The 114,293-nt window shown below is 71.8% G+C and carries 98 protein-coding genes and 1 tRNA gene (1 of these 99 running past the window's edge); 57 read left to right on the top strand and 42 right to left on the bottom strand.

Going from position 1 to position 114,293, the window contains the following annotated elements; genetic code table 11:
- The 7 genes from ACZ6EG_RS16460 to ACZ6EG_RS16430 all read right to left on the bottom strand — a co-directional run.
- Positions 1–308 carry the 5' portion of a TcmI family type II polyketide cyclase gene (locus ACZ6EG_RS16460; protein ID WP_356604549.1) on the bottom strand. It extends 28 nt beyond the left edge of the window, so only the first 308 of its 336 coding nucleotides appear in the window; it begins with the start codon at positions 306–308; its stop codon lies off the left edge, out of view.
- Positions 309–354: 46 nt separating this feature from the next.
- Positions 355–834 (bottom strand): SRPBCC family protein, encoded by a 480-nt coding sequence (locus tag ACZ6EG_RS16455; protein WP_391969566.1) that lies wholly within the window; start codon positions 832–834, stop codon positions 355–357.
- A 1-nt stretch (position 835) separates the two neighbouring features.
- Positions 836–1,105 (bottom strand): acyl carrier protein, encoded by a 270-nt coding sequence (locus ACZ6EG_RS16450; RefSeq protein WP_356604553.1) that lies wholly within the window; start codon positions 1,103–1,105, stop codon positions 836–838.
- Between the two features lie 162 nt (positions 1,106–1,267).
- Complete coding sequence (locus ACZ6EG_RS16445) at positions 1,268–2,548, bottom strand: ketosynthase chain-length factor (protein ID WP_469605133.1); 1,281 nt, start codon at positions 2,546–2,548, stop codon at positions 1,268–1,270.
- Positions 2,545–3,816: a beta-ketoacyl-[acyl-carrier-protein] synthase family protein gene (locus tag ACZ6EG_RS16440; RefSeq protein WP_391969564.1), complete on the bottom strand. Its 1,272-nt coding sequence runs from the start codon at positions 3,814–3,816 to the stop codon at positions 2,545–2,547. Before ACZ6EG_RS16440 ends, ACZ6EG_RS16445 begins: the two co-directional genes overlap by 4 nt.
- Positions 3,813–4,280, bottom strand: coding sequence for a cupin domain-containing protein (locus ACZ6EG_RS16435; protein ID WP_391969563.1), 468 nt, complete (start codon positions 4,278–4,280; stop codon positions 3,813–3,815). Before ACZ6EG_RS16435 ends, ACZ6EG_RS16440 begins: the two co-directional genes overlap by 4 nt.
- Positions 4,281–4,408: 128 nt before the next feature.
- Entirely contained in the window at positions 4,409–5,677 is a 1,269-nt protein-coding gene (locus tag ACZ6EG_RS16430; protein WP_469605129.1) for a SchA/CurD-like domain-containing protein, read from the bottom strand.
- Positions 5,678–5,977: 300 nt separating this feature from the next.
- On the opposite strand from ACZ6EG_RS16430, the gene ACZ6EG_RS16425 reads away from it, so the two are divergent.
- From ACZ6EG_RS16425 to ACZ6EG_RS16400, 6 genes are all read left to right on the top strand, one after another.
- The gene (locus ACZ6EG_RS16425; RefSeq protein ID WP_469605126.1) at positions 5,978–7,762 is read left to right on the top strand and encodes an FAD-dependent oxidoreductase; all 1,785 of its coding nucleotides are present in this window, start codon (positions 5,978–5,980) and stop codon (positions 7,760–7,762) included.
- Positions 7,763–7,897: 135 nt separating this feature from the next.
- A complete protein-coding gene (locus ACZ6EG_RS16420; protein ID WP_469605123.1) occupies positions 7,898–8,737 on the top strand; it encodes a patatin-like phospholipase family protein in 840 nt (279 codons plus the stop codon).
- Positions 8,738–9,267: 530 nt separating this feature from the next.
- Entirely contained in the window at positions 9,268–9,843 is a 576-nt protein-coding gene (locus tag ACZ6EG_RS16415; RefSeq protein ID WP_469605120.1) for a hypothetical protein, read from the top strand.
- A gap of 94 nt (positions 9,844–9,937) precedes the next feature.
- The gene (locus ACZ6EG_RS16410; RefSeq protein ID WP_469605117.1) at positions 9,938–13,756 is read left to right on the top strand and encodes an AAA family ATPase; all 3,819 of its coding nucleotides are present in this window, start codon (positions 9,938–9,940) and stop codon (positions 13,754–13,756) included.
- A gap of 97 nt (positions 13,757–13,853) precedes the next feature.
- On the top strand, positions 13,854–16,946 hold the full coding sequence (locus tag ACZ6EG_RS16405; RefSeq protein ID WP_469605115.1) for a GTPase: 3,093 nt from the start codon (positions 13,854–13,856) through the stop codon (positions 16,944–16,946).
- The gene (locus ACZ6EG_RS16400; RefSeq protein ID WP_469605110.1) at positions 16,936–18,681 is read left to right on the top strand and encodes a GTPase; all 1,746 of its coding nucleotides are present in this window, start codon (positions 16,936–16,938) and stop codon (positions 18,679–18,681) included. Before ACZ6EG_RS16405 ends, ACZ6EG_RS16400 begins: the two co-directional genes overlap by 11 nt.
- A 343-nt stretch (positions 18,682–19,024) precedes the next feature.
- On the opposite strand, the gene ACZ6EG_RS16395 is transcribed toward ACZ6EG_RS16400, so the two are convergent.
- A tRNA-Arg gene (locus ACZ6EG_RS16395) sits at positions 19,025–19,096 on the bottom strand.
- Between the two features lie 190 nt (positions 19,097–19,286).
- Here ACZ6EG_RS16395 and ACZ6EG_RS16390 point away from each other — a divergent pair.
- The 26 genes from ACZ6EG_RS16390 (at position 19,287) to ACZ6EG_RS16265 (ending at position 47,374) form a co-directional block, all read left to right on the top strand.
- Complete coding sequence (locus tag ACZ6EG_RS16390) at positions 19,287–19,751, top strand: response regulator (protein ID WP_356604566.1); 465 nt, start codon at positions 19,287–19,289, stop codon at positions 19,749–19,751.
- An 89-nt stretch (positions 19,752–19,840) separates the two neighbouring features.
- A complete protein-coding gene (gene nrtL, locus ACZ6EG_RS16385; protein WP_469605107.1) occupies positions 19,841–20,878 on the top strand; it encodes an ArgS-related anticodon-binding protein NrtL in 1,038 nt (345 codons plus the stop codon).
- Between the two features lie 18 nt (positions 20,879–20,896).
- Positions 20,897–22,288, top strand: a complete 1,392-nt coding sequence (gene lysA, locus ACZ6EG_RS16380) for a diaminopimelate decarboxylase (RefSeq protein WP_391969554.1) — start codon at positions 20,897–20,899, stop codon at positions 22,286–22,288.
- A 164-nt stretch (positions 22,289–22,452) separates the two neighbouring features.
- Positions 22,453–23,745 carry a homoserine dehydrogenase gene (locus ACZ6EG_RS16375; protein ID WP_391969553.1) on the top strand — a complete coding sequence of 431 codons (1,293 nt, stop codon included), beginning with the start codon at positions 22,453–22,455 and terminating at the stop codon, positions 23,743–23,745.
- Between the two features lie 6 nt (positions 23,746–23,751).
- Complete coding sequence (thrC, locus tag ACZ6EG_RS16370; RefSeq protein ID WP_356604572.1) at positions 23,752–24,810, top strand: threonine synthase; 1,059 nt, start codon at positions 23,752–23,754, stop codon at positions 24,808–24,810.
- A 317-nt stretch (positions 24,811–25,127) separates the two neighbouring features.
- Positions 25,128–26,057 (top strand): homoserine kinase, encoded by a 930-nt coding sequence (gene thrB / locus ACZ6EG_RS16365; RefSeq protein ID WP_383646483.1) that lies wholly within the window; start codon positions 25,128–25,130, stop codon positions 26,055–26,057.
- Between the two features lie 412 nt (positions 26,058–26,469).
- Positions 26,470–28,551 (top strand): transcription termination factor Rho, encoded by a 2,082-nt coding sequence (rho, locus tag ACZ6EG_RS16360; RefSeq protein ID WP_391969552.1) that lies wholly within the window; start codon positions 26,470–26,472, stop codon positions 28,549–28,551.
- A gap of 209 nt (positions 28,552–28,760) precedes the next feature.
- Positions 28,761–30,524 carry a trypsin-like serine protease gene (locus ACZ6EG_RS16355; RefSeq protein WP_391969551.1) on the top strand — a complete coding sequence of 588 codons (1,764 nt, stop codon included), beginning with the start codon at positions 28,761–28,763 and terminating at the stop codon, positions 30,522–30,524.
- A gap of 346 nt (positions 30,525–30,870) precedes the next feature.
- Positions 30,871–32,016, top strand: a complete 1,146-nt coding sequence (locus ACZ6EG_RS16350; protein ID WP_391969550.1) for an LCP family protein — start codon at positions 30,871–30,873, stop codon at positions 32,014–32,016.
- A 137-nt stretch (positions 32,017–32,153) separates the two neighbouring features.
- On the top strand, positions 32,154–32,378 hold the full coding sequence (gene rpmE / locus ACZ6EG_RS16345) for a 50S ribosomal protein L31 (RefSeq protein WP_018571447.1): 225 nt from the start codon (positions 32,154–32,156) through the stop codon (positions 32,376–32,378).
- Positions 32,379–32,486: 108 nt separating this feature from the next.
- Positions 32,487–33,563, top strand: a complete 1,077-nt coding sequence (gene prfA / locus ACZ6EG_RS16340) for a peptide chain release factor 1 (protein ID WP_356604582.1) — start codon at positions 32,487–32,489, stop codon at positions 33,561–33,563.
- Positions 33,564–33,614: 51 nt separating this feature from the next.
- Positions 33,615–34,460 (top strand): peptide chain release factor N(5)-glutamine methyltransferase, encoded by an 846-nt coding sequence (gene prmC, locus ACZ6EG_RS16335; protein WP_356604584.1) that lies wholly within the window; start codon positions 33,615–33,617, stop codon positions 34,458–34,460.
- A 50-nt stretch (positions 34,461–34,510) separates the two neighbouring features.
- The gene (locus ACZ6EG_RS16330) at positions 34,511–35,158 is read left to right on the top strand and encodes an L-threonylcarbamoyladenylate synthase (protein ID WP_053137111.1); all 648 of its coding nucleotides are present in this window, start codon (positions 34,511–34,513) and stop codon (positions 35,156–35,158) included.
- Entirely contained in the window at positions 35,155–35,835 is a 681-nt protein-coding gene (locus ACZ6EG_RS16325; protein ID WP_053137114.1) for an arsenate reductase/protein-tyrosine-phosphatase family protein, read from the top strand. The genes ACZ6EG_RS16330 and ACZ6EG_RS16325 overlap by 4 nt, the downstream gene beginning before the upstream one ends.
- Before the next feature lie 122 nt (positions 35,836–35,957).
- Entirely contained in the window at positions 35,958–37,214 is a 1,257-nt protein-coding gene (locus ACZ6EG_RS16320; RefSeq protein ID WP_391969792.1) for a serine hydroxymethyltransferase, read from the top strand.
- 129 nt (positions 37,215–37,343) lie between these two features.
- Positions 37,344–38,648 (top strand): MraY family glycosyltransferase, encoded by a 1,305-nt coding sequence (locus ACZ6EG_RS16315; protein ID WP_391969549.1) that lies wholly within the window; start codon positions 37,344–37,346, stop codon positions 38,646–38,648.
- Between the two features lie 287 nt (positions 38,649–38,935).
- Positions 38,936–39,370 (top strand): hypothetical protein, encoded by a 435-nt coding sequence (locus ACZ6EG_RS16310; protein ID WP_383646510.1) that lies wholly within the window; start codon positions 38,936–38,938, stop codon positions 39,368–39,370.
- A 210-nt stretch (positions 39,371–39,580) separates the two neighbouring features.
- Positions 39,581–40,420, top strand: a complete 840-nt coding sequence (gene atpB / locus ACZ6EG_RS16305; RefSeq protein WP_391969548.1) for a F0F1 ATP synthase subunit A — start codon at positions 39,581–39,583, stop codon at positions 40,418–40,420.
- A 77-nt stretch (positions 40,421–40,497) separates the two neighbouring features.
- Positions 40,498–40,719 carry an ATP synthase F0 subunit C gene (gene atpE / locus ACZ6EG_RS16300; RefSeq protein WP_004925497.1) on the top strand — a complete coding sequence of 74 codons (222 nt, stop codon included), beginning with the start codon at positions 40,498–40,500 and terminating at the stop codon, positions 40,717–40,719.
- Positions 40,720–40,760: 41 nt separating this feature from the next.
- Positions 40,761–41,321 carry a F0F1 ATP synthase subunit B gene (locus tag ACZ6EG_RS16295; protein WP_356604592.1) on the top strand — a complete coding sequence of 187 codons (561 nt, stop codon included), beginning with the start codon at positions 40,761–40,763 and terminating at the stop codon, positions 41,319–41,321.
- 5 nt (positions 41,322–41,326) lie between these two features.
- Positions 41,327–42,142, top strand: coding sequence for a F0F1 ATP synthase subunit delta (locus ACZ6EG_RS16290; protein ID WP_391969547.1), 816 nt, complete (start codon positions 41,327–41,329; stop codon positions 42,140–42,142).
- 161 nt (positions 42,143–42,303) lie between these two features.
- Complete coding sequence (gene atpA / locus ACZ6EG_RS16285; RefSeq protein ID WP_391969546.1) at positions 42,304–43,893, top strand: F0F1 ATP synthase subunit alpha; 1,590 nt, start codon at positions 42,304–42,306, stop codon at positions 43,891–43,893.
- Positions 43,894–43,914: 21 nt separating this feature from the next.
- The gene (locus ACZ6EG_RS16280) at positions 43,915–44,832 is read left to right on the top strand and encodes a F0F1 ATP synthase subunit gamma (protein WP_391969545.1); all 918 of its coding nucleotides are present in this window, start codon (positions 43,915–43,917) and stop codon (positions 44,830–44,832) included.
- Entirely contained in the window at positions 44,832–46,280 is a 1,449-nt protein-coding gene (gene atpD, locus ACZ6EG_RS16275) for a F0F1 ATP synthase subunit beta (RefSeq protein ID WP_391969544.1), read from the top strand. The genes ACZ6EG_RS16280 and atpD overlap by 1 nt, the downstream gene beginning before the upstream one ends.
- A 130-nt stretch (positions 46,281–46,410) precedes the next feature.
- Positions 46,411–46,785: a F0F1 ATP synthase subunit epsilon gene (locus ACZ6EG_RS16270; protein ID WP_271320396.1), complete on the top strand. Its 375-nt coding sequence runs from the start codon at positions 46,411–46,413 to the stop codon at positions 46,783–46,785.
- Positions 46,786–46,927: 142 nt separating this feature from the next.
- Positions 46,928–47,374, top strand: a complete 447-nt coding sequence (locus ACZ6EG_RS16265; protein ID WP_391969543.1) for a DUF2550 domain-containing protein — start codon at positions 46,928–46,930, stop codon at positions 47,372–47,374.
- A 58-nt stretch (positions 47,375–47,432) separates the two neighbouring features.
- Here the strand turns inward: ACZ6EG_RS16265 and ACZ6EG_RS16260 are convergent, their stop codons facing one another.
- The 3 genes from ACZ6EG_RS16260 to ACZ6EG_RS16250 all read right to left on the bottom strand — a co-directional run bounded on the left by ACZ6EG_RS16260 (position 47,433) and on the right by ACZ6EG_RS16250 (position 51,213).
- Positions 47,433–49,256 (bottom strand): glycosyl hydrolase family 18 protein, encoded by a 1,824-nt coding sequence (locus ACZ6EG_RS16260; RefSeq protein WP_391969542.1) that lies wholly within the window; start codon positions 49,254–49,256, stop codon positions 47,433–47,435.
- A 122-nt stretch (positions 49,257–49,378) separates the two neighbouring features.
- A complete protein-coding gene (locus ACZ6EG_RS16255) occupies positions 49,379–50,020 on the bottom strand; it encodes a response regulator (protein ID WP_391969541.1) in 642 nt (213 codons plus the stop codon).
- Positions 50,017–51,213, bottom strand: a complete 1,197-nt coding sequence (locus tag ACZ6EG_RS16250) for a sensor histidine kinase (RefSeq protein WP_469605088.1) — start codon at positions 51,211–51,213, stop codon at positions 50,017–50,019. Before ACZ6EG_RS16250 ends, ACZ6EG_RS16255 begins: the two co-directional genes overlap by 4 nt.
- 152 nt (positions 51,214–51,365) lie before the next feature.
- Between ACZ6EG_RS16250 and ACZ6EG_RS16245 the strand changes: the two genes are divergently transcribed.
- Complete coding sequence (locus ACZ6EG_RS16245) at positions 51,366–51,956, top strand: hypothetical protein (protein ID WP_391969539.1); 591 nt, start codon at positions 51,366–51,368, stop codon at positions 51,954–51,956.
- A 37-nt stretch (positions 51,957–51,993) separates the two neighbouring features.
- On the opposite strand, the gene ACZ6EG_RS16240 is transcribed toward ACZ6EG_RS16245, so the two are convergent.
- From ACZ6EG_RS16240 to ACZ6EG_RS16230, 3 genes are all read right to left on the bottom strand, one after another.
- Entirely contained in the window at positions 51,994–52,566 is a 573-nt protein-coding gene (locus ACZ6EG_RS16240; RefSeq protein ID WP_384694073.1) for a cob(I)yrinic acid a,c-diamide adenosyltransferase, read from the bottom strand.
- Positions 52,567–52,579: 13 nt separating this feature from the next.
- Positions 52,580–53,329 carry an ABC transporter permease gene (locus tag ACZ6EG_RS16235; RefSeq protein WP_469605084.1) on the bottom strand — a complete coding sequence of 250 codons (750 nt, stop codon included), beginning with the start codon at positions 53,327–53,329 and terminating at the stop codon, positions 52,580–52,582.
- A 77-nt stretch (positions 53,330–53,406) separates the two neighbouring features.
- Positions 53,407–54,189 carry an ABC transporter ATP-binding protein gene (locus ACZ6EG_RS16230; protein ID WP_469605082.1) on the bottom strand — a complete coding sequence of 261 codons (783 nt, stop codon included), beginning with the start codon at positions 54,187–54,189 and terminating at the stop codon, positions 53,407–53,409.
- Positions 54,190–54,268: 79 nt separating this feature from the next.
- On the opposite strand from ACZ6EG_RS16230, the gene ACZ6EG_RS16225 reads away from it, so the two are divergent.
- The 4 genes from ACZ6EG_RS16225 to ACZ6EG_RS16210 all read left to right on the top strand — a co-directional run bounded on the left by ACZ6EG_RS16225 (position 54,269) and on the right by ACZ6EG_RS16210 (position 59,359).
- Complete coding sequence (locus tag ACZ6EG_RS16225) at positions 54,269–54,910, top strand: TetR/AcrR family transcriptional regulator (RefSeq protein WP_469605079.1); 642 nt, start codon at positions 54,269–54,271, stop codon at positions 54,908–54,910.
- Between the two features lie 136 nt (positions 54,911–55,046).
- Entirely contained in the window at positions 55,047–55,895 is an 849-nt protein-coding gene (locus ACZ6EG_RS16220) for a 3-hydroxyacyl-CoA dehydrogenase family protein (RefSeq protein ID WP_469605076.1), read from the top strand.
- Between the two features lie 177 nt (positions 55,896–56,072).
- Positions 56,073–56,396, top strand: coding sequence for an STAS domain-containing protein (locus ACZ6EG_RS16215; RefSeq protein WP_003973611.1), 324 nt, complete (start codon positions 56,073–56,075; stop codon positions 56,394–56,396).
- Between the two features lie 278 nt (positions 56,397–56,674).
- The gene (locus ACZ6EG_RS16210) at positions 56,675–59,359 is read left to right on the top strand and encodes an ATP-binding protein (protein WP_469605072.1); all 2,685 of its coding nucleotides are present in this window, start codon (positions 56,675–56,677) and stop codon (positions 59,357–59,359) included.
- Positions 59,360–59,438: 79 nt separating this feature from the next.
- Here ACZ6EG_RS16210 and nucS read toward each other — a convergent pair whose 3' ends face one another.
- A complete protein-coding gene (gene nucS / locus ACZ6EG_RS16205) occupies positions 59,439–60,110 on the bottom strand; it encodes an endonuclease NucS (RefSeq protein WP_053137172.1) in 672 nt (223 codons plus the stop codon).
- A 277-nt stretch (positions 60,111–60,387) separates the two neighbouring features.
- On the opposite strand from nucS, the gene ACZ6EG_RS16200 reads away from it, so the two are divergent.
- Positions 60,388–60,780 carry an SCO5389 family protein gene (locus ACZ6EG_RS16200; protein WP_356604622.1) on the top strand — a complete coding sequence of 131 codons (393 nt, stop codon included), beginning with the start codon at positions 60,388–60,390 and terminating at the stop codon, positions 60,778–60,780.
- Positions 60,781–60,854: 74 nt separating this feature from the next.
- Here the strand turns inward: ACZ6EG_RS16200 and ACZ6EG_RS16195 are convergent, their stop codons facing one another.
- Complete coding sequence (locus tag ACZ6EG_RS16195; protein ID WP_391969533.1) at positions 60,855–61,883, bottom strand: LLM class flavin-dependent oxidoreductase; 1,029 nt, start codon at positions 61,881–61,883, stop codon at positions 60,855–60,857.
- Positions 61,884–62,140: 257 nt separating this feature from the next.
- On the opposite strand from ACZ6EG_RS16195, the gene ACZ6EG_RS16190 reads away from it, so the two are divergent.
- Positions 62,141–62,473, top strand: a complete 333-nt coding sequence (locus ACZ6EG_RS16190; RefSeq protein ID WP_391969532.1) for an ATP/GTP-binding protein — start codon at positions 62,141–62,143, stop codon at positions 62,471–62,473.
- Between the two features lie 4 nt (positions 62,474–62,477).
- Here the strand turns inward: ACZ6EG_RS16190 and ACZ6EG_RS16185 are convergent, their stop codons facing one another.
- The 7 genes from ACZ6EG_RS16185 to mce form a co-directional block, all read right to left on the bottom strand.
- A complete protein-coding gene (locus ACZ6EG_RS16185) occupies positions 62,478–63,350 on the bottom strand; it encodes an ABC transporter permease (protein WP_391969531.1) in 873 nt (290 codons plus the stop codon).
- Complete coding sequence (locus tag ACZ6EG_RS16180) at positions 63,347–64,612, bottom strand: ABC transporter ATP-binding protein (RefSeq protein WP_469605066.1); 1,266 nt, start codon at positions 64,610–64,612, stop codon at positions 63,347–63,349. Before ACZ6EG_RS16180 ends, ACZ6EG_RS16185 begins: the two co-directional genes overlap by 4 nt.
- Positions 64,613–64,773: 161 nt before the next feature.
- Entirely contained in the window at positions 64,774–65,550 is a 777-nt protein-coding gene (locus tag ACZ6EG_RS16175; RefSeq protein ID WP_356604632.1) for an ABC transporter permease, read from the bottom strand.
- Positions 65,547–66,518 (bottom strand): ABC transporter ATP-binding protein, encoded by a 972-nt coding sequence (locus tag ACZ6EG_RS16170; RefSeq protein WP_391969529.1) that lies wholly within the window; start codon positions 66,516–66,518, stop codon positions 65,547–65,549. The genes ACZ6EG_RS16175 and ACZ6EG_RS16170 overlap by 4 nt, the downstream gene beginning before the upstream one ends.
- 122 nt (positions 66,519–66,640) lie before the next feature.
- On the bottom strand, positions 66,641–67,576 hold the full coding sequence (locus ACZ6EG_RS16165; protein ID WP_391969528.1) for a coiled-coil domain-containing protein: 936 nt from the start codon (positions 67,574–67,576) through the stop codon (positions 66,641–66,643).
- Between the two features lie 207 nt (positions 67,577–67,783).
- Positions 67,784–71,764 (bottom strand): polarized growth protein Scy, encoded by a 3,981-nt coding sequence (gene scy / locus ACZ6EG_RS16160; RefSeq protein WP_391969527.1) that lies wholly within the window; start codon positions 71,762–71,764, stop codon positions 67,784–67,786.
- A gap of 232 nt (positions 71,765–71,996) precedes the next feature.
- The gene (gene mce / locus ACZ6EG_RS16155; RefSeq protein ID WP_356604640.1) at positions 71,997–72,437 is read right to left on the bottom strand and encodes a methylmalonyl-CoA epimerase; all 441 of its coding nucleotides are present in this window, start codon (positions 72,435–72,437) and stop codon (positions 71,997–71,999) included.
- Positions 72,438–72,586: 149 nt separating this feature from the next.
- Between mce and ACZ6EG_RS16150 the strand changes: the two genes are divergently transcribed.
- Together ACZ6EG_RS16150 and meaB are read left to right on the top strand one after the other, a co-directional pair.
- The gene (locus tag ACZ6EG_RS16150; RefSeq protein ID WP_391969526.1) at positions 72,587–73,810 is read left to right on the top strand and encodes an acetyl-CoA C-acetyltransferase; all 1,224 of its coding nucleotides are present in this window, start codon (positions 72,587–72,589) and stop codon (positions 73,808–73,810) included.
- A gap of 47 nt (positions 73,811–73,857) precedes the next feature.
- Complete coding sequence (meaB, locus tag ACZ6EG_RS16145; protein WP_391969525.1) at positions 73,858–74,814, top strand: methylmalonyl Co-A mutase-associated GTPase MeaB; 957 nt, start codon at positions 73,858–73,860, stop codon at positions 74,812–74,814.
- Positions 74,815–75,098: 284 nt separating this feature from the next.
- Here meaB and ACZ6EG_RS16140 read toward each other — a convergent pair whose 3' ends face one another.
- Positions 75,099–75,818, bottom strand: a complete 720-nt coding sequence (locus tag ACZ6EG_RS16140; protein WP_469605058.1) for a PepSY domain-containing protein — start codon at positions 75,816–75,818, stop codon at positions 75,099–75,101.
- Between the two features lie 132 nt (positions 75,819–75,950).
- Between ACZ6EG_RS16140 and ACZ6EG_RS16135 the strand changes: the two genes are divergently transcribed.
- A complete protein-coding gene (locus ACZ6EG_RS16135; RefSeq protein WP_356604648.1) occupies positions 75,951–76,619 on the top strand; it encodes a response regulator transcription factor in 669 nt (222 codons plus the stop codon).
- Positions 76,616–78,064: a sensor histidine kinase gene (locus ACZ6EG_RS16130; RefSeq protein ID WP_469605055.1), complete on the top strand. Its 1,449-nt coding sequence runs from the start codon at positions 76,616–76,618 to the stop codon at positions 78,062–78,064. Before ACZ6EG_RS16135 ends, ACZ6EG_RS16130 begins: the two co-directional genes overlap by 4 nt.
- 43 nt (positions 78,065–78,107) lie before the next feature.
- Here ACZ6EG_RS16130 and ACZ6EG_RS16125 read toward each other — a convergent pair whose 3' ends face one another.
- From ACZ6EG_RS16125 to ACZ6EG_RS16110, 4 genes are all read right to left on the bottom strand, one after another.
- Complete coding sequence (locus ACZ6EG_RS16125; protein WP_356604652.1) at positions 78,108–78,584, bottom strand: MarR family winged helix-turn-helix transcriptional regulator; 477 nt, start codon at positions 78,582–78,584, stop codon at positions 78,108–78,110.
- A gap of 101 nt (positions 78,585–78,685) precedes the next feature.
- A complete protein-coding gene (locus ACZ6EG_RS16120) occupies positions 78,686–79,462 on the bottom strand; it encodes an AIM24 family protein (RefSeq protein ID WP_391969522.1) in 777 nt (258 codons plus the stop codon).
- Positions 79,459–80,109, bottom strand: coding sequence for an AIM24 family protein (locus ACZ6EG_RS16115; protein WP_383646596.1), 651 nt, complete (start codon positions 80,107–80,109; stop codon positions 79,459–79,461). The genes ACZ6EG_RS16120 and ACZ6EG_RS16115 overlap by 4 nt, the downstream gene beginning before the upstream one ends.
- A 2-nt stretch (positions 80,110–80,111) precedes the next feature.
- Positions 80,112–80,744: an AIM24 family protein gene (locus ACZ6EG_RS16110; RefSeq protein WP_053137225.1), complete on the bottom strand. Its 633-nt coding sequence runs from the start codon at positions 80,742–80,744 to the stop codon at positions 80,112–80,114.
- 197 nt (positions 80,745–80,941) lie between these two features.
- Between ACZ6EG_RS16110 and ACZ6EG_RS16105 the strand changes: the two genes are divergently transcribed.
- The 5 genes from ACZ6EG_RS16105 (at position 80,942) to ACZ6EG_RS16085 (ending at position 84,354) form a co-directional block, all read left to right on the top strand.
- Positions 80,942–81,286 (top strand): DUF3817 domain-containing protein, encoded by a 345-nt coding sequence (locus tag ACZ6EG_RS16105; RefSeq protein WP_356604660.1) that lies wholly within the window; start codon positions 80,942–80,944, stop codon positions 81,284–81,286.
- Positions 81,283–81,576, top strand: a complete 294-nt coding sequence (locus ACZ6EG_RS16100) for an MTH1187 family thiamine-binding protein (protein WP_053137231.1) — start codon at positions 81,283–81,285, stop codon at positions 81,574–81,576. The genes ACZ6EG_RS16105 and ACZ6EG_RS16100 overlap by 4 nt, the downstream gene beginning before the upstream one ends.
- Before the next feature lie 77 nt (positions 81,577–81,653).
- Positions 81,654–82,163 carry a MarR family winged helix-turn-helix transcriptional regulator gene (locus ACZ6EG_RS16095; protein ID WP_356604664.1) on the top strand — a complete coding sequence of 170 codons (510 nt, stop codon included), beginning with the start codon at positions 81,654–81,656 and terminating at the stop codon, positions 82,161–82,163.
- Between the two features lie 56 nt (positions 82,164–82,219).
- Positions 82,220–82,561, top strand: a complete 342-nt coding sequence (locus ACZ6EG_RS16090) for a DUF3817 domain-containing protein (protein WP_383646603.1) — start codon at positions 82,220–82,222, stop codon at positions 82,559–82,561.
- A gap of 92 nt (positions 82,562–82,653) precedes the next feature.
- Complete coding sequence (locus ACZ6EG_RS16085; protein WP_469605046.1) at positions 82,654–84,354, top strand: acyl-CoA mutase large subunit family protein; 1,701 nt, start codon at positions 82,654–82,656, stop codon at positions 84,352–84,354.
- A gap of 71 nt (positions 84,355–84,425) precedes the next feature.
- Here the strand turns inward: ACZ6EG_RS16085 and ACZ6EG_RS16080 are convergent, their stop codons facing one another.
- On the bottom strand, positions 84,426–85,064 hold the full coding sequence (locus tag ACZ6EG_RS16080; protein ID WP_356604670.1) for a TetR/AcrR family transcriptional regulator: 639 nt from the start codon (positions 85,062–85,064) through the stop codon (positions 84,426–84,428).
- Between the two features lie 235 nt (positions 85,065–85,299).
- Here ACZ6EG_RS16080 and ACZ6EG_RS16075 point away from each other — a divergent pair, with 235 nt between their 5' ends.
- The 4 genes from ACZ6EG_RS16075 (at position 85,300) to ACZ6EG_RS16060 (ending at position 89,708) form a co-directional block, all read left to right on the top strand.
- Positions 85,300–86,274: a tetratricopeptide repeat protein gene (locus ACZ6EG_RS16075; RefSeq protein WP_391969520.1), complete on the top strand. Its 975-nt coding sequence runs from the start codon at positions 85,300–85,302 to the stop codon at positions 86,272–86,274.
- Between the two features lie 653 nt (positions 86,275–86,927).
- On the top strand, positions 86,928–87,560 hold the full coding sequence (locus ACZ6EG_RS16070) for a DUF6230 family protein (RefSeq protein ID WP_391969519.1): 633 nt from the start codon (positions 86,928–86,930) through the stop codon (positions 87,558–87,560).
- A gap of 119 nt (positions 87,561–87,679) precedes the next feature.
- Positions 87,680–88,303 carry a DUF6114 domain-containing protein gene (locus tag ACZ6EG_RS16065; RefSeq protein WP_469605041.1) on the top strand — a complete coding sequence of 208 codons (624 nt, stop codon included), beginning with the start codon at positions 87,680–87,682 and terminating at the stop codon, positions 88,301–88,303.
- Entirely contained in the window at positions 88,293–89,708 is a 1,416-nt protein-coding gene (locus ACZ6EG_RS16060; protein WP_469605039.1) for a hypothetical protein, read from the top strand. Before ACZ6EG_RS16065 ends, ACZ6EG_RS16060 begins: the two co-directional genes overlap by 11 nt.
- A gap of 111 nt (positions 89,709–89,819) precedes the next feature.
- Here ACZ6EG_RS16060 and pyk read toward each other — a convergent pair whose 3' ends face one another.
- The 3 genes from pyk to pta form a co-directional block, all read right to left on the bottom strand.
- Positions 89,820–91,250, bottom strand: a complete 1,431-nt coding sequence (pyk, locus tag ACZ6EG_RS16055; RefSeq protein WP_356604680.1) for a pyruvate kinase — start codon at positions 91,248–91,250, stop codon at positions 89,820–89,822.
- A gap of 73 nt (positions 91,251–91,323) precedes the next feature.
- Positions 91,324–92,538 carry an acetate kinase gene (locus ACZ6EG_RS16050; RefSeq protein WP_391969516.1) on the bottom strand — a complete coding sequence of 405 codons (1,215 nt, stop codon included), beginning with the start codon at positions 92,536–92,538 and terminating at the stop codon, positions 91,324–91,326.
- A complete protein-coding gene (gene pta / locus ACZ6EG_RS16045) occupies positions 92,535–94,628 on the bottom strand; it encodes a phosphate acetyltransferase (protein ID WP_391969515.1) in 2,094 nt (697 codons plus the stop codon). The genes ACZ6EG_RS16050 and pta overlap by 4 nt, the downstream gene beginning before the upstream one ends.
- Before the next feature lie 253 nt (positions 94,629–94,881).
- On the opposite strand from pta, the gene ACZ6EG_RS16040 reads away from it, so the two are divergent.
- Entirely contained in the window at positions 94,882–95,907 is a 1,026-nt protein-coding gene (locus ACZ6EG_RS16040) for an ATP-dependent 6-phosphofructokinase (protein ID WP_356604686.1), read from the top strand.
- Between the two features lie 25 nt (positions 95,908–95,932).
- Here ACZ6EG_RS16040 and ACZ6EG_RS16035 read toward each other — a convergent pair whose 3' ends face one another.
- From ACZ6EG_RS16035 to ACZ6EG_RS16010, 6 genes are all read right to left on the bottom strand, one after another.
- The gene (locus tag ACZ6EG_RS16035; RefSeq protein ID WP_391969514.1) at positions 95,933–96,646 is read right to left on the bottom strand and encodes a helix-turn-helix domain-containing protein; all 714 of its coding nucleotides are present in this window, start codon (positions 96,644–96,646) and stop codon (positions 95,933–95,935) included.
- A 146-nt stretch (positions 96,647–96,792) separates the two neighbouring features.
- A complete protein-coding gene (locus ACZ6EG_RS16030; protein WP_391969513.1) occupies positions 96,793–97,632 on the bottom strand; it encodes a carbohydrate ABC transporter permease in 840 nt (279 codons plus the stop codon).
- 1 nt (position 97,633) lies between these two features.
- Complete coding sequence (locus ACZ6EG_RS16025) at positions 97,634–98,578, bottom strand: carbohydrate ABC transporter permease (RefSeq protein WP_391969512.1); 945 nt, start codon at positions 98,576–98,578, stop codon at positions 97,634–97,636.
- The gene (locus ACZ6EG_RS16020; protein WP_469605030.1) at positions 98,575–99,951 is read right to left on the bottom strand and encodes an extracellular solute-binding protein; all 1,377 of its coding nucleotides are present in this window, start codon (positions 99,949–99,951) and stop codon (positions 98,575–98,577) included. Before ACZ6EG_RS16020 ends, ACZ6EG_RS16025 begins: the two co-directional genes overlap by 4 nt.
- 102 nt (positions 99,952–100,053) lie before the next feature.
- Positions 100,054–100,755: a response regulator gene (locus ACZ6EG_RS16015; RefSeq protein ID WP_391969510.1), complete on the bottom strand. Its 702-nt coding sequence runs from the start codon at positions 100,753–100,755 to the stop codon at positions 100,054–100,056.
- Positions 100,752–102,410, bottom strand: coding sequence for a sensor histidine kinase (locus ACZ6EG_RS16010; RefSeq protein ID WP_469605026.1), 1,659 nt, complete (start codon positions 102,408–102,410; stop codon positions 100,752–100,754). Before ACZ6EG_RS16010 ends, ACZ6EG_RS16015 begins: the two co-directional genes overlap by 4 nt.
- Positions 102,411–102,564: 154 nt before the next feature.
- Between ACZ6EG_RS16010 and ACZ6EG_RS16005 the strand changes: the two genes are divergently transcribed.
- The 4 genes from ACZ6EG_RS16005 (at position 102,565) to ACZ6EG_RS15990 (ending at position 107,286) form a co-directional block, all read left to right on the top strand.
- The gene (locus ACZ6EG_RS16005) at positions 102,565–103,959 is read left to right on the top strand and encodes a cation:dicarboxylate symporter family transporter (protein ID WP_391969508.1); all 1,395 of its coding nucleotides are present in this window, start codon (positions 102,565–102,567) and stop codon (positions 103,957–103,959) included.
- A gap of 211 nt (positions 103,960–104,170) precedes the next feature.
- The gene (locus tag ACZ6EG_RS16000) at positions 104,171–104,569 is read left to right on the top strand and encodes a MerR family transcriptional regulator (protein WP_356604702.1); all 399 of its coding nucleotides are present in this window, start codon (positions 104,171–104,173) and stop codon (positions 104,567–104,569) included.
- A gap of 11 nt (positions 104,570–104,580) precedes the next feature.
- On the top strand, positions 104,581–104,895 hold the full coding sequence (locus tag ACZ6EG_RS15995; protein ID WP_391969791.1) for a thioredoxin family protein: 315 nt from the start codon (positions 104,581–104,583) through the stop codon (positions 104,893–104,895).
- Between the two features lie 138 nt (positions 104,896–105,033).
- The gene (locus ACZ6EG_RS15990) at positions 105,034–107,286 is read left to right on the top strand and encodes a HelD family protein (protein ID WP_391969507.1); all 2,253 of its coding nucleotides are present in this window, start codon (positions 105,034–105,036) and stop codon (positions 107,284–107,286) included.
- Between the two features lie 73 nt (positions 107,287–107,359).
- On the opposite strand, the gene glgB is transcribed toward ACZ6EG_RS15990, so the two are convergent.
- From glgB to ACZ6EG_RS15970, 4 genes are all read right to left on the bottom strand, one after another.
- The gene (gene glgB / locus ACZ6EG_RS15985) at positions 107,360–109,921 is read right to left on the bottom strand and encodes a 1,4-alpha-glucan branching enzyme (protein ID WP_469605021.1); all 2,562 of its coding nucleotides are present in this window, start codon (positions 109,919–109,921) and stop codon (positions 107,360–107,362) included.
- Between the two features lie 58 nt (positions 109,922–109,979).
- Positions 109,980–111,380: a maltokinase N-terminal cap-like domain-containing protein gene (locus ACZ6EG_RS15980; RefSeq protein WP_469605018.1), complete on the bottom strand. Its 1,401-nt coding sequence runs from the start codon at positions 111,378–111,380 to the stop codon at positions 109,980–109,982.
- A gap of 98 nt (positions 111,381–111,478) precedes the next feature.
- On the bottom strand, positions 111,479–113,179 hold the full coding sequence (treS, locus tag ACZ6EG_RS15975) for a maltose alpha-D-glucosyltransferase (protein WP_391969504.1): 1,701 nt from the start codon (positions 113,177–113,179) through the stop codon (positions 111,479–111,481).
- On the bottom strand, positions 113,176–114,293 hold a 1,118-nt coding region (locus ACZ6EG_RS15970; protein ID WP_469605015.1), incomplete at its 5' end, for an alpha-amylase family glycosyl hydrolase. The genes ACZ6EG_RS15970 and treS, both read right to left, overlap by 4 nt.

Below are 114,293 nucleotides of genomic sequence, written 5' to 3'. Positions count from 1 at the left end.
TAGAAGCAGCGCGCCATCGCGTCCTTCGGACCGCGCCAGGTCGCCGGGTCGTACGCCGAGACGTACGGCTCCAGCCGCTCGCTGACCTGGCGGAACTCCGGGTGCCCGGTCAGTCTGCCGATGGTCGGGGCCGGGTCCTCGTCGCTCTCGATGAGGTGCAGGTACACACCGTCACCGAACTCGAAGAGGCTGCGCCGGTTGACCCCCACCAGGTGGGGCAGCTCGCCGCTGTCGGACTCGGCGAACACCTTCGCGATGTCCGGTGCCGCGCCGGGTGCCATCCGGGCGACGATCAGGGTGTGGTGCATGGGCAGGGGCCCTCCGTCGGTGTGGTCGTTCTACGCGGCCGGGGTGTCAGTCGGCGAGCACCGAGGCGGTCCGCCGCTCGCCCGCCGCCTGCTCGATCCGGTCCCGGATCAGGGCCATCTGCGTGCGGGAGTTGCGGTTGATGTTGTCCGTCATCCAGGCGTCGTCCACGGGCGCGTCCGGCTTCATGGCGAAGTCCTGGACCCAGCGCATCCGGGTGCCCTCGGCGGTCTCCGTGTACTCCCAGACGATGTCCATGTACTGGAAGGGACCGGTCTCGACCCGGTGGGCGCGGACGGTACGGGTCGTGGGGTCGGCGACGCGCTCGGAGACCCAGCTCCACACCTTTCCGTCGGCGTCGGGGTGCATGGTGAGCCGGAAGGTGACGCGGTCGCCGTCGCGCTCCAGCACGTCCACGGAGGCGTACTCGCTGAACAGCCGGGGCCAGTTGTCGATGTCGTTGGTCATGGTCCAGACCAGCTCCATCGGCGCGGCGATGGTGATGTCGTTCTCGGTGTGGCCTGCCATGTCACACTCCCGTCTTCAGGGCGCCGTTGATCAGCGCGAGGAAATCCGCGGGCGTCTTGCAGCGCTCGGCCTGCTCCGGCAGACCCAGCCCGTACCGCTTCTCCAGGTCGGCCACGATGCCCAGCAGGCCGAGGGAGTCCAGACCGAAGGTGTCGAAACCGGCGTCGGCCTGCTGCTGGAGGGTGACGGGGTCGACGTGCACGCCGGCGGTGCGCTTCATCAGCGCCGACAGCTCTTCGACGGTCACCTGGTAGTCCACTTGGTCGGTCATGCGAGGTGCTCCTTCATTCGGTCGGCGCTCGCCCGAAGGCGGCGCCCGCTCGGGGTTCGCGTTGGTCTTGCCGGTCCTCGCCGGTCATGGGCCACGGCCACGGTCACCGTTCACAGGGCGTCCGGCACCGGCCGCCAGGCCCCACGACCGTCCGGCCGCCGGTCACCGGTCCGTGGACGGCACGTCGCCCTGCCGCAGGACGAGCGCCGCGTTCGATCCCATGAGTCCGCGGCTGAGGATCAGGGCCGTGCGAGGCTCGGCGGGGCGGGCCCGGCCGGCCACCACGTCCAGGTCGTGACAGACGTCGAGGACGTGCGGGGTGGGCGGGATCAGCCCGTGTTCCATGGCGAGCACCGCGGTCGCCACGTCCAGCACCGGTGCCGCGCAGTACGCCCGCCCGGTCCCGGTCTTGGGCGCCGTGACCGGCACGCGCCGCGCGTGCGGACCCAGCGCGTCGGCCAGGGCCTGGGCCTCGGCCCGGTCGGCCTCCGGGACGCCGAGGGCGTCCGCGAACACCACGTCGACCTCCTCGGGCCGGCAGCCGGCCTCGGCCAGCGCCCCCTCGATCGCCCGCGTCAGCCCTTCCCGGGACTCGGCCCAACGGGAGGCACCGGTGAAGGTGGCCGCGTGTCCGGCCACCGTCGCCCGTACCTCCGCGCCGCGCTCGTGGGCCGCCGCCGCCCCCTCCACCACGAGCACGGCACCGCCCTCCGCCGGCGCGAACCCGCAGGCCGCGCTCGTGAACGGACGGTAGGCGCGGTCCGGTTCGGTGGCCCGGCTCAGCTCGGGGTAGCCCAGCTGGCACACGATCGAGTACGGCGCCAACGGCGCCTCCGTCGCGCCGCAGATCACCGTGTCGGTGCCGCCCCGCACGGCCAGGGCCGCGTGGGCCAGGGCGTCCAGGCCGCCCGCCTCGTCGGCGGCCACCACACCGCAGGGTCCCTTGAAGTCGTTGCGGATGGAGACCTGTCCGGTGCTGGCCGCGTAGAACCAGGCGATCGACTGGTACGGGCCGACGTACCGTGACCCCTGGCCCCACAGGTTCTGCAGCTCCCGCTGCCCGAACTCGCCGCCGCCCGAACCCGCGGCGGTGACCACCCCGACCGAGTACGGCGACTCGATGTCGGCCCGCCCGAACCGGGCGTCGTCCAGCGCCAGTTGGGCGGCCGAGAGGGCGAAGTGGGTGAAGCGGTCGGTCTGGACGAGGTAGCGCTCCTCGACCGTCTCGGCCGCGTCGAAGCCCCGTACCTCGCCCGCGACCCGCAGCGGCAGGTGGTCGCAGCCCTCCCGGGTGACGGGCCCCAGGCTGCTGGCGCCGTCCGCGGTCGCCTTCCAGAAGGCCTCGACCCCGACACCGTGCGGGGACACCACGCCCAGCCCGGTGACGACGGCACGCCTGCTGTCCGCGTCGTCGTGGCGCCTGGTCCCTCGTGGTCCGCTCATCGCAGCCCTCCTTCGCAGCCGCTGAGCACGACCGCGGACTGGAAGCCACCGAAGCCGCTGCCCACCGACAGCACGTGCCGCAGCGTTCGCTCCCGTGCCTCGCGCGGCACGTAGTCCAGGTCGCACTCGGGGTCGGGGGTCGTGTAGTTGGCCGTGGGCGGCACCACCTGGTGGTGCATCGCCAGCACGCACGCGGCCAGTTCGATCGAGCCGATCGCGCCGAGCGAGTGACCGACCATGGACTTGATCGAGCTCATCGGCGTCGCGTAGGCGTGCTCTCCCAGCGAGCGCTTGACGGCGGCGGTCTCGTGCCGGTCGTTCTGCTGGGTACCGGAGCCGTGCGCGTTGACGTAGTCGATGGCGGAGCCGTCCAGCTCGGCCATGTCCAGCGCCGTGTCGATGGCCCGCGCCATCTCCAGGCCCTCCTTGGTGAGCCCGGTCATGTGGTAGGCGTTGCCGAAGGTCGCGTAGCCCGAGACCTCGCAGTACACGTGCGCCCCGCGGGCCCGGGCGTGCTCCAGGTCCTCCAGGACGAGCACGGCCGCGCCCTCGCCCATGACGAAGCCGTTGCGGTCGGCGTCGAAGGGCCGGGAGGCGTGCGCGGGGTCGTCGTTGTTCGGCGAGGTCGCCTTGATGGCGTCGAAGCAGGCCATGGTGATCGGCGATATCGGCGAGTCCGCCGCGCCCGCCAGGCACACGTCGACCCGTCCCTCGGCGACGGCGTGGTACGCGTACCCCACGGCGTCCAGGCCGGACGTGCAGCCCGTGGAGACGGTCTGCACCGGCCCGTGCACGCCGAACTCCTCGGCCACGGCCGACGACAGCGTCGCCGGGGTGAAGGCCCGCTCCAGGGCCGGCCCGGCCTGTCGCTCGTCCACGTCCCAGCGGGAGCCGCGCTCGCTGACCAGGACGTAGTCGTGCTCCAGCCGGGTCGTGCCGCCGACCGCCGTGCCCAGCGTGGCGCCGGCCCGCCAGGGGTCCTCACGCGCCATGTCGAGGTGCGCGTCCCGCACCGCCTCGGCGGCGGCGACGAGCGCGAACTGCACGTACCGGTCGCTCCGCTGGACGGTGGCGATGTCCAGCCCGTGCTCGGACGGTTCGAAGTCGCACTCGGCGGCGATCTGCGACCGCAGACCGGCCGGGTCGAAGAGGGAGATGCGGCGCGTCGCCGTACGGCCTTCGGAGAGCGTGCCCCAGAACTGGGGCACGCCGATCCCGCCCGGGGCGACGACGCCTATGCCCGTGACGGCGACCCGACGCCGGTTCATGACACCGCCTCGGCGGCGGTGGCGGGACGCTCGTTCCCGGCACACCCCGCGTGGCCCTCGTGCCGGAGCGGGTTGCCCGCCGCGTCCTCGGTGTCCACGTGGCCGAGCTCCGGCCGCGGGGCCAGCGGCCCCAGGTGGAAGACGAGGCGCGCCTCGGTGGCCCCCACGTTGCGGAAGCGGTGCCGCACGTCCTGCGGGATCAGCACCCCCTGCCCGGTGGCCAGGGTGTGCGCCACACCGTCCAGGTCCACCTCCAGCGCACCCTCCGTGACGTACACGAACTCCTCTGAGTACGGGTGGTAGTGCTCGGCGATGCGGTCGCCCGGCTGCACGATGGCCACGCCCATGAAGCCGCTGGTGGCCCCGGCGGTGGTGGGCGTGAGAAGGGCGCGGAGGTCTCCGCCGCGGCGGCGGTTGGGGGCGATGTCGCCGAGGGAGACGATGCGTACCTGCTGGTCTGTCATGTCGTTCACTCCGGGGAGACGGGAAGCGATGGGAAGGTCGGGAGTGCGGCGCGGACCGTCGGGCGCGCCGTCGGGCCCGGTCCGCCCGCGTGGTGGGAAAGCGCGGGGCGCGTGGGTCGCGGACGGCCTCAGGGGGACGAGCGCCGGTCGGTCAGGGGCGTCATACGGGCCCGTGCCAGCAGCAGGGACAGCGTGCGGTCCTCCGTCAGGAGGCCGTCGACACCGGCGGCGGCGGTGTCCAGCAGCCGCTCGGCGACGGCGACCCCGGCGGGCCCGGCCGCGGTCGAGCCGCCGGAGGAGGCGTCGGCGCACCCGTGCAGGCCCAGGACGAACGCCGGGGCCTCCTCCGGGTCGCCGTCCACGTCGACGAGGCGTACGACGAGGTCGTCGCGGTGGAAGACGGTGGCGGCGCGGACCGGGTTGTCCGGTGCGTGCGCGGCGGACGCGTCCTGGCGGGCCAGCAGCCGGGCCAGCTCCGGACCGGCACCGGGGCGGACGGGGTAGAGCAGCGCGATCCGCCGCGTGTGCGCGCCGGTGACGTCGGCTCCGTCGGTGTCGCCCGCGCCGTCGGCGGACGTCACATGGTGGACGGCCGGCATGGCTGCCCGGGTGAAGAACCGCCGGGCGGACTGCGGGTCGCGCAGGTCCCGGTCCTGCTCCAGGTGGGGGTCGAGGGCCTGCTCCACGGCCCGCACCCCGGGCTGCCGGGCCACGTGACGCAGTGCGGCCTGCAGGTCGCCCCGCACCTCCACGGCCCGCACCACCCGGTTCCCGTGCAGGAACAGCGAGGTGCGCAGCAGCCGGGTGGAGTCGTCCACCCGGGCCTCGGGCGACTCGTACGTGGACAGCAGCCGGGCGACCTCGTCCTCGCTGCCCGGCCGCACGGTGAAGGTCAGGGCGTGCCGGACGACGTTGCTCCCGATCCGGGGAGCGGACCGCAGGGCCGCACCGGCCGCCGCGGACGGCGCCTGGTCGCCGACGGTCTCCCGCAGGACGCTGTAGCGCAGGGAGCGGGTGTCGCGCACGCAGTCCTGCAAGGGCTCGACCGTGTCCAGGTGCTCCTCGCTGTTCACCCAGGCGAGGAAGGGGGCCGCGCTCTCCCACTCGCTGGTGAGGAGCCACTGGGTCGGGTTCTCCAGGGACTGGCACAGCTGGTCGCTGACATGTCCCGGGACGGCGGCGACCCGGTCGCGGATGTGCTCGTAGGCGTTCAGGAACTCCTGCTGCATTCCGTCGTGGACGTCCAGCATCAGGACGACCCGCACACGGGCTCCGTCGAACGCGGATATCGACACGCCACCCACGTCCGCGGTCGCGGCGGGCGACGCCGCGGTGGCGTCCATGGACAGGGCATCCGCCGACACGGCATCCGTCGCTACGACGGGAGAGACCGTCATCCGGCCCACCTCTCCTCCGGGAACTTCGTCGTGGACTGGGGGCGCGATCGTCGCGGCGCGCGCCGTGGTCGGCGGGGCGCGGCGGTCGCAGTAAGCACGATCGTGAGCCGTGCCCGCGGGGACCGCGAACCAGGCGGGACAAGCGGGTGAAGCCTGAGCCGCCGCGGGCCTCGCCGAGCCCCGCGGGGCATGCATGTAGGCCCCGGCTCACACCTGCCGCGGGGCGAGTCACGCGACGACGGTCCGACATCCCGAGGACGAGATGCCGAGGACGACGTCCGTCACAACGGAGGACGAACCATGAAGCAAAGAGCCGACCGGCCCGGCGCCACCACCCCCGAGGACGGGGTCCACCGCGTCCCGGTCCTCATCGTCGGCGGATCACTGGTGGGCCTGTCGACCTCGGTGTTCCTGGGCCGCCTCGGTGTCCCGCACACCCTGGTGGAGCGCCACGCGGGCACCTCGATCCACCCCCGGGGCCGCGGCAACAACGTCCGCACGATGGAACTCTTCCGGGTGTCGGGCACCGAACCCGACATCCGCCGGGCCGCCGCCACCCTGGCCGACAACCACGGCATCCTGCAGACCCCCACCCTGGTCGGCGACGCCGGCGAGTGGCTGTTCCGGAAGATCGACGCGGGAGGCGGACTGGCCCGCTTCAGCCCCAGCTCCTGGTGCCTGTGCTCCCAGAACGACCTGGAACCCGAACTCCTCACCCACGCCACGAACCTCGGCGGCGACCTGCGCTTCGGCACCGAGCTGCTGTCCTTCGACGCGGACGCCGACGGGGTCACCGCCGTCGTCAAGAGCCGGGAGACCGGCGAGCACACCACCATCCGCGCCGACTACCTGGTGGCCGCCGACGGCCCGCGCAGTCCCATCCGCGAGCAGCTCGGCATCGGCCAGAGCGGCCCCGGCGACCTCTTCCACAACGTCAGCATCACCTTCCGCTCCCGCCGCCTCGCCGACGTCGTGGGCGACCGCCGCTTCATCGTCTGCTACCTGACGAGCGAGGACGCCGACGGCGCCCTGCTGCCCGTGGACAACCGGGAGAAGTGGGTCTTCCACGCCCCCTGGCACCCCGAGCAGGGCGAAACGGTCGAGGACTTCACCGACGAGCGCTGCGCCGCCCACATCCGCCGCGCCGTCGGCGACCCGGACCTCGACGTCGAGATCACCGGCAAGGCCCCCTGGCACGCCGCCCAGCGCGTCGCCCGCAGCTACCGCTCGGGCCGCGTCCTCCTCGCCGGCGACTCCGCCCACGAGATGTCCCCCACCGGCGCCTTCGGCTCCAACACCGGTATCCAGGACGCCCACAACCTCGCCTGGAAGCTCGCCGCGGTCCTGGAGGGATGGGCGGGCGAGGGCCTCCTGGACACCTACGACGCGGAGCGCCGCCCGGTCGCGGAGGCCACCAGCGCCCGCGCCGCGGCCCGCTCGGTGGAACACAGTCACCCGGGCTTCGCACCGCCGCCGATGGCGGGGGTCGGGGCGCCGGTCGGAGCTCCGACGGGTACGGGTGGCCCTGCCGGCCGCCCTGCCGCCGGCCCCGGCGCGGGAGGTGCGGCCGGCTCCGTGGGCGGCGGTGGCGGCCCGCAGCGCGGCATCCTCAACGTCGCCCTCGGCTACCGCTACCCCCAGGGTGCCGTGGTCGGTGCCGACCCGGCGACCCCGGTGGTGCCGGAGGGCCTCGACCTCACCGGCGCCCCCGGCAGCCGCGCCCCGCACCTCTGGCTCCGCCGCCGTGACGACGACGCCCGCGTCTCCACCCTGGACCTCTACGAGGACTCCCTGGTCCTGCTCAGCGACGCGGCCCAGCCCACCGGCTGGCACGAGGCGGCGACTCACCTGGCGTCCGACCTGCGGGTACCGCTGAAGTCGTACCGCGTGGGCGGCACCCGGGAGGCCGACCTGAGCCCGGACGACGACGAGGACTCCGACTGGGCGAGGGCCCACGGGGTCACCCGCGGCGGCGCGGTCCTGGTCCGCCCCGACGGCTTCGTGGCATGGCGCTCCCCGGGCCCGGCCCCCGACCCGGAGTCGATGCTCCGCCAGGTCGTGAGGACGGTGCTGTCCCTGGCGTGACCTGCCCCGCGACCGCCTCGCCCTCAAACGTGGACCACTCCCCGCTTACCTGCTAGCGTCTCGCCGGCGGGTGAGCCGGGGAGTGGTCCCCGTTATCGGATCCTCGGGTCCCGGGAGCGAGTCGGAGGGGCGGACATGGCAGACACGGCGCTGGTGCTGGGCGGAGGCGGCCTGACGGCGTACGCATGGCAGGTCGGCGTACTGGCGGGGCTGGCCGAGGCCGGGCTGGACCTCGGTGACGCCGACGTCCTGGCCGGCACGTCGGCCGGCTCCCTGCTCGCCCTCGACCTGGCCAAGGGATCGGCCCCGGCCGACCTCTACAGGGAGCAGGTGGAGCGCGAACGGCCCATGATGGACGTGGACTTCACACTGCTCATGACGGCCAAGTACCTGTGGGCCGCCCTCGGCTCGCGCGACCCCCGCACGGTGGTCGGGCGCCTGGGCCGACTCGCGCTCTCGGTGCGCGACGTACCGGAGTCCGCGGTCCTCGCGGCCATCGCCCCGCACCTGCCCGTCGACGACTGGCCGGAGCGCACCGTACGGCTCTTCGCGGTCGACGCCCTCACCGGCGCACCGACCGCCTTCACCGCCGACTCCGGCGTCGACCTGCTGCACGCCATGTCGGCCACCTGCGCGCTGCCGCCCCTGTTCCCGCCGATCACGATCGGCGAGGGCCGCTGGATGGACGGCGGCGTCCGCTCCACCACCAACGCCGACCTGGTCGACGACTGCGCCCGGGTCGTCGTCCTCGCCCCCGTCCCCAAGGCCGCCGGAGCGACCCCGAGCGCGGCGAGCCAGGTCGCGTCCCTCACCGCGAACGGCACCCGAGCCACCCTCCTCACCCCCGACCGAACGTCCCGCCGCGCCTTCGGCCGCAACCCCCTGGACGCCTCCCGCATCCCGGGCGCGGCCCGCGAAGGCCGACGCCAGGGCAGGGACCAGGCCGATCGCATCCGCGCGGTCTGGCAGGGCTGACGAAAACCCCCTCAGGCGAAGCGAGGGCAAGCACGTCAACTGGCGCACGCCGCACAACCACCGGTGACCAGCAGATCCGCGACCCGGAACTGCCACGCCGACGATCACCACGACCGGCTTTCCGAGGGATCCGAGCGGCCACCCGCCGGCCACCATCCGGCCGCCGATCGCGCTCATCACGACCGTCAGCGCGAGGGAACTCGACGCGCCTCTGGTGTGGTCGCTGCTTTCTCCATCGAGCCTGCGCACACGGCGCCGAGGGCCGGAGGCTTCCCGTATGTCTCCGCTCCTGAGGGAGTCGGCTGATGCTGTGTCACGCTTCGTCGACGGGATCATCACTTCCCCGGCCAACTCCGCGCATCAGGTGCTATATCCGATGGAGGACGAACAGATGTGGTCACCGGCCGCTCTGTCTCGATGGCGGAGGCCCAGGGCGCTGCGACATCACAGACTCCGAGTGTCACGGCCATGGGATGTTCTCCGGTCCCCCGATGTCCCCAGGTCCTCGGTTCCGCACGGGAGAAGGCACTTTGACCGCACTCGGTTCCACTCTCACCCTGAAACACGCCCGCGACTACGTCCCCAAGCAGGGCGCCACGACCTCCGGCGCCCAGGACGCGGGGTTCGCCGCCGAATGGCATCTGGAGGCCGCCGGCCGTCCACGGCTCACGATCCACGACACGCGGTGGGACGGCGGCGAACGGGACGTGGTCCTGCAACAGGGCGCGCTGTCACCGGAGATGCCGGCCGGACCGGCCAACCTGCACGGCCGGCACAGGGCCGGTATCACCGAGGTGTCCGGGGAGCGCCGACGGATCAGGGCCTTCCTCTCCCTGCCCCAGCCGGCCGGGCGGCCGAAGCAGAAACGCGCCCTGACCACGGCGCAACTGGCGCAGGGCTGCGGGGCGCTGCTCCTTTGCCGGCTGGTGGCCCACTCCGGAGTGTCGCTCAGCCCGTCCTTCGATCCGGCGGACCCGCAGGACACCGAGCGGTTCCAGCACGCGATCGTGTTCCAGGACGAGGACCGGGAGACACCCGTCATCGCCTACGTGCTCACCCGCCTCATGCCGACGCTCAGGCAAACCGGCTGGACGGGCGACACGTGACGGCGCACCGGACCCGCGGCGGCCATCCGGCACGGCCGCCCGCGGAGAGCTCCGCCATCCGAAACCGTACGATCCCGGCCGACAGGACACCAGTATGAGCAGCGTGAAGCATCTGTCGATGAGGATCCCGTGGCGGGACCGCCCCTGGGACCAGTTCCTCTGCGACGACCCGAAGGGCAACTCCTCCTGCACCCTGCTCGCGGCGATCGGCAAGGGCCGCGACGACGAGTTCGAGGCGGAACACGCGGGCGCCCCCGTCGGCAGCCTGGACCACGACCGGCTGCCCTGCCTGAGCGAGCGGGCCACCTTCATGTCGCCCGTCGGATACACCGTCGTCAAGGAGCACCCCTACAGCCACAACCAGGCGCTGCGCGGCAGTCTGCTCCCCACGTCCCTCAGCGTTCCCGGGCACGCGTTCGAGGCCATCCCCTTCCGCTGGCTGAACCGCGCTTCCCTGAACGACGAGATCGGTCACGCCAGGGTGCCGGCCTTCGACCAGCTCGCCGAGGACCACACCGACCAGGTCCTGAACTCCCACGCCGCCTGGGTGATGGACGGTGGCAACCAACAGGCGGTCATCAAGGCCTTCTTCGAACCGGTCGCACCACGCGACAGCCTGGTGTTCGTCTACCTCAAGCACTCCCCCCTCCAGGAGCAGCGCACCGACCGCCTCCTGGTGGGCGCCGCACACGTGACGGGCCTGACCCGGCCGCCGCTGTGGAACCAGGCCGGGAAGCCGCCGTTCGACTCCTCCATGTGGGAGACCATCGTCCAGCACTCCCTGCGCCCCGACATGACCGAGGGCGTTCTGCTGCCCTACCAGCAGCTCGTGCCGCTCCTGGACGGGGGCACCGACATCGACGGGGCACTGGCCTGGGCGCCCGAGGGCCGTGACGTCGAGTTCTCGTACGTCACGGAACACCTCTCCGACGACGCCGCCATCGAGTCCCTCGCCTCGCTGCGGTCGGCGGCCGAGGGCATGCGCGCACTCGGTCTCGAGGTCCCCGAGTCCGCCACGACCTGGCTCACGGAGCAGACCGAACGGCTCTGGCAGCTGCGCGGTCCGGTCCCCGGCCTGCCCGGCGTCCTCGCCCTCATCGGGGTTCATCAGCCCCACGTAGCCGCACGAGCGGTGCTCACGGAGGCGGGCGAGGTCACCGACCCGTGGGACCTGCTGCGCGGCGTCTTCGCCGATCCCGCGCGCGCCCCGCAGACACTGCGGTCTCATGTCGGCCCCATCCAGGCGCGGGTCTGGAACAGGATCCCGGCCGAGCGTCAGGCAGTGCTGCGCCTGCTGTCCGGGTTCGACATCGGGCCGGACCAGGTGCGCATGCTGCTCGACGGCGACACCGAGGTGGAGATGACCGCCGAGGAACTTCTGCAGAACCCGTACTACGCCGCGACCTGCACGTACGGCCAACCCCTCCACGTCCCGTTCACCACCGTCGACCGCGCGGTGTTCCCCCCGCCGCACGTCACGTGGCGACCGCCCGTCCCGGACGAGGTGGGCCTCGACGACCCCCTGGACCGCCGACGGGTCGAAGCCCTCCTCACCGAGGTGCTGGAGCGGCAGTGCGACCAGGGGGACACCCTGCTCCCCGTCGGTGAGGCCCTGGAGCACATCCGGCTCATGGCACCCACCGGGCTGCCGGCCCTGACCCGCGACCTCCTCACGGGACTCGACCTGGACCACGACGGAGTCGTCGACTGCCCGGAATGGTCGCCGCTGACCGCCGTCCGCCTCGCCGACGGCACGCCCGCCTACAAGCTGGACCGGCTCGAGGAGACGGCGAACGTCGTCCGGGACTGGGTGGCGGCGCAGCAGGCACGCCCCGCTCTGGGCGGGATCGCTGACGCCCGCGCCGTACTCGACGCCGTACTCGACCGCGACCGGGACCGTGACCGGGGCGGTTCCGGGGACGCCCCGCATGCCGCCGAGCTGGAGGAGCGGGCCCGCACGGAGAAGGCCGCGGGGCTCAGCGCCCTGCACGACGCACGCCTGTCCGTCCTGGTCGGCCCGGCCGGCACCGGCAAGACGACACTGCTGCGGGCCCTCGTCGACCACCCCGGCGTGGCCACAGGGGACGTCCTGCTCCTCGCCCCCACGGGCAAGGCGAAGGTGCAGCTGGAGACCAAGGTCGGGCGACCGGCGAAGACCCTCGCCTCCCACCTGAGCGCCTCCGGCCGCTACGACGCCGAGAGCGGCCGGTACCTGGTACGGGGTGCCGGCCGGCCCCGGCGCGGCTACGGCCTCGTCGTGATCGACGAGGCGTCCATGCTGACGGAGGACATGCTCGCCGCGACGCTGGACTCCTTCACCGGCGTCACACGGCTGATTTTGGTGGGCGACCCCCGCCAACTGCCCCCGATCGGAGCCGGACGGCCGTTCGTCGACCTGGTCGACAAACTGCGCCCCCACGACTTCCCGACCGCGGTGCGGGTCGCCGCCGGATACGTCGAGTTGCAGGTGCCCCGGCGACAGCTGCCGGACGGCAGCCACGGCACCCGCCACGACCTCGAACTCGCCGCCTGGTTCGGCGGGGGCACCCGGGGCGCCGGCGACGAGGTCATCTGGGACGAACTGGCGACCAACCCCGATCTTCCCACGCTCCAGTACGTACCCTGGGGCGGGCGCACCGCCGTGCAGGCCCTCACGGACGCCCTCGGCCAGGTCCTCGGTCTCGCTGATGCGGAGGATCCCGTGCGGGCGTTCGCCCTCACCTACGGCGGCTGCGTCAACGGCGACTACCTCAACTGGCAGCGTGGCGCCGGTATCCGCGCGGAGGCGTGGCAGATCCTCTCGCCCACCCGGTCCCGTGCCTTCGGAACGGTCGAGCTGAACCGCCACATCAAACGCGTGTACCGGGCCGGCGACACCGAGTGGGCGAAACGGTACCGGCGTGCGAACATCCCGTTCCCGATCGGCCCCGAGGAGATCGTGCGCGGCGACAAGGTCATGCAGACGACCAACAAACGCATGAAGGCGTGGCCGCGCGAGAACGCGATGGACTACGTCGCCAACGGGGAGATCGGCGTCGCCCTCGCCTGGCCCACGCCCCCCGCCAAACGGAAGAAGCACACCCTCAAGCTCGGTGTGGAGTTCTCCTCCCAGCCCGGCCACGAATACAGCTACCAGCCGTCGGACAGGGACGACGCCCCACTGGAGCTGGCCTGGGCCGTCACCGTGCACAAGTCGCAGGGCTCCGAGTTCGGCACGACGTTCCTGGTCCTGCCCGCCAGGGCCAACCTGCCCCGGGAGCTTCTGTACACGGCCCTGACCCGGCAGAAGGACAGAGTCGTCATCCTCCACGAGGGCACCCTGGCGGACCTGCGCGCCTTCGCCCACCCGAGCAACTCCGAGACCGCCCGCCGGCTGACCGACCTCTTCGAGGCACCGCAGCCGTTCGCCCTCGAAGTACGGGGCCAGACCCGCCGGTTCGACCGCAAACTGATGCACGTGTCCGCCGGTGGGACGCCGATGGCCTCGAAGAACGAGGTCATCATCGCGGGTCTCCTCGATCGCCTGGCACCGGGGCGGTGGCTCTACGAGGAGCCGCTCACGGGCGCCGACGGCCGCGTCGTCCGCCCCGACTTCACCGTCGCCGCCGAGGACGGCCGCACGGTCTTCTGGGAACACGCCGGAATGCTCGACCTCCCCGACTACGCGCGCAAGTGGGAGCGCAAGAAGGAGTGGTACGCGAGGAACGGCATCGAGCCGTGGGACAAGGGCGGTGGCCCCAACGGCACCCTGATGTGGACCGACGGCCTCGACGGCGCGGACGCCCGGGCCTGGCTCACGCTCGCCTCCCAGGTCCTGGACGCGGAGCCTGCGGACTCCGGGTCCGCGACCGAGACCGGGCCCGGGTCGGCGAGAAGGGCCAAGAAGACCGCCGCCCGGCGGAGGAGGCCGTGAACACGCCGCCGGCACCCGTCCGGCGGTGTGCCCCTGCGGCCCACACGAAGGACGAGGCGCGGGCGAGCACGGGGAAGCACGGAAGGGGAACGGCGGCATGCTGAACGACGGCATGCTGAACGGCGGCATGCTGAACGGCGGCGCGGCGAACGGCAGGACAGTGCACGACGGAACGGGTCTCAGAGCCGGGACGCTGGCCCTCCTGCTCGAACCGCTGGGAGTGGACGCCGTAGCGGGCCCGGCCGCACTCCAGCGCTTCGCCGAGGACGTGGCCGCGCTTGCCCGGGCGCGGGGTTGCCCGGCCCTGCCCCCGACCGGGAGCACGCTCCCACCGGTGTCCGACGCGGTGGCGGCCTGCGCCGAGGCACATGAACTGATCCGCCTGACGACGGCCCGAGGAGGGACCCCGGCCCCGCACGGCGACGCACACCTCGGCGAGCTGAGACGGCTCGACGGACTGCGGGGCCGTCTGCCGGCCCTGGAGGGCGTGCCGGTGGAGGCGCTCCGGGCGGACGCCGCGGCGCAGGCGGTCGCGGAACGGGAGCTGCCCGGAGCACTGGAGCCGTGCCGTCGCGCGGAGCGGGAGTGGCCAGAGGGGGTCTGGCCCTCGATCCGTGACGTCGACGTCGAGTCCGCGACGGCCGAGCTGAGCCTGCCCCGGGGCAGCCGACGGGCGGCCAGGGCACGCGAGCTGGTGCTGGGGCACGGTGCCGCCACACTCCGGGAGCTGCGCAACCGGGAACTGGTGCCACTCCTGGAGAAGGTGCGCGACCTGGTCGTGGCGGAGGAGGCGTACGAGACGCTCCTGTCGGGACGGCCGCGGTGGTGGCGCTGGCTCGCACCTGACACGCGCACCGGATTCGACGCGGAGCGGTGTGATGCCCTGCGCTGGGCCATCGAGGCCCGGGACACCGGCGCGGTCTCCGCGAGCGCGCTGGACATGCTCGCAGACGCCGACGTGCGGGCCGTGCTCGGACGCGGATCCGCCGCGGCGTCGGCGAGCCGGGCCGCCGATCCGTCCGCCCCCGCCTCGGGTTCGGCCGCGCCCGGCTCGGGTGGGGCGGCACCCGCCTCGGCTTCGACCGTGCGGATCACGGAAGGGCTCCTCGCATCCGCCTCCCGGACCGGCATCGACGAGCTGCGCGCCTTCGAGTCCTGGTACACGAAGAACCTCGCGTCCTTCGACCGCGTAGCCGCGGCCATGGACCTGTGGCGGACCGAACCTGCTCTCCGCGAGGCCCTCGCGCCCCTGGTCGCCCGGCTCGCGTCGTCGCCCGGCGCGGTGGACCCGAGCCGGCCGGCCTACCGCGACCTCCAGGCCGCCCTGCGGGTCGGGGCGGGGGCCGAGGCCGGGGGTGCGTCGTCGCCGACGCCGTACTCCCCGCACGCCGTCGACAACAGAAGACTCGTGGAGGTGATGCGGCGCCTGGGAGCACTCGAACGCGCACTGCGCGACGCCGTACGGTTCATGCCCGCCGCCGGAGGCAGGCTGACGGTCGCCGTCGCCGGACGGACCAAGTCCGGCAAGACCACGCTCCGCAAGGCCCTGATCCGCGACGCGGACCGGGACGGCATCGGGCGAGGAGCACATCGCACCACGCGGGAGACCGCCGCGTTCAGGGTCGGCTCCGTCACGTACCTCGACACGCCCGGTGTCGCGGCGAAGGACGACGACCACGACGCCACGCGGGCCCGGGCCGCCTGCGACCACGCCGACGCGGTCATATGGAACTACGCCGACACCCTGCGCGACGAGGAGTCCGCCGAACTCCTACGGCTGCTCCGCTCCGGGAAACCGCTGCTCATCGTCGTCAACGTGAAGAGCCGGGTCGTTGAACCGCACCGCCTGAGACGCTTCGCCGACGACCCGGCCAGGGAGTTCGAGCAGGTCGCGGGACACACTGCCCGGATCGAGCAGGTCTGCCGTGCCGCCGGTGCCGCCCCGCCCGCGGTTCTTCCCGTCCACTCCGGCGCCGCGCACGAAGCGCTGTCCACGCCGGACCGTGAGCTGGGAGACCGGGCCCTGCGGGCCAGCCGGCTGCCCGAGCTGGAGCAGTCCCTCACCCGGCTGCTGGCCGAGCGGGCGCTTCCACTGCGCGCCGTCCGGCTGGCCGACGGGGTCCGGGCACCGGTCGCCGCCGCTCACGACCGGCTCGCTCGTGAACTCCGGGGGATCGGTCTCGCGCTCGACGCGCTCGAACGCGCGACGGACGACGACCGGACCGCGGTGCTCACAGCCCTCCGGACGGCAGGCCGCGACACACGCGACCGGCTCGAAGCCGCGCGCCACCGAGCCAGCAAGCGGTTGCCGGACGTGGTCGGGGGTCTGGGCGGCGCGGACGCCGCGCGCACGTGGAGCGACTTCCTCACCGGCCTGGAAGTGGACGAACTCCTCTCCGGTCTCTCCGACGCGTGCGAGCGGGAGGCGCTGAACCGGGGTGTCCTCCTGCGCACGGCGGCCGACGCCCCGGAGCACACGGGTACCGTGCGACCGCGGGTACGGCCGCGCCCCGACCTCAGGACGCAGACCGCGACTCTCGGCACGGGGGCTGCCAAGGGGGCGGCGACGGCTCTCCTGAAGTCCGTGGTCGCCAAGGGAGTCCCCAAGTCCGCCCTCCCCCCTCCCGCGACGGTTGTGGTCCACGCGGCGGGGGCCCTGGCCGGAGCGGCGAAGGCGGTGAGCGGCGAGATCCTCCGGATACGGCGGGCGCAGGACCGGTGGGCGGACGCGAGCGCGACCGAGGCCGCGGCCCGCCTCGACGTGCTGTTCGACGAGCTGACGGCGTGGTCGGATCGGTTCACCGAGGCGGTGACGGACCAGACCGAGGCCCGGTTCGAAGCGTGGTCCGCGGACATCGTCACCGCGCGGGAAAGGTGCGAACGGCTCGCCCGACTGCGGCCGGTCCTGCGGTCCGCCCTCGACGGGATCGACCTCGTCCTGGCACGTCGGCTCCTCGACCTCGCGGGCGGTGACCCGGCGGCCGTCCGCCGGGCATGCCGGACACCCGGGGCCGAACTCCGGCTCTGGACCGACCCCTCCCGCACCGACGACGTACGGGCGCGCCTGCGCGACCGCTGCGTGGACGTACTCACCGAGCGGATCGAGATCCGCCCGGACCCCACGGACGAGAAGGGCGAGGTGCCACATGGCGACCGGGACGAGAGGAACGAGGGACCCCATGACGACTGACACGGCACTGGTCGACGCCTCGGCGAGCGAGGACCGCCCGAGCGCGCGGGTGCTCGCGCTGAGTGCCCGAGCCGAGGACGTACTGAGCGCCCACCCGCGCACCCGTCCGCTGGCCGCGGATCTGCCCCGTGCGGACACGAGCCCGCTGCGCATCGCCCTGCTGGGCCCGTACAGCGCGGGGAAGTCCACGCTCGTCGCGGCGCTCCTGGGGCTTCCCGCGGCCGACGTCGGCGCACTCGTCGACGCGGCTCCCAAGACGCACGAGGCGACGCCGTACGAGTGGGACGGAGCGACCCTCGTCGACCTGCCCGGGACCCTGTCGGGCGACGACGAACACTCCGAGGCGGCCCGGCGCGGCGTACGCGGCGCGGACGCTCTCATGATCGTGACGACGAGCGAACTGCCCGGCGAGGCGGAGACCGGGGCGATCCTGCAGGTGCTCGGCCCCGACGGGTTCGCCGACCGAAGTGTCGTCGTCGTCAACAAGATGAACGCGGAGAACAGCGACCGCGACGTCGTCCTCGACGAGATCCGGGCACGGCTCGGGCCCTTCGCCGACCGCGTCCCGGTCGTCCCGACCGACGCACGCGACTACATCGACGCCGTCAACGACCCGTCCCTGCCGGCGGCCGACCGTGCGGCACTCGTCACCGAAAGCGGCATCGACGCCCTCGCGGCCGAACTGAGGCGCGTCGTCGCGCCCGGCGTCGGCGGTGTCCGCCCCCGGGCCCAGGCGTTCGAACTCCTCCGTGTGCTGTCGGACGCCGAGCGGCAGTGGGAACTGGACGGTGAGGACCTCGGTGCCGCCCGCACCGCGCTGGAGGCCGGGGAAGCGGTCACCGCCGCCAGGGAACTCGTGCTGAGCGCCCTGGACAGGGAGAGCGGCGTCGTCGCCGACAGGATCACGGCGGCCGGAGGTAGGGCCGCCGCCGGGATCTCGGACAAGGACGGCACCATCCCCGACCGCGTCGCCGATGCCGTGCAAGGCGATCTGGAGGAGACGATGGGAGGCTTCGACGCGAGGTTCTCCTCGTCGGTACGGACGGCGTTCGACACCCTGGTCGCCGAGTACGGAACCCGTGTGCCGGAGCCGGATCCCTGGGCGAACGACCTCGAAGCCCTCGGGACGACGCCCGGCGAGGCGCCGAAGGAAGCGTCCCCGCTGGCGCAGGCGGTCAAGGAGGCGGCCAAGAAGGGCGCGAAGGCGAGCGCCGCGAAAGCGGGGGAGTGGCTCGGGAAGGTCAAGGACGGCGGCCATGGGCCGGGGAGCGCGGCCGCCGCCGTCGTGGACACGCTCAGCAAGCACGGGGTGGGACGGAAGATCCTCGACGCCGGTGGCAAAGTCACGGACGGGGCGGCAAAGTTCAAGCCGTGGGGCAAGACCAAGGCGGCCGGAAAGGTGGCGGGCGCGGCGGGCAAGGTGCAGTGGGCGCTGGCGGTCATGGGACCGCTGACGGACCTGGCGGGCGTCGCGCGGGAGCAAGGCGAGTGGATGGCGGTCAACAAGCGGCGGCAGCAGGTCAGGGACCATTTCGCCGAGCAGGCACGCGCACAGCGGGAGGCCCTCTCGGACTCCGGCACGCGGTACGTGAGCGCGTGGATCGCCCTGGTGGAGCAGTCGCTCGGTGACCTCACGGAGCGGGGAGCGAGGATCAACGCCGAGCGTGAGGCGGCGCTGAGGGCCATCGCGGACCTCCGCGACGAGGCCACGCGGCTTGCCGGGCCGACCCTGTGACCGACGGGGGACCGACGGGCCGAAGGGGCACGTCACCGGCGCATCGCCGCCCCGACCCCGCTCGCCCGGCGGCCGGCTGACACGAGGCGCTCCGACGCGACCCGCTGCGGCTGACCATGAGGCCATGTCCGCCCGGACCGGTCGGCCTACTGCCGTCTCGTCAGCCTGTCGGCATGACGGAGCGCGCCGTTCACCGTGGGGCGTTCCGACGCTCCTCCGGCGCAGGTCCACCGCGATCAGCGCGCAGCAACGACAAGGAGCGGGACCCAGTGAGACTGGATCCCGCTCTTCATGCTCGGCACCTGCGCTGGTCAACCGCATGATCTGGCTGGTTGAAGCGAAGTGCCCCCGGCAGGATTCGAACCTGCGCACACGGCTCCGGAGGCCGTTGCTCTATCCCCTGAGCTACGGGGGCGTGTTCGTCGCGGTGGGTGTTGCTCGCGGCGACGGGTAGAACACTACCAGCTCCGCCGGGGTGTTCATGAACGGGTTTTCGCGGGTCGCGCCGCCTCCCGGGGCGTCAGGCGCGGGGGTGTCGTCCCCCGCGCGGGGTGGAAGTGGGGAAAACCCGGACGCGGTGGCCGGTCCGGACCTACTCTCGAGTTGTGCCTAGGGCGTCCGGCCGGATTCTTGTCGTCGACGACAACAAGGTCATCCGGCAGCTGATCAGGGTCAATCTCGAGCTTGAGGGGTTCGAGGTCGTGACCGCGGCCGATGGTGCCGAGTGTCTTGATGTCGTCCATCAGGTGCGGCCCGACGCCGTCACGCTGGACGTGGTCATGCCTCGCCTGGACGGGGTGAGAACCGCCGCTCGTCTGCGTGCGGATCCGCGTACGCGGGACCTTCCGATCGCCATCGTCAGCGCCAGCAGCCAGTACGAGGTCGACGCCGGTTTCGAGGCCGGGGTCGACGCCTTCCTGTCCAAGCCCTTCGAACCCGCCGAGCTGGTCTCGCTCGTACGGCAGTTGGTGGAACGGCGGACGGCCCGGGGGAGTGCGGCCGCGTTGCGGTCGGTGCTCGGCGTGGCCGGGGAGAGCGAAGCGCCTGCTCGGGCCAAGCCGGCCGGGTGACCCCGCGCGCCCCTGCCGAGCGTCCACATCCCGGGACCGGGCCCAAACCGGCTCGCTTACCCACCCCCCTCCTCGCCTACGCTTGACCCGTGACCCCCGTAGAGCTCTCCCGTACCGTGCTGCACGCGGTGCGTCGCGCCGTCGACGCGGGTGAGCTGCACGTGAGCGTCCCGGCACGGGCCGTGGTCACCCCGCCGGGGCCCGGCGGATGCGGCGACTACGCCACCAACATCGCCCTGCAGCTGGCCCGGCCCGCCGGGCAGCCGCCGCTCCGGGTCGCCGAGGTGCTGCGGCCCTACCTCGTCGACGTCGACGGCATCACCGACGTCGTCCTCAGTGGGCCCGGTTTCCTCAACATCAGCCTGCACGGCGCCGCCCCCGCCGGTCTCGTCGAGGAGATCCTGCGGCGCGGGGCCCGGTACGGACACGCCGACGGGCCCGACGGAAGCGTCGTGCAGCTGCACTGCCCCGGCGACCTGCGTGCCGCCGTCGTCGCCGACGCCGCGGGGCGCGTCCTGCGGTCGCAGGGTGCGCTCGTGCGGGTCACCGCGGAGGCCGTCGAGCCCGAGTGGACCGCCGTCCTCGGGGTGCGTGTCGACGCGGTCGGCCCGGCACCCGCCGACCTGCCGGTGAACGTGCGGCCCGTCCCCGCCCCGGCGGACCCGCTGCCCCTCGGCCGGGACGCCGCCCGCTGGGCCCTGCTGCACCCCGCCGCCCACGACCGGCCCCGGATCGGCGACGAGCACCTCGCCCAGCGCGAGGACAACCCCCTCTTCCGCGTGCGGTACGCCCACGCCCGCTCCCAGGCCGCCGCCCGAAACGCCGCCGACCTCGGCTTCGCCGCCGAACCGGGGCCGCTAGCGGGCGTCCGCGAACTCACCGCCGTCCTCGCCGACCACCCCCGCGTCCTCGCCGCCGCGGCCGCGCATCGCGCCCCCGACCGGCTCGCCCGGCACCTCGTCACCGTCGCCGACGCCGCGCTGCCCTTCCTGCCCACCGTGCTGCCCCGCGGTGCGGAGAAACCCTCGGCCGCCCACCGCGCCCGGCTGGCCCTCGCCCAAGCCGTCGGGGCGGTGCTGGCCGGCGGCCTGTCCCTCCTCGGCATCGACGCACCCGACCACCTCTGAGAGAGCACAGAAGACGCCATGAGCCGTTCCGCACACCCCGCCGGGCCCCGTCACGCCGATGTCCTCCCCGAGGGCCACTACTCCGCCCCGCCCGCCGACCTGAACGTCCTCGACCCGAAGGTCTGGGCGCAGACCGTCGAGCGGGACGCCGACGGTGTCGTCACCGTCGGCGGGACGACCGTCACGCAGCTCGCCGAGGAGTACGGCACCCCCGCCTACGTCCTCGACGAGGCCGACTTCCGGGCCCGGGCGCGGGCCTGGCGCACCGCCTTCGGGGCCGACGCCGACGTGTTCTACGCCGGCAAGGCGTTCCTGTCGCGTGCCGTCGTGCGGTGGCTCGACGAGGAGGGGCTCAACCTCGACGTGTGCTCGGGCGGCGAACTCGCCACCGCGCTCTCCGCCGGGATGCCCGCCGAGCGCATCGCCTTCCACGGCAACAACAAGTCTCCGGAGGAGATCGAGCGGGCCGTCCGCGCCGACGTCGGGCGGATCGTGCTCGACTCCTTCCAGGAGATCGTGCGCGTCGCCCACATCGCCCAGTCGCTGGGCAAGCGGCAGCGCGTGCAGATCCGGGTCACCGTCGGGGTCGAGGCGCACACGCACGAGTTCATCGCCACCGCCCACGAGGACCAGAAGTTCGGCATCCCGCTGGCCGGCGGGCAGGCGGCGGAGGCCGTGCGGCGGGCCCTGCAGCTCGACGGGCTGGAGGTCATCGGGATCCACTCGCACATCGGGTCGCAGATCTTCGACATGTCGGGCTTCGAGGTCGCCGCCCACCGGGTCGTGGGGCTGCTCAAGGACATCCGCGACGAGCACGGGATCGAGCTGCCCGAGATCGACCTCGGCGGCGGGCTCGGGATCGCGTACACGAGCGACGACGACCCCCGCGAGCCGCACGAGATCGCCAAGGCGCTGACCGAGATCGTCACCCGCGAGTGCGAGAGCGCGCGGCTGCGTACGCCCCGCATCTCCGTCGAGCCGGGGCGTGCCATCGTCGGGCCCACCGCCTTCACGCTGTACGAGGTCGGCACCGTCAAGCCGCTCGACGGGCTGCGGACCTACGTCTCCGTCGACGGCGGCATGTCGGACAACATCCGCACCGCGCTGTACGACGCCGAGTACAGCGTCGCCCTGGTCTCCCGCACCTCCGACGCCCAGCCCATGCTCGTCCGCGTCGTCGGGAAGCACTGCGAGAGCGGGGACATCGTGGTGAAGGACGCCTTCCTGCCGGGCGACCTGGCCCCCGGGGACCTCATCGCCGTACCCGCGACCGGCGCGTACTGCCGGTCCATGGCCAGCAACTACAACCACGTGCTGCGCCCGCCCGTCGTCGCCGTGCGGGACGGTGAGGCGCGGGTCATCGTGCGCCGGGAGACCGAGGAGGACCTGCTGCGTCTCGACGTCGGCTGAGTCCCGGCAGGTCACGCGCGGGGGCGAGGCGGGGGCGGAAGATCTTTCGTCGTCCGCCCCTGCGAAAATGAAATAAACGTCTCACGATCCGGACGAAAGGCAGAAAATCCCGTCCGGTGCGTGAGACTGGTTCCACCGTAGACGGTATGAGGAAACGAGGTCGGATGATGCGTACGCGTCCGCTGAAGGTGGCGCTGCTGGGCTGTGGAGTGGTCGGCTCAGAGGTGGCGCGCATCATGACGACGCACGCCGACGACCTCGCCGCCCGGATCGGGGCCCCCGTGGAGCTCGCGGGCGTGGCCGTGCGCCGGCCCGACCGGGTGCGGGAGGGCATCGACCCCGCCCTCGTCACCACCGACGCCACGGCCCTGGTCAAGCGCGGGGACATCGACGTGGTCGTCGAGGTCATCGGCGGCATCGAGCCGGCCCGGACGCTCATCACCACCGCCTTCGAGCACGGCGCCTCCGTCGTCTCCGCCAACAAGGCGCTCCTCGCCCAGGACGGGGCCGCCCTGCACGCCGCGGCGGGCGCGCACGGCAAGGACCTCTACTACGAGGCCGCCGTCGCCGGTGCCATCCCGCTGATCCGGCCGCTGCGCGAGTCCCTCGCCGGCGACAAGGTCAACCGGGTGCTCGGCATCGTCAACGGGACGACCAACTTCATCCTCGACGCCATGGACACCACCGGCGCCGGGTACCAGGAGGCGCTCGACGAGGCCACGGCCCTCGGGTACGCCGAGGCCGACCCGACCGCCGACGTGGAGGGCTTCGACGCCGCCGCGAAGGCCGCCATCCTCGCCGGCATCGCCTTCCACACGCGGGTGCGCCTCGACGACGTCTACCGCGAGGGCATGACCGAGGTCACCGCCGGCGACTTCGCCTCCGCCAAGGAGATGGGCTGCACCATCAAGCTGCTCGCCATCTGCGAGCGGGCGGCCGACGGCGGCTCCGTCACGGCGCGCGTGCATCCCGCGATGATCCCGCTCAGCCATCCGCTGGCCAACGTGCGCGGCGCCTACAACGCGGTCTTCGTGGAGTCCGACGCCGCCGGTCAGCTCATGTTCTACGGACCCGGTGCCGGCGGTTCGCCGACGGCCTCCGCCGTGCTCGGCGACCTCGTCGCCGTCTGCCGCAACCGGATCGGCGGCGCGACCGGCCCCGGCGAGTCCGCGTACGCCGCGCTGCCCGTCTCGCCGATGGGCGACGTCGTCACGCGCTACCACATCAGCCTCGACGTGGCCGACAAACCGGGCGTGCTCGCCCAGGTCGCGACCGTGTTCGCGGAGCACGGTGTCTCCATCGACACCGTGCGGCAGTCCGGCAAGGACGGCGAGGCATCCCTCGTCGTCGTCACCCACCGCGCGTCCGACGCCGCCCTCGGCGGTACGGTCGAGGCGCTGCGCAAGCTCGACACCGTGCGGGGTGTCGCCAGCATCATGCGGGTTGAAGGAGAGTAACCAGCAATGACCCACCAGTGGCGCGGAATCATCGAGGAGTACCGGGACAGGCTGCCCGTCTCCGACAGCACGCCCGTCGTGACGCTCCGCGAGGGCGGCACGCCGCTCGTGCCCGCGCAGGTGCTCTCCGAGCGCACGGGCTGCGAGGTCCACCTCAAGGTCGAGGGGGCGAACCCGACCGGGTCCTTCAAGGACCGCGGTATGACCATGGCCATCAGCAAGGCCAAGGAGGAGGGCGCGCAGGCCGTCATCTGCGCGTCCACCGGCAACACCTCCGCCTCCGCCGCCGCGTACGGCGTGCGGGCCGGGATGGTCTCGGCGGTCCTCGTGCCGCAGGGCAAGATCGCCCTCGGCAAGATGGGCCAGGCCCTCGTGCACGGCGCGAAGATCCTCCAGGTCGACGGCAACTTCGACGACTGCCTCACGCTGGCCCGCGCGTTGAGCGACAACTACCCGGTGGCACTGGTCAATTCGGTCAACCCGGTCCGTATCGAGGGGCAGAAGACGGCCGCCTTCGAGATCGTCGACATGCTCGGCGACGCCCCCGACATCCACGTCCTGCCGGTCGGCAACGCGGGCAACATCACCGCGTACTGGAAGGGCTACAAGGAGTACGCCGCCGACAGGGTCAGCACGAAGGCGCCGCGCATGTGGGGCTTCCAGGCCTCCGGCAGCGCCCCGATCGTGCGCGGCGAGGTCGTCAAGGACCCGTCGACCATCGCGACCGCGATCCGGATCGGCAACCCCGCCTCGTGGGACTTCGCCCTCGCCGCGCGGGACGAGTCCGGCGGCGCCATCGACGAGGTGACGGACCGTGAGATCCTGCGCGCCTACCGGCTGTTGGCCTCCCAGGAGGGTGTCTTCGTCGAGCCCGCGTCCGCCGCGTCGGTGGCCGGCCTGCTGAAGGCGGCCGAGCAGGGCAAGGTCGACCCGGGGCAGCGGATCGTGTGCACCGTGACCGGCAACGGGCTCAAGGACCCGGACTGGGCCGTCGCCGGCGCTCCGCAGCCGGTCACCGTGCCGGTGGACGCGGCGACGGCGGCCGAGCGGCTCGGCCTGATCTAGGGCCGGGCCCGTCCCGCCGGCGTAAGAGGGCGTAAGCGACGCCCGAGCGGGAAAGCCATGCACAGGGGGTGCACGGGGGGCTTACGACACGCATCGTGCGCCTCCTGTGCGCCCTATGTCGCCGGAGAACCTTCCTTCGATAGGCTGTACCGAACCCGCCCGCCGCATATGCCGCGGCGCCGCGCTGTCTCCGCGGTCGCAAGGCGGCCGGCCGCGGTCGGCAGGGATCGGCCGTTCGACAGGCAGCGGCGACCCGGGTTCCGTACGTCATCGAATGTCATTCGACAGTCACGCAGCTCAAGGAGAGTCATCGAGCGATGGCCGGTCCAGCGTTCCGCGCCGCCGCCGTCAGGGTGCGCGTCCCCGCCACCAGCGCCAACCTCGGCCCGGGCTTCGACGCCCTGGGCCTCGCGCTGGGCTTGTACGACGACGTGGTCGTCCGGGTCGCCGACTCCGGGCTGCACATCGACATCGCGGGTGAGGGCAGCGAGACCCTCCCGCGCGACGAGAAACACCTGCTCGTACGGTCCCTGCGCACCGCCTTCGACCTCCTGGGCGGGCAGCCGCGGGGCCTGGAGATCGTCTGCGCCAACCGCATCCCGCACGGCCGCGGCCTCGGCTCCTCCTCCGCCGCCATCTGTGCCGGCATCGTCGCCGCCCGCGCGGTGACCATAGGCGGCGAGGCCCGGCTCGACGACGCCGCGCTGCTCGACCTCGCCACCGAGATCGAGGGCCACCCCGACAACGTGGCGGCCTGTCTGCTGGGCGGTTTCACCCTGTCCTGGATGGAGTCCGGCGCCGCCCGGGCGATCAGGATGGACCCCGCCGATTCCATCGTTCCGGTGGTTTTCGTGCCCGGGAAGCCGGTACTGACGGAGACCGCGCGCGGACTGCTCCCGCGCTCCGTCCCGCACGTCGACGCCGCCGCCAACGCCGGCCGTGCCGCCCTGCTCGTCGAGGCCCTGACCAGGCGCCCCGAGCTGCTGCTGCCGGCCACCGAGGACCGCCTGCACCAGGAGTACCGCGCCCCGGCCATGCCGGAGAGCGCGGCACTGGTGGAGAGGCTGCGCGGCGACGGCGTACCCGCGGTGATCTCGGGCGCCGGCCCCACGGTGATGGCACTGGCCGACGCCGACACGGCCGACAAGGTCGAGGCGCTGGCCGGCACGGAATGGGCGGCCAACCGGCTCAGCCTGGACCAGCAGGGCGCGTGCGTCCTGCCGCTGGCGACCTCCGGCGACACATAAAAAGCGTGCGGTTGCCGGATTTCGAGAGGGGGAATGTTTGTTGGATCCGGTAGTGTTAATCTCAAGTCTGCACCCGACCCCACCATGGCGAGGTGCCTCGTGTCCCCGTCCGGGACAGACATTCTTCCGGGAGCCCCCCAAGCCGCATTGTGTGGTGGACGCCGTACGTGATCAGTACGGCCGACACGGACACTGAGCGGCCCGTCGGGCACGTTTCGGAACCGGTGCGACCACGCCGCGTGACACAGACACTGGGTGCCACGGCCGGGGGGCGCGCCATCACCAGATATCTCTTCCGCCGTTCAGGCGGACCACCGCCCCGGCACGGTTCACACAGCAAGAACCGAAGCCGGACAGCACAACCGGTCGCCGAGCCAGACAGGCCGACGTCCGCTCCAGGGAAGGACCCTTCGTGAGCGACACCACCGATCTGATGGGCGCACGTGTCGAGGAGACCGCTGCCGCGCCCGCCACGGACGCCTCCGCGCCTGCCACCGGTGCCGGCTCCCGGCGGCGCCGTGGTACCGGCCTCGAGGGCATGGTGCTGGCCGAGCTGCAGCAGGTCGCATCCGGCCTCGGCATCAGGGGCACCGCGCGGATGCGCAAGAGCCAGCTGATCGAGGTCATCAAGGAGGCGCAGGCCGCCGGGGGAGCCCCCGCCAAGGCCGCGCCCGCCGCCGCGGACGCCGCCGGCGAGACCAAGCCGAAGCGCCGCAGCACCTCCCGGTCGCGTACGGGCGACGAGGCCCCCGCCGACAAGGCGGAGAAGGCCGGCAAGGCCGAGAAGAAGGCCGACAGTACGGCCGCCGACAAGGCCGCCCAGCAGCAGATCGACATCCCCGGCCAGCCGTCGCCCAAGGTCTCGGCCTCGGCCGAGCAGGCCGGCGCCCCCGCCGACGACGCCCCCTCCGAGCGCCGTCGTCGCCGGGCCACCGCCGACGCGGGCAGCCCGTCCGCGGCCACCGACGCCGTGGCCGTCGAGACCCGGAGCGAGCCCAAGGGCGAGTCGTCGGCCCAGCAGCAGGGCCAGGGCGACGCCCGCTCCGACAGCGAGGGCGAGGGCCGCCGTCGCGACCGCCGGGACCGCGGGGACCGCGAGCGTGGCGGCGACCGCGACCGCGGCGACCGTGGACGCGACCGCGACCGCCGGGGCAAGGGCGACGACCAGCAGAACCAGGGCGGTCAGCGCCAGCAGCAGGGCGGCGGCCGTCAGGACCGCCAGCAGCAACAGCGGGCCGACGAGGACGGGGACGACTTCGAGGGCGGCCGCCGTGGCCGTCGCGGCCGCTACCGCGACCGCCGTGGCCGCCGCGGGCGCGACGAGATCCAGCAGGAGCCGCAGATCAACGAGGACGACGTCCTCATCCCGGTCGCCGGCATCCTCGACATCCTCGACAACTACGCGTTCATCCGGACCTCCGGCTACCTGCCCGGCCCCAACGACGTGTACGTGTCCCTCGCCCAGGTCCGCAAGAACGGCCTGCGCAAGGGTGACCACATCACCGGTGCCGTGCGCCAGCCCAAGGAGGGCGAGCGCCGCGAGAAGTTCAACGCGCTGGTGCGCCTGGACTCCGTCAACGGCATGGCGCCCGAACACGGCCGCGGGCGGCCGGAGTTCAACAAGCTGACCCCGCTGTACCCGCAGGACCGCCTGCGCCTGGAGACGGACCCCGGGGTCCTCACCACCCGCATCATCGACCTCGTCGCGCCCATCGGTAAGGGCCAGCGCGGTCTGATCGTGGCCCCGCCGAAGACCGGCAAGACCATGATCATGCAGGCGATCGCCAACGCGATCACGCACAACAACCCCGAGTGCCACCTGATGGTCGTCCTGGTCGACGAGCGTCCGGAAGAGGTCACCGACATGCAGCGGTCGGTGAAGGGCGAGGTCATCTCCTCGACCTTCGACCGCCCGGCCGAGGACCACACCACGGTCGCCGAGCTGGCCATCGAGCGCGCCAAGCGCCTGGTGGAGCTGGGTCACGACGTCGTCGTGCTGCTCGACTCGATCACCCGTCTGGGCCGCGCGTACAACCTCGCCGCCCCGGCCTCCGGCCGCATCCTGTCCGGTGGTGTCGACTCGACCGCCCTGTACCCGCCGAAGCGCTTCTTCGGTGCGGCCCGCAACATCGAGGACGGCGGCTCGCTGACCATCCTCGCCACCGCCCTGGTGGACACCGGGTCCCGCATGGACGAGGTCATCTTCGAGGAGTTCAAGGGCACCGGCAACGCCGAGCTCAAGCTCGACCGGAAGCTCGCCGACAAGCGCATCTTCCCGGCGGTGGACGTCGACGCGTCCGGCACCCGCAAGGAGGAGATCCTGCTCGGCAGCGACGAGCTCGCCATCACCTGGAAGCTGCGCCGCGTGCTGCACGCGCTCGACCAGCAGCAGGCGATCGAGCTGCTCCTCGACAAGATGAAGCAGACCAAGTCGAACGCCGAGTTCCTGATGCAGATCCAGAAGACGACGCCCACCCCGGGCAACGGCGACTAGGTTCACCGCCGGACGTCTCAAGGCGCGGTCGGAAGTCCCGCTCCGTCACACAGGTGACGGGGCGGGACTTCCGGCTTGTAAGATCAGCGCACTGCAGTGGGGGGGAACGTATTTTCGGATACGCCCACGGGGCGATCTGTGCTGCCTTCACGGGCCCGCGCCCCCGGGCCCTTCTCTCCTGCGAGCATTCACCGCGACAGGAGACCTGAGTGACCTCAACCTCTCGAAGAGCCCGCCTGGCTCTTCCCGCGGCCACCGCCGCACTCGCCCTGTCGGGCGCGGTTCTCGCGGCCGCCCCCGCCCAGGCGTCCGGTACGACGCCCCTCCCGCCCCAGCCGGCCGTCACCGAGCGGGTCGCCGCCTCCCAGGCGGAGCTGCTGGAGCGCGTGCAGGGCTCCGGGGCGACGCTCCCGGACGCCGCCGCCCCCGGACAGCCGAAGCCCGCCCAGGGCACCGAGTCCCCGTCCGGCACCGTCGACCCGAAGATCATCGGCGGTACGAACGCGACCCTCGCCGAGGCCCCGTGGATGGTGCAGCTGCACTACTACGACGCGACCACGGACGAGGGCTACTTCTGCGGCGGCACCCTGATCGCCCCGGCGAAGGTCCTGACCGCCGCGCACTGCGTGTACGGCCTGGACTGGGCCCAGAACGGGGCGGTCGTCGCCGGCACGGCCCAGCTGCCCGACGACGAGGGCGACCTGCACGGCGGCCGGGTCGCCGGCGTGTACCGCCAGTGGGTCAACCCCACCTACCGCCCGAGCACGACGTCCGGCGGCGACCTCGCGGTGCTGACGCTGAACGAGGCACTGCCGTACAAGACGCTCCGCACGACGTCGAGCGGCGACACCGCCTCCTACGCCAACGGCACCCCGGCGACGGTCTACGGCTGGGGGCGCACCAGCTCCACCAGTGAGGCCATCTCGCCGACGCTGAGGAAGGCGACCGTGCCCATGCGGTCGGACGCGGCCTGCACCTCGTACTGGGGCTCCGACTTCGTGGCCGGTCAGATGGCCTGCGCCGGGAACCCGGCCTCCGGCCAGGACGCCGGCACGGTCTCCCCGTGCAACGGGGACTCCGGCGGCCCGCTGGTGGTCAACGGCCGGATCGCCGGCGTCGTGTCCTGGGGCGTCAAGGACTGCGTCGCCTCGGGCGCCTACGGCGTGTACGCCAAGACCCGCACCTACGTCGGCGACATCAACGCCCGCGTCGACGACAGCGACCTCGACTTCGACGGTCTCGCGGACCTCATCGTGCGCACGCCCGGCGGAGAGGCCTACGAGTACTCCTCGTTCGGCGACCGGGCGCCCTACCTGGGCGACCGCGTCGGGCTGGGCGACTGGGGCGGGGTGAACCTGATGCGCCAGGCGGACCTGAACCGCGACTCGTACCAGGACTACCTGTACCGCGCCACGGACGGTGTGCTGTACAACTTCGCGTTCAACGGTTTTGACCGCTACGAGGAGATCCGCGTCGGCGGCGGCTGGAACGCGATGAAGGACCTGCGGGTGCCGGGCGACCTGTCCGGCGACGCGCTGCCCGACCTGGTCGCCAAGGACAAGGACGGCGTCCTGTGGCTCTACCCCGGCAAGGGCGACGGCACGTTCGGCACCCGCGCGCGGATCGGCGGCGGCTGGGGCACGTACACGATCACCGGCACGGGTGACTACAACCGCGACGGCAGGGCCGACCTGCTGGCGCGGGACGGCTCGGGCGTCCTGTGGCTGTACCCGGGCACCGGCAAGGCCTCCCCGGCGCTCGGCACCCGCGTCCGGGTCGGCGGCGGCTGGTCCGCGTACAACGCCCTCACCACCGCCGGCGACAGCACCGGCGACGGCAGGCCCGACCTGCTGGCCAGGGACACCTCCGGCGTGCTGTGGCTGTACAAGGGCACCGGTGGCACGGGCGCCGCGACGTTCAAGGCCCGCGTCAAGGTCGGCGGCGGCTGGGGAGCGTTCAACCTCTTCGGCTGATCCCGCCCGGACCGCCCGCCCGCCCACCAGGGGCCGCCTCCATCCTTCCGGAGGCGGCCCTTCGTGTTGCGATCTTCACCACACGGCGGGTTCCCGCGCCCGGCCCCGGGTACCCGGACGCGCTCCGGCGGCTTCCCAGGTCAGCGGAGCGGACCGCCGCCCGCCGAGTACGCTGCGTGACCGCTTCCCCACCCGGCCGCCACAGACCGTTGTGCAACCCTGTCCCGAGTTCCGCCGTCTCCACAACGGAGGGACGATGGTGAGGTACCGGCCAGAACCCGCCGGAACCGACCGCCCCGACCCTGAGCGCAGGGGGTAACCGACCGGACGAACACCCGAGGAGCACATGTCCGCCGAGAGCACGCCCGAGCATCCGATACCCGGTCCCGGGGACCCCCACGGTCCCGGACCCCGCCGCCGGGGCAAGGGCCGCCGCCGCAGGCCGCGCGCCGGACGGCGCAAGGCACTGCTCGTCGCGGCCTGGAGCGCCGCGGGCATCGTGGTCCTGGGCGGCACCGGCGCGGGCGTCCTGTACTTCAAGCTCAACGGCAACCTGACGAGCGTCGACATCGACCAGGTCCTCGGCGCCGACCGCCCCGAGAAGACCGACGACGGCTCCGAGAACATCCTGGTCCTCGGCTCGGACACCCGCTCCGGCGGCAACGGCGAACTCGGCGGCGGCACCGACGACGGCACCGCCCGCTCCGACACGGCGATGATCGTGCACGTCCACAAGGGCCACAAGAAGGCCAGCGTGGTCTCCGTACCGCGCGACACCCTCATCGACCGCCCCGCCTGCACCGGCACCGACGGCACCGAGCACCCCGCCGCCCACGAGGTGATGTTCAACTCCGCCTACGCCACCGGCGGCGCCCCCTGCGCCGTGAAGACCGTCGAGTCGGTCAGCGGCCTGCGCATGGACCACTACCTCGAGGTCGACTTCAGCGGCTTCCAGAAGCTCATCGACGACCTCGGCGGCGTCGACGTCACCACCACCGAGGCCATCCGGGACCCCGACAGCCACCTCGACCTGGCCGCCGGCACCCACACCCTCGACGGCGAGCAGGCCCTCGGCCTGGTCCGCACCCGGCACGGCGTCGGCGACGGCTCCGACCTCGGCCGCATCCAGCTCCAGCAGGCCTTCGTCAAGGCCCTGGTCGCCCAGGTCAAGGACGTCGGTCTGCTCGGCAACCCCAAGAAGCTGTACGACGTCGCCGACACCGCCACCAAGACCGTCACCACCGACTCCGACCTGGGCTCGGTGAACTCCCTGATGTCCTTCGCGAGCGGCCTGAAGGGCATCGACGCCTCGCACATGAACATGGTCACGATGCCGGTCCGGTACGACCCCGCGGACGCCAACCGCGTCCTGGTCGCCGAGGACCAGGCCCGCCAGGTGTGGGACGCCCTGAAGAACGACCGGCCGATCCCGCGGAGCGCCACCGAGGGGACGGCCACCGGCGGGGCCAAGGACGTCGTGACCGCCTCCTGAACCCCGGGGGAATAGACGGCCCCCGCCCCCGGTTTTGGGGGATGGCCCCAGTCCTGGCAGACTGGTACGTCGGCTCCGGTTCACGCTCCCGCATCCCGCGGCGGCGACCCGGCGCCCTCCCGAACCTAGGAGACACCTTGAAGCGCGACATCCACCCCGAGTACGTCGAGACGCAGGTCAGCTGCACCTGTGGCGCGTCGTTCACCACCCGCAGCACCATCGACTCCGGCACCATCCGCGCCGAGGTCTGCTCCGAGTGCCACCCGTTCTACACGGGCAAGCAGAAGATCCTCGACACCGGTGGCCGTGTGGCCCGCTTCGAGGCCCGCTTCGGCAAGGCTGCCGCCGGCTCCAAGAAGTAGCGAGCCCCCAATCGCCGGTCCACGGCCGCGCCCCCAGCCGGGGGAGCGCCGGGACCGGCGTTTTTGGTCGCCCGCCTTCCCCTTCCCAAGCAGTAGCAGGAGCCCCAGATGTTCGAGGCCGTCGAGGAACTCGTCGTTGAGCACGCCGACCTGGAGAAGAAGCTCGCCGACCCGTCGGTCCACGCCGACCAGGCCAACGCGCGCAAGCTGAACAAGCGGTACGCCGAGCTGACCCCGATCGTCGCCACGTTCCGCTCCTGGAAGCAGACCGGCGACGACATGGAGACCGCGCGCGAGTTCGCCGCCGACGACCCCGACTTCGCCGCCGAGGTCAAGGAGCTGGACAAGCAGCGCGAGCAGCTCACCGAGAAGCTCCGCCTCCTGCTCGTCCCGCGCGACCCCAGCGACGACAAGGACGTCATCCTGGAGATCAAGGCGGGCGCGGGCGGCGACGAGTCGGCCCTCTTCGCCGGCGACCTGCTGCGCATGTACCTGCGGTACGCCGAGCGGGTCGGCTGGAAGACCGAGATCATCGACGCCACCGAGTCCGAGCTGGGCGGCTACAAGGACGTCCAGGTCGCCGTGAAGACCAAGGGCGGCCAGGGCGCCACCGAGCCCGGCCAGGGCGTCTGGGCCCGTCTGAAGTACGAGGGCGGCGTGCACCGCGTGCAGCGCGTGCCGGCCACCGAGTCCCAGGGCCGTATCCACACCTCCGCGGCCGGCGTGCTGGTCACGCCCGAGGCCGAGGAGATCGACGTCGAGATCAACCCCAACGACCTGCGCATCGACGTCTACCGGTCCTCCGGCCCCGGCGGCCAGTCCGTCAACACCACCGACTCCGCCGTGCGCATCACGCACATCCCGACCGGAGTCGTCGCCTCCTGCCAGAACGAGAAGAGCCAGCTGCAGAACAAGGAGCAGGCGATGCGTATCCTGCGCTCCAGGCTGCTCGCGGCGGCGCAGGAGGAGGCGGAGAAGGAGGCCGCGGACGCCCGGCGCAGCCAGGTCCGCACCGTCGACCGCTCCGAGAAGATCCGCACCTACAACTACCCGGAGAACCGCATCTCCGACCACCGCGTCGGGTTCAAGGCGTACAACCTGGACCAGGTCCTGGACGGCGACCTCGACTCGGTGATCCAGGCCTGCGTCGACGCGGACTCGGCGGCCAAGCTCGCCGCCGCCTAGGCACCCTCGCACCACCCGCACCGGACCCCAGCTCAGCCCCGGAGGACCAGCGTGAACCTGCTGCTCATGGAGGTGGCCCAGGCCACCCAGCGGCTGGCCGACGCCGGCGTGCCCTCGCCGCGCACCGACGCGGAGGAGCTCGCCGCGTACCTGCACGGCGTCAAGCGGGGCGAGCTGCACACCGTGCCGGACGCGGACTTCGACGCCCGGTACTGGGAGGTCGTCGCCCGCCGCGAGGCGCGCGAGCCGCTCCAGCACATCACCGGCCGCGCCTACTTCCGCTACCTGGAGCTCCAGGTCGGCCCCGGTGTCTTCGTGCCCCGCCCCGAGACCGAGTCGGTCGTCGGGTGGGCCATAGACGCCGTGCGCGCCATGGACGTCGTCGAGCCCTGCATCGTCGACCTGTGCACCGGCTCGGGCGCCATCGCGCTCGCCCTCGCCCAGGAGGTGCCGCGCTCGCGCGTGCACGCCGTGGAGCTGTCCGAGGACGCCCTCAAGTGGACGCGCAAGAACATGGAGGGGTCCAGGGTCGAGCTGCGCCAGGGCGACGCCCTGACGGCCTTCCCGGACCTCGACGGCCAGGTCGACCTGGTCGTCTCCAACCCGCCGTACATCCCGCTCACCGAATGGGAGTACGTCGCCCCCGAGGCCCGCGACCACGATCCGCAGATGGCGCTGTTCTCCGGCGAGGACGGCCTCGACCTGATCCGCGGCCTGGAGCGGACCGCCCACCGCCTGCTGCGCCCCGGCGGGGTCGTCGTCGTCGAGCACGCCGACACCCAGGGCGGCCAGGTGCCGTGGATCTTCACCGAGGAGCGGGGCTGGGCCGACGCGGCCGACCACCCCGACCTCAACAAACGCCCCCGCTTCGCGACCGCCCGCAAGGCGCTCCCGTGAGCACCGCCCCGACTTCGACCCCGCAGTACGTGTACGAGGAGGCCCGCTAAATGGCACGGCGATACGACACCAACGACGCGACCGACCGTGTGACCGGTCTGCGCGAGGCCGCCTCCGCCGTGCGCCGGGGCGAGCTCGTGGTGCTGCCGACCGACACCGTGTACGGCATCGGTGCCGACGCCTTCACCGGGGAGGCCGTCGCCGACCTGCTGGACGCCAAGGGCCGGGGCCGCAACATGCCCACGCCCGTCCTCATCGGCTCGCCGAACACCCTGCACGGCCTGGTCACCGACTTCTCCGAGCTGGCCTGGGAGCTGGTCGACGCCTTCTGGCCCGGCGCGCTCACCCTGGTCGCCAAGCACCAGCCGTCCCTCCAGTGGGACCTCGGCGACACCCGCGGCACGGTCGCCGTCCGCATGCCGCTGCACCCCGTCGCCATCGAGCTGCTCACCGAGGTCGGCCCGATGGCCGTCTCCTCCGCCAACCTCACCGGCCACCCGGCGCCCGAGGACTGCGACGCCGCCCAGCAGATGCTCGGCGACTCCGTCTCCGTCTACCTCGACGGCGGCCCCACCCCCGGCAACGTCCCGTCGTCCATCGTCGACGTCACCCGCGAGGTGCCCGTGCTGCTGCGCGCGGGCGCCTTGTCGGCCGAGGAACTGCGCAAGGTGGTACCCGACCTCGAGGTGGCGAATTGACGGCCCCTGGGACGGGGCGTGGCATAGGCAGCGCAGAACGCGCCGCGGAGATCACGACGACGTTCGTCGGGCTTCCGCGCGACAGCTTCCGCATCCTCCACGTCAGCACCGGAAACGTCTGCCGCTCACCCATCACCGAGCGGCTGACCCGGCATTTCGTGACGGAGCGGCTCGGCGTGCTCGGCGGCGGCCTGATCGTGGAGAGCGCCGGCACCTGGGGCCACGAGGGCGCCCCCATGGAGGCGAACGCGGAGACCGTGCTCGCGGACTTCGGCGCGGACGCGGCCGGCTTCACCGGGCGCGAGCTGCTCGACGAGCACGTGATCCGCGCGGACCTGGTGCTGACCGCGACGCGGGACCACCGCGCCCAGGTCATCTCCATGGGGCACTCGGCGGGGCTGCGCACCTTCACCCTCAAGGAGTTCACCCGCCTGGTGAACGCCATCGACCCGGCCACGCTGCCCTCCCTGGACGAGGGCGTGGTCACGCGCGCGCGGGCCCTGGTACGGGCCGCGGCGGCGCTGCGCGGCTGGCTGCTGGCACCGACGGCGGAGGCCGACGAGGTCTACGACCCGTACGGGGCGCCGCTGCCCTTCTTCCGGTCGATCGGCGACGAGATACACCAGGCCCTCGATCCCGTGGTGACGGCGCTGACGGGGGTCGCGGCGCGGACGTGACGGGCGCCGCCGAGGCGGCCGCCCCGGCGGGCACCGCCTGGATGCGCGGCACCTCGGGCGGCTTCGGCGCCCCGGGCCTACATTGGTCGTACGTCACCGTCGACGCACGCCCGGAGCGCACCATGTCGGTCACCCACGACGTCCTCGAGGCCGATGACAGCGGGCTCGGTGTCCTGCTGCGCCAGGATCACGAGCTGGCCGAGATCCTGCTCGCCGAAGGGCGCCGCCAGTCGACGACCCTCCAGCTGATCGCCGCGGAGAACTTCACGTCCCCCGCCGTGCTGGCCGCCCTCGGCTCACCGCTGGCCAACAAGTACGCCGAGGGCTACCCCGGCGCCCGGCACCACGGCGGCTGCGAGATCGCCGACGCCGCCGAGCGGCTCGCCGTGGAGCGCGCCCGGGCCCTCTTCGGCGCCGAGCACGCCAACGTGCAGTCCCACTCCGGCTCCTCCGCCGTGCTGGCCGCCTACGCCGCGCTGCTGCGCCCCGGCGACACGGTCCTCGCCCTCGGCCTGCCGTACGGCGGGCACCTCACGCACGGTTCGCCCGGCAACTTCTCCGGCCGCTGGTTCGACTTCGTCGGCTACGGCGTGGACGCGGAGACCGGGCTGATCGACCACGACCAGGTGCGCGCCCTGGCCCGCACGCACCGCCCCAAGGCGATCGTGTGCGGCTCCATCGCCTACCCCCGCCACCTCGACTACGCCGCCTTCCGCGAGGTCGCCGACGAGGTGGGCGCCTACCTCATCGCGGACGCCGCCCACCCCATCGGACTGGTCGCGGGGGGAGCGGCGCCCAGTCCGGTGCCGTACGCCGACATCGTGTGCGCCACCACGCACAAGGTGCTGCGCGGTCCGCGCGGCGGCATGATCCTCTGCGGGAGCGACCTGGCCGAGCGGGTCGACCGGGCCGTGTTCCCGTTCACCCAGGGCGGCGCGCAGATGCACACCATCGCGGCCAAGGCCGTCGCGTTCGGCGAGGCGGCAACCCCGGCCTTCGCCGCGTACGCCCATCAGGTGATCGCCAACGCCCGCTCCCTCGCGGCCCACCTGGCGGCCGAGGGCCTGGTCGTCACCACCGGCGGCACCGACACCCACCTGCTGACCGTCGACCCGGCGCCGCTCGGGGTCGACGGCAGGACCGCGCGGGGACGGCTCGCGGCCGCCGGCATGGTCCTGGACTGCTGCGCGCTGCCGCACGGCGACGCCCGCGGGCTGCGCCTGGGCACGGCGGCCCTGACCACGCAGGGCATGGGGGAGCGGGAGATGCGGGCGGTCGCCACGCTGCTCGCCGAGGTGCTGCGGGGCGGCACGGACGCGGTCACGGCGCGGGACGACGTACGGCAGCTGGTCGCGGAATTCCCTCCGTACCCGGAGTGAGGCAGGGTAGGGGACGCGTGTGCACAGCCACACGTGCAACCATCGTCGCTACCCGGAAGTCCTCAACCGTATGCGCTCATCGCTAGGGTGTGGGGCTGGGAATGGCCAGCGAGACCTGTGGGGAAGCCCGTGCGTGAATACCTGCTGACGCTCTGCGTCACGGCCGCGGTGACGTATCTGCTGACAGGGCCGGTACGGAAGTTCGCGATCGTGGCGGGGGCGATGCCGGAGATCCGGGCACGTGACGTGCACCGGGAGCCCACTCCGCGCCTCGGCGGGATCGCGATGTTCTTCGGGTTGTGCGCGGGCCTGCTGGTCGCCGACCACCTCACCAACCTCAGCGAGGTCTTCGAGAACTCCAACGAGCCGCGCGCCCTGCTCTCCGGCGCGGCGCTGATCTGGCTGATCGGCGTCCTGGACGACAAGTTCGAGATCGACGCCCTGATCAAGCTGGGCGGGCAGATGATCGCCGCCGGCGTGATGGTGGTGCAGGGTCTGACGATTCTGTGGATCCCCGTCCCCGGCGTCGGCAACGTGGCACTGACCCAGTGGCAGGGCACCCTGCTGACGGTGGCGCTGGTCGTCATCACCATCAACGCGGTCAACTTCGTGGACGGCCTGGACGGCCTGGCGGCGGGCACGGTGTGCATCGCGGCGGCGGCGTTCTTCATGTACGCCTACCGGATCTGGTACTCGTACGGCATCGAGGCGGCCGCCCCCGCGACGCTGTTCGCGGCCATCCTCATGGGCATGTGCCTGGGCTTCCTGCCGCACAACATGCACCCCGCCCGGATCTTCATGGGCGACTCCGGCTCGATGCTGATCGGCCTCGTGCTGGCGGCGGGCGCGATCTCGGTGACGGGACAGGTCGACCCGGACGCCATGCGGCTGTTCTCCGGCTCCGAGCGCAACACCGTGCACCAGATGGTGCCGGTCTACATCCCGCTGCTGATGCCGCTGACCATCATCGCCATCCCGGCCGCCGACCTGATCCTGGCGATCGTGCGGCGCACCTGGCGGGGGCAGTCGCCGTTCGCCGCGGACCGGGGGCACCTGCACCACCGGCTGCTGGAGATCGGGCACTCGCACAGCCGCGCGGTGCTGATCATGTACTTCTTCTCGGCGCTCATCGCCTTCGGCGCCCTGGCCTTCTCGGTGAACGCGGCTTCCATGTGGATCGTGCTGGGTGTCGTCTTCCTGAGCGCGATCGGCCTGGTCCTGCTCCTGCTGCCGCGCTTCACGCCGCGCGCCCCGCGCTGGGCCGAGCACTTCGTGCCGCCCCGCTACCGGCGCCGCAGGGCCGTCGCCGCCGAGACCGCGCCCGCCGTGGTCGCGGACGAGGGCGGAGGCGAGGACGAACGCGTGCCGATCGCCGCCGGAGTCTCGGGCGTCAACGGGGCGACCGCCGTCGGCCCCCGTTCGCGCGCAAGGTAAGAATCTGACGAGAGCATTGCCAACGCGTGGGGGAACGAAGTGCCCCATTACCAGACAAGTGGGCGCAGTGACCGCACAGACGCGCACTGTCACTCTCATGTGTGACAGCAAGCACACCCACAGGTAAAGACCTCATCAAATAGTTTGTGATACGGTTCACGAGAACCCCCGGGTAGAGCCTAAGGACCGTAGTGCGACGGTCTCTTGGCCGTCAGGACCTCGTTCGGCCCGGGACTACGCTCGTCCATGACGACACCCTGCCCCCTGTGAAAAGCGGAGTTGCCGCCATGCCGTCCAATGACGTCCGGACCTTGCTTCAGGCTGCCGTGCCCACGGCTGCCGTCGGCGCAGTAGCCGCCGTCGTCAGCGCCGTGGTCGCCGGCGGCAAGGGAGCGGTCGGAGCCGTCGTCGCGACCGTGGTGGCGATGCTGTTCATGGGGATCGGTCTCTACGTCCTGCAGCGCACCGCCAAATCGCTTCCGCACCTTTTCCAGGCGATGGGCCTGATGCTCTACGCGGCACAGATCCTGCTGCTGTTCGTCTTCCTGGCCGCGTTCAAGAACACGACGCTGTTCCACCCCCGGTCCTTCGCGATCACCCTGGTCGTCGTCACGCTCGCGTGGATCGCCGCGCAGACGCGGGCGCACATGAAGGCCAAGATTCTCTACGTCGAGCCCGAGTCTTCGAGCGAAAAGCCCGAAAAGACGGGCCGCTCGTCGTGAGGGGTAGGGCCGGGATAAAGAGGCATGTGAAGTCCTGCTATCGTCCGGTGCCAACTGCGGCATCGCGGGCGCGGGCATCCACGCTGACGCCTGCTCATTCGCGAGGCGAGATGCCCCACAGCCGCCCCCACACCCGTAACACCAGTCCCGTGCCGAACAGCGGTCACGCGCCGCGCCGACACAACGAGGTTGCCGTACCCATGCGCCACGATGAAGGAGCCCGCGGTGAGTGCTGACCCGACGCAGGTGCTCGCCTTCGAGACCGACTGCCACCTGTTCGACGGGTGTGGCTTCCCGGCTCCCGGCCTGCACTCGTTCCTCTTCGAGCCGCTCTGGGGCAACGCAGACGGCAACGGCCTTTACTTCAACAAGCCGATGCTGCTCGCCCTGCTCGGCTCCATCATCATCGTGGGCTTCTTCTGGGCCGCCTTCAACAAGCCGAAGGTCGTCCCGGGCAAGCTCCAGATGGTCGCCGAAGCCGGCTACGACTTCATCCGCCGCGGCGTCGTCTACGAGACCATCGGCAAGAAGGAAGGCGAGAAGTACGTCCCGCTGGTCGTCTCGCTCTTCTTCTTCATCTGGATGATGAACCTCTGGTCGATCATCCCGGTCGCCCAGTTCCCGGTGACGTCGATCATCGCCTACCCCGCCGGTATGGCTCTGATCGTCTACATCCTGTGGGTCTCGCTCACCTTCAAGCGTCACGGCTTCGTCGGCTTCTTCAAGAACGTGACGGGCTACGACAAGTCGCTCGGCCCGGTGCTCCCGCTGGCCATGACGATCGAGTTCTTCTCGAACCTGATCGTCCGCCCGTTCACGCACGCCGTCCGACTCTTCGCGAACATGTTCGCGGGGCACACGCTGCTTCTGCTGTTCACGATCGCCACCTGGTACATGCTCAACGGCATCGGCATCGCCTACGCCGGTGTCTCGTTCGTGATGGTCATCGTCATGACGGCCTTCGAACTCTTCATCCAGGCGGTTCAGGCCTACGTGTTCGTCCTGCTGACCTGCACCTTCATCCAGGGCGCGCTCGCCGAGCACCACTGAGCATCCCCGCCCCTCGAACACCCCCAGTCGTCCGGTGGCCAACCCCCACCGGTCCGTAAAGAGAAGGAAGAACAAGCATGTCCAACCTTGCTGCTGTCACCGGTGACCTCGGTTCCGTCGGTTACGGTCTCGCGGCCATCGGCCCGGGCGTCGGCGTTGGCATCATCTTCGGTAACGGCACCCAGGCCCTCGCCCGTCAGCCCGAGGCTGCCGGCCTCATCCGCGCCAACCAGATCCTGGGCTTCGCCTTCTGTGAGGCGCTCGCCCTGATCGGTCTCGTCATGCCGTTCGTCTACTAAGACGAACCTGACGACCGTCCCTTTCGACGAAAGGCACTGATGTGACATCCGCCCTGGTTTTCCTGGCGGCTGAGGGGGAGAAGGAAAATCCCCTCATTCCGCCGTGGCCGGAAGTTGTCATCGGCCTCATCGCTTTCGTCATCGTCTTCGGCTTCCTCGCCAAGAAGCTGCTCCCGAACATCAACAAGGTTCTGGAAGAGCGTCGCGAGGCCATCGAAGGCGGTATCGAGAAGGCCGAGGCCGCGCAGACCGAGGCCCAGAGCGTCCTTGAGCAGTACAAGGCCCAGCTCGCCGAGGCCCGGCACGAGGCCGCGCGCCTGCGCCAGGAGGCGCAGGAGCAGGGCGCCACGCTCATCGCGGAGATGCGCGCGGAAGGCCAGCGGCAGCGTGAGGAAATCATCGCCGCCGGTCACGCCCAGATCCAGGCCGACCGCAAGGCCGCCGCGTCCGCGCTGCGCCAGGACGTCGGACAGCTGGCCACTCAGCTGGCCGGCAAGCTCGTCGGCGAGTCCCTCGAGGACCACGCCCGGCAGAGCCGTGTCATCGACCGCTTCCTGGACGAGCTGGACGACAAGGCGACGACGGCCGAGGCAACCCGATGAGTGGGATGCACGGAGCGAGCCGCGAGGCTCTTGCCGCCGCACGTGAGCGTCTCGACGCGCTGACGGACTCCACGTCCGTGGACGCCGGCTCGCTCGCCGACGAGCTGGCCGCCGTCACCGCGCTGCTCCACCGCGAGGTGTCGCTGCGTCGGGTCCTCACCGACCCGGCGCAGGGCGGCGAGGCCAAGGCCGAGCTGGCCCAGCGACTCCTCGGCAACCAGGTCAGCGGCCCCGCCGTCGACCTGGTGTCGGGAATGGTGCGTTCCCGCTGGTCGCAGTCCCGCGACCTGGTGGACGCGCTGGAGGAGCTGGCGAACACCGCCGACCTCACCGCGGCCCAGAAGCGGGGCCGGCTCGACAGCGTCGAGGACGAGCTGTTCCGGTTCGGCCGGATCGTCTCCTCGAACACCGAGCTGCGCGCCGCGCTGACCAATCGCTCGGCCACCACCTCGGCCAAGGGCGAGCTGCTGCGCAGCCTGCTCGGCGGCCGGGCGGAGGCGACGACCGAGCGTCTGGTGACGCGCCTTGTCACCGTGCCGCGGGGACGTAGCCTGGAGACGGGACTCGAGTCCCTGTCCAAGCTCGCCGCGGACCGGCGGGACCGGATGGTCGCCGTCGTCACCTCGGCGGTGCCGCTGAGCGACACGCAGAAGCAGCGCCTCGGCGCGGCCCTCGCGAGGATCTACGGCCGCCCGATGCACCTCAACCTGGACGTGGACCCCGAGGTACTCGGCGGGATCCGGGTGCAGGTCGGTGACGAGGTCATCAACGGCTCCATCGCGGACCGTCTGGAGGACGCCGGCCGCCGCATGGCGAGCTGACGACCCCGCGCGACAACAGCACGACAAGCAGTAGCAGTACGTACTTACGACGGCCCTGGTTGGGCCGTGCAGAGGATTCACCTCTCATTGGGGGGAGTCCCGACTCGTGGAATACCCCCCAAGTGAAACTTCGGGCCCAACAAGGAGAGCAGGGAACTCAGATGGCGGAGCTCACGATCCGGCCGGAGGAGATCCGGGACGCACTGGAGAACTTCGTCCAGTCGTACAAGCCGGACGCGGCCTCGCGCGAGGAGGTCGGTACGGTCACCCTTGCCGGCGACGGCATCGCGAAGGTCGAGGGCCTGCCCTCGGCCATGGCCAACGAACTGCTGAAGTTCGAGGACGGCACCCTCGGCCTCGCCCTCAACCTGGAGGAGCGCGAGATCGGTTGCGTCATCCTCGGTGAGTTCAGCGGTGTCGAGGAGGGCCAGCCGGTCACCCGCACCGGCGAGGTCCTGTCGGTCGCCGTGGGCGAGGGCTACCTCGGCCGCGTGGTCGACCCCCTCGGCAACCCGATCGACGGCCTCGGCGAGATCGAGACCGAGGGCCGCCGCGCCCTCGAACTGCAGGCCCCCACGGTCATGCAGCGCAAGTCGGTGCACGAGCCGATGGAGACGGGTTACAAGGCCGTCGACGCCATGACCCCGATCGGCCGTGGTCAGCGACAGCTGATCATCGGCGACCGCCAGACCGGCAAGACCGCCCTGGCCGTCGACACGATCATCAACCAGCGTGACAACTGGCGCACCGGCGACCCGAAGAAGCAGGTCCGCTGCATCTACGTCGCCATCGGCCAGAAGGGCTCCACCATCGCGTCGGTCCGCCGCGCGCTGGAGGAGAACGGCGCGCTGGAGTACACGACCATCGTGGCCGCCCCCGCGTCCGACCCGGCCGGCTTCAAGTACCTGGCGCCGTACACCGGCTCGGCCATCGGCCAGCAGTGGATGTACGAGGGCAAGCACGTCCTGATCATCTTCGACGACCTGTCGAAGCAGGCCGACGCCTACCGCGCCGTGTCGCTGCTGCTGCGCCGCCCGCCGGGCCGCGAGGCCTACCCGGGCGACGTCTTCTACCTGCACTCCCGTCTGCTGGAGCGCTGCGCCAAGCTCTCCGACGCCGAGGGCGCCGGTTCGATGACGGGTCTGCCGATCGTCGAGACCAAGGCCAACGACGTGTCGGCGTTCATCCCGACCAACGTCATCTCCATCACCGACGGCCAGTGCTTCCTGGAGTCCGACCTGTTCAACGCCGGTCAGCGTCCGGCCCTGAACGTCGGTATCTCGGTCTCCCGCGTCGGTGGCTCCGCCCAGCACAAGGCCATGAAGCAGGTCTCCGGCCGACTGCGCGTGGACCTCGCCCAGTTCCGTGAGCTGGAGGCGTTCGCCGCCTTCGGTTCCGACCTGGACGCCGCGTCGAAGTCGCAGCTGGAGCGCGGTCAGCGCATGGTCGAGCTGCTGAAGCAGGACCAGTACCAGCCGATGTCCACCGAGGACCAGGTCGTCTCCGTCTGGGCCGGCACCACCGGCAAGATGGACGAGGTGCCGGTCGCCGACATCCGCCGCTTCGAGAAGGAGCTCCTGGAGTACCTGCACCGCAAGGAGCAGGGCCTCATGACCTCCATCCGCGAGGGCGGCAAGATGTCCGACGACACCCTGCAGGCCATCGCCGACGCGATCACGGCGTTCAAGAAGCAGTTCGAGACATCGGACGGCAAGCTGCTCGGCGAGGACGCCCCGTCCGCCGCCAAGTGACGTAAGGAAGGGACCTGACTCATGGGAGCCCAGCTCCGGGTCTACAAGCGTCGCATCCGATCCGTCACCGCGACCAAGAAGATCACCAAGGCGATGGAGATGATCGCCGCCTCGCGCGTCGTCAAGGCGCAGCGCAAGGTGGCGGCCTCCACGCCGTACGCGCAGGAACTGACCCGCGCGGTCACGGCGGTCGGTACCGGGTCGAACACGAAGCACCCGCTGACCACGGAGGCGGACAACCCGACCCGTGCCGCGGTTCTGCTCCTCACGAGCGACCGCGGCCTGGCCGGCGCCTTCAACTCCAACGCCATCAAGGCGGCGGAGCAGCTGACCGAGCGCCTCGAGCGCGAGGGCAGGCAGGTCGAGACGTTCATCGTCGGCCGGCGCGGTCTCGCCCACTACAACTTCCGTGAGCGCAAGGTCGCGGAGTCGTTCACGGGCTTCACCGACGAGCCCTCGTACGCGGACGCCAAGAAGGTCGCGGCGCCGCTGATCGAGGCCATCGAGAAGGACACGGCGGAGGGCGGCGTGGACGAGCTCCACATCGTCTACACCGAGTTCGTCTCGATGATGACGCAGACGGCGATCGACGCCCGGCTGCTTCCGCTGCGCCTCGAAGAGGTCGCGCAGGAGTCGACGGCGAAGGACGAGATCCTTCCGCTGTTCGACTTCGAGCCGTCGGCGGAGGACGTCCTCGACGCCCTGCTGCCGCGCTACGTCGAGAGCCGCATCTACAACGCGCTGCTGCAGTCGGCCGCTTCCAAGCACGCCGCCACGCGGCGCGCGATGAAGTCGGCCACCGACAACGCGGGTGAGCTGATCAACACGCTCTCCCGTCTTGCCAACGCGGCCCGCCAGGCCGAAATCACCCAGGAAATCAGCGAGATCGTCGGTGGCGCGAGCGCACTGGCCGACGCGACCGCGGGGAGTGACAAGTAATGACCACCACTGTTGAGCCGACCGCTGCGTCGGGCGTGGCCACCGGCCGCGTCGCGCGGGTCATCGGCCCGGTCGTCGACGTGGAGTTCCCCGTCGACGCGATGCCGGAGATCTACAACGCCCTGCACGTCGAGGTCGCCGACCCGGCGAAGGCGGGCGAGCTGAAGACGCTGACCCTGGAGGTCGCCCAGCACCTGGGTGACGGCCTGGTCCGCACCATCTCCATGCAGCCCACCGACGGCCTGGTCCGCCAGGCCCCGGTGACCGACACGGGCTCGGCCATCTCGGTGCCCGTCGGCGACTTCACCAAGGGCAAGGTGTTCAACACCCTCGGTGAGGTGCTGAACGTCGACGAGACCTACACCGGTGAGCGCTGGCCGATCCACCGCAAGGCCCCGAACTTCGACGAGCTCGAGTCGAAGACGGAGATGTTCGAGACCGGCGTCAAGGTCATCGACCTGCTGACCCCGTACGTCAAGGGCGGCAAGATCGGTCTGTTCGGCGGCGCCGGTGTGGGCAAGACGGTGCTCATCCAGGAGATGATCTACCGCGTCGCCAACAACCACGACGGTGTCTCCGTGTTCGCCGGTGTGGGTGAGCGCACCCGTGAGGGCAACGACCTCATCGACGAGATGAGCGAGTCCGGCGTCATCGACAAGACCGCGCTGGTCTTCGGTCAGATGGACGAGCCGCCGGGCACCCGTCTGCGCGTCGCGCTGGCCGGCCTGACCATGGCCGAGTACTTCCGTGACGTCCAGAAGCAGGACGTGCTGTTCTTCATCGACAACATCTTCCGCTTCACCCAGGCGGGCTCCGAGGTGTCGACCCTGCTCGGCCGCATGCCCTCCGCGGTGGGCTACCAGCCGAACCTGGCCGACGAGATGGGTCTCCTCCAGGAGCGCATCACCTCGACCCGTGGTCACTCGATCACCTCGATGCAGGCGATCTACGTCCCCGCGGACGACCTGACCGACCCGGCCCCGGCCACCACCTTCGCCCACCTCGACGCGACGACGGTGCTCTCCCGTCCGATCTCGGAGAAGGGCATCTACCCGGCCGTGGACCCGCTGGACTCGACGTCCCGCATCCTCGACCCGCGGTACATCGCGGCGGACCACTACCAGGCCGCGATGCGCGTGAAGAGCATCCTGCAGAAGTACAAGGACCTGCAGGACATCATCGCGATCCTCGGTATCGACGAGCTCGGCGAGGAGGACAAGCTCGTCGTCCACCGTGCCCGTCGCGTGGAGCGCTTCCTGTCCCAGAACACCCACGTCGCCAAGCAGTTCACCGGCGTGGACGGTTCGGACGTACCGCTGGACGAGTCGATCGCCGCGTTCAACTCGATCTGCGACGGTGAGTACGACCACTTCCCGGAGCAGGCGTTCTTCATGTGCGGTGGTATCGAGGACCTGAAGAAGAACGCGAAGGAGCTGGGCGTCTCCTGAGCCTCGTGCTCGACGTGGGCCTCACGGCCCACACCGGAGGGGGCGGGCACGTCCCGTCCCCTCCGTCACGCCCTTTAGACTTGTAACCAACACCCGGCTCTCCCGCCGGGTGGTGACCCGAGGAGCCACCTTGGCTGCTGAGCTGCACGTCGCGCTGGTCGCGGCCGACCGAGAGGTCTGGTCCGGCGAGGCCACCCTGGTCGTCGCGCGCACCACGTCCGGCGACATCGGCGTCATGCCCGGTCACCAGCCGCTGCTCGGTGTGCTGGAGTCGGGCCCGGTGACCATCCGTACGAGTGACGGTGGGACGGTCGTCGCCGCGGTGCACGGCGGTTTCATCTCGTTCGCGGACGACAAGCTGTCGCTGCTGGCCGAGATCGCCGAGCTGTCGGACGAGATCGACGTTCAGCGCGCGGAGCGGGAGCTCGAGCGTGCGAAGGCGGAGGGCGACGCCCACGCCGAGCGTCGCGCGGACGTCCGACTGCGCGCGGCGGCGGGACGCTGATCCACAGCACTGTGCGATAGCGTCGTGCTATGACGTCACTCAGCCGCGGCTGGGACCGGAGTGATCCGGACCCGGCCGCGGCTGAGGCAGATCCGGGTGTTTTTTCCGTTCCGTTACCTAGGAGACGAGGAGGTCGGTGTCGATGGTCCTCGCTCTGACTGTGTGCGGAATTGTCGTCGCCCTGGTGGTGATCGGACTCTTCGTCTTCGGTCTGCGCCGGCGGCTGATCCAGCGCTCCGGCGGTACCTTCGACTGCTCCCTGCGCTGGGACGCCCCCGAGGAGGGCGACGCCGGCGGCAAGGGCTGGTCCTACGGCGTGGCCCGCTACAACGGCGACCGGATCGAGTGGTACCGCGTCTTCTCGTACTCCCCGCGCCCGCGCCGCGTCCTGGAGCGCTCGGCGATCGAGGTGGCCGGCCGCCGGGTACCGGACGGCGAGGAGGAGCTGGCGCTGCTGTCGGACGCGGTCGTGCTCGCCTGCGTCCACCGGGAGACGCGGCTCGAACTGGCGATGAGCGAGGACGCGCTGACCGGATTCCTCGCGTGGCTGGAGGCGGCCCCGCCCGGTCAGCGGGTGAACGTGGCGTAGCGACGTGCACCCTCCCCCGGACGTCCGGAGGAGGGTGCACGTCGCTCAGTCGTACGGGTCAGTTCAGACCGCTGTTGATGGCGCTCACCAGCTCGCCGTTCGCGGTGTCACCGCTGAACTCCCAGAAGAAGGCGCCGCCCAGGCCCTGGTTCTTGGCCCAGGTCATCTTGCCCGCGATGGTCGACGGGGTGTCGTACGACCACCACTGGTTGCCGCAGTGGGCGTACGCCGTGCCGGCGACCGTGCCGGTGACGGGGCAGGCGTTCTTCAGGACCTTGTAGTCCTCGATGCCGGCCTCGTAGGTGCCGGGTGCCGCGCCGGTCGCCGTGCCGCCGGGGGCGGACTGGGTGACGCCGGTCCAGCCGCGGCCGTAGAAGCCGATGCCGAGCAGGAGCTTGGCGGCCGGCACGCCCTTGGCCTTGAGCTTGGCGATCGCGTCCGCGGAGTTGAAGCCCGCGGTCGGTATGCCGGAGTACGAGGTCAGCGGGGAGTGCGGGGCCGTCGGGCCGGTGGTGGCCCAGGCGCCGAAGTAGTCGTACGTCATCACGTTGTACCAGTCGAGGTACTGGGAGGCGCCGCCGTAGTCGGCCGCGTCGATCTTGCCGCCGGCGGAGCCGTCCGCCGTGATGGCGGCGGTGACCAGGTAGTCGGAGCCGAACTCGTTGCGCAGCGCCTGGGAGAGGTTCCTGAAGGCCGCGGGACCGGAGGTGTCGCAGGTCAGGCCGCAGGCGTTCGGGTACTCCCAGTCGATGTCGATGCCGTCGAAGACGTCGGCCCAGCGCGGGTCCTCCACCACGGCCTTGCAGGACTTGGCGAACGCCGCCGCGTTCTGCGCGGCCTGGCCGAAGCCGCCGGAGTAGGTCCAGCCGCCGAAGGAGTACAGCACCTTGATGTGCGGGTACTTGGCCTTCAGCTGGCGCAGCTGGTTGAAGTTGCCGCGCAGCGGCTGGTCCCAGGTGTCGGCGGTGCCGCTGACGGACTGGTCGGCGGTGTAGGCCTTCTCGTACGCGGCGAAGGTGTCGTCGACGGTGCACTGACCGTTCTTGACGTTGCCGAACGCGTAGTTGATGTGGGTGATCTTGGAGGCGGAGCCGGAGGTCACCAGGTTCTTGACGTGGTAGTTGCGCCCGTAGACGCCCCACTCGGTGAAGTAGCCGAGGTTGACCTTGCCGCCCGGGCCGGGCTCGCCTCCGCCGCCGCCGGTGGTGCGGACCTTGACGGCGCCGCTGGCCGGGCCGGTCTGGTCGGCGGTGTCGCGGGCCTGGACCGTGTACGAGTAGTCGGTGCCCTTGGTCAGGCCGGTGTTGGTGTAGGTGGTGCCGGTGACGGTGGCGACCTTGGCGCCGTCACGCAGGACGTCGTAGTTCTTGACGCCCTTGTCGTCGGTCGCCGCCGACCAGGACAGCTTCACCGAGGTGTCGGTGACGTCCGAGGCGGTGGGCGTGCCGGGGGCGGAGGGGGCGGCGTCGCCGGGGGTGGACCCGCCGTCGCAGCTGCCGCCGTTGAGCTTGCAGTTGGAGGGGGAGCCGGGGCCGCTGCCGTTGAAGCCGAAGGAGACCGAGGCGCCGGGGGCGAGCGTCCCGTTCCAGCCGACGTTCTTGGCGGTCCAGTGGTCACCGGAGTTGGTGACCGTGGCGTCCCAGGCGGAGGTGACCTTGGTACCGGAGGGGAAGTCCCACTCGACGGTCCAGGAGTTGAGGGTGGTGGTGCCGGTGTTCTTCACCGTCCAGTTGCCGCCGAAGCCCGTGCCCCAGTCCGAGGTCTTGGCGAAGGTGGCCGTCGCGCTCGTCGCGGCCTGGGCCGGACTCGCGAGGCCCACCAGACCGGCCAGCGGGAGCGACAGGGTCGCGAGCAGTGCCGCGGCTCTGTGTCTGAAGCGCATGCTGCGCCTCCTTATGTGGGGTTGTCGGCGCGGGCCGACTGAGCCATCGGCCCGCAGTGCCGCGAGAATAGAAAGGTCTGGACCTTAGGTCAATAGGTCTGGACCAGTGTCCCGATGGCCCGTTAGATCCCCAACTCCTGCGCGAGCATCGCCGCTTGCACCCGGCTGCGCAGCCCCAGCTTGCCCAGCAGGCGGCTGACGTGCGTCTTCACCGTGGCCTCGGCCATGTTCAGACGGGCCGCGATCTCGGCGTTGGGCAGCCCCTCGCCGAGACACGACAGCACTTCCCGCTCGCGCCGGGTCAGCTCCTCCAGGACCGCCGGGTCGGCGCTCGACTCCCGCACCGGCTTGGCGGCGAACTCGGCGATCAGACGCCGGGTGACGGCCGGGGCGACGATCCCCTCTCCGCTCGCCACCGTGCGCACGGCCGTGAGCAGGTCCTTCGCCTCGGTGTTCTTGAGCAGGAAGCCGGCGGCTCCCGCCCGCAGCGCCCCGAAGACGTACTCGTCCAGGTCGAAGGTGGTCAGCACCAGGACGTCGGCCAGCCCCTCACCGACCACCGTCCGGGTCGCCGACACCCCGTCCAGCCGGGGCATCTGCACGTCCATCAGCACCAGGTCCGGCCGCAGTTCCCGGGCCAGCGCCACCGCCCGCTCGCCGTCCGCGGCCTCCCCGACCACCTCGACGTCCGGGGCGCTGCCCAGGATCAGCACCAGTCCGGCCCGGACGGCGGACTGGTCCTCGGCGACGAGGACGCGGATCATGTCGGGTCTCCTTCGGTCAGCGGCAGGGCGGCGCGCACGTCCCAGATCTTGCCGCCCGCCGCGTCGGGGTCCGCGACCGGCCCGGCCTCGAAGGTGCCGTGCAGCAGCGCGGCCCGCTCCCGCATGCCGACCAGGCCGGCACCCGACCCGGGGGCGCGCGGGGTGTCGCCGTCGCCGTACGGGCTGCTCACCTGGACGTGCAGGACGCCGTCGTGCCGGGTGAGCCCGACCCGTACCGTCCCCCGTGCGGCGTGCTTGAGGGCGTTGGTGAGGGACTCCTGCACGATCCGGTACGCCGCCAGCTCGACCGGCGCGGGCAGCCCCTCGCCGGGCGCCGCCTCCAGGACGACGTCGAGCCCGTTGGCGCGGGCGCCCTCGGCCAGGGCGGCGAGGCCGTCCAGGGTGGGGGCCGCGGCCGGTTCGGTGTCCCCGCCGGTGTCCCGCAGGATGCCGATCAGCCGCCGCATCTCGGCCAGCCCCTCGACGCTGTTCTCGCGGATGACGCCGAGCGCCTGCCGGGTGGTCGCCGGGTCGTCCAGGGAGAGCGCGGCGGTGGAGTGGATGGCGATCGCGGAGAGGTGGTTGGCGACCATGTCGTGCAGCTCGCGCGCCATCCGGGAGCGCTCCGCGGTCACCGCCTGCACCCGGTCCATCTCGGCCAGCAGAGCCGTCTGCTCGGCCCGCAGCCGGGCGGCGTCGGCGGCCTCGCGGTGGCTGCGCACGATCAGCCCGGTGGATGCGGGCGCGAACGACACGATGCCGACGGCCACCCCGATCAGCAGCGCCTCGGGCACCCGCCACACGGCGAACGGCACCAGCGTCGCGGCCACGGTGAGCAACCCGGTGATCCACGGGATGCGGCGGGCCCAGGCGGGCGGGCCGTACAGGACGGCGGCGTACATCACGTCGGTGTACATGATCACCGTGACCAGGCTGCCCTGGGTGACGGTGTCCGCGGTCAGCGCGGCGGTGCCGATCAGCAGGCCGGTGCGGGGCGCGGTGCGACGCAGCAGCTCGCAGCCCGCCATGACCGCGAGGGGGACCAGCAGCGGCCAGCCGCCGTCGAACAGCACGATCGGCTCGTCGGCCGGGCGGACACCCAGGCCGATGCCCCACAGCAGCAGCCCGCCCAGCAGGCCCGCCGACGCGGCGTACACGTCGAAGCGGAGCGGGCGGGGGAGTCGTACGGCCATGCCACCATCCAACACGGCCCGGGCCCCGCCCGCCTGATCCCGCGGGAGGGTCCCTTACTGCATCTTTCGATGTAGCCGGGACTCCTCACCGGCGACGACGAACCGGGCCGCCGCGCACGGGAGCCTGGAAGAGCGATCGAGAGGAGCGAACCGTGATCGTCACTTTGATCATCGTCTGCGAGATCGGCTTCTGGGTCCTGCTGGCGGCCGGACTGGCCACCCGCTACCTGATGCGGATGCCGCGCACCGGCATGGCACTGCTGCTGTGCGAACCGCTGCTGGAGGTCGTGCTGCTGGTCGTCACCGCGCTGGACCTCAGGAACGGCGCCGACCCGAGCTGGAAGCACGGCCTGGCCGCCCTGTACATCGGGTACACCGTCGGCCACGGCCACCGCACCGTGAAGTGGCTCGACGGCCACGCCGCCCACCGCCTCGGCGGCGCCCCGAAACCGGCCGGACCGCCGCGCTACGGCATGGCCCGCGCCCGGCACGAGGGCACGGTGTGGCTCGGCACGCTGCTCGCCGCCGCGGTGGCGACCGGGCTGCTCCAGCTCGCCATGTGGTACGTCGACGACCCGAGCCGCACCGGCTCCCTGGAGAGCTGGCAGTACACCGCATGGCGCGCCGCCGGCATCCACGGCCTGATCGCGCTGACGTACGCGATCTGGCCGAAGAAGGCACCGGCCGAGAAGCGTCCCGAAGGGGCGCCGGGCACTGCGCGATCAGCCACGACGAGGCGGTAGACGACCGGCGGCCGTCACTCCGCTCACCGCGGAGCGCTCAGCGCTCGCCGCCCGGCACCCACAGCACGTCCCCGACCTCCTTGTTGGCCACCCGGGCCAGGATGAAGAGCAGGTCGGAGAGCCGGTTGAGGTAGGTCGCGGCGAGCGGGTTCATCGTCTCGCCGTGCACCTCCAGCGCCGCCCAGGTGGAGCGCTCGGCCCGGCGGACCACCGTGCACGCCTGGTGCAGCAGGGCCGCGCCGGGCGTCCCGCCGGGCAGGATGAAGGAGCGGAGCTTCTCCACCTCGGCCAGGAAGCGGTCGCAGTCCGCCTCCAGCTTGTCGACGTAGAACTGCTCGACCCGCAGCGGCGGGTACTCGGGGTCCTCCACCACCGGCGTCGACAGGTCCGCGCCCACGTCGAAGAGGTCGTTCTGCACGCGGACGAGGACCTTGACGACCTCCTCGTGCAGGCCGCCCAGGGCGATCGCCGTGCCGATCACCGCGTTCGCCTCGTTGGCGTCGGCGTACGCGGAGATCCTGAGGTCGGTCTTGGGGGTCCGGCTCATGTCACCGAGGGCGGTGGTGCCCTGGTCGCCGGTCCGGGTGTAGATGCGCGTCAGGTTGACCATGAGGCCAGCGTAGTTACGCCCCGGCGGTACGGAAGACGCGTGTGCCCACCGTCACGGCCAACGCGGCGAGGGCGACGGCGACCAGCGCGCCGTGGAGCATGTGCGCCGTCGCGTAGCTGCCGACGTAGGCGTCCCGCATCGCGTCGACCAGGTAGCGGAACGGCATCAGGTGCGAGAGCACGTCCAGCCAGGCCGGGCCCAGGGTCATCGGGAGCATCAGGCCGGACAGCAGCATCGACGGCATGGTCAGCGCGTTGACGGTGGGACCGAACTCCCCCGGCGTACGGACCCTCATCGCCAGCGCGTACGACAGCGACGCCAGCGAGACGGTGAGCAGGGCGACGAACACGAACCCCACGAGCACGCCGGGCAGGGGCGCGCGCAGGCCCATCACCAGTGCGGCCAGCACCAGCAGGACCGCCTGGAAGGCGAAGACCGTGGCGTCCCGCAGCACCCTGCCCAGCAGCAGCGCCAGACGGCTGACCGGCGTGACCCGCATGCGCTCGACCACACCCTGGCCGTTCTCGACGATGATCGAGAAGCCCGCGAAGGAGGCGCCGAACAAGGCGAGTTGGAGGAGCAGCCCGGGGACCAGCACCTGCCACGAACTGCCCTGCCCGCCGAGCGGCAGGTCGGTCAGCAGAGGGCCGAAGAAGAGCAGGTACAGCAGCGGCATCAGCACGCCGAAGAGCAGCGCTAGCCGGGAGCGCAGGGACTGGCGCAGGTAGCGGCCGTAGATGAGAGCGGTGTCGTGGAGCAGCATCGGGTCCTCGGGTCCTCGGGGCGTGCGGGGCGTGCGGGGCGTGCGGGGCGTGCGGGGCGCGTGCCGGGCGGGCCGGGCTATACGGCGGCGGGGGCGGCGTCGGCGGGGGTGGCGCTGCGGCCGGTGACGGCGAGGAAGGTGTCCTGGAGCGAGGCGTCGAGCGAGCCGCCGTACTCGAGCTTCAGTGCGCCGGGGGTGCCCTCGGCCGCCACCACGCCCCGGTCGACGACCACCAGGCGGTCGGAGAGGGCGTCGGCCTCGTCGAGGTAGTGCGTGGTGAGGAAGACGGTGGTGCCCTGCTCGTCGCGCAGCCGGCGGACCAGGTCCCAGAGGTCGGCGCGGCTGCCCGGGTCGAGGCCGGTCGTCGGCTCGTCCAGGAAGAGCACCGCCGGACGGTGCGTGAGCGCCATCGCGATGTCCAGCCGGCGCCGCTGGCCGCCGGAGAGCGTGCCGCACCTGCGGTCGAGGAACTCGGTGAGGTCCAGGTCGCGGGCGAGTTCCCCGGCGCGCTCGACGGCCCGCGCCTTGGACAGGCGGTAGAGGCGGCCCTGGGTGACCAGCTCCTCCCGCACGGTGACCTGCGCGTCCACCCCGCCCGACTGCGCCACGTAGCCGCAGACCCGGCGTACCGCCGCCGGGTCGGCCACCAGGTCGTGGCCGGCGACGGTGGCCGCGCCGCCGGTGGGGGCGAGCAGCGTGGTGAGCATCCGGAGGGTGGTGGTCTTGCCGGCGCCGTTGGGGCCCAGGAAGCCGAGGATCTCGCCCGCGCGGACGGACAGGTCGATGCCCCGCACCGCCTCGACCGGACCGTGCTTCGTCGCGAAGGTGCGGGCGAGGCCGGCCGTGCTGATGATTGCCATGGCCCCAGAAAAACAGAGTCACTGAAATTTTGCAACGACCCCAACTTTTCAGCGGACCCAGCGAAGCTAGGATGCGGAGATGGCCGAGGGACTCAGGGAACGGAAGAAGCGGCAGACCCGGCAGTACATCTCCGATGTCGCCACGGGCCTGTTCCTGGAACGCGGATTCGAGGCCGTGACCGTGGCGGAGGTCGCGGACGCGGCGAACGTCTCCGTCAACACCGTCTACAACTACTTCCCGGCCAAGGAGGACCTCTTCCTCGACCGCTCCAAGGGCGTCGTCGACCGGCTCTCCCGCTGGGTCCGCGGGCGGCGCGACGGGGAGTCGGCGGCGCGGGCCGTGCTGCGCGAACTGCGCGAGGAGGTCGAGTCGGTCTCGCCGCGCCTCGGCCTGATGGACGGCTACGCGGCGTTCATGAGGGTCATCCAGGACTCGCCCGCCCTGCGCTCCCGCATGTGGGCGATCGGCCAGGAGGTGCTCCTCGACCTGGAGCGGACCCTGCGCGAGGAGACCGGCGGCACGGACGGCGACGTGACGCCCGCCCTGATGGCCGGCCAGATCAACTGGCTGCACGGCACGGTCGTCGCGACCATCGGACAGCGCATGCTCGCCGGCGGCAGGCCGTCGCAGGTCTCCCGCGAGGTGCTCCTGCTGCTGGACGAGATGGAGGAGCTGTTGAGCGAGAAGGTGCTCAACTACGCCGTACGGGGCGCGGCCTGACACCCGGATGACACACCCCGGTGTGATGTCCGTCATCTGAGACGTGACGCGCGTTACTAACCGGTCACACAGCCCCTCACGGCCGCTAATCTCCGGCCGAGAGAAGAGAAACAGCGCGTATCAGGGGAGTCGCACAGTGGCACGGAAGCTCGCCGTCATCGGAGCCGGTCTCATGGGGTCCGGCATCGCCCAGGTCTCCGCCCAGGCGGGCTGGGAGGTCGTCCTGCGCGACGTCACCGACGAGGCGCTCCGGCGCGGCACCGACGGCATCAGGACCTCGTACGACAGGTTCGTCGCCAAGGGGAGGCTCTCCGCCGACGACGCCGAGGCCGCCCTCGCCCGCATCACCGCGACCACCGACCTGGACGCCGTCGCCGACGCGGACGTCGTCGTCGAGGCCGTCTTCGAGAAGCTCGAGGTCAAGCACGAGATCTTCCGCGCGCTCGACAAGCTGGTGAAGGACGGGGCGATCCTCGCGTCCAACACCTCCGCCATCCCGATCACCAAGATCGCGGCCGTGACGGAGCGCCCCGAGCGCGTCGTCGGCACCCACTTCTTCTCACCGGTCCCGATGATGCAGCTGTGCGAGCTGGTGCGCGGCTACAAGACCAGCGACGAAACGCTCGCCACCGCACGGGAGTTCGCCGAGTCCACCGGCAAGACCTGCATCGTCGTCAACCGCGACGTCGCCGGCTTCGTGACCACCCGCCTCATCTCCGCCCTCGTCGTCGAGGCCGCGAAGCTGTACGAGTCGGGCGTCGCCACCGTCGAGGACATCGACCTCGCCTGCAAGCTGGGCTTCGGCCACGCCATGGGACCGCTGGCCACCGCCGACCTGACGGGCGTCGACATCCTGCTGCACGCCACCGGCAACATCTACACCGAGTCCCAGGACGAGAAGTTCGCCCCGCCGGAGCTGATGCGCCGGATGGTGGACGCCGGTGACATCGGCCGCAAGAGCGGGCAGGGCTTCTACAAGCACTGAGTCGCATCAGCCCCGGGAGACGTCACACGCCGGGGTGAATTCGGTATCGGTTCGCTTACAGGCGGCAACCTCCGATCGTTTCGGCCAGTCAGAGGTTGCAACACCTGATACCGCGAGAGATCACACCGAGCATCGAAGAAACGCAGAGACGACGAAGACGCATCCCGGGGAGCGCATATGCACATCAGGGGCGACCACGTCGAGCTGGTCGTCGGGGGCCGCCTCGACGTCCGCAGCGCGGCGGACGCCCGTACGGTCCTGCACTCGGCCGTCGACGACGGAGTCGGCGACCTCGTGCTGGACCTGTCCGAACTGGACTCCTGGGACGCCACCGGACTCGGCGTGATCATGGGAGCCCACCGACGGGCCGGCCGCTGCGGCCGGCGACTGGTGCTGCGCGGTGTGCCACCGCAGATGCAGCGCCTGCTGGTGGCCACCCGGCTGCACCGGATCCTGGCCATCGAGGGCGGCATCGGCGTGGAGACCCTGCCCAGGGTGTGACGTCGGCGTCCGGCGGGGTGCGGGGGTGGGCGAAGACCCGGACACCGCTCGGTGAATCGCCCGACACACGCAATCCTCACGAGACTGTGACGTCTCGGGCGGGGCGGCACCCCGCCCTGTCGGAGATACTGAGCGAAGGTTTAGGGTCTGGCTGCCCGCCGACCTCGCGAACCCACTGGCGGGCCCGGACCAGAAGCGACAGCGCGGTGTGCGGCAAGGCCGGGAGGGGTGGTCCCGACCGGGGCCCGGCACACGACGCTTTTGGGGGGCTTGGACCTATGGACCCGAACAACCGGGGACCTGAGGAGTACGGCCAAGACGGCGACCACCAGGCGCCGCGCCCGCGCCCGCCCAGGGACCCCCTCACCACCGACTTCGGACACCCCGCGCCCGCGCTCGCCCGCACGGTGCAGCTCGTCTCCGGCGACTTCCTGCTCACCGTCAATCCGGTCGACGGCAGCGAGATCGAGGTCCGCCCGCCCGGTGGCGTCTCCCGCTCCGGTGAGTTCGACGGTGGGGCGGAGCGACCCGCCCGGCCCGAGAAGCTCACCGCGGCCGAACGCGCCGAGGTGGGCCGTGCCACCCGGCCGCCCGTACCGCCGGGGCCGACCCGCACCGTACTGGGCCTGCTGGCCCGCGACGACGAACGCGAGCGCCTGGTCCGGCTCCTCGCCCGCGGCCGTTCCGTCCGCCTCACCGGTCCCGCCGGCTCCGGCCGCACCAGCCTCCTGGACCTCGTCGCCGAGGACTGCGCGGGCCTCGCACCCGACGGCGTCGTCCGGCTCAACGGGTTCCACCGCACCGCCGACGACCTGCTCCACGACCTCTTCCGCGCCGTCCACCGCGCGCCCCTGCACCGCCCGGACCGGGAGGAACTGCTCCGGCACCTCGGCGAGGTCGGCGCGGTCGTCGTCCTGGACGACATCGAGTTCGGCGGCACCGCCCTCGACGAGCTGCTGGACGCCACCCCGGAGTGCGCCTTCCTCATCGGCGCGACCCCGGACGTGCCCGCCCCCTCGGCCGACTCGGCCGTGGAAGAGGTCTTCCTCACCGGCCTGGACCGCTCCGACGGCGTGGAGCTGCTGGAGCGCGCCGCCGGCCGGACCCTCACCGAGGACGAGGCCAACTGGGCCGGCGACCTCTGGTTCGAGTCCGAGGGCCTGCCGCTGCGCTTCGTCCAGGCCGGTGCCCTGCTGCGCCGTCGCGACCGGCAGCGGGCCGGCGCCGACGCCGTCGACGAGTTCGGCGTCTTCACCGACGCCCGCCCGGCCGACGACGTGCCCTACGACGCCGCCGAGAGCGACGAGGTGCCCCTGCCGTCCCTCGGCGAGGCCGCGGCGCCCGCACCGCTGCTCGCCTCCCGGCTGAGCGCCTCCGCCCGCGCCACCCTGGAGTTCGCCGTCGCGCTCGGCGGCGAGGTGCCGCACCAGGCGCACCTGCCCGCACTGGTCGGCGACACCCACGCGGACGCCGCCCTCGGCGAGCTGGCCGACTGCGGACTGGTCTCGCCGGTCGGCGCCCGCTACCGGCTCGCCGCCGGGGTGCTCGCCCAGCTGGAGAGCGCCGGGTACGCCGACGACGCACCGGAGCGGGCCCTGTCCGCCGCCCAGCACTACGCCTGGTGGGCCGGACACCCCTCGGTCACCCCGGAGCGGGTCTGCGCCGAGGCGGACGCGGTCCTCGCCGCCCTCGCCGTGCTGGTGCCGACCACCACCCCGCCCGCGGACGACGAGGAGAGCCCCGCCGTCCAGCTGGCCCGCACCTCGGCGCCCGCGTTCGCCGCCGGGCTGCACTGGAGCGCCTGGGAGCGGGCGCTGCGCTCCGGCACCGAGGCCTCCCGGCTCGCCGGCGACGTCGCCGAACAGGCCTACTTCCACCACGAGCTCGGCGTCCTCGCCCTGTGCGGGGGCCAGCTGGACCGGGCCCGCGCCGAACTGGAGGCGTCCATCGGGCTGCGCGGCGCGCTGTCCGACAAGCGCGGCGCCGTCGCGGGCCGCAGGGCCCTGGCCCTGGTAGCCGACCGGGCCGGGGACACCCCGGGGACGGGCGGCGGCGCGGGCGTGCTCGGTGCCGCGGGGACCGCTGCCGCACTCGGCGCCGCGGACCCGGGGCTCGGCCCGACCGCGGGGGAGGAGGTGCCCGACGCCCGGCACGAGGAGTCGGCGTCGCCGCCCGCGGGCGTACCCGCGCCCTTCCCGCCGCTCCAGCCGCCTCCCCAGTTCCCGACCCTGGTCACCAGCCGCGAAGCCGCCAAGGGGCCGTCCCGCAAGGCGGGCGGCGGCATCAAGGGCCTTGCGCGGCGCAACCTCGCGGCCGCCGGAGCGGGCGCGCTGCTCGTCGCCGTGCTCGGCACGGTGGTGACCCTCGGCGCCACCTCCGAGAACGACGCCGGCGACCCCTCCGACCAGGTCGGCGTCAACCCGTCGGCGAGCCAGGGCATCGACGACGGAAGCCTGGGCGCGGACCGGCCGGCGGACGACGGGGCGAACCCGGGCGACACCGGCCGGCCGACGGACCCGGGCCCGGACGGCACCCCCGGCACCTCGGACGACCCGACGCCGAGCGAGTCGGCGCGCCCGTCGGACGGCGCGAGCGGTTCGAGCGGCCCCGGCGATCCGCAGCACAGCGAGAGCCCGGACGACTCCGGCTCCCCGGACGAGTCGAGCAGGCCGCCGACCTCACCGTCGACCCGGCCGACGTCGCCGAAGCCCACGGACACCGAGCCGGACCCGGAGCCCTCCACGTCCAGCAGCGATCCCGGCCCCAGCCCGAGCCCCAGCGACAGTCAGACGACCTCGCCGTCGGCCCCGGAGACGTCCAACAGCGCCAGCGGCCCCGGTACGCCGCCCGCCACGGCCAGTTCCCCCGTCGACAGCCCCGCGACCGCCTCGCAGAGCAGCACCGCGACCGGCGGCACGGGCATGCCGGGCGGCTCGGGCCCGGCGACGGAGCAGATCATCTGAGACGTCGGCGAACAGACGGGGGGCCGGGTCCCGTCCCACGAACCCGGCCCCCCGTCTGTTCGCCGTGGGCGACGCCCGCTCAGAACAGCCGCAGCTTGTCGTCCTCGATGCCCCGCATGGCGTTGTAGTCCAGCACCTGGCAGCCGATCCCGCGGTCCGTGGCGAGAACCCGGGCCTGCGGCTTGATCTCCTGCGCGGCGAAGACACCACGCACCGGGGCGAGATGCGGATCGCGGTTCAACAGCTCCAGGTAGCGCGTGAGTTGCTCGACGCCGTCGATCTCACCGCGGCGCTTGATCTCGACCGCGACGGTCCGGCCCTCGGCGTCCCGGCACAGGATGTCGACCGGGCCGATGGCGGTCATGTACTCGCGGCGGATGAGCGTGTAGCCCTCGCCCAGCGTCTCGATGCGGTCGGCGAGCAGCTCCTGGAGGTGCGCTTCCACGCCGTCCTTGATCAGGCCGGGGTCGACGCCCAACTCGTGCGAGGAGTCGTGGAGGATCTCCTCCATCGTGATGATGAGCTTCTCGCCCGCCTTGTTGACGACGGTCCAGACGCCCTCCTCCTCGCCCGTGCCCTCCTTCAGCGTGCAGGGCGGCGACATCCAGTTCAGGGGCTTGTAGGCCCGGTCGTCGGCGTGGATCGAGACGCTGCCGTCCGCCTTGACCAGGATCAGGCGGGGCGCCGAGGGGAGATGGGCGGTGAGCCGCCCGGCGTAGTCGACGGAGCAACGGGCAATGACGAGACGCATGGTCGGCAACGCTACTCGACGTGCCGGGCCCGACGCGATTCGCCCGTGCCGGGGTGGCCGCGCCGCTGTCCCACTTCTCCCATTGACCCCCTCTTGCGCACTGGCCGATAGTGCGCCCAACGGATGGGGTGCATCTAGGCATTCTCCTGGTGTCGTCAGGATCGGTTGCTTACGGTATTGAACGGGAGGTCGCGATGTGTGTACGCAGCGTGTTCAATATCGCGCTCCCTTAACTGTCCGGCAACCCCTGCCCGTCGGGGGTGCGAGAGGAGAACCCATGTCGCTCGACGTCTCACCGGCCCTACTCGAACAGGCCGAGCGAGGCGAGGTCGACGAAGCAGCATTCGTCGACTGCGTCCGGACTTCCCTGCCCTACGCATGGGAGATGGTCAGCAGTCTGGTGGCACAGCTGAAGGTCGACGGCGGAGCGTTCGCCGACAACCAGACGCCCCCGCCGGACGAACAGGCGCGTGGTCAGCTGCTGCGCGCGCTCGCGAGTGACGCCATACGCGGTGCATTGCAGCGGCACTTCGGGGTGCGGCTGGCCTTCCAGAACTGCCACCGGGTGGCGGTGTTCCCGTTGGACTCCTCCGTCGAGGAGACGCTGACCCGCTTCACCTCGGTACGCAGCCAGGTGTTGAACCAGTCGCCCGAGTTCCGCGACTGCTGAGGCGACGGCCGTCCGCTTGCCGCTCCGTACGAGGGAGGTGCGTTTCGTACCGGGGTGGCAAGCCCGCCGCGCCCTCAGCGGAGCTGGGGGAGCACCTCGGCCCCGAGTCGGCGTACGTTCTCCTCGGTCGCCGCGAGGTCGCCGGAGCCCTCGACGAGCAGGGCGAAGCGGGTGATGCCGGTCCGCTCGCCGGTCGCCGCGAGCCGGTCGGCGCACAGCCGGGGCGGGCCCACCGGGTGCAGTCCGCAGAGCAGTTCGGTGTACGCGTGCGGGTCGCGCATCCGCCGCTCGCGGCCGTCCACCGTGATGTGGGCGTCCAGACCCTGCCTGAGCCAGCCCGGCATGGCCTTGAGCAGGGTCTCCGCCGCGTCGGTGCGCCGGTCCGCGATCTGGCAGACGCCGGCCGAGACATGGGCCGCGCCGTGGATCTCCGACGACGGCCGGCCGGCCGCGCGGGCGTGCCGCCGCCACAGGGCGACCATCTCGGCCTTCTCCTCGTCCCCGACGTGCATGCCGAGCAGCATCGGCAGTCCCCGCTCGGCGGCCATGCGCACGCTCGCCGGTGACGTGCAGGCGACGACCACCTCGGGGCCGGGGGTCTCCGACAGCGCCTCCGAGGGGCGGGGGACGACGGGCACCTCACGGAACCGGAAGCGTTCCCCCGAGGCGCCGACGGCCGGTTCGCGCAGCCAGCGCAGCAGCAGGTCGAGTGAGTCCGGGAAGCCCTGCTCGTACGCCTCCAGACCGGCGCCGAACACCTCCAGGTCCACCCACGGGCCGCCCCGGCCCACGCCCAGCGAGAACCGGCCGCCGCTCGTGATGTGCAGCAGCGCGGCCTGCTCGCCGAGCGCGACGGGGTGGACGGTGGGCAGCACGCTGACCGCGGTGCCGACCCGCAGGCGGCGGGTGCGGCCCAGCAGCAGCGCGGCCAGCGTGACGGCGGACGGGCACGTGCCGTACGGCACGAAGTGGTGCTCGGCCAGCCAGACCGCGTCGAGCCCTGCCTCCTCGGCGACCTCGGCCGAACGGACGGCGCGGTGCAGCGCCTCCCCGTGGCCCTGGCCCGGGAACTGGGCGCCCAACACGAAACTTCCTACGCGCATCGCTCTTCCTGCTTCCTCGGCTCCGACCCGGAGCTCCCCCACAGGGCATAACCGCCTGACACGTGCCGAGGACACGGCCGGGCAAAGGGATTTGCGGATTGTCTGCAGAATCGGCCGTCGCGGAGGGGGTGGTGGGACGGCCCTCGGAGAAGTCTGCGCGGGGGAGTTGTGGTGGTTGGTGCCGTACGCGTACCCCGGCTCGCGCCGCGTAGGCTGGAAGCGGTCCGTACTTCCTGTATAGCTCCGTGAGGTGTCCTGTGTCCCCGCGTCGCAACCGAGCCAAGGGAGCCGGTTCGTCCGGCCGGAGCGCCGAGGACGACGGCTCGGGCCGTTACGGCGGCTGGCACTCGGCCGAGAGCTGGCAGGGCGAGGACTGGAGCGTACGGCACGTGGCGGGCGCGAGCGCGCAGGGGAAGTCGTATCGGTGCCCCGGCTGCGACCAGCTGATTCCGGACGGGGTCCCGCACGTGGTGGCCTGGCCGGCGCACTCGGGCGTCGACGACCGGCGGCACTGGCACAAGTCCTGCTGGAACGCGAAGGACCGCCGCACCACGCGGGTGCAGCGGTCCCGGAACGCGCCGAGGTTCTGAGCCCTTACACGTCCCGCTTCTCCAGCAGCGCGAAGGCGCCGGCGAACGCGACCGCCGTCACGCCGAGCATGATCCACAGCGGGTCCCAGCCGGAGGGGCCGGAGTCGGTGAGGGCGTTGGCGTAGAAGATGCTGAGCTGGTTCGGGATCGAGTACTCGAACAGCGCCTGCTGCACGCTCTCCAGGGACGACGAGAACATGAAGAGCGCGACCACCAGCGGGGCGAGCACGGCCCCGATCATGATCGTGATGGCGCCCGCCGAGTGCCGGATGACCGAGCCCATGGCGAGCGAGAGCAGTCCGAGCAGCGCGATGTAGAGCGCCACGCCCACGGTGGCCTTCAGCCACTCCCCGCCGTCGGGCGCGCGGACGCCGCTGTCCTCCAGCAGCGCCACCTGCACGAGGGCCACGAGCGTGGCGGAGACCAGCGTCACGACGAAGGCCACCAGGAAGAAGACGATGGCCTTCGCGGCGAGCACCCGGCCGCGGGTGGGGCAGGCGACCATCGTGGTGCGGACCATGCCGGTCCCGTACTCGGACGCGGTGGTCAGCACGCCGAGCGTGATGATGCACATGCTGCCCAGGAGCAGGCCGAAGAAGCCGAGGCTCAGCGCGTTGTCACCGGTCTGGTCCGGCGAGGAACCGGCGACCACGAAGCCGGTCAGCAGACCGATGCCGACGACCAGGAAGACGAACACACCCAACGTCCACAGCGTCGAGCGCACCGACCGCATCTTCGTCCACTCGCAGGCGACCGCGTGCGCCAGGTGCGTACGCACCACCGGGATCGGCGAGGCGTAGGCGGGGTACGGCGAGCCGGGCGCCGCCGCCTGCCAGTCGGGTGCGGCCTGCGGCATCGGGGGCTGGGGCGTGCTCATCGGACGTCCTCGGGCTTGGTCGGGTCGGTGACGGGCGCGGGGGCGGGTGCGGCGGCGGTCGAGGAGGCGGGGGAGGGCGCCTGCGGGGTCGGCTGTGCCTGCGGCGCCTGCGGGGCCGCGTACGGGTTGGCGGCCCGGTCGGCCGGCGCCGTGGTGCCGGGGGCGGCCGGGGCCCCGTACGGTCCCGCCGGGGCCTGGCCCGGCGCACCCTGCGGCGGCGGGAAGGGCTGCGCCCCCTGCTGGGGCGGCGGCGGGGCGTACCAGCCGGGCTGGCCCTGTCCGGGGACCGGCATCGGCGGCTGCGCCCCGGGCGGCAGCGGCTGCTGGAGCCCGGCCCGCTGGTCGGCGGTCGACCGGTAGTCGACGGCGCCCTGCGTCATCCGCATGTACGCCTCCTCCAGCGAGGCCTGGTGCGGCGACAGCTCCCACAGCCGTACGTCGCTGTCGTGCGCGATGTCGCTGATCCGCGGGAGGGGCAGCCCGGTCACGCGCAGCCCGCCGTCCTGCTCGGGCATCACGTGCCCGCCCGCCTCGGTCAGCGCGGAGGTCAGCTTCTCGCGCAGCTGCGGGTCGGTGTCCGGGGTGCGCACGCGCGCGAAGTCGGCGGAGTTGGCCGAGATGAAGTCCTTCACGCTCATGTCCGAGAGCAGCCGGCCGCGCCCGATGACGATCAGGTGATCGGCGGTGAGCGCCATCTCGCTCATCAGGTGCGAGGAGACGAAGACGGTACGGCCCTCCGCCGCGAGCGCCTTCATCAGGTTGCGCACCCAGTGGATGCCCTCGGGGTCGAGTCCGTTGACCGGCTCGTCGAACAGCAGCACCTGAGGGTCGCCGAGCAGGGCGGCGGCGATGCCGAGCCGCTGGCCCATGCCGAGGGAGAAGCCCTTGGAGCGCCGCTTGGCCACGTCCTGGAGCCCCACCACGCCGAGCACCTCGTCCACGCGCCGGGCCGGGATGCCCGAGAGCTGGGCCAGGCTCAGCAGGTGGTTGCGGGCGGAGCGGCCGCCGTGCACCGCCTTGGCGTCCAGGAGCGCACCCACCTGACGGGGGGCGTTGGGCAGCTTGCGGTAGGGGTGGCCCCCGATCGTCACGTGCCCGGCCGTGGGGTTGTCCAGGCCGAGGATCATGCGCATCGTCGTCGACTTGCCCGATCCGTTGGGACCGAGGAAGCCGGTGACGGCTCCGGGCCGCACCTGGAAGGACAGGTTGTCCACAGCGGTCTTGTCGCCGTAGCGCTTGGTCAGGCCGACAGCCTCGATCATGCTCCGCACCCATCGAAAGGTTCAGGACAGCAGGGCACACGCCCCCGTAAGGGTTAGGAGGATATCGAGGCACTGACGGTTCCGTTCAAGGCGGGGCAAAATCCGACGCCGTTCGAAACCCTTTCGGCGGGCGTCGGCCTGCCCCTCTTCCCGCGTTCCGCCTAGGCGTCCCGCCGCTTCAGCACCAGGTAGCCGCCGACCAGCGCGGCGATCACCCACAGGGCCATGATCCCGAGGCCGCCCCACGGGCCGTACGGCACGTCGTCGTCGATCGGCGTCACCACCTGCATGATCTTGCTGCCGGCCTGGTCGGGCAGGAAGCGGCCGACCTTCTCCGTCGCGGGGACGTTGCCCAGGATGTTGGAGATCAGGAAGAAGAACGGCATCAGGATGCCCAGCGACAGCATCGGTGAGCGCAGCATCGAGGCGACGCCCATGGAGAACAGGGCGATGAGGGTCATGTAGAGCCCGCCGCCGATCACCGCGCGCAGGACGCCCGGATCGCCGATCGACGCCTTGAGGTCGCCGAGCATCATCTGCCCGAGGAAGAAGGTGGCGAAGCTGGTGATCATGCTGACGAGCAGCGCCAGTGCGGTGGCCACCGCGATCTTGCTGAACAGGAAGGTGCCGCGTCGCGGCACGGCGGCCAGCGAGGTGCGGATCATGCCCGAGCTGTACTCGTTGGCCACGACCAGCACCCCGAACACGATCATCGCGAGCTGGCCGAGGCTCGTCCCGGCGAAGCTGATGAAGGTGGGGTCGAAGGTGAGCTGCTCCTCCCGGCCCAGGTTGTCGAACTCGCTCTTCGACAGCGCCGCGATCAGCATGCCGAGGGCGATGGTGACGACCACGGCGAGGCCCAGCGTCCAGACGGTGGACGCGACCGACCGGATCTTGGTCCACTCGGACCGGACGACCTGTGTCGCCGCCATGCTCATCCCTTCCTCCAGTCGCTGCCCCACGGCTGCTGCTGTTGCTGCGGCACCGGGCCGGGCGGCTGCCCGTCGTGCGCGTGGTACTCCACCGACTCCGCGGTCAGCTGCATGAACGCCTCCTCCAGCGAGGCCTGCTGCGGGCTCAGCTCGTGCAGCACCAGCTGGTGCCGCGCCGCCAGCTCACCGATGGCCTCCGCCTTGTCGCCGTCCACCTCCAGGACCTCGGCGCCGCTCTCGACGACGGTGATGCCCTCGCCGTGCAGTACGTCCAGCAGCCGCTCGCGCTGCGGGGTGCGGATCCGTACGTAGCTGCGCGAGTTCTCCGCGATGAACTCGGCCATCGAGGTGTCCGCCAGCAGCCGGCCCTGGCCGATGACCACCAGGTGGTCCGCCGTCAGCGCCATCTCACTCATCAGATGGGAGGAGACGAAGACCGTACGGCCCTGGGAGGCCAGGGTCTTCATCAGATTGCGGATCCAGTGGATGCCCTCGGGGTCGAGTCCGTTGACCGGCTCGTCGAACATCAGGATGCGCGGGTCGCCGAGCAGCGCGCCGGCGATGCCGAGCCGCTGGCCCATGCCCAGGGAGAAGCCCTTGGTCTTCTTCCGCGCGACCGCCGTGAGCCCGACCGTGTCCAGCACCTCGCCCACCCGGCGCTCCGGGATGCCGTTGCTCTGCGCGAGCCACAGCAGGTGGTTGCGGGCGCTGCGCCCGCCGTGCCAGGCCTTGGCCTCCAGGAGGGCACCGATGTACGTCAACGGGTCCTGGAGCTGGTCGTAGTGCTTGCCGTCGATCCGGACGTCCCCCGCGGTGGGGCGGTCCAGGCCCAGCACCATCCGCATGGTCGTCGACTTGCCCGCACCGTTCGGGCCGAGGAAGCCCGTGATGATGCCGGGTCTGACGGTGAAGGAGAGATTGTTGACCGCCACCTTCTCGCCGTACCGCTTGGTCAGCCCCTCGAGCTCGATCATGGCGCCCACGCTAGAACGTGACGAAGCCCTCTGCCACCCCAGTGACAGAAGGCCTCGTCCTTGTTACGCACTTGTTCGGCCGGCGTCCCTCCGGCGGGTCGGCCGGCGGTTCGGTCGGCGGGTCAGCGGGACTGCTGGGCGGGCACCCCGCGGGAGACCGACTCGTCCTCGGCCGGCGTACCGGCGGCGGCCACCGCGGCGCCCGTGAGGGTCGCCAGCATCTCGCGCACGTTGGTGAGCTGCGCGTTGATGGAGTCGCGGCGGTTGGTGAGGGCGGCCAGCTCGCGCTCCGACTCCGAACGGATCCGGTCCGCCTTGGCGTTGGCGTCGGCCACGATGTCCTCGGCCTGGCGCTGTGCCGTCTCGACGGTCTGGCGGGCGCGGCGCTCGGCGTCCGTGCGCAGCTTCTCCGCCTCCAGGCGCAGCTGCTCCGCGCGGTGCTCGATCTCCGCGAGACGCTTCTCGGCCTTGGCCTGACGGGAGGCCAGGTCGCGCTCGGACTGCTCGCGGCGCTTGGCGAGGTTCGTCTCGAAGTCGGCGGCGGCCTGCGCGGCCTTGGCGCGGGTCTCCTCGAAGAGGGCGTCCGCCTCCTCGCGCTTGGACTGCGCGTCCTTCTGCGCCTCGGAACGCAGCTGGGAGGCGTCGCTCTTGGCCTTCTCGACGATCCGGACGCCCTCGTCCTCGGCCTTGGCCTTGCGGTCCGTGGCGTACGACTCCGCGTCGTTGCGCACCTGCTGGGCGGCCGACTCGGCGAGCTCGCGGTGCTGCTCGGCCGCGCGACGGGCCTCCTCGCGCAGGTCCTTCGCCTCTTCCTCGGCGAGCCGCAGGATCTTCTCGACCCGCGCACCGAGACCGGCGTACGACGGCTCGGCGTCGTTGACCTGGGCCTGGGCGTTCTGGGTTTCGAGGTGGAGCTCCTCGATGCGCTTTTCCAGAGCGGTGATGCGGGCGAGAGCGCTGTCACGGTCGGAGACGAGCTTGGAGATACGTTCGTCCACCTGAGCGCGGTCGTACCCACGCCGCACAAGCTCGAAGCCGTAGGGGGAAGTGTCGCTCATGGGGTTCCTGTCGAAAGAGACCGGGTGAGGTGATAGAGGGAATCCTAGGCGCCAATGCGGTGTGTCATCGAGCGGATGCGCGTTTGATACGGAGAATGACACCTCTTTTGAGTGGCTGACCCACGGAAGGCTTGCCAAAGTCTTGGTCAAGGGTTCGCGCGGAGTTCGGCCAAAGATCTCCAGCACACACGCAATCCGCCGCGACCGCTAGCCGTCTGACGACTTGCCACCCGAACGTGGAGCGCCCACCGTCGCACCGGCCTTGGCCCCGTTGTCCTTGCCGGCGGCCGGCGCCTCGAAGGACTCCAGGGCCTCCAGCACGTCCTGCACCCGGGAGATCTCGGCGTTGATGTCCTCGCGGCGCCGCACCAGGGTCTCCAGTTCGCGCTTGCCCTCCTCGACGATGGCCCGGGCCTCCCGGACCGCCTGCGCCTTCAGCTCCTCGGCCTCCCGGACCAGCGTGGCCTTCTTCTGCTCGGCCTCCTTGAGCAGCCCCTCGGCCTTCTTGACGGCGGCGATGCGCACCTTGCCGGCCTCGGAGTTGGCCTCCGACACCAGCTCCTTGGCCTTCGCCTCCGCCTTGGCGAGCTGCTCCTCGGCGGCCTTGATGAGCGCGTCGCAGCGGTCGCCGGTCGACTTCATCGTCTCGGCGGCCTCGCGCCGGGCCCGCTCGTGCAGTTCCTCGATCTCGGAGGTGAGCCGCTCGCGCAGCTCCTCCGCGCGCTCCCTGACGGCGGTCGCGTCCCGGCGGGCGCCGACGAGCAGCTCGTCCGCGTCCGTGCGGGCCTTCTCCACCCGGGTGTTCCCCTCGACCGTCGCCTCCGAGACGATCCGCTCCGCCTCCGAGCGGGCCGCGCCGACCATCGTGTCCGCCTGCGACTCGGCGTCCGCGGTGGTCTTCTGCGCCTGCTGCTGCGCCTCGGTGAGCAGCTTGTCGGCCTCGGCGGTGGTCTCCGTGATGAGCGTGTCGACCTGCTCCGCCGCCTCCGAGCGCCGCTTGTTGGCGTCCTGACGGGCCTCGTCGAGGGTCCGCTCGGCCTCCTCGCGGGCGGCCGTGGTGACCCGCTCGGCCTCCGCGGCCGCCTCGGTCCTGACCCGCTCGGCCTCCGTGCGGATCCGCTCGGCGTGCTGCTGGGCGGAGCCGACCGTCTCGGCGGCCTCGGCCCGCAGCCGCTCCGCCTCCCCGGTGGCGTCCGCAAGCAGCTGCTCGGCCCGGGCACCCGCCTCGGCCCGCACCCGGTCGGCCTCGGCGACCGTCTCCGTGGTGAGCCGCTCCGCCTCCGTGAGCGCCTCGGTGCGCACCCGCTCGGCCTCGGTCGCCGCCTCGGTGCGGACGCGCTCCGCCTCCGCGACCGTCTCCGTACGGATGCGGTCGGTCTCCGCGGCCGTCTCCGTGGTCAGCCGCTCCGCCTCGGAGCGCGCCTCGGTGATCAGGGTGTCCGCCTGCGTCGCCGCGTCGGACCGGATGCGGTTGGCGTCCTCGCGGGCGTCCGCCCGGGTGCGGGACGCGGCCTGCTCGGCCTCGGCGATCGCGTCGGAGGCCTCGGTGCGCACCCGCTGGGCGTGCTCGGAGACATCGGTGCGGATGCGGTCGGCCTCCGCGATCGCCTCGGACACGGTCCGCTCGGCCAGCGCCTTGGCGGCCTCCGTCTCGTCCCGCGCCTCGCGCCGCAGCCGGCCGGCGTCCTCGCTCGCCCGCTCCCGCTCCGCGTAGGCGTCGGAGCGGACCCGGTCCGCCTCCTCCTCGGCCTCGCGCCGGGTGCGCTCCGCCGCGTGCTCGGCGGCGCTGCGCAGCCCGGTGATCTCCTCCTGGGCCTGCTCGTGCAGCCCGGCGACCGACTCGCGCACCTGCTGCGCGTGCTGCTCGGCGGCCGACACCATCTCGGTCGCGCGCCGGTCGGCCTCCTCGACCAGCCGGACCGCCTCGGCCTGCGCCTCCTCCACGCGCTTGCGCGCCGAGGCCAGCAGCTCCTCGCTCTGCTCGCGGGCCCGCTCGCGCTCCTGGTCGGCCTCCTGCCGGGCGGAACCGAGCGTCTCCTCGGCCTCGCGGCGGCGCCGGGCGGCCTCCTCCTGCGCGGCGGCCAGCGTCTCCGACGCCTCGGCGGCGATGCGCTCGGCGGCGGTCTGCGCCTCCGCGCGCACCCGGTCGGCGCTCTCCTGGGCCTCCGACTTCAGCCGCTCGGCCTCGATCGACGCCTCGGACCTGAGGCGCACGGCGACGGCCTCGCCCTCCGCGCGGGAGGCGGAGGCGTCCGCGGCGGCCTCGGTGCGCAGCCGCTCGGCCTCCGTCTCGGCCTGCTGCTGGAGCGTACGGATGCGCTCCGCGGCCTCCGCGCGCAGCCGCTCGCTCTCCTCCGCGGCCTCGCGGCGGATGCGCTCGCCCTCCTCGCGGGCCTCGGTCAGCGCCTGCTCGGCGGCGCCGCGGCGCTCCTCGGCCTCGGTCTGCAGCCGCGTCAGCTCCTCGGCGGCCTCCGCCTGCCGGGCCTCGACGGCGCGCTCGGTCTCCTCGCGCAGCTCGCGGGCGGCCCGCTCGGCCTCCGCCTGGAGCTCCGCCACGCGCTCGGCGGCCTCCGCGCGGTGCCGCTCGGCCTCCGCGCGGGTGCGCTCCAGGGTCTCCTCGGCCTGCCGGCGCAGCGTGGTCGCCCGCTCGATGGCCTCGGTGCGGACCTTCTCGCTGTCCGCCGTCGCGGTCTGCCGCAGCTCGTCCGCGTCGGCCTTGGCCTTGGCGAGCAGCTCCTCGGCGGTCTTCGCCGCCTCCTCGATCTGCGCCACGGCCTCCTTGCGGGCCTCCGCGCGGATCTTCTCGCCCTCGGCGACGGCGTCGGCGCGCAGCTGCTCGGCCTCGCCCCGCAGCCGGCGCGCCTCCTCCTGGAGCTCGACCGTCTTGGCGCGGTACTCCTTGGTGTCGTCCTTCGCCGCGCCCTTGAGCTGCTCGGCGATGTCGTGCGCCTCGGCGCGCAGCCGGTCCGCCTCGGCCTCGGCCTCGCTGCGGATCCGCTCGGCCTCCTCGGTGGCGGCCTTCGTGGTGCGCTTGGCGTCCTCCGACGCCTTGTTCAGCACGTCCTCGGCGGTCTTGGCGGCCTTGGACAGCTGGGTGGCCGACTCCTCGGCGGTGAGCGTGCGGGCCTTCTCCGCGGCCTCCGCGACGATCTTCTCGGCCTCGGCGCGGGCGTCCGCGACCAGCTGCTCGGCCTCGGACTTGGTGCTCTCGGCGTCCTTGGTGGCCTCGCTGACCAGACGGGCGACCTGCTCCTTGGCGGTGCGGGTGCGCTGCTCGTTGGTCTGCTCGGCGCTCGCGAGGGCCTTGGCCGCGGCCTCCCGGGCCTCGGCGACCACCTTCTCGGCCTCGGTCTGCGCCTTGCGCAGCGCCTCCTCGGCCTCGGACATGCGCTGCTCGGCGGCCCGGCTCAGCTCCTGGACCTGGCGGCGGGTGGACTCCGACTCGCTCGCGGTGGAGCTGCGGAGCTGCTCGGCGTGGTCGGTGGCCTCCTGTGCCTGGGTGGAGGCCGCGTTCAGCAGGCGTTCGGCGTCCGTGCGGGCCCGGCGCAGGATCTGCTCGGCCTCGCCGCGCGCGCTCTCCGCGTCGTTCCGCAGCCGCTGCCGGGCCTCGGAGGTGAGCCGCTCCGCCTCCGCGCGGGCCGCGGCCAGGGCCTGCTCGGCCTCGGCGCGGGACTCGTCCAGCAGCCGGCGGGCCTGCTGCTCGGTGCGGGCCCGCAGCTGCTCGGCCCAGGCCACGTTCTCGTTGACGTGCGACTCGACGGTCTGCCGGCGCTCGGCCAGCTCCTGGTCGAGCTGCTGGCGCCGGGTCACCGCCTCCTGGTGCAGCTCAGCCTGGAGCCGGGCCGCCTGCTCGGCGTGCTCCTGGAGGATGCGCTGCGTCTGCGCCCGGGCCTGGCTCAGCTCCCGTTCGGCGTCCGCGCGCAACTGGTCGGCCTGCGTCTGCGCGTTGCGCAGCAACTGCTCGGCCTGGTACCCGATGTCTCCGCCGTCGAAGGCGGGCCGGGACATGATGGTGCGCCGCGCCTCGTGCAACTTGGCGCGCAGCACCTCGACCTGGTAGCCGAGGTCCTCGGCGTGCTGGATCGCCTTTTCCCGCTCGGTCTTCAGCCGCTTCATCTCGGCCTCGAACCGAGAGAGGTGGTCGACGTCAGCCGCCGGCTCTCGCTCCTGGCTCTCGTAGCCCCGCACTGCGCGGTCCCATCCGTCCCCTGGTCGCAATCTTCCCGAACGGGCTCCGTCCGTCCGCCGGACGGGGCCCCCGGGGAATGGTGTCAGATCAACGGCGGAGCAGACGCTTCTGCCCCGGCGTCCGCCCCCCGAAACACGACCCCGGCGGTCCCGCCACCACTGACAGCAGGACCGGGTCACCCTGGACTGAGCGGCGACCGCACCCAACCCTACCGGCCCTTATGTACGAGGGTCAGTGCTCAGGTGACTCAACGGCCGCCGATGTGACCAGTTCTGTCAGTACGCCATGGCAGTCCTTGGGATGCAGGAAGGTGATCCGCGACCCCATGGAACCGCGCCGGGGCTCGTCGTACAGAACGCGTACGCCCTTCTCCCGGATGTCCGCGGCGTCCGCGTCCACGTCCGCCGTACCGAAGGCGATGTGGTGGACGCCCTCGCCGTTCTTGGCGAGCCACTTGCCGACCGCGGAGTCCTCCCGGGTCGGCTCCAGGAGCTGGAGGTACGAGGCTCCGCCGTCCGACGTACCGTTGATCCTGAGCATGGCCTCGCGGACGCCCTGCTCCTCGTTGACCTCGGTGTGGAACACCTCGAAGCCGTAGGTGGCACGGTAGAACTCGACGGTGGTGTCGAGGTCGCGGCAGGCGATTCCGATGTGGTCGATTCGCGTCAGCATGAGTTCAGTGCAGCGCCCCGGAGGTGGTTACGCAACGTGCGCGCGATCACACCGACGGCCGGGTGACGGGCGGCATACCGCTCAGTACATTCAAGTAAACCCTCGTTCACTCCTCGGCCTGTGCGGGCCGGAAAAGGGGATCGCAGCTCATGTCTTCTGGAACTCCCGGCACCTCTGGAACGAACGGCACGACCTCCGTCATCGTCGCGGGTGCCCGCACCCCGATGGGACGGCTGCTCGGCTCCCTGAAGTCCTTCTCCGGGGCCGACCTCGGCGGCTTCGCCATCAAGGCCGCCCTCGACCGGGCGGGCATCACCGGCGACCAGGTCCAGTACGTGATCATGGGCCAGGTGCTCCAGGCCGGCGCCGGCCAGATCCCGGCCCGCCAGGCCGCCGTCAAGGCCGGCATCCCCATGAACGTCCCGGCGCTGACGATCAACAAGGTCTGCCTCTCCGGCCTCGACGCCATCGCCCTCGCCGACCAGCTCATTCGCGCCGGTGAATTCGACGTGATCGTCGCCGGCGGCCAGGAGTCCATGACCAACGCCCCGCACCTGCTGCCGAAGTCCCGCGAGGGCTACAAGTACGGCGCGGTGCAGATGCTCGACGCCATGGCGCACGACGGCCTGACCGACTCCTTCGAGAACATCGCCATGGGCGAGTCGACGGAGAAGCACAACACCCGCCTCGGCATCGAGCGCGGCCCGCAGGACGAGATCGCCGCGCTCTCCCACCAGCGCGCCGCCGCCGCCCAGAAGAACGGTGTCTACGAGGCCGAGATCACCCCGGTCGAGATCCCGCAGCGCAAGGGCGACCCGGTCGTCTTCAGCCAGGACGAGGGCATCCGCGGCGACACCACCGCCGAGTCGCTCGGCAGGCTGCGCCCCGCCTTCTCCAAGGACGGCACGATCACCGCCGGCTCCTCCTCGCAGATCTCCGACGGGGCCGCGGCCGTGGTCGTGATGAGCAGGGCCAAGGCCGAGGAACTGGGCCTGGAGTGGATCGCGGAGATCGGCGCGCACGGCAACGTCGCAGGGCCGGACAACTCTTTGCAGTCGCAGCCCTCCAACGCCATCCGGCACGCCCTGAAGAAGGAGGGGCTGGAGGTGGGCGACCTCGACCTGATCGAGATCAACGAGGCGTTCGCGGCCGTCGCCGTGCAGTCAATGAAGGATCTCGGCGTCTCCACCGAAAAGGTGAACGTCAACGGTGGCGCCATCGCCCTGGGACACCCCATCGGCATGTCCGGTGCCCGGCTCGTGCTGCACCTGGCCCTGGAACTGAAGCGGCGCGGCGGCGGGACCGGCGCGGCGGCGCTGTGCGGCGGCGGCGGTCAGGGCGACGCGCTGATCGTCCGGGTGCCGAAGGCCTGAGTGCCGCCCGGCACGACCACTGACGGAAGTAGCTGAACGGAGCTGTGATGCAGGACGTCTCCTCGCTGGTGGCCCAGGCCAGAGAAGGCCGGCCGCGGGCCGTGGCCCGGCTGATCTCGCTGGTGGAGGGGGCGTCCCCGCAGCTCAGGGAGGTCATGGCAACGCTCGCACCGCTCACCGGCGGGGCGTACGTGGTCGGTCTGACCGGTTCGCCGGGCGTCGGCAAGTCCACCTCCACCTCGGCGCTGGTGACGGCGTACCGCAAGCAGGGCAAGCGGGTCGGCGTGCTCGCCGTCGACCCGTCCTCCCCCTTCTCCGGGGGCGCCCTGCTCGGGGACCGGGTCCGGATGTCGGAGCACGCCTCCGACCCGGGCGTCTACATCCGCTCGATGGCGACCCGCGGCCACCTCGGCGGCCTCGCGTGGGCCGCCCCGCAGGCCATCCGCGTCCTCGACGCGGCGGGGTGCGAGGTGATCCTGGTCGAGACGGTGGGCGTCGGCCAGTCGGAGGTGGAGATCGCCTCGCAGGCCGACACCTCCGTCGTCCTCCTCGCCCCGGGCATGGGCGACGGCATCCAGGCCGCCAAGGCCGGCATCCTGGAGATCGGCGACGTCTACGTCGTCAACAAGGCCGACCGCGACGGCGCCGACGCGACCGCCCGCGAGCTGAACCACATGCTGGGCCTCGGCGAGTCCCGCGGCCCCGGCGACTGGCGCCCGCCGATCGTCAAGACGGTCGCCGCGCGCGCCGAGGGCGTCGACGAGGTCGTCGAGGCGCTGGAGAAGCACCGCGCCTGGATGGAGGAACGGGACGTCCTGGCCGAGCGCCGCCGGGCCCGCGCCGCCCGCGAGGTGGAGACCATCGCCGTCACCACCCTGCGCGAGCGCATCGGCGACCTGCACGGCGACCGCCGCCTCGGCGCCCTCGCGGAGCGCATCGTGGCCGGCGAACTGGATCCGTACCGTGCGGCGGACGAACTGGTGGCGGGCCTGACGACCGGCTGAGGCCGGTGTCCGGGAAACTCCGGTGCGGTGGCGGAGCCGCGCCGGTACGTCGACGCGGGGCCGGCGCCCCGGCGGCCGGGCGGCACGGCACGGGACAGCGGCGGTCCCTGGTGCAACACCGCCGTGAACGCCGGCGGCTCCGCCGGGGCGGCGACGGTGGGCTTGCTGGTGGAACGGCTGCCGCTGCCGGTGTGCTTCTCGGTGTCCGGCGCGGTCGCCGTGGCGGCGGCGCTGGTGCCGGGGCGCCGCCGCGTCCGCTCGGCCCGAGCGGCCGGGGCGGCCGCTCAGTCGTTGTCGGAACCGGTGTCGTCGGAACCGTCGTCGTCGGAGCGCGAGTCGTGCGAGCGGTCCGCCGTGACCTTGCCGGTCCTCGGATCGACGCGCCAGTCCCGCTCGTCGTCGCCCGAGGAGCGGGTCTCGACCTCCCAGGCGACCTCGCCGTCGCCGTAGTGGCCGTCCTCGTCCAGCTCCACGCCGGTCACGGTGCCGTGGCCGGCCGCCGCCCGCGCCGCCTCGGCGGCGTCCACGGACGTGCCCTTCAGGGCGGCCCGCACCTCGTCGGTGTCGTCCTCGTCGTCCTTCTCGGAGCCGAGGACCTTGCCGGAGGCCGGGTCGATCCGGACGCTGTGCCAGGTGCCGTCGCCGGAGAGGATGTCGACCTCCCAGGCGGCGCGCTCGCCGTCGCCGCCGTCGCCGCCGTCGTCTTCGTCGTCCAGTTCGGCGGAGACGGCGGTGCCCGGCGCCTTCTTCAGCGCGGCGGCGAGGGCGTCGGCCGCCGTCACCTTCACGGAAGCGGCGCGGTCGGTGTCAGCGCGGTCGTCATCACGGTCGTCGCCGCGGCCGTCGGCGTCGTCGTCCCTGTCGTCGGACGAGGCGCCCTTCACGTCCGCCTGACGCGACGTCGTCCCCGGGTCGTCCTCGCCCGAGGTGGCCAGGGCCGTCGCCGTACCGCCTCCGATCAGTGCGGCGGCGGTGACGGCGGCGATCACGATGTTGCGCTTCATGCGGTTCCTCCCGAGTCGTGCACGGTCGTCGAGCAGCTGTGCTGTCGACGCCTTCACTGTCCGGGACGGACGCTGAGGCCAGGCTGAAGCCGCCTGAAGGGATCTTCAGCTTCCCTTTGCCACTCTTGTCGCATGCACCTGTTGATCGTGGAGGACGAGAAGCGTCTCGCCGTGTCGCTCGCCAAGGGCCTCACCGCCGAGGGCTACGCCGTGGACGTCGTCCACGACGGTCTGGAGGGCCTGCACCGGGCCGGCGAGGGCGGATACGACCTCGTCATCCTCGACATCATGCTCCCCGGCCTCAACGGCTACCGCGTCTGCGCCGCCCTGCGCGCCGCCGGCCACGACGTGCCGATCCTGATGCTCACCGCCAAGGACGGCGAGTACGACGAGGCGGAGGGACTGGACACGGGTGCGGACGACTACCTCACCAAGCCCTTCTCCTACGTCGTCCTCGTCGCCCGGGTGAAGGCCCTGCTGCGGCGGCGGGCACAGGGCGTCGGGGCGTCACCCGTGCACGTCCACGGGGAGCTGAAGGTCGACACCGCGGCCCGGCGGGTCTTCCTGGGCGAGCGGGAAGTCACCCTGACCGCGAAGGAGTTCGCCGTCCTGGAGCAGCTGGTGGTGCGGGCCGGACAGGTCGTGTCCAAGGCGGAGATCCTGGAACACGTCTGGGACTTCGCCTACGACGGCGACCCCAACATCGTCGAGGTGTACGTCAGCGCCCTGCGGCGCAAGCTCGGCGCCGCCCTCATCCGGACCGTGCGCGGCGCCGGTTACCGGCTGGAGGGCGAGCGATGAGCCGGCTCCTCGGCTCGGTGCGGGCCCGGGCCACGCTCGGCGCCACCCTCGTGGTCGCCGTCGCCCTCGTCGCGGCCGGCACCGCCGTCCTGCTGTCCCTGCGCTCCAACCTGCTCGGCGAGGCCGGCACCCAGGCGGAACGCTCCGCGCGGGAGGTCGCCACCGAGCTGGCCGTCGGGACGCCTTACGGCGACCTGTCGCTGGACGTCGACGACCGCCCGGTGCAGATCGTGGACGAGGACAGCACGCTGGTCGCCGCGAGCGAGGACCTGGAGCGGATCAGCGGCACCAGCGTCGGTGCCGTGCAGCCGCAGCCGCAGCCGCAGCCGCAGCCGACCGCCACCGGTGACGAGGACGGCGACGACGACGGCGGCGAGGCGGACGACGACTCCGGCGAGCCACTGGAACCCGGTGAGATCGGGGAGCGGACCACCGTCAGCGACGGCTCGGCGACGATCGACGGCGACCCGGAGGACTACCGCTTCGCCGCCGTACCCGTCGAGACCCCGGAGCAGGGCCGCCTCACCGTCTGGGCGGGCGCCCCGCTGTCGGCCGAACACGGTGCCGTGAACACCGCCCTGACCGTCATGCTGATCGGCTTCCCGCTGCTGCTCGCGGTCGTCGGGTGGGTGACCTGGATGGTCACCGGACGCGCCCTGCGCCCGGTGGAGGGCATCCGCCGGGAGATGGCCGCGATCACCGCCAGCGAGGACCTGGCGCGCCGCGTGCCGGTGCCGGGCACGCACGACGAGGTCGCCCGCCTCGCCTCGACCACCAACGAGACGCTGTCCGCCCTGGAGGCCTCGGTGGACCGGCAGCGGCGCTTCGTCGCCGACGCCTCGCACGAGCTGCGCAGCCCCATCGCCTCGCTGCGCACCCAGCTGGAGGTGGCCGCCGCCCACCCGGAGCTGCTCGACCTCGACGGCGCCGTGGAGGACACGGTGCGGTTGCAGCGGCTCGCCGCCGACCTGCTGCTGCTGGCCCGGCTGGACGCGGGGGAGCGGCCCGCCGACGCCCGTGTCGACCTCGCGGCGCTCGCGCGGGAGGAGGCCGGGGGGCGGGCCGGCGTCAGCGTGCGGGCCGGGGGCGCGGGCGACGTGACGGTGGCCGGGTCGCGGGGGCAGCTGGGGCGGGTGCTGGCCAACCTCCTCGACAACGCCCAGCGGCACGCCCGCTCCGCGGTGGAGGTCTCCGTGCGGCGGGAGGGTGAGCTGGCCGTGCTCGCGGTGGCCGACGACGGGGAGGGCGTGCCGGCGGCCGACCGGGAGCGGATCTTCGAGAGGTTCGTACGGCTCGACGCCGCCCGCAGCCGCGACGACGGCGGGGCCGGACTGGGGCTGGCCATCGCCCGCGACGTCGCCGTGCGGCACGGTGGCACGCTCACGGTCCACGACGCACCGGCAGGCGGCGCCCTGTTCGAGCTCCGCCTGCCGGGTGCCGTCTAGGCCTGGTCCCGCACGGTCCTCGGGGACCTGGCCGGGTGTGCGGTCAGGTGCGTCCCCGCTGCCCGCGCAGGTGCTCCGCGATGGGCCGGAGCGCCTTGTCCAGCTCCGTCAGCGCCTCGGGTGCCAGCAGGTCGATGAAGTGCCGGCGCACCGATGCCACGTGGTGCGGCGCGACCTTGCGCATCGTCTCCAGGCCGTGCGGGGTGAGGACGGCGTAGAGCCCCCGGCGGTCGGACTCGCAGTTCTCCCTCCGGACCAGGTCCGCGTTCTCCATGCGGGTGATCTGGTGGGAGAGGCGGCTCTTGGACTGCATCGTGGCCGTCGCCAGGTCGCTCATCCGCATTCTGTCGCCCTCCGACTCGGAGAGGTTCACCAGAATCTCGTAGTCGTTCATCGTCAGGCCGAACGGCTGCAGGTCCTTCTCGAGCTGGTGCGTCAACAGCCTGTTGACCTCCAGGTGGGTGCGCCAGGCACACTGCTCCGTATCGGTCAGCCAGCGGGTGGCCGTCTCGGTCTCCATGAATGAAGTCTACCTAAAATGTTGAAAGGCGAACTAGTGAAGGGGTCTCCGTGACGGTGACGGTGCGCACGCGTTCGATGTCACACTCCGCAGATTACCGCTCACAGCCCGAAGCGGCGCTGGAGGTCCCCCAGCTGTCCGGGAAGTCCCGGTACCCCGGACCGGCCGCCCGGCGCCCCGGGCGCCCCGCCGCCGGGCACCCCCGCCTGCTGCGGAGTGGCACCCGTGGCCTGCTCCGCCATCAGCGCCTCGCTCGACTGCAGCAGCACCGTCCCCGCCCCCACGAACTCGAACTGGTGCTCCTCGCCGGACGCGCCGCCGAGGCCCGTCATCGCACGTAGACCGCCCATCAGGCCGGTCATGTACCCGTGATCGTAGTGATGGCACGGCGACGGGCAGTCGGCCCAGCCGACCAGGGCCTGGGGGTCGACCCGGATCGGGGGTTCCATGAACACCACCGGACCGTTCGACGCGGCCACGAACTTTCCGGTTCCGATCAGCGTCAGGAAACCCGGCACGATCGACTGCTTGAGGGCGAGACTTGGCTGAAAAGCGAGCAAGTTGCCCGAGCGAATGGTCAGGTTGCCCTCTTCGAGGTCGAAGGAATTCACCTCGAAGGCCCGGTCGGCGAGGAGCATCTTGCCCGAGCCCTCGGCCACGACCCAGTCGCTCGCGTGCAGAGGCGAATGGAAGGAAGTGCGCACCAGCCGGTCCAGCCGGCCGTGCCCGATCCCGTTGAAGTCGATCGTCCCGTAGTAGGCGATCATCTTCCCCTTCTGCAGGAACCACTGACCACCCTTGAGCTCCACGCAGAAGGTGTAGGCGTTGACGTTGTCATCGGCCGGCAACGTCGCCGGGTCGTGGTGAACCGTGCTCACAGCTTCTCCTCGGACGCCTGGACGAACACCGTGCCGCTGCCGCTCAGCTCCAGCTGGAACGCCTCGCCGGAGCCGCGCCCCACCATGTCCCGCCAGCCCATCGCCGTGGACAGCCTGTTGCGCACGTCACCGTGGTGGGCGACGTACGCCTGCGGGTCGACGCGCACCGGCCGCTGCGGGGTGACGGGGACCTCGAAGACGCCCCCGTGGGCCATCACCGCCACGGAGCCGTGCCCCTTGAGGGTGGTCGTGAACAACCCTTGTCCGCTGACCTGGCCGCGCACCATGCCCATGACCCCGCCCTGCGCACCCAGGAACACCGTGCCCTGCTCCAGGGTGCCCTCGAAGGCGAGGAGGCGGTCCGCCTCGACGTACAGCGTGTCGCCGGCCAGGCCGATCACCTGGACGTGGTGGCCGCCGTGCCCGAAGAGCACCGTGCCGCTGCCCTCGACCGTCATCAGTGGGGTGTCCTCGTTCGCCACCCGGCGGCCGATCATCGACATGACGCCGCCCTGGCCGCCCCGCAGGTTCGGGGTGAAGGTCACGTCGCCCTGGTACGCGAGCATCGCGCCCCGCTGACTGAACAGCCGCTGTCCGGGTGCGACGGTCGCCCGCACCATCTTGGAGTTGATCTCCTGGAAGGCCATGGTCAGACATCCCCCGCGATCGTGTTCCGCTCGCTCGGCTGCACGTAGACCAGTCCGTCGCCCTCGAAGCGGATCTGGAAGGCCTCCCCGCCGCCCTCGCCGAACAGCGTGCGGAACGTCACACCCGACTGGAAGGACTGCCGCAGGTTCCCCTGGTGCGCGACGTAGGCGCCCGGGTCGACGGTCAGCGGGTACTGCGCGCTGACCCGCAGCACCACCGGCGTGCCGTCCGACATGATCGCCGCCTGCCCGTGCCCCTCGACGGTCGTGGTGAACAGCCCGTTGCCCTGCGAGGCACCGCGCGCCCCGGTGAAACTGGTGCCGGTGCGCAGCCCGGCGTCGGCCGCCAGGAAGTTGCTCGACTCGACGTACAGCGTGTCGCCCTGGAGGCCCACGAGGGTGATCTCCGACGCCCGGTCCGCGAACCAGCAGGTCCCGTGCCCCTTCACCTCCATCACCGTCATCTGCTCACCGGTGATCCGCCGGGTCACCATCCCCCGGATTCCCTCACCGCCGCCGCTGAGTTTCTTGAAGGCCATCTCCCCGTCGTACGCGACCATCGAGCCGTTCTTCGCCTTCACGGCGTCTCCGGTCATGTCGACGGCGAGGACCTTGCTGCCTTGAAGTCGGAACATCGCCACAAATGGGAAGGTAGCCCGCCGGACGGGCCCGCCGACAGGTCCCACGGGAGGAGATGTCCCCGCCGCCGACCCCCTCACCCGGGTGCGTCGAGGGTTTGCCACAATGGACACGCGCTTGTGCGCCCGTTCACAAGGCGCGCGGCCCAGTCCAGCTCGTCGACGTCCGATGTCTCTCCCACCGAAGGTGACCCGTGGACCTCAAGACCGCCTCCGCCCTCCGCCGCCTCCGCCTGGTCTCCGGCCCCGAGGCGATCTCGTTCCTCCTGCTGCTGGTCTGCTCCGTGCTGAAGCGGACCACCGACTTCAACGCGGTGCCCGTGATGGGCGCGGTCCACGGCTTCCTCTTCGTCCTGTACGTGCTCTTCTGGGCGGATGCCTGGAACCGCGCCAAGTGGTCCCTCGGTACCGCCGCCTTCTACTTCGTCATGTCGGTCCTGCCGACCGGGGGCTTCTTCGCCGAGCGCAGGCTCAAGCGCGAGGCCGAGAGCGCGGTCATCGCCTCCCGCGCCCGCCGGGAAGGGGTCGTGGGCGCGTGATCGTCGCCTTCTCCGTGACACCGCTCGGCGTCGGCGAGGACGTGGGGGAGTACGTCGCCGACGCCGTCCGGGTGGTCCGCGAGTCGGGCCTGCCGAACCGCACCGACGCGATGTTCACGTCCGTCGAGGGCGAGTGGGACGAGGTCATGGACGTCGTCCGGCGGGCCGTCGCCGCCGTCGAGGCACGGGCCCCGCGCGTGTCCCTGGTCCTCAAGGCGGACATCCGCCCCGGCGTGACGGACGGCCTCACGTCGAAGGTGGACACCGTCGAGCGGCACCTCGCCGGGTAGCCGTGGGCCGCGGGCGGTGGTATCGAAAGGCGAGACGCGGCTGACCGGCATGTGACCGGCCGGTAAGGTCTGATGCCGTGCCGAAGCCCCTGAGTCTCTCGTTCGACCCCATCGCCCGTGCCGACGAACACTGGAAGCAGCGCTGGGGCGGCGTGCCTTCGATGTCCGCCATCACGTCGATCATGCGGGCGCACCAGATCCTGCTGGCCGAGGTCGACGCCGTGGTCAAGCCGTACGAGCTGACCTTCGCGCGCTACGAGGCGCTGGTGCTGCTCACCTTCTCCAAGTCGGGCGAGCTGCCGATGTCCAAGATCGGCGAGCGGCTCATGGTGCACCCCACCTCGGTGACCAACACCGTCGACCGGCTGGTGAGGTCCGGTCTGGTCGCCCGGCGCCCCAACCCCAACGACGGCCGGGGCACCCTCGCCACCATCACCGACAAGGGCCGCGAAGTGGTCGAGGCGGCCACCCGCGACCTCATGGCGATGGACTTCGGCCTGGGCGCGTACGACGCCGAGGAGTGCGGCGAGATCTTCGCGATGCTCAGGCCGCTGCGGATCGCCGCCGGGGACTTCGAAGAGGCCTGAGCGCGTCGCCGGGCCCGCCCGAAGATCGCGCGAAACGGACGGTTACGCTCGTACGCATGAAAAAGAGCGTGCTGACCCGCTACCGGGTCATGGCGTACGTCACCGGTGTGCTGCTGATCCTGCTCTGTCTCGGCATGATCGCCAAGTACCTGCTGGACATGGACGGTGCCGCCGACTTCACCCGCATCGTCAGCATCGCGCACGGCTGGCTGTACGTCGTCTACCTCGTCTTCGCCTTCGACCTGGGCGCCAAGGCGAAGTGGAAGGTCAGCAAGCAGCTGTGGGTGCTGCTGGCCGGGACGATCCCGACCGCCGCCTTCTTCGTGGAGCGCCGGATCAGCCGGGAGCTGGACACCAAGGTCGCCGCGGCCGAGGCGCCCGCGCCCGCGAAGGCCTAGCCGGCCCCGTCAGCCCCTCCCGCCGCCGTACGGACACCCGTACGGCGGTACCCCATCGACATTTACTTGGACGTCCTAGTAAATTCGGGGGTATGGACGCTGACGCCATAGAGGAGGGCCGCCTTCGCTGGCAGGCCCGGTACGACGCGGCGCGCAAGCGCGACGCGGACTTCACCACGCTCTCCGGTGATCCCGTGGAGCCCGTGTACGGGCCCCGGCCCGGGGACGCGTACGAGGGCTTCGAGCGGATCGGCTGGCCGGGGGAGTACCCCTTCACCCGCGGCCTGCACCCCACGGGCTACCGGGGGCGCACGTGGACCATCCGGCAGTTCGCCGGGTTCGGCAACGCCGAGCAGACCAACGAGCGCTACAAGATGATCCTCCGCAACGGCGGCGGCGGCCTCTCGGTCGCCTTCGACATGCCGACGCTGATGGGCCGCGACTCCGACGACCCGCGCTCGCTCGGCGAGGTCGGGCACTGCGGCGTGGCCATCGACTCGGCCGCCGACATGGAGGTGCTGTTCCGGGACATCCCGCTCGGTGACGTGACGACCTCCATGACGATCAGCGGACCGGCCGTGCCCGTGTTCTGCATGTACCTGGTCGCCGCCGAGCGGCAGGGCGTGGACGCCTCCGTCCTCAACGGCACGCTCCAGACGGACATCTTCAAGGAGTACATCGCCCAGAAGGAGTGGCTCTTCCAGCCCGAGCCGCACCTGCGCCTGATCGGCGACCTGATGGAGTACTGCGCGGCCGGCATCCCCGCCTACAAGCCGCTCTCGGTCTCCGGGTACCACATCCGCGAGGCGGGCTCCACGGCCGCGCAGGAGCTGGCGTACACGCTCGCGGACGGCTTCGGGTACGTGGAGCTGGGGCTGTCGCGCGGGCTGGACGTCGACGTCTTCGCCCCCGGGCTCTCCTTCTTCTTCGACGCGCACCTCGACTTCTTCGAGGAGATCGCCAAGTTCCGCGCGGCCCGGCGCATCTGGGCCCGCTGGATGCGGGACGTGTACGGCGCGCGGACCGACAAGGCGCAGTGGCTGCGCTTCCACACGCAGACCGCGGGCGTCTCGCTCACCGCCCAGCAGCCGTACAACAACGTGGTGCGTACGGCCGTGGAGGCGCTGGCGGCGGTGCTCGGCGGGACCAACTCCCTGCACACCAACGCGCTCGACGAGACCCTCGCCCTGCCCAGTGAGCAGGCGGCGGAGATCGCCCTGCGCACCCAGCAGGTGCTGATGGAGGAGACCGGCGTCGCCAACGTCGCCGACCCGCTCGGCGGTTCCTGGTTCGTCGAGCAGCTGACGGACCGGATCGAGGCCGACGCCGAGAAGATCTTCGAGCAGATCAAGGAGCGGGGACTGCGCGCCCACCCCGACGGGCGGCACCCGATCGGGCCGATCACCTCCGGCATCCTGCGCGGCATCGAGGACGGTTGGTTCACCGGCGAGATCGCCGAGTCCGCCTTCCGCTACCAGCAGTCCCTGGAGAAGGGCGACAAGAAGGTCGTCGGCGTCAACGTCCACACCGGCTCCGTCACCGGCGACCTGGAGATCCTGCGGGTCAGCCACGAGGTGGAGCGCGAGCAGGTCCGGGCCCTGGGCGCACGCAAGGCGGCCCGCGACGACGCGGTCGTGCGCACCGCCCTCGACGGCATGCTGGCGGCGGCCCGTTCCGGCGGCAACATGATCGGACCGATGCTGGACGCGGTGCGCGCCGAGGCGACGCTCGGTGAGATCTGCGGAGTGCTGCGGGACGAGTGGGGGGTGTACACGGAGCCGCCGGGGTTCTAGGCGCCGGAGGCCGGTGCGGAGGTGTCCGGGGCCGCGTCCCCGGCCCGTCCCCCCTCCGCCCGGCCCTCGGCCTACGCCCGGGCCCCGTGCTGGGCCGGGGTGGAGGCGAGGCCCCACAGGAGCACCTGGGTGAAGCCCCGTACCCAGTCGTCGTCCGCCGGTTCCGCGCTGACCAGGGTGCGGTGCACCACCGCGCCCGCGACCACGTCGAAGATCAGGTCCACGGTGCGGGCCGCCTCGGCGGCGTCGGGCTCGGGCGGCAGCTCGCCCCTCGTCTGGGCGCGCGCCCGGCCCTCCAGGACCAGGCGCTTCTGGCGCTCGACGATCGACGTGCGGATGCGCTCGCGCAGCGCGTCGTCGCGGGTGGACTCGGCGACCACCGCCATCAGGCCGCTCTTGGCCTCCGGGCGGGCCAGGATCGCCGCGAACTGGAGCACCACGCCCTCGATGTCGGCGGCCAGGGAGCCGCGGTCGGGGAGCCGGAGCTCGTCGAAGAGCTCGGCGACCGCGTCGACCACCAGTTCGTTCTTGCCGGCCCAGCGGCGATACAGCGTCGTCTTGGCAACCCCGGCCCGTGTCGCCACGTCTCCCAGGGTGAGCTTCGACCACCCCAGATCGACCAGGGCCGCCCGCGTCGCGGCCAGGATCGCGGTGTCCGCCGCGGCGCTGCGCGGGCGCCCGGCACGGCCGGCGGGGGTGCTGCTTGGCATGCACCGACCTTAACCGGCGGGTAACGCGCGGTCGGCCGTGAGGCAGATCACGGAGACGGGGTGTTCCGACGGTCCGTCATGGCATTACGCTACGAGGCGTAGCGAAAGCACGGGTCCGACCCGTGCCCCAGCGACGACCACGGCGTGGGGTGGGGACCCGGCGCCAACAGGACACATCGGGGCGGGCTTTCACGCCGCTTTTCACACACGCGCGAGTACGGGGGAGGATAGACCCATGCAGCCACGGAACATGTCCATGAGCGGGGTCGTCGACCTCGCCGCGGTGAAGGCGGCCCAGGAGGCCAAGGCGAAGGCGGAGCAGGCGCGCGCCGAGGCGGCCCGCCACGGTGGGACGGGAGCCGTCTCCCCGGCCGATCTCGTCATCGACGTCGATGAGGCCGGCTTCGAGAGTGAAGTACTGCAGCGGTCCACCGAGGTCCCGGTCGTCATCGACTTCTGGGCCGAGTGGTGCGAGCCCTGCAAGCAGTTGAGCCCGGTCCTGGAGCGGCTCGCCGTCGAGTACAACGGGCGCTTCCTCCTCGCCAAGATCGACGTCGACGCCAACCAGATGCTGATGCAGCAGTTCGGCGTCCAGGGCATCCCGGCCGTCTTCGCGGTCGTGGCCGGACAGGCGCTGCCGCTCTTCCAGGGCGCCGCCGGCGAGGCGCAGATCCGCCAGACCCTGGACCAGCTGGTGCAGGTCGCCGAGGAGCGCTTCGGCCTGACCGGCATCGCCGTCGACCCGGAGGCGGAGCCGGGAGCCCGTCCCGACGTCGCCGAGCGGCCGGCCGGCCCGCACGACGCGGCCCTGGAGGCCGCCGTGCGGGCGCTGGACGCGGGCGACCTGGCCGGAGCCGTCCAGGCGTACAAGAACGTGCTCGGTGAGGACCCGGGCAACACGGAGGCGAAACTGGGTCTCGCCCAGGCCGAGTTGCTCCAGCGCGTGCAGGACGCCGACCCGCAGCAGGTCCGCCAGGAGGCCGCCGACAAGCCCGGCGACGCCCGGGCGCAGATCGCCGCCGCCGACCTCGACCTGGTCGGGGGCCACGTGGAGGACGCCTTCGGGCGCCTCATCGACACGGTGCGCGTCACGGCCGGCGACGACCGGGACGCCGTACGGGTGCGGCTGCTGGAGCTGTTCGAGGTGGTCGGCGCCGACGATCCGCGGGTCGCCGCGGCACGCAGGGCGCTGGCCCGCGCCCTGTTCTGACGGGCGGTCCGGGCATCGGTTCCAGGCCGGTCGCCCGGCGTTCGTCCGCGTGATACCCGTGTGGAAGAGCTGTCGACGGGACGCCAATGCGGCCGCGCTTTGCCAAATCTTGGCAATCGCGGCCGCTGTTACTGCAAGTAAGTCAACGGCGTCGATCTGTCGGAATCTGTCCAGCGATCAATAGTTTTGTACCGCCCCCATGGCGCACCCAGCGTCGCCGTCCGGGGCCGGTGCGTCGCCCCACGGTTATACGCCCGTTACTAGCGAGTAACGAACCCCCTTGTGCCGACGGCGAGAATGCACCACGATCGGCGACGCTCGGTCCGTTCCCGTACCCCGAAAGCCAGTCGGGTCGCGGGGGTTCCTGGGTCCCCACCGAGCAGAGCCGGCAGCAGTGGTGCCGGCTCTTGGGCAGGGGGGTCTTCGTCCACCCGGCGAAGCCTGTCCAGCAGGGTTGTGCGTGATGCGTGTCAGGCGCGACCAGTGGTTGTCGCTCGGGGGTGATCGCCGGTGATTCGGGCGCGTTCGTACGTGCCGCCGAGCGCGGGCGCTCTCCTTCCCGAGGACGTAGCACTTCTCCCATCCCTGCCAGGCGAGTCTCCGCACCGGAGGCGGGCCGAGGCCAGGAGATGTACGTCCGAGAAGGAGGAAATATGGAGTCCCAGGTGCGTGGCGGGACCAGATGGAAGCGGTTCGCTGTGGTCATGGTGCCCAGCGTGGCCGCCACGGCTGCGATAGGCGTCGCGCTGGGGCAGGGTGCCCTGGCAGCGTCGTTCAGTGTCTCCGGTCAGTCGTTCAAGGTGACGGCGGAGCAGCTCGACGGTACGGGCTTCTCCCAGTACGGCGCCATCGACTCGGGGTACACGCTGAAGGGCGAGAAGACGGCTCACCCCGTCGCCGTCTCGGCGTTCAAGTCCGCGTCCATCAAGAACATGTGTCAGTCCGTGGTCACCCCGGACATTCCGCTGATCGGCTCGGTCAGCCTCATGCTCAAGGCGGGCGGCGGCAGTACCCCGGTCCAGGCCGAGAACCTGTACATCGACGTCGAGGACCTCGAGGCCGATGCCACCTTCCGCGGCATCGACATCGGTGTGGCCGCCAAGGACGCCAGCAAGGGTCCCGGCATCAAGAAGGGCGACACCGCGAACCCCTACGGATTCGCGCAGCAGGCCGACTCGGCCACGCTGAAGAACGTGAAGCAGACGGCGTGGGCCACCACCGCCGGAACCTTCAAGCTCAGCGGTCTGAAGATGTCGCTGTCCAAGGGTGTCAAGGAGTGCTACTGAGCACCCCTTGACGGGCGGGGGAGCCACACCGGCGCCCCCGCCCGTCCCCTCTCCGGCCGCGCCTTCACCCGCGGCCCACATCTCCACCACAGCAAAGCCGTACCAGGGAGCTGTTTTCCATGAGCGCCGAGACTCCTGCCGCCGAAGGCCAGTTCACCCGCCGAAGGCTGCAGTTCCGCGCCTGGCGAGGCGGGCGGCCGTTCTGGGCCGGCCTGTTCATCGCGCTCGGCGGACTCCCCATCGCCTACTTCCCGTACGCGAACCTCCAGATCGGTCACCTGACGCTGGCGATGGCCACCACCGCGGGCGCCGGGTCCCTGATCATCGGCGTGCTGCTGGTCGTCCTGGGCGTCAGCCTGTGGTTCCAGAAGCACGTACGGGTCTTCGCGGGCGTCGCGGCGATCCTGCTGGCGCTGGTGTCCATCCCCGTCTCCAACCTCGGCGGCTTCCTCATCGGCTTCCTGCTCGCGCTGATCGGCGGGGCCATGGCCGTCTCGTGGGTGCCCGGCGAGCCGCCGCAGGCCGAGCCGCCGCTGGAGGGCAGGGGAACGGGCGCCGCGCCCGAGGGCGTGGTCCCCGGCACCCGCGCGCCCGGCACGCCGGCGTCCGACGCCGCGGTGCCGCAGCCGCGGGACGGAGGGGACGGCGGGAGCCCCACCCAGGCCTTCGCGCCGCTGGGGGCGAACGATCTGTCAGGAACGAGCCCGGCCAACGGGGCGAACGGGAGGCACAGTGCCGGCTGACGAGGTGACCCGCGGGACTGACGTGGAGTCGTCCCGTGTGAGAACCGGGCCGCGCCACGCGGCACCCAAGAAGCCGTTGTTCACGAGGTTCCACGTGCCGGCCGGCAAGGCGATCGCCCTCGCGGCGATGCCCACGGCCGTCCTCATGGGGATGGGGTTCACGCCGACGCTGGCCCTCGCCGACGGCAACGACTCGGCGAAGCCGACCTCCAACAGCCTGACGGCCGACGAGTACAAGGACTGCGTGGCGGCCCTGGAGGACGCCGAGAAGGGCGCGTCCGAGTCGCCCACGCCGTCGCCCTCGGCGACCGACGGGGCGTCCGCCGGTGCGGACGGCGACCAGGACGACACGAAGGAGCCCGAGCCCTCGGAGTCCGCGGACTCCGGCGCGGACCAGGGCAGTGGCACGGACCAGGGTGGGTCCTCTTCGCCGGATTCAGGTTCCGACGACGAGGCCGACCCCGCCCCGAGCCCCTCCGCCTCCCAGGAGGCGCAGGAGTCGCAGGACAAGGCCCCGCAGAGCGGGGGCGCGGCCGGCGGCGACGCCGCGGAGCCGACGCCTTCCGAGCCCGAGTCCCGCGGCGGTGTGCTGGAGGGTCTCGGCGACGCCATCGAGGGCATCTTCACCGGCGGCAAGAAGGACGAGGAGAGCCCGGGTCCCACGCCGACCCCCTCGGCGTCCGAGGGCGCCGAGGAGGACACGTCCGGTTCCGCCCAGGAGACGACCGACGAGGTCACCGACACGGCGAAGGACGCCGTGGAGGACCCGGCCGACGCGGCGTCGAAGGCGGCCGGGGACACCGGGGAGCCGGCCGACAAGGCCACCGAGGAGGCGGAGGAGGCAGCCGAGGAGGCCGAGGACGAGGCCACGGACGAGGCCACCGCCTCGCCCACCCCGAGCGCCTCGGAGAGCACCGGCACGGACCCGGAGGACTGCCCGGTCGCCACGGACGAGGAGGGCGGCGTCGACAACCCGGTGCCGCTGCCCGACGACCCGTGGTACCTCAACGCCAGCTCGCTGCTGCTGAAGGGTGCCTCCTACGAGGGGATCGTCGAGGTCAGGACGGCCAACGGCACCACCAAGAAGGTGCTGAAGTACGTCATATCCAACGGCACCGACATCGGCGACCTGCACCAGACGGTCAAGGACGAGCAGGCCGGCAAGACGTACCACGTGCAGGCGGCCAAGGGCTCCACGTCCACGATCCGCGACGGCGACACGGTGATGTACACCGAGAGCATCTCGGGCAACCTGCTCGGGCTGATCCCGATCACCTTCGACCCGGAGAACCCGCCGCCGCTGGACATCCCGCTCATCTACTTCACGAAGGTGACGGTCGTCCAGGCCGGTCAGTTCGGGGGCACGCTCCACATCCCGGGGCTGCACCAGTACACGACCGACTGAGCGCGCCCACGCGCCCGTTCGGGAGCCGCACAACGCCTGAGGGCGCCCCCTGCGCGCAGGGGGCGCCCTCAGTGCCGTACGGAGGCCGTGCGAGCCGGCCGGGCCGGACCGTCAGTCGCGGCGGGTCTCGCCCAGGTGGAGCACGCGGACCATGTTGGTGGTGCCGGGGACGCCGGGGGGCGAGCCGGCGGTGATCACGACGACGTCGCCGTCGTTGAACCGGCCGAGCCGGGCCGTCTCCTGGTCCACCAGGTCGACCATCTCGTCGGTGGTGTTCACGAACGGCACCACGTGCGGCTCCACGCCCCAGCTGAGCGCCAGCTGGTTGCGGGTCGACTCGTCGGTGGTGAAGGCGAGGATGGGCTGCGCGGCGCGGTAGCGGGACAGCCGGCGGGCGGTGTCGCCGGACTGGGTGAAGGCCACCAGGCCCTTGCCGCCCAGGAAGTCGGCGATCTCGGCGGCGGCACGGGCCACCGAACCGCCCTGCGTGCGCGGCTTCTTGCCCGGCACGAGCGGCTGGAGGCCCTTGGAGAGCAGCTCCTGCTCGGCGGCGGAGACGATCTTCGACATGGTCTTGACGGTCTCGATCGGGTACGCGCCCACGCTGGACTCGGCGGACAGCATGACCGCGTCCGCGCCGTCCAGGATCGCGTTGGCCACGTCGGAGGCCTCGGCGCGGGTCGGCCGCGAGTTGGTGATCATCGACTCCATCATCTGGGTCGCCACGATCACCGGCTTGGCGTTGCGGCGGCACAGCTCGATGAGGCGCTTCTGCACCATCGGGACCTTCTCGAGCGGGTACTCGACGGCCAGGTCGCCGCGGGCCACCATGACGGCGTCGAAGGCCGCGACGACGTCCTCCATGTTCTCCACCGCCTGCGGCTTCTCCACCTTGGCGATGACGGGGACCCGGCGGCCCTCCTCGTCCATCACACGGTGGACGTCGGCCACGTCCTTGGCGTCCCGGACGAAGGAGAGGGCGACCAGGTCGCAGCCCATCCGCAGGGCGAACCGCAGGTCCTCGACGTCCTTCTCGGACAGCGCGGGGACGTTGACCGCGGCGCCGGGCAGGTTGATGCCCTTGTGGTCCGAGATGACGCCGCCCTCGATGACGATCGTCTTCACCCGGGGGCCCACGACCTCGGTGACCTTCAGCTCGACGTTGCCGTCGTTGATGAGCACCTGGTCGCCCTTGGTGACGTCACCGGGCAGGCCCTTGTACGTGGTGCCGCAGATCGTCCGGTCGCCCGGCACGTCCTCCGTGGTGATGGTGAACTCGTCACCGCGCACCAGCTCGACGGGGCCCTCCGCGAAGGTCTCCAGGCGGATCTTCGGGCCCTGCAGGTCGGCGAGGACACCGATGGCCCGGCCGGTCTCCTTGGCGGCGGCCCGGACACGGTCGTAACGGCCCTGGTGCTCCGCGTGGGTGCCGTGGCTGAAGTTGAAGCGGGCCACGTTCATGCCGGCTTCGATCAGCGAGACGAGCTGCTCGTGGGAGTCGACCGCGGGGCCGAGAGTACAGACGATTTTCGAACGGCGCATGGGGCGATCCTATCGGTTTGTTTCGCTGCGGAATATTCCGTCTGGCGGAAAATACAAAAGGGCGGGATGCCGCTCAGGTGAGATTCCCCGAACCATTTACCAGCGCGTAGGTTTGTGTCGCGATCTCCATTTCCTCGTCGGTGGGCACCACGGCCACCGCCACCCGCGCGTCCGGGGGCGAGATCAGCCGCGCGCCGTCGCCGCGTACGGCGTTCAGCTCGCCGTCGACCGCCAGCCCGAGCCCCTCCAGGCCCGCCACGGCGGCCTCCCGCACCGGCGCCGCGTTCTCCCCGACCCCGGCCGTGAAAGCCACCGCGTCCACCCGCCCGAGAACGGCGTAATAGGCGCCGATGTACTTCTTCAGCCGGTGAATGTAGATGTCGAAGGCCAGTCGGGCCCGCTCGTCGCCGGCGTCCACCCGGCGGCGGATCTCCCGCATGTCGTTGTCGCCGCACAGCCCGATCAGACCGCTCCTCTTGTTCAGGAGAGTGTCGATCTCGTCGGCGGACATTTCGCCAACACGCATCAAATGGAAGATGACGGCCGGGTCCATGTCTCCCGAGCGCGTACCCATCACGAGCCCTTCCAAGGGCGTCAGCCCCATGGAGGTGTCCACGCACCGGCCGCCGCGCACGGCCGAGGCGGAGGCCCCGTTGCCCAGGTGGAGCACGATGACGTTCACGTCCTCGGGGGATTTGCCCAGCAGCCGGGCGGTCTCCCGGGACACGTAGGCGTGCGAGGTGCCGTGGAAGCCGTAGCGGCGGATGCGGTGCCGGTCGGCGGTCTCGACGTCGATGGCGTAGCGGGCCGCGGACTCCGGCATCGTCGTGTGGAAGGCGGTGTCGAAGACGGCGACCTGGGGCAGGTCCGGGCGCAGCGCCTGGGCGGTGCGGATGCCGGTGAGGTTGGCCGGGTTGTGCAGCGGGGCCACCGGGATGAGCCGCTCGATCTCGGCGAGCACGGCGTCGTCGACCACGGTCGGCTCGGTGAAGTGCTTGCCGCCGTGCACCACCCGGTGCCCGATCGCGGCCAGCTCCGGCGAGTCGACGCCGAGGCCGTCCTTGGCCAGCTCCGCGGCCACCGCCTTCAGCGCGGCCTCGTGGTCGGGGACGGCCCCGTCGCGCTCACGGGCCGCACCGTCCGCCGGCGTGTGCCGGAGCAGCGAGGTCTCCTCGCCGATCCGCTCGACGAGGCCGACGGCGAGCCGCTCGCCGCCCGGCATGTCGAGGAGCTGGTACTTCACCGACGAGGAGCCGGAGTTGAGGACGAGGACACGGCTGGGACTCACTGGGCGGACGCCTTCTCGGTGGGGGACTGCTGGGCCTGGATCGCCGTGATGGCGACGGTGTTCACGATGTCCTGGACGAGCGCGCCCCGGGACAGGTCGTTGACCGGCTTGCGCAGGCCCTGGAGGACCGGGCCGACGGCGATGGCGCCGGCCGAGCGCTGCACGGCCTTGTACGTGTTGTTGCCGGTGTTCAGGTCGGGGAAGATCAGCACGCTGGCCTGCCCGGCGACCTCCGAGCCCGGCAGCTTGGTCGCGGCGACCGAGGGCTCCACGGCGGCGTCGTACTGGATCGGTCCCTCGACGCGCAGGTCGGGCCGGCCCGCGCGGACCAGCTCCGTCGCCTCGCGGACCTTGTCGACGTCCGCGCCGGAACCGGACGTGCCCGTCGAGTAGGACAGCATCGCGATCCGCGGGTCCACCCCGAACCGCGCCGCCGTGGCCGCCGACTGCGTGGCGATGTCGGCGAGCTGCTCGGCGTTCGGGTCCGGGTTGACCGCGCAGTCGCCGTAGACCAGGACCTTGTCGGCCAGGCACATGAAGAAGACCGAGGAGACGATCGAGGCGTCCGGCTTCGTCTTGATGATCTCGAAGGCCGGGCGGATGGTCGCCGCCGTCGAATGCACCGAGCCCGACACCATGCCGTCGGCGAAGCCCTCCTGCACCATCAGCGTGCCGAAGTAGTTCACGTCGGAGACCACGTCGTACGCCAGCTCCACGGTCACGCCCTTGTGGGCGCGCAGGGCGGCGTACTTCTCGGCGAAGGAGTCCCGCAGCTCCGAGACGGCGGGGTCGATCAGCTGGGCGCCCTCGAGGTCGATGCCCAGGTCGGCGGCCTTCTTGCGGATCTGCTCGACGGGGCCCAGCAGCGTCAGGTCGCACACGCCCCGGCGCAGCAGCACCTCCGCCGCGTGCAGCACCCGCTCCTCGGTGCCCTCGGGCAGGACGACCCGGCGCAGGTCGGAGCGGGCCTGCTCCAGCAGCTTGTGCTCGAACATCATCGGCGTGACGCGGTCGCTGCTGGGGGCGGAGACCCGCTTGCTCAGCTCGGCGGTGTCGACGTACCGCTCGAAGAGGCCGAGGGCGGTCTCCGCCTTGCGCGGGGTGGCCGCGTTGAGCTTGCCCTCCAGGGAGAAGAGCTGCTCGGCGGTGGGGAAGCTGTTGCCGGTCACCGAGAGGACCGGCGTGCCGGGCGCGAGGCGGGCGGCGAGGGTGAGGATGCCCTCGCCCGGGACCTCGTTCAGGGTGAGCAGGACGCCCGCTATCGGCGGGGTGCCGGCGCTGTGTGCGGCGAGCGTGCCGATCACCAGGTCGGCCCGGTCGCCGGGGGTGATGACCAGGCAGCCCGGGGTGAGCGCGGTCAGCAGGTTGGGCAGCATGGCCCCGCCGAAGACGAAGTCCAGCGCGTCGCGGGCGAGCCCCGAGTCGTCGCCGAGGACCACCCGGGCCCCGAGGGCGTGGGCGATCTGCGAGACGGTGGGCGCGGACAGGGCGGGCTCGTCCGGCACCACCCAGCCCGGCACCGGCAGTCGGCCCGCGAGCCGCTCGGCGATCTCGTCCCGGTCCTCGCGGGCCACCCGGTTGGTCACCATGGCCAGGACGTCGCAGCCCAGGCCGTCGTAGGCGCGGAAGGCGTTGACCGTCTCGGCGAGCACCGACTCGGCGGTCTGCTTGCGCCCGCCCACCACCGGGATCACCGAGGCGCCGAACTCGTTGGCGAGGCGGGCGTTGAGGGACAGCTCGTCCGGGAACTGGGTGTCGGCGTAGTCGGTGCCGAGGACGAGGACCACGTCGTAGTCGCGGGCGACCAGGAGGAACCGGTCGACCAGCGCGGACACCAGCTCGTCCGTGCCCTGCTCGGCCTGGAGCGCGGAGGCCTCCTGGTAGTCCATGCCGTAGACGGTCGAGGAGTCCTGCGTGAGCCGGTAACGGGAACGCAGCAGCTCGAAGAGCCGGTCCGGCCCGTCGTGGACCAGGGGACGGAAGACGCCGACCCGGTCGACCTGCCGGGTCAGGAGCTCCATCACCCCCAGTTCGACGACCTGGCGGCCGTCGCCGCGGTCGATACCGGTCACGTACACGCTGCGCGTCACGCGTGCTCTCCGTTTCGTCGGTGGCGGCTGGTTCGTCCGGTGGCGACCGGTCCGTGCACAAGAATCGCAAAAATCGCCCACCGGGGTGAGCGGACCCTCTTGACAATACCTCCGGCGATGGATAAGGCGCCCGTCAGTGTTCGGCAGTGCCCGGCCGTGGCCCGCCAGGGTCCGGCAGTGCCCGCCGGGGGCCCGGCCGTGAAACAATTGGATCGGCTCACCGGTGTCAACAGCGAGCAGGAGACACAGCACGATGCGTATCGGAGTTCTCACCGCAGGCGGCGACTGCCCCGGCCTGAACGCAGTGATCCGGTCGGTCGTGCACCGAGCGGTCGACAACTACGGCGACGAGGTCATCGGCTTCGAGGACGGCTACGCGGGCCTCCTCGACGGCCGCTACCGCGCCCTCGACCTCAACGCGGTCAGCGGCATCCTCGCCCGCGGCGGCACCATCCTCGGCTCCTCCCGCCTGGAGCGCGACCGGCTCCGCGAGGCCTGCGAGAACGCGGGCGACATGATCCAGAGCTTCGGCATCGACGCGCTGATCCCGATCGGCGGCGAGGGCACCCTGACGGCCGCCCGGATGCTGTCCGACGCGGGCCTCCCGGTGGTCGGCGTGCCGAAGACCATCGACAACGACATCTCCTCCACGGACCGCACCTTCGGCTTCGACACCGCGGTGGGGGTGGCCACGGAGGCGATGGACCGCCTGAAGACCACCGCCGAGTCCCACCAGCGCGTGATGGTCGTCGAGGTCATGGGCCGGCACGCCGGCTGGATCGCCCTGGAGTCCGGCATGGCCGCCGGCGCCCACGGCATCTGCCTGCCCGAGCGCCCCTTCGACCCCGCCGACCTGGTCAAGATGGTCGAGGAGCGGTTCGCCCGCGGCAAGAAGTTCGCCGTCGTGTGCGTCGCCGAGGGCGCCCACCCCGTCGACGGCTCCATGGACTACGGCAAGGGCGCGATCGACAAGTTCGGCCACGAGCGCTTCCAGGGCATCGGCACGGCGCTCGCGTACGAGCTGGAGCGCAGGCTGGGCAAGGAGGCCAAGCCGGTCATCCTCGGCCACATCCAGCGCGGCGGCGTGCCGACCGCCTACGACCGGGTGCTCGCCACCCGCTTCGGCTGGCACGCGGTGGAGGCCGCGCACCAGGGCGAGTTCGGCCGCATGACCGCACTGCGCGGCACGGACGTCGTCATGGTGCCCCTGGCGGAGGCGGTGACCGAGCTGAAGACCGTGCCGAAGGACCGGATGGACGAGGCGGAGTCGGTCTTCTAGACGCGGGCGTGGACGCACGGGCGGCCTACGGGTGCTTCTCGACGGCCGCCCAGAAGTGCTCCACGATCCGGTCGAGGAAGTCGCGTCCGGCCGCGCTGGAGTCCCCGCTGCCGCCGCCCCAGCTGAGGGTGGCGGCCATGTGCCCCTGGTAGTCCTGGTGCAGTACCTGGAGGACGTTCTCCAGCACGCGCCGGTCCAGCGGTGCCAGCTTGGCGACCGGCCGGACATAGGCCTGCCAGCGGGTCGACACGGCGCTCGACAGCAGCTCGGCGAGCTTCCCCTCGCGCCCCGTGACGGCCACGAAGTCGGGCAGTGCGAGGCCGAGCACGTCGGCGAGCGCGGCGGACTGCCGGTCGGTGCCGCGCCAGTCGTCCGTCTCCTCCATCCGCAGGTAGGCGGGGAGCGCGACACCGACGGCACGCGCCACGTCCTCCGGCGCCACCCCGCGGGCGATGCGGTGTTCCCGCAGGGTCTGCGGGCGGCCGATCAGATCACCGGGCGAGCACCACAGCACCCCGGCGAGGGCGGTGAGCTCGGAGGCCGCGGGGGCGGCGGTCCCCCGCTCCCAGGCGACGACCAGGTCCGGAGTGACGTACGGCAGCCCGTACGAGACCCGCATGCCGTGGGCGACGTGCTCGGGCCCCATGTTGAGGGCGGCGCGGAGCCGGCGGGCGGCGAGGGCGTTGAACGGGGGACCCGACTGGTTCGGGTGGGATGAGGGTCGGCGCACGGCCCACACCGTAGGGGGCCGGGGAGGGCTTGACTACGGGCTGTTCGGCCAGCGATACGGGTTGTAGGAACCTACGGGCGCAATTCGGGCGTAGCGCGGATGTTCGGGGGTGCCCTCAGAACCCTTCCGGCCTCCGTAGCTCCCGACCGCCCGGCTCACCCCTTGACCGCCCCGCCCAGCGCGAACCCCCCGCCCAGCCGTCGGGAGATCAGCACGTAGAGCAGGACGACCGGCGTCGAGTAGACGATCGAGAACGCGGCCAGCTGCCCGTACGCCACCATGCCCCGGTTGCCGAAGAAGTCGTTGATGCTCACCGAGGCGGGCATCTGGTCCGGGGTGAGCAGCAGCATGAACGGGACGAAGAAGTTTCCCCACATCATCACGAACGAGAACACCGTGACCACCGCCACCCCCGGCCCCATCAGCGGCAGCACGATCCGCAGCAGCGACTGGAACGACGACGCCCCGTCCGTCCACGCGGCCTCCTCCAGTTCCTTCGGCACCCCGTCCATGAAGTTCTTCATGAGCCAGATCGCGAAGGGCAGCTGCGAGGCGGCGAAGAAGAAGATCGTCCCCTGCATGGTGTCGATCAGGTTCACCCGCACGAACAGCGCGTAGACCGGCACCATGATCGCCGTGATGGGGAGGCTGGTCGCGAACAGGACGGTGAGCAGGAACGGCCGGTTCAGCCGCGACCGGAAGCGGGAGAGCGGGTACGCCGCCAGCGTCGCGCACACCACCGTCAGCAGCGTCGCGCCGCCGCACAGGAGCAGGCTGTTGAGCAGCGGCGTGTAGGTGATCTCCGGGGTGAGGATCGCGTCGAAGTTCTCCAGCGTGACCCCGTCGGGGACCTTGACCCGCAGACTCGCGTGCGGGTCGAGAGCGGAGAGCACCACCCAGGCCAGCGGCAGTACGAAGGCCGCGGCGACCACCAGCAGCCCGGCGTCGGCGGCCGTACGGCGCCGGTCGCGCCGGGAGGCGGGCGAGGTTGCCATGTCAGACCTCCGTCCGCAGCAGGCGCAGGTACACGACCGAGAACAGGGAGCCGATCAGCAACAGCAGCAGCGCCACCGCCGTGCCGTACCCGATCAGGCTGTTCTGGAAGGCCTGCTCGTACATGAACAGCGGCAGCGTCTGGCTCTTGCCGCTCGGGCCGCCGCGCGTCATCACCCAGATCAGCCCGAACACGGAGAGGGTCTGGAGGGTGTTCAGCATCAGGTTGGTGCCGATGGAGCGGCGGATCATCGGCAGCGTGATGTGCCACATCCGGCGCCAGCCGCTCGCCCCGTCCACCTCGGCGGCCTCGGTGACCTCCTTCGGGATCTCGTTCAGCGCGGCTGAGTACACCAGCATCGAGAAGGCCGTGCCCCGCCACACGTTGGCGAACGACACCGCCAGGATCGGCAGCGTGAACAGCCAGTTCTGGGAGGGCAGGTGGAGCCAGTCCAGGATGGCGTTGAGCGTGCCCTCGCGCCGGAAGAAGGCGTAGAGCAGGAAGCCCGCCACCACCTCCGGCAGCACCCACGCCGTGACGACGATGCCGCCGGTGAGCGTGCGCACCGGCTTCGAGGCCCGCTGCATCAGCGAGGCCAGCGCCAGCCCCAGGGTGTTCTGCCCGATCAGCGACGACAGCACCGTGAACACCAGGGTCAGCCATACGGCGTTGAGGAACGCCTCGTCCCTGAAGGCGCGGGTGAAGTTGTCGAAGCCGACGAAGGACTCCCGGGCCTGCCCGGTGAGCTGGAGGTCGGTGAAGGCGATGACGACGCAGTAGACGATCGGGCCGGCGAGGAAGAGCAGGAGCAGGACGAGGGCGGGGGAGACGGGCAGGGCCCGGAAGAGGGAACGGCGGAGGGCGCCGGTCCGCGCACCGGAGGCGGCCGGGGGAGCCGGGGTCTTGCCGACCCCCGGCCCGGCGTGCTGCGGCGCGGTCGCCGTCACCTGCTCACCACCTGGTTGTCGGTCGCCTCCTTGAGCGCCTCGTCGTAGTCGCGCGCCGCCTCCTCCACCGTCTTGTCACCGGTCGTCACGCCCTCCATGGCCTCCTGGATGGCGACGGAGACCTTCGGGTACGCCGGGTAGGCGGGCCGGTAGTGGGTGTCGGCGACGAGGTCGGTGAAGAACGTGATACCGGGCTGGGCCGCGACGTAGGCGGGGTCGTTCGCGACGTCCTCACGGACCGCGATGCCCGAGTTGGCGATGTACCACTTCTGGGCGTTGGCCTTGGTCTGCATGGTCTTGACGAACTCGAAGGCCAGGTCGGGGTTGCCCGCCTTGGCCGGGATCGACCAGGTCCAGCCGCCGGACATGCTCACCCTGCCGGGCGCCTGGCCGTTCTGGGTCGGCATCGCGGCCAGCCCCAGCTCCTTCGACCAGTCCGGCCACTCGTGCCCGCTGCCCTCCAGCCAGTCCTGCGGCAGCCAGGAGCCGTCGAGCGCGATGCCGAGCTTGCCCTGCGGCAGCAGCTCACCGCGCACCTTGGTGCCGAAGTTGGGGTCGAGCGCGTCGGAGACCTCGGGGCCGAGCTTCTCCTTGTACACCGTCTCGACGAAGGCGAGGGAGTCCTTGAATCCCTGCCCCGCCGTGATCCACTTCTTGCCGCTCCTGTCGTAGAGCGGGTCGCTGCCGCCGTCCCCCGTGCCGTACAGCAGCATCTCGAAGCCCTGCATGGTGGCGGCCTCGCCGGCGGGCTTGCCGGTGTAGACGTTGAGCGGTGTGACGCCGGGGACCTTCTCCTTGATGGTGCGGGCGGCGGCGAGGACCTCGTCCCAGGTCTTCGGCTGCCAGTCGGCGGGCAGCCCGGCCTTGGCGAACACGTCCTTGCTGAACCACAGGCCGCGCGTGTCGGTGCCGTCCGGCACGCCGTACGTCTTGCCGTCCTCGCCCTTGGCCGCCGCCTTCGCGGTGTCGATGAACTGGTCCCAGTCCTTCCACTCGGCCAAGTAGTCGTCGAGCGGTTTCAGGTACCCGCTGGTGATGTCGGAGTTGATGAGGAAGGTGTCCTCGTAGACCAGGTCGGGCGCGGTCTTGGGGGAGCGGAGCATCTGCTGGAGCTTGGTGTAGTACTCCGAGTCCGGGGCCTTGATGGGGACGAACTCGACCTTCTTGCCCGGGTTGGCCTTCTCGAACTGCTTCTTGATGTCACCGAGATAGGTGTCCATCACCTTGATGGAGTTGTCCGTGGACTGCTTGAAGGAGACCTTCACCGTGTCCGGGTCGTCACCTGATCCGCTGCCGCAGGCGGCGAGGGCGGTGGAGGCGAGGGCGGTGAGGGTGAACAGGGCGGTGAACCGGACGGTGGGACGCACGGGCATGACCTCCTACGGGCGCACGACGCTGTGGCCGGGACGGCTGCTCGGCGAACGTAAGAGGAGTGGTCTAGTCAGGTCAATGCGTGTGCGGTGGACAACTCGTGTTCATCGCCCCCGCTCGGCCTCGCTGACCCACCGGTACACCAACTCCGGTCGCCCCACCTGCCCGTACTGCGGGCTCCGGCCCGCCCGGCCCGCGTCCACCAGGTGCTCCAGGTAACGCCGGGCCGTGATGCGGGAGATGCCCACCGCCTCGGCGACCCCGGCCGCCGTGAGGCCCTCGGCCGCGCCGCGCAGCGTGCTCGTGACCCGTTCCAGGGTCGGGCCGCTGAGCCCCTTGGGCAGGGCCGCGGGGCCGGGGGCGCGCAGGGTGGCCAGGGCGCGGTCCACCTCGTCCTGGCCGCTCGCCTCGCCCTGGGCGCCCCGGAACTCCGCGTACCGCACCAGCCGGTCCCGCAGCGTGGCGAAGGTGAACGGCTTCAGCACGTACTGGACGACGCCCAGCGACACGCCCTCCCGCACGACCGTCAGGTCCCGCGCCGACGTCACCGCGATCACGTCGGCGTGGTGCCCGGCCGCCCGCAGCGAGCGGGCCAGCTGGAGGCCGTGCGCGTCCGGCAGGTGCAGGTCGAGCAGAAGCAGGTCCACCGGGGTACGGTCCAGCATCCGCCGGGCCTCCGCGCCGGTGTGCGCCTTGCCCACTGCCGTGAATCCCGGGACCCGGCCGACGTACATCACGTGCGCGTCGGCGGCGACGGGGTCGTCCTCGACGACCAGGACCCGGATGGGCTCCCCGGCGGTGCTCATACGGCACCCCCGGCGCCCGGTCTGCCCGCCGCGGCGGCCGGCGGCGCGCCGTCGCCCAGCGGCAGCCGGGCCTCGAAGCGGGCGCCGCCGCCCTCGGCCCCCGTCACGGTCAGCGTGCCGTCGTGCCGCTGGACCGCCTGCCGCACCAGCGCCAGCCCCAGGCCCCGCCCGCCCTCGTCGGCCGGCTTCGTCGAGTAACCCCGCTGGAAGACCAGGTCGGCATGGGCGGGATCGACCCCGGCGCCGGTGTCCGACACCCGCAGCACCAGCTCGGAGCCGTCGGCTCCGGAACCCTCCGTGTACGCCGCCACCGTCACCCGCGACGGCACCGCGCCCTGGGCCGCGTCCACCGCGTTGTCGACCAGGTTGCCCAGGATCGTCACCAGGTCCCGGGCGGGCAGGGACGGCGGCAGCAGCCCGTCGTCCAGTCGGCTCTCCTGCGACACCACCAGCTCCACTCCCCGCTCGTTCGCCTGCGCCGTCTTGCCCAGCAGCAGCGCGGCCAGCACCGGCTCGCTCACCGCGGCCACCACCTGGTCGGTCAGCGCCTGCGCCAGCTCCAGCTCGGCCGTCGCGAAGTCCACCGCCTCCTCCGCGCGCCCCAGCTCGATCAGCGAGACCACGGTGTGCAGCCGGTTGGCCGCCTCGTGGGCCTGCGAGCGCAGCGCCTGGGTGAAGCCGCGCTCGGAGTCCAGCTCGCCCGTCAGCGACTGGAGCTCGGTCACGTCGCGCAGGGTCACCACCGTGCCCCGGTGCTCGCCGCCGGAGACGGGCGAGGTGTTGACCACCAGCACCCGCTCGGCCGTCAGGTGCACCTCGTCCACCCTGGGCTCCGACGCCAGCAGCGCCCCCGTCAGCTGCGTCGGCAGCCCCAGGTCGGCGACCGAGGCGCCCACCACCTCACCGGACACGCCGAGCAGCTCCCGTCCGCCGTCATTGATCAGCGCCACCCGGTGCCGCCCGTCCAGCATCAGCAGCCCTTCCCGCACCGCGTGCAGTGCCGCCTGATGGTAGTCGTGCATCCGGCTCAGCTCGTCCGCGTTCATGCCGTGGGTGTGCCGGCGCAGCCGCGCGTTGATCACGTACGTGCCGACGGCGCCGAGCAGCAGCGCGCCGGCCGCCACCGCGAGCAGGGCCGTCAGCTGCTCCTGCGCGCGCTTGCTGATCTCCTCGACCTTGATGCCGGCGCTGACCAGGCCGGCCACCCGCCCGTTGTCGTCGACGGGCGCGACCGCCCGCACCGACGGTCCCAGGGTGCCGGTGTAGGTCTCGGTGAGGGTCTCGCCCCGCTGGGCGCGCTCGATGTGCCCGCGGAAGGGACGTCCGATCTGCCCGGGGTCGGGGTGGGTCCAGCGGATGCCGTCCGGGTCCATGATCGTCACGAAGTCGACGTCCGTGTCCCGCATGACCCGCACCGCGTACGGCTGGAGCCGCGCCGTCGGGTCCGGGGTGCGGATCGCGTCCAGCACGGACGGCGAGTCGGCGATCGCCAGCGCCACCGACCTGGCCTGTCGCCCGGCCGCCTCCTCGGCCTGCTGCCGGTCGCTGACGTAGGTGAACAGCGCGTACCCGGCCACCACGACCGCTATCAGCACCGCCTGCATGGCGAAGAGCTGACCGGCCAGGCTACGGGGTCCGGGAACGGGGAGGCGCATGCCGCCAGTCTCCCCCTTGGATGATCGGTGAACTAAATGAACGCAAGGGTGACCGCGCTCACAGCCCGGGAGATAGTCACCGCGTCCCCGAAACAAACCCCCGGACGTGAGCCGCACGCCGGTGATGCCGACGACGTCGTCAAGGAGGGCCGCCGTGACCAGCGAAGCCGCTACGGCACCTGCCGCACCCAAAGCCAAGCGCGACCGCACGCACTATCTCTACATCGCCGTGATCATCGCGGTCGCCCTCGGTATCGCCGTCGGTCTCGCCGCCCCCGACTTCGCGACCGAGCTGAAGCCGCTGGGCACCGGCTTCGTGAACCTGATCAAGATGATGATCTCGCCGATCATCTTCTGCACGATCGTGCTGGGCATCGGCTCGGTCCGCAAGGCCGCCAAGGTCGGCGCGGTAGGCGGCATCGCGCTGGCCTACTTCCTGGTGATGTCGCTGGTGGCCCTCGCCATCGGCCTGCTCGTCGGCAACATCCTGGACCCGGGCACGGGCCTCGCGGTCACCGACGCCATCAAGGAGACCGGCCAGGCGCAGGTCGACGCGGAGGCCAAGGGGACCACCGAGTTCCTGCTGGGCGTCATCCCGACGACCATCGTCTCCGCGTTCACCTCCGGCGAGGTGCTGCAGACCCTGCTGATCGCGCTGCTCTGCGGCTTCGCCCTGCAGGCCATGGGGTCGGCCGGGCAGCCCGTCCTGCGCGGCATCGAGCACATCCAGCGGCTGGTCTTCCGCGTCCTGGCCATGATCATGTGGGCCGCGCCGATCGGGGCCTTCGGCGCCATCGCCGCCGTCACCGGTTCGGCCGGCGTCGACGCGCTCAAGAGCCTGGCCGTGCTGATGCTCGGCTTCTACGTCACCTGCTTCCTCTTCGTCTTCCTGGTGCTGGGCGCGCTGCTGCGCTTCATCGCGGGCGTCAACGTCTTCTCGCTCTTCAAGTACCTGGGACGCGAGTTCCTGCTGATCCTGTCCACCTCCTCCTCGGAGTCGGCGCTGCCGCGCCTGATCGCCAAGATGGAGCACCTGGGGGTCAGCAAGCCGGTGGTCGGCATCACCGTCCCGACCGGCTACTCCTTCAACCTCGACGGCACCATGATCTACATGACCATGGCCTCGCTGTTCATCGCCGACGCCATGGGCACCCCGATGTCCATCGGCGAGCAGATCCCGCTGCTGCTCTTCCTGCTGGTCGCCTCCAAGGGCGCGGCCGGTGTCTCCGGTGCCGGGCTCGCCACGCTGGCCGGCGGCCTCCAGTCGCACAAGCCCGCCCTGGTGGACGGCATCGGCCTGATCGTCGGCATCGACCGCTTCATGAGCGAGGCCCGCGCCCTCACCAACTTCGCGGGCAACGCCGTCGCCACCGTGCTGATCGGCACCTGGACCAAGGAGATCGACCGGGAGCGGGTGGACGAGGTGCTCGCCGGACGGGCCCCGTTCGACGAGAAGACGCTGCTGGACGACCACGGCGCCGCCGAGGATCCCGAGGACGGCGCGGACCTGCCCGGGCAGGGCGGCGAGAAGGAGCTGGCCAAGGCCTGAATCGGCCGGCGCGACATCCGCACACTCCGGGCGGCCGAGGTGCTCCCCCCGTTGCTCGGCCGCCCGGTCCCCGAAACCCCGCGCCCCTTCCGGCGCGGGGTTTCCTTTGTCGACGTCCGGCGTTCGAGGTCCGGCGCAGGGCTTCCGCGCCCCGGGTCACGGCACCGGGCTTCTTGCCTTGACGTCCGCGTCAGGGCTTACGTTCGTCCGCATGCGAATCGGCGAGCTGGCCGCACGGGCCGGGACCACGACGCGGACGCTGCGGTACTACGAGTCGCGCGGCCTGCTGCCCGCGCGGCGCGCCGGCAACGGCTACCGGACGTACGACGAGGACGACCTGAAGCTGCTGCGGCAGATCAGGACGCTCCAGGACTTCGGGTTCGACCTGGAGGAGACCCGCCCCTTCGTGGAGTGCCTGCGTGCCGGGCACCCCGAGGGCGACTCCTGCCCGGCGTCCCTCGTGGTCTACCGGCGCAAGCTGGCGGAGCTGGACGCCCTGATCGGGCAGCTGTCGTCGGTCCGGGCGCAGGTCGGCGCACAGCTGGCGCGGGCCGAGGCGGCGGTTCCGGGGGGTCCGGAGCCGAAATGCGAGCTGGGAGGGCACACATGACAGGCGACGGGGTGGCCGAGGTGACGGACGCCGGGTTCGGTACGGAGGTACTGGGCAGCGAACTGCCGGTGCTGGTGGAGTTCACCGCCGACTGGTGCCCGCCGTGCCGGCAGATGGCCCCGGTGCTCAGGGCCCTGGCCGCGGAGGAGGGCGAGCGGCTCCGGGTGGTGCAGGTGAACGTCGACCGGAACCCGACGACCACGAACGCGTACAAGGTGCTCTCGATGCCGACCTTCATCGTCTTCCGCGACGGTGAGCCGGTGAAGTCGATGGTGGGCTCGCGGCCCAAGCGGCGGCTGCTGGAGGAGCTGTCCGACGTGATCTGACCCGTTCCCGCTACGAAGAAATCCCCCGGCAATTGCGCCCGGGGGATTTCTTTGCGTATATTCGGGGATTCGTGACTTCAGCAGGAAAGGGGTCACGAAGAAGTTCAGTGAGCACAGTATATCCGGGCGGGAGTGGAATTGTCAAACACCGAATTTCCGGACGATGAATTGCGCCAGGAGCAGGAATTCATCGACGGACTCTACGCACGCGTGGACGCCCTGCGCGGCGACACCGAGGACTCGGTCACGGACGCGCTCGCGCGGGGCAACACGCCCATGCAGGCCCGGCTGGAGCGGGACATCCTGGTCGCCGAGCGCTCGGGGCTGCTCGCCGCGCTCAACGCGGTGGACGGCTCCCTCTGCTTCGGCCGGATCGACCTCGCCTCCGGCGCCGCCCACCGCATCGGCCGCATCGGTCTGCGCGCCGACGACGCCGAACGCACCCCGGTCCTGATCGACTGGCGGGCCGACGTCGCCCGCCCCTTCTACCTGGCCACCGGCCACACCCCGATGGGCCTGCGCCGCCGTCGGCACATCGCGAGCGAGGGCCGCCGGGTCACCGCCCTGCACGACGAGATCCTCGACCTCGGCGACGAGACCCGCACCGGCCACGAGGACCCCTCCGGCGACGCCGTGCTGCTCGCCGCGCTGAACTCCGCGCGCACCGGCCGCATGGGCGACATCGTGCAGACCATCCAGGCCGACCAGGACCGCATCATCCGCGCCCCGCACCGCGGTGTCCTGGTCGTCGAGGGCGGCCCCGGCACCGGGAAGACCGCCGTCGCCCTGCACCGCGCCGCCTACCTCCTCTACGAGCACCGCGAGCTGCTCGCCAAGCGCGCCGTCCTGATCGTCGGCCCGAACCCGGCCTTCCTCGGCTACATCGGCGAGGTACTGCCCTCCCTGGGCGAGACCGGCGTGCTCCTCGCCACCGTCGGCGAGCTGTTCCCCGGCGTGAGGGCCACGGCGACGGACACCCCGCGGGCGGCGGCGGTGAAGGGCCGCGCCGACATGGCGGACGTCCTCGCCGAGGTGGTCCGCGACCGGCAGGCGCTGCCCGACCCGGTGATCGCGATCGAGCACGACCGCGAGATCCTCATGCTCGACGACGACCTGGTCAACGTCGCCCGCGAGCGCACCCGCGCGGCGAAGCTGCCGCACAACGCGGCCCGCGAGCACTTCGAGGGCCATATCCTCAACACCCTCACCGACATGGTCGCCGAACGCATCGGCACCGACCCCTACGACGGCACCAACCTCCTCGACCCCAGCGACATCACCCAGATCCGCGACGAACTCGCCGAGAACCCCGAGGTCTGGGCGGCGATCGACCGGCTGTGGCCCCGGATCACCCCGCGGCGCCTGGTCGCCGACTTCCTCGCCGCTCCCGAGGCATTCCTCGCCGCCGAGGACGCCGCCGCCGTCCGCCGTCCGGTCACCCGGCGCTGGACCGTGGCCGACGTGCCCCTGCTGGACGAGGCGGCCGAACTGCTCGGCGTGGACGACCGCGTCGCCCGCTCCCGCGCCGAACGCGAGCGGGAGCGGCAGATCGCCTACGCGCAGGGCGTGCTGGACGTGTCGTACGCGTCCCGGACCTACGAGTTCGAGGACAAGGACGAGGAGGACGCGGAGGTGCTGTCGGCGCACGACATCATCGACGCCGAGCGGTTCGCCGAACGCCAGGAGGAGGAGGACCACCGCAGCGCCGCCGAGCGGGCCGCGGCCGACCGCACCTGGGCCTTCGGGCACATCATCGTCGACGAGGCGCAGGAGCTGTCCCCGATGGCCTGGCGGCTGCTGATGCGCCGCTGCCCGACCCGCTCGATGACCCTGGTCGGCGACCCGGCGCAGACCGCGGAGGCGGCCGGTGTCGGCTCCTGGTCGAAGATCCTCGCGCCGTACGTCGAGGACCGCTGGGAGCACACCCGGCTGGGTGTCAACTACCGTACCCCGGCCGAGATCATGGACGTGGCGGCGGCCGTCGTCCGCGCCGACGACCCCGCCTTCACACCGCCCAGCTCGGTGCGCTCGACGGGGGTACGGCCCTGGATCCGCGCCACCGGCGACCTCCCGGCCGCCGTCGCCGAGGCCGCCCGGGAGCTGGCCCCCGAGGAGGGCCGCCTCGCCGTCATCGCCCCGCGCGAGCTGCACCGGGCGCTCGCGGCCCGGCTGGACGGCGTGACGGCGGACGCCGAGCCGGACCTGACCCACGGCGTCGTCCTCCTCGACCCGCGCCAGTCCAAGGGCCTGGAGTTCGACTCCGTCCTGGTGGTCGAGCCGGGCCGCTACGGCACGAGCGACCTGTACGTGGCCCTCACCCGGGCCACCCAGCGGCTCGGCGTCCTGCACACCGAACCGCTGCCGAAGGGCCTGGTGGACGCGGCCGGTTAGCCGGGGACAGGGCGCCCCGCGGTACGCGGGCCACGGGCCCCCGGCCGCCGCCGGGCGGCCGGGGAGCGGGCCGTCAGGCCGGGCGCAGCCAGACCGTCGCCAGGGGCGGCAGGGTCAGCCGGATGCTCGCCGGCCGGCCGTGCCACCCCTGCGGCTCCGGCTTGACCGGGTCCGGGTTGCCCACGTCCCCGCCGCCGTACCGCGCCGCGTCGGTGTTGAGCACCTCGTGCCAGGCGGGGATGTCGTCGGGGACGCCCAGGCGGTACTCCGGGCGGACCACCGGGGCGAAGTTCGACACCGCGAGCAGCGGGGCGCCGTCGGCGTCCAGCCGCAGGAACGCCAGGACGTTGTCCTCGGCGGCGTCCCCGACGACCCACGCGAAGCCGGAGGGGTGGGTGTCGCGCTGCCACAGCGCGGGCGTGTCCCGGTAGACGGTGTTCAGGTCGCGGACCAGGTCCAGCACCCCCCGGTGGTCCGCCGCCGCCCCGTACTGCGGGTCGAGCAGCCACCAGTCGGGACCGCGCGCCTCGGACCACTCCGCGCCCTGGGCGAACTCCTGCCCCATGAAGAGCAGCTGCTTGCCGGGGTGGGCCCACATGTAGCCCAGGTAGGCCCGCTCGCTCGCGCGCTGCTGCCACCAGTCGCCCGGCATCTTCGACACCAGCGACTTCTTGCCGTGCACCACCTCGTCGTGGGATATCGGCAGCACGTAGTTCTCGCTGTAGGCGTACACCATCGAGAAGGTCATCTCGCCGTGGTGGTACTTGCGGTGCACCGGCTCGTGGCTCATGTACTCCAGCGAGTCGTGCATCCAGCCCATGTTCCACTTCAGCCCGAAACCGAGCCCGCCGAAACCGCTCGGCCCCTCGTGGTGGGTGGCCCGGGTGACGCCGTCCCAGGCCGTCGACTCCTCCGCGACGGTCACGACGCCGGGCACCCGCCGGTACACCGTCGCGTTCATCTCCTGGAGGAAGGCCACCGCGTCCAGGTTCTCCCGCCCGCCGTGTTCGTTCGGCGTCCACTGGCCCGGCTCGCGCGAGTAGTCCAGGTAGAGCATCGAGGCGACCGCGTCGACCCGCAGCCCGTCGATGTGGAACTCCTCGCACCAGTACACCGCGTTGGCGACCAGGAAGTTGCGCACCTCGCGGCGCCCGAAGTCGAACTCCAGCGTCCCCCAGTCGGGGTGCGCGGCCCGCAGCGGGTCGGAGTGCTCGTACAGCGGGCGCCCGTCGAACTCGGCCAGCGCCCAGTCGTCGCGCGGGAAGTGCGCGGGTACCCAGTCCATCAGGACGCCGATGCCGGCCCGGTGCAGCCGGTCGACCAGGTACTTGAAGTCGTCGGGGTCGCCGAGCCGGGCCGTGGGCGCGTAGAAGCCGGTGACCTGGTAGCCCCAGGAGCCGCCGAAGGGGTGCTCGGCGACCGGCATCAGCTCGACGTGCGTGAAGCCCAGGTCCGCGACGTACGCCGGCAGCTGCTCCGCCAGCTCGCGGTAGGTCAGGCCGGGGCGCCAGGAGGGCAGGTGGACCTCGTACACCGACATCGGCGCCTCGTGCGCGGGGGCCTGGGCGCGACGGGCCAGCCACGCGTCGTCCCCCCACGTGTACTCCGAGACGTGCACGACGGAGGAGGTGGCCGGCGGGACCTCCGTGCGCCGGGCCATCGGGTCGGCGCGGAAGGTGCGCGAGCCGTCGGGCCTGGTGATCTCGAACTTGTACAGCTCTCCCGCGCCGATCCCGGGCAGGAACAGCTCCCAGACCCCGGTGCCGCCCAGCGACCGCATGGGGTGGCCGGTGCCGTCCCAGAAGTTGAAGCCGCCGGCCACCCGGACCCCGCGCGCGTTCGGCGCCCACACCGTGAAGCGGGTGCCCGCGACGCCCTCGTGGGTCGCCGGACGCGCGCCGAGCGCCTGCCACAGCTGCTCGTGGCGCCCCTCGCCGATCAGGTGCAGGTCCAGGTCGCCCAGCGTGGGCAGGAAGCGGTACGGGTCCTCGACCTCCTGGTCGGTGTCCCCGTACGTCACCAGGAGCCGGTAGGCGGGGACCTCGCCGAGCGGCAGCAGGGCCGAGAAGAAGCCGGCCCCGTCGTCGTGCAGCCCGACCCGCAGCTCCCCGGACAGGACGGTCACCGCCCGTGCGTACGGCCGGAACGCCCGGAAGGCGACACCGCCGGCCACCCGGTGGGCGCCGAGCACGGAGTGGGGGTCGTGGTGCGTGCCGGCGAGCAGCCGCTCCCGGTCGGCGGCGTCCAGAACGGGGGAGACGGCGACCTCGGCCGGTACCGCCTCCTTCGCGCTCCTCCGGGCGGCCCTGCCCTCCGCGCCCGCCTTCTTCGCGACGCCCTTCTTCCCTCCCGCCCCGCCGGCCGCCTTCCCGGCCGCCGTCCTCTTCGCGGCGGGCGGCTGCCCGGTCGTCTTCTTGACGGTCGCCTTCTGGGCCGTGGCCTTCTTGGCCGTCGCCTTCTGGGCCGCCGTCTTCTTGGCCGCGGCCTTCTTCGCGACCGCCTGCTCGGCCGTCGCCTTCTTCGGGGTCGTCCCCTTGGCCACCGCCTTCCGAGGCGGCGCCGCCTGCTGCGCGGCGCTCTTCTCCTCGGCCGTCTTCTTCGGGTCGGGACCGCTGGACGAGGGGCGGGGGGTCACGGGCGGGGCCTCCTGGGCGAAGTGGGATCAGGAAGGGGGGCGGGGGCGGGCAGCGGCGTCACGACGGATCGGGCGTGGAGAGGCGTCGCACCGCGGACATCGGCACCGCCAGCCACTCGGGGCGGTGGCGTGCCTCGTACAGCACCTCGTAGACCGCCTTGTCCGTCTCGTGGGCGCGCAGCATCACCGGGTCGGTGCGCGGGTCGACGCCGGCGACCTCCGCGTACCCGGTGCAGAACGCGGCCCGGCAGCTGTCGGCCCAGCCGGGCGCGGGCGCGTCGGCCGCGTGCGCGGCGTAGTCGAAGGAGCGCAGCATCCCGGCGACGTCCCGCACCGGCGGCTGCGGCATCCGCCGTTCGGCCAGGGGTTTCGCGGGCTCCCCCTCGAAGTCGATCAGCGACCACCGGCCGGAGGGCGAGCGCAGGCACTGACCGAGGTGCAGGTCACCGTGGACGCGCTGGGCGGTCCAGGTGCGGCCCTCGGCGGCCAGGTCGTCCAGCGCGGTGAAGGCGGTGCGCAGCGCGGGCGCGTAGGGCCGCAGCAGGGGCACCGCACGGGCGGCCTCCTCCAGCCGTCCGGTCATGCCCTCGGCGAGCCGCCGCATCTGGCCGTGACCGAGGGTGACGGTCGGCAGGACGCGGGCCAGCGCGCCGTGCACCTCGGCGGTGGCCCGCCCGAGCGCGCGCGCCTCCGCGGCGAAGTCCTCGCCCTTGGCCAGTTCGCGCAGGGCCAGCTCCCAGCCGTCGCTCGCGCCCTGTACGTACGGCTGGAGGACGCCCAGCACCCAGGGCCGGCCGGCCAGGTCGGCCACCATCCAGCCGGCCGGTGCCGGCACCCGGTCGCAGCCCGCCCGGGCGAGCGCCAGCGGCAGCTCCAGGTCGGGGTTGACGCCGGGCACGATCCGGCGGAGCAGCTTGAGAATGAACGTATCTCCATACACGACCGACGAGTTGGACTGCTCGGCGGTCATCAGTCGCGGCACCAGGCCGTCGCGTATCTCCTGGTCCCGGTCCCGCTCGAAACGGAGCCCGCCGATGCGGGCCTGGGTGCGCAGCGCCTCCAGGAGCACCTCGGCGGGCCTGGTGTCGTGGAGGGCGTCGTAGACGGTGCGGCCGGCCAGCGGGCCCTCGGTGACGTGTCCGATCAGCGCGGGCGCCAGCCGGGGCGGCAGCGCCTCGCGCGCGCCTATGAGGAGCTGGTAGCAGTCCCCGGGCTCCTCGGGCGTGCCGGAACCCGCGGTGAGCTGCTGATGGGCACGGACCAGCACGTGGTGGAGTCCGAGGCGGGCGTCGGCCGGCAGCAGCTCGGTGGCGGCGACCAGCGAGAACCCGGTGACCGGGCGCCCCTTGCCCGCGAACCAGCGCTGCCGTGGCAGCCAGTCCCGCAGGAGTGGATCGAGTGACGCAAGGAGGCCTGGCGGGCTCGTGCTCGTGACGGTGCGTGTGACGGCTTCCGACATGGCGTCGCGTCCTTTCCCCGGGTCGACGGGGTGTTACTGATGCGTGCCCCGGGCGGGGCGGCAGAAACCGCCCCGCCCGGGGTGAGGGCCCCTGAGGCCTAGACGGCGTCCTTGCGGAGCCGGAACCAGTAGAAGCCGTGCCCGCCGAGGGTCAGCAGGTACGGCAGCTCGCCGACCGCCGGAAAACGGACCCCGCCGAACAGCTCGACCGGGTGGCGTCCCTCGAAGGCGCTCAGGTCCAGCTCGGTGGGCTGCGCGAACCGCGAGAAGTTGTGCACGCACAGCACCAGGTCGTCCTCGTACTCCCGCAGGAAGGCCAGTACGGCGGGGTTGGAGGAGGGCAGCTCCGTGTACGAGCCGAGACCGAAGGCCACGTTCTGCTTGCGGATCTCGATCATGCGGCGGGTCCAGTGCAGCAGGGAGGACGGCGAGGCCATGGAGGCCTCGACGTTCGTCACCTGGTAGCCGTAGACCGGGTCCATGATCGTGGGCAGGAAGAGGCGCCCGGGGTCGGACGAGGAGAAGCCCGCGTTGCGGTCCGGCGTCCACTGCATCGGGGTGCGGACCGCGTCGCGGTCGCCGAGCCAGATGTTGTCGCCCATGCCGATCTCGTCGCCGTAGTAGAGGATCGGCGAGCCGGGCAGGGAGAGGAGCAGCGCGGTGAACAGCTCGATCTGGTCGCGGTCGTTGTCCAGGAGCGGGGCGAGCCGCCGGCGGATGCCGATGTTGGCGCGCATGCGCGGGTCCTTGGCGTACTCCGCGTACATGTAGTCGCGCTCCTCGTCGGTGACCATCTCCAGGGTCAGCTCGTCGTGGTTGCGCAGGAAGATGCCCCACTGGCAGTTGGAGGGGATGGCCGGGGTCTTGGCGAGGATCTCGGAGACCGGGTAGCGGGACTCGCGGCGCACGGCCATGAAGATGCGGGGCATGACCGGGAAGTGGAAGGCCATGTGGCACTCGTCGCCGCCGGAGGAGAAGTCGCCGAAGTAGTCGACCACGTCCTCCGGCCACTGGTTGGCCTCCGCCAGCACCACCGTGTCCGGGTACTGCGCGTCGATCTCCTTGCGCACCCGCTTCAGGAACTCGTGGGTGCGCGGGAGGTTCTCGCAGTTGGTGCCCTCCTCCTGGTACAGGTACGGCACCGCGTCCAGCCGGAACCCGTCGATGCCGAGGTCCAGCCAGAACTTCAGGGCGGAGATCATCTCCTCCTGCACGGCCGGGTTCTCGTAGTTCAGGTCCGGCTGGTGGGAGAAGAAGCGGTGCCAGAAGTACTGCTTGCGTACCGGATCGTAGGTCCAGTTGGACGCCTCGGTGTCGACGAAGATGATCCGCGCGTCCTGGTACTGCTTGTCGTCGTCGGCCCAGACGTAGTAGTCGCCGTAGGGGCCGTCGGGGTCCTTGCGGGACTCCTGGAACCACGGGTGCTGGTCGCTGGTGTGGTTCATGACGAAGTCGATGATCACGCGCATGCCGCGCTGGTGGGCGGCGTCCACGAACTCGACGAAGTCGGCCAGGTCGCCGAACTCGGGCAGGACGGCGGTGTAGTCGGAGACGTCGTAACCGCCGTCGCGGAGCGGTGACTTGAAGAAGGGCGGCAGCCAGAGGCAGTCCACCCCGAGCCACTGGAGGTAGTCCAGCTTGGCGGTGAGGCCCTTGAGGTCGCCGACGCCGTCGCCGTTGCTGTCCTGGAAGGAGCGGACGAGGACCTCGTAGAAGACGGCTCGTTTGAACCAGTCCGGGTCCCGGTCCTTGGCGGGTGTGTCCTCGAAGGTGTCCGGCACGGGCTCGTTGACGATCATGTGGTGGGTGACCCTCCGATCTGCGGGTGGGACGGTCGCAGAACCGTGCAGACGTGCGCGGGCGAACGGCCCGGCTCCAGGCGCACATAGTTGGCCCTGCCCCAGTGGTAGGTCTCGCCGGTGAGCTCGTCGCGCACCGGCACCGACTCGTGCCAGTCCAGGCCGAGTTGCGGCATGTCCAACGAGACCGTCGCCTCCTGGGTGTGGTGGGGGTCGAGGTTGGCGACCACCAGAACCGTGTTCGACCCCTGCCGCTTCGAGTAGGCGATCACCTCCTCCTTGTCCGTGGCGTGGAAGTGCAGATCGCGCAGTTGCCGGAGGGCCGGGTTCTGGCGCCGGATGCTGTTGAGCTTGGTGACGAGGGGGGCGATGGTGCGGCCCTCGCGTTCGGCGGCGGCCCAGTCGCGGGGTGTGAGCTGGTATTTCTCGCTGTCGAGGTACTCCTCGGAGCCTTCGCGCAGGGGGGTGTTCTCGCAGAGTTCGTAGCCGCTGTAGATGCCCCAGGTGGGGGAGAGGGTGGCGGCCAGGACGGCGCGGACCTCGAAGGCGGGGCGGCCGCCGTGCTGGAGGTAGGCGTGCAGGATGTCGGGGGTGTTGGCGAAGAAGTTGGGCCGCATGTAGGAGGCGGCCTCCCCCGTCAGTTCGGTGAGGTACTCCGTCAGTTCCTGCTTGGTGTTGCGCCAGGTGAAGTAGGTGTAGGACTGCTGGAAGCCGATCTGGGCCAGGGTGTGCATCATCGCGGGGCGGGTGAAGGCCTCGGCGAGGAAGATCACGTCGGGGTCGGCGGTGTTGATCTCGCCGATGACCCTCTCCCAGAACACGACGGGTTTGGTGTGGGGGTTGTCGACGCGGAAGATCCGCACCCCGTGGTCCATCCAGTGCCGCAGGACGCGGACGGTCTCGGCGACCAGGCCCTCCAGGTCGGCGTCGAAGGCGATCGGGTAGATGTCCTGGTACTTCTTGGGCGGGTTCTCGGCGTGGGCGATGGTGCCGTCGGGGCGGTGGTGGAACCAGTCGGAGTGCTTGTCGACCCAGGGGTGGTCGGGGGAGCACTGGAGGGCGAAGTCGAGGGCGACCTCCAGGCCGTGGCGGGCGGCCTCGGTGACGAAGTGGT

The organism is Streptomyces sp. NPDC041968, from assembly GCF_055589025.1.
Note: the sequence above shows the minus strand (reverse complement) of the source record. Positions and strands in the feature narration are given on the sequence as shown.

What these genes read in the sequence shown, in the direction of transcription:
- ACZ6EG_RS16175 (WP_356604632.1), bottom strand. Translation starts at nt 65,550, where the DNA reads ATGAGCATGGCGGCGACACAGGTCGTCCGGTCCGAGTGGACCAAGATC.
- lysA (WP_391969554.1), top strand. Translation starts at nt 20,897, where the DNA reads ATGAGCCGTTCCGCACACCCCGCCGGGCCCCGTCACGCCGATGTCCTC.
- atpA (WP_391969546.1), top strand. Translation starts at nt 42,304, where the DNA reads ATGGCGGAGCTCACGATCCGGCCGGAGGAGATCCGGGACGCACTGGAG.
- thrB (WP_383646483.1), top strand. Translation starts at nt 25,128, where the DNA reads ATGGCCGGTCCAGCGTTCCGCGCCGCCGCCGTCAGGGTGCGCGTCCCC.
- ACZ6EG_RS16420 (WP_469605123.1), top strand. Translation starts at nt 7,898, where the DNA reads ATGGCAGACACGGCGCTGGTGCTGGGCGGAGGCGGCCTGACGGCGTAC.
- ACZ6EG_RS16405 (WP_469605115.1), top strand. Translation starts at nt 13,854, where the DNA reads ATGCTGAACGACGGCATGCTGAACGGCGGCATGCTGAACGGCGGCGCG.
- ACZ6EG_RS16015 (WP_391969510.1), bottom strand. Translation starts at nt 100,755, where the DNA reads ATGAGCACCGCCGGGGAGCCCATCCGGGTCCTGGTCGTCGAGGACGAC.
- ACZ6EG_RS16410 (WP_469605117.1), top strand. Translation starts at nt 9,938, where the DNA reads ATGAGCAGCGTGAAGCATCTGTCGATGAGGATCCCGTGGCGGGACCGC.
- ACZ6EG_RS16040 (WP_356604686.1), top strand. Translation starts at nt 94,882, where the DNA reads ATGCGTATCGGAGTTCTCACCGCAGGCGGCGACTGCCCCGGCCTGAAC.
- ACZ6EG_RS16200 (WP_356604622.1), top strand. Translation starts at nt 60,388, where the DNA reads ATGTCGCTCGACGTCTCACCGGCCCTACTCGAACAGGCCGAGCGAGGC.
- ACZ6EG_RS16250 (WP_469605088.1), bottom strand. Translation starts at nt 51,213, where the DNA reads ATGGCCGTACGACTCCCCCGCCCGCTCCGCTTCGACGTGTACGCCGCG.
- ACZ6EG_RS16440 (WP_391969564.1), bottom strand. Translation starts at nt 3,816, where the DNA reads ATGAACCGGCGTCGGGTCGCCGTCACGGGCATAGGCGTCGTCGCCCCG.
- ACZ6EG_RS16400 (WP_469605110.1), top strand. Translation starts at nt 16,936, where the DNA reads ATGACGACTGACACGGCACTGGTCGACGCCTCGGCGAGCGAGGACCGC.
- ACZ6EG_RS16165 (WP_391969528.1), bottom strand. Translation starts at nt 67,576, where the DNA reads ATGAGCGACACTTCCCCCTACGGCTTCGAGCTTGTGCGGCGTGGGTAC.
- ACZ6EG_RS16000 (WP_356604702.1), top strand. Translation starts at nt 104,171, where the DNA reads ATGCGAATCGGCGAGCTGGCCGCACGGGCCGGGACCACGACGCGGACG.
- ACZ6EG_RS16150 (WP_391969526.1), top strand. Translation starts at nt 72,587, where the DNA reads ATGTCTTCTGGAACTCCCGGCACCTCTGGAACGAACGGCACGACCTCC.
- ACZ6EG_RS16170 (WP_391969529.1), bottom strand. Translation starts at nt 66,518, where the DNA reads ATGATCGAGCTCGAGGGGCTGACCAAGCGGTACGGCGAGAAGGTGGCG.
- ACZ6EG_RS16030 (WP_391969513.1), bottom strand. Translation starts at nt 97,632, where the DNA reads ATGGCAACCTCGCCCGCCTCCCGGCGCGACCGGCGCCGTACGGCCGCC.
- ACZ6EG_RS16375 (WP_391969553.1), top strand. Translation starts at nt 22,453, where the DNA reads ATGATGCGTACGCGTCCGCTGAAGGTGGCGCTGCTGGGCTGTGGAGTG.
- ACZ6EG_RS16290 (WP_391969547.1), top strand. Translation starts at nt 41,327, where the DNA reads ATGCACGGAGCGAGCCGCGAGGCTCTTGCCGCCGCACGTGAGCGTCTC.
- ACZ6EG_RS16435 (WP_391969563.1), bottom strand. Translation starts at nt 4,280, where the DNA reads ATGACAGACCAGCAGGTACGCATCGTCTCCCTCGGCGACATCGCCCCC.
- prfA (WP_356604582.1), top strand. Translation starts at nt 32,487, where the DNA reads ATGTTCGAGGCCGTCGAGGAACTCGTCGTTGAGCACGCCGACCTGGAG.
- atpD (WP_391969544.1), top strand. Translation starts at nt 44,832, where the DNA reads ATGACCACCACTGTTGAGCCGACCGCTGCGTCGGGCGTGGCCACCGGC.
- ACZ6EG_RS16115 (WP_383646596.1), bottom strand. Translation starts at nt 80,109, where the DNA reads ATGGCCTTCCAGGAGATCAACTCCAAGATGGTGCGGGCGACCGTCGCA.
- ACZ6EG_RS16225 (WP_469605079.1), top strand. Translation starts at nt 54,269, where the DNA reads ATGGCCGAGGGACTCAGGGAACGGAAGAAGCGGCAGACCCGGCAGTAC.
- ACZ6EG_RS16255 (WP_391969541.1), bottom strand. Translation starts at nt 50,020, where the DNA reads ATGATCCGCGTCCTCGTCGCCGAGGACCAGTCCGCCGTCCGGGCCGGA.
- treS (WP_391969504.1), bottom strand. Translation starts at nt 113,179, where the DNA reads ATGATCGTCAACGAGCCCGTGCCGGACACCTTCGAGGACACACCCGCC.
- ACZ6EG_RS16240 (WP_384694073.1), bottom strand. Translation starts at nt 52,566, where the DNA reads ATGGTCAACCTGACGCGCATCTACACCCGGACCGGCGACCAGGGCACC.
- ACZ6EG_RS16065 (WP_469605041.1), top strand. Translation starts at nt 87,680, where the DNA reads ATGAGCGCCGAGACTCCTGCCGCCGAAGGCCAGTTCACCCGCCGAAGG.
- ACZ6EG_RS16265 (WP_391969543.1), top strand. Translation starts at nt 46,928, where the DNA reads ATGGTCCTCGCTCTGACTGTGTGCGGAATTGTCGTCGCCCTGGTGGTG.
- mce (WP_356604640.1), bottom strand. Translation starts at nt 72,437, where the DNA reads ATGCTGACGCGAATCGACCACATCGGAATCGCCTGCCGCGACCTCGAC.
- ACZ6EG_RS16330 (WP_053137111.1), top strand. Translation starts at nt 34,511, where the DNA reads ATGGCACGGCGATACGACACCAACGACGCGACCGACCGTGTGACCGGT.
- ACZ6EG_RS16085 (WP_469605046.1), top strand. Translation starts at nt 82,654, where the DNA reads ATGGACGCTGACGCCATAGAGGAGGGCCGCCTTCGCTGGCAGGCCCGG.
- ACZ6EG_RS16010 (WP_469605026.1), bottom strand. Translation starts at nt 102,410, where the DNA reads ATGCGCCTCCCCGTTCCCGGACCCCGTAGCCTGGCCGGTCAGCTCTTC.
- meaB (WP_391969525.1), top strand. Translation starts at nt 73,858, where the DNA reads ATGCAGGACGTCTCCTCGCTGGTGGCCCAGGCCAGAGAAGGCCGGCCG.
- pyk (WP_356604680.1), bottom strand. Translation starts at nt 91,250, where the DNA reads ATGCGCCGTTCGAAAATCGTCTGTACTCTCGGCCCCGCGGTCGACTCC.
- ACZ6EG_RS16090 (WP_383646603.1), top strand. Translation starts at nt 82,220, where the DNA reads ATGAAAAAGAGCGTGCTGACCCGCTACCGGGTCATGGCGTACGTCACC.
- ACZ6EG_RS16125 (WP_356604652.1), bottom strand. Translation starts at nt 78,584, where the DNA reads ATGGAGACCGAGACGGCCACCCGCTGGCTGACCGATACGGAGCAGTGT.
- ACZ6EG_RS16110 (WP_053137225.1), bottom strand. Translation starts at nt 80,744, where the DNA reads ATGTTCCGACTTCAAGGCAGCAAGGTCCTCGCCGTCGACATGACCGGA.
- ACZ6EG_RS16235 (WP_469605084.1), bottom strand. Translation starts at nt 53,329, where the DNA reads ATGCTGCTCCACGACACCGCTCTCATCTACGGCCGCTACCTGCGCCAG.
- ACZ6EG_RS16130 (WP_469605055.1), top strand. Translation starts at nt 76,616, where the DNA reads ATGAGCCGGCTCCTCGGCTCGGTGCGGGCCCGGGCCACGCTCGGCGCC.
- ACZ6EG_RS16140 (WP_469605058.1), bottom strand. Translation starts at nt 75,818, where the DNA reads ATGAAGCGCAACATCGTGATCGCCGCCGTCACCGCCGCCGCACTGATC.
- ACZ6EG_RS16230 (WP_469605082.1), bottom strand. Translation starts at nt 54,189, where the DNA reads ATGGCAATCATCAGCACGGCCGGCCTCGCCCGCACCTTCGCGACGAAG.
- ACZ6EG_RS16075 (WP_391969520.1), top strand. Translation starts at nt 85,300, where the DNA reads ATGCAGCCACGGAACATGTCCATGAGCGGGGTCGTCGACCTCGCCGCG.
- nucS (WP_053137172.1), bottom strand. Translation starts at nt 60,110, where the DNA reads ATGCGTCTCGTCATTGCCCGTTGCTCCGTCGACTACGCCGGGCGGCTC.
- ACZ6EG_RS16455 (WP_391969566.1), bottom strand. Translation starts at nt 834, where the DNA reads ATGGCAGGCCACACCGAGAACGACATCACCATCGCCGCGCCGATGGAG.
- ACZ6EG_RS16210 (WP_469605072.1), top strand. Translation starts at nt 56,675, where the DNA reads ATGGACCCGAACAACCGGGGACCTGAGGAGTACGGCCAAGACGGCGAC.
- ACZ6EG_RS16080 (WP_356604670.1), bottom strand. Translation starts at nt 85,064, where the DNA reads ATGCCAAGCAGCACCCCCGCCGGCCGTGCCGGGCGCCCGCGCAGCGCC.
- ACZ6EG_RS16260 (WP_391969542.1), bottom strand. Translation starts at nt 49,256, where the DNA reads ATGCGCTTCAGACACAGAGCCGCGGCACTGCTCGCGACCCTGTCGCTC.
- ACZ6EG_RS16425 (WP_469605126.1), top strand. Translation starts at nt 5,978, where the DNA reads ATGAAGCAAAGAGCCGACCGGCCCGGCGCCACCACCCCCGAGGACGGG.
- ACZ6EG_RS16320 (WP_391969792.1), top strand. Translation starts at nt 35,958, where the DNA reads ATGTCGGTCACCCACGACGTCCTCGAGGCCGATGACAGCGGGCTCGGT.
- ACZ6EG_RS16180 (WP_469605066.1), bottom strand. Translation starts at nt 64,612, where the DNA reads ATGATCGAGGCTGTCGGCCTGACCAAGCGCTACGGCGACAAGACCGCT.
- ACZ6EG_RS16310 (WP_383646510.1), top strand. Translation starts at nt 38,936, where the DNA reads ATGCCGTCCAATGACGTCCGGACCTTGCTTCAGGCTGCCGTGCCCACG.
- thrC (WP_356604572.1), top strand. Translation starts at nt 23,752, where the DNA reads ATGACCCACCAGTGGCGCGGAATCATCGAGGAGTACCGGGACAGGCTG.
- ACZ6EG_RS16185 (WP_391969531.1), bottom strand. Translation starts at nt 63,350, where the DNA reads ATGAGCACGCCCCAGCCCCCGATGCCGCAGGCCGCACCCGACTGGCAG.
- ACZ6EG_RS15980 (WP_469605018.1), bottom strand. Translation starts at nt 111,380, where the DNA reads ATGTCGGAAGCCGTCACACGCACCGTCACGAGCACGAGCCCGCCAGGC.
- ACZ6EG_RS16020 (WP_469605030.1), bottom strand. Translation starts at nt 99,951, where the DNA reads ATGCCCGTGCGTCCCACCGTCCGGTTCACCGCCCTGTTCACCCTCACC.
- ACZ6EG_RS16280 (WP_391969545.1), top strand. Translation starts at nt 43,915, where the DNA reads ATGGGAGCCCAGCTCCGGGTCTACAAGCGTCGCATCCGATCCGTCACC.
- ACZ6EG_RS16215 (WP_003973611.1), top strand. Translation starts at nt 56,073, where the DNA reads ATGCACATCAGGGGCGACCACGTCGAGCTGGTCGTCGGGGGCCGCCTC.
- ACZ6EG_RS16070 (WP_391969519.1), top strand. Translation starts at nt 86,928, where the DNA reads ATGGAGTCCCAGGTGCGTGGCGGGACCAGATGGAAGCGGTTCGCTGTG.
- ACZ6EG_RS16195 (WP_391969533.1), bottom strand. Translation starts at nt 61,883, where the DNA reads ATGCGCGTAGGAAGTTTCGTGTTGGGCGCCCAGTTCCCGGGCCAGGGC.
- ACZ6EG_RS16430 (WP_469605129.1), bottom strand. Translation starts at nt 5,677, where the DNA reads ATGACGGTCTCTCCCGTCGTAGCGACGGATGCCGTGTCGGCGGATGCC.
- ACZ6EG_RS16350 (WP_391969550.1), top strand. Translation starts at nt 30,871, where the DNA reads ATGTCCGCCGAGAGCACGCCCGAGCATCCGATACCCGGTCCCGGGGAC.
- atpE (WP_004925497.1), top strand. Translation starts at nt 40,498, where the DNA reads ATGTCCAACCTTGCTGCTGTCACCGGTGACCTCGGTTCCGTCGGTTAC.
- atpB (WP_391969548.1), top strand. Translation starts at nt 39,581, where the DNA reads ATGAAGGAGCCCGCGGTGAGTGCTGACCCGACGCAGGTGCTCGCCTTC.
- ACZ6EG_RS16135 (WP_356604648.1), top strand. Translation starts at nt 75,951, where the DNA reads ATGCACCTGTTGATCGTGGAGGACGAGAAGCGTCTCGCCGTGTCGCTC.
- ACZ6EG_RS16450 (WP_356604553.1), bottom strand. Translation starts at nt 1,105, where the DNA reads ATGACCGACCAAGTGGACTACCAGGTGACCGTCGAAGAGCTGTCGGCG.
- ACZ6EG_RS16445 (WP_469605133.1), bottom strand. Translation starts at nt 2,548, where the DNA reads ATGAGCGGACCACGAGGGACCAGGCGCCACGACGACGCGGACAGCAGG.